Annotated in this window: 101 protein-coding genes, 1 tRNA gene and 1 pseudogene (2 of these 103 cut by a window edge); 26 read left to right on the forward strand and 77 right to left on the reverse strand. The window is 57.8% G+C overall.

All coding sequences use genetic code 11. From position 1 onward, the window contains the following. From GSUB_RS17845 to GSUB_RS17850, 3 genes are all read right to left on the reverse strand, one after another. On the reverse strand, nt 1–126 hold the 5' portion of the coding sequence (locus tag GSUB_RS17845) for a Druantia anti-phage system protein DruA (RefSeq protein WP_052464442.1). Its footprint begins 876 nt before the window's first position; only the first 126 of its 1,002 coding nucleotides appear in the window; the start codon lies at nt 124–126; its stop codon lies beyond the left edge, outside the window. A 210-nt stretch (nt 127–336) separates the two neighbouring features. Next, nucleotides 337–1,017, reverse strand: a complete 681-nt coding sequence (locus GSUB_RS03115; RefSeq protein WP_040199265.1) for an ISAs1 family transposase — start codon at nt 1,015–1,017, stop codon at nt 337–339. Between the two features lie 41 nt (nt 1,018–1,058). Continuing rightward, complete coding sequence (locus GSUB_RS17850; protein ID WP_052464442.1) at nt 1,059–2,060, reverse strand: Druantia anti-phage system protein DruA; 1,002 nt, start codon at nt 2,058–2,060, stop codon at nt 1,059–1,061. 194 nt (nt 2,061–2,254) lie between these two features. Between GSUB_RS17850 and GSUB_RS03125 the strand changes: the two genes are divergently transcribed. Then, the gene (locus GSUB_RS03125; protein ID WP_144401930.1) at nt 2,255–2,446 is read left to right on the forward strand and encodes a hypothetical protein; all 192 of its coding nucleotides are present in this window, start codon (nt 2,255–2,257) and stop codon (nt 2,444–2,446) included. 70 nt (nt 2,447–2,516) lie between these two features. On the opposite strand, the gene GSUB_RS03130 is transcribed toward GSUB_RS03125, so the two are convergent. From GSUB_RS03130 to GSUB_RS03170, 9 genes are read right to left on the reverse strand one after another with little or no spacing between them, the layout of a single operon-like run. Beyond that, nucleotides 2,517–3,767, reverse strand: a complete 1,251-nt coding sequence (locus GSUB_RS03130) for a competence/damage-inducible protein A (RefSeq protein WP_052464444.1) — start codon at nt 3,765–3,767, stop codon at nt 2,517–2,519. A gap of 50 nt (nt 3,768–3,817) precedes the next feature. Next, on the reverse strand, nt 3,818–4,276 hold the full coding sequence (locus tag GSUB_RS03135) for a phosphatidylglycerophosphatase A family protein (RefSeq protein ID WP_040199151.1): 459 nt from the start codon (nt 4,274–4,276) through the stop codon (nt 3,818–3,820). Next, nucleotides 4,273–5,481: a nickel pincer cofactor biosynthesis protein LarC gene (gene larC, locus GSUB_RS03140; protein ID WP_040199152.1), complete on the reverse strand. Its 1,209-nt coding sequence runs from the start codon at nt 5,479–5,481 to the stop codon at nt 4,273–4,275. The genes GSUB_RS03135 and larC overlap by 4 nt, the downstream gene beginning before the upstream one ends. After that, nucleotides 5,478–6,236 (reverse strand): nickel pincer cofactor biosynthesis protein LarB, encoded by a 759-nt coding sequence (gene larB, locus GSUB_RS03145; RefSeq protein ID WP_040199153.1) that lies wholly within the window; start codon nt 6,234–6,236, stop codon nt 5,478–5,480. Before larB ends, larC begins: the two co-directional genes overlap by 4 nt. After that, nucleotides 6,223–7,311 carry a type IV toxin-antitoxin system AbiEi family antitoxin gene (locus GSUB_RS03150; protein WP_040199154.1) on the reverse strand — a complete coding sequence of 363 codons (1,089 nt, stop codon included), beginning with the start codon at nt 7,309–7,311 and terminating at the stop codon, nt 6,223–6,225. The genes larB and GSUB_RS03150 overlap by 14 nt, the downstream gene beginning before the upstream one ends. Before the next feature lie 54 nt (nt 7,312–7,365). Beyond that, nucleotides 7,366–9,657 carry a DNA translocase FtsK gene (locus GSUB_RS03155; protein WP_040199155.1) on the reverse strand — a complete coding sequence of 764 codons (2,292 nt, stop codon included), beginning with the start codon at nt 9,655–9,657 and terminating at the stop codon, nt 7,366–7,368. A gap of 15 nt (nt 9,658–9,672) precedes the next feature. Further along, nucleotides 9,673–10,464, reverse strand: coding sequence for an undecaprenyl-diphosphate phosphatase (locus GSUB_RS03160; RefSeq protein ID WP_040199156.1), 792 nt, complete (start codon nt 10,462–10,464; stop codon nt 9,673–9,675). A 55-nt stretch (nt 10,465–10,519) separates the two neighbouring features. Further along, nucleotides 10,520–12,199, reverse strand: coding sequence for a ribonuclease J (locus GSUB_RS03165; protein WP_040199157.1), 1,680 nt, complete (start codon nt 12,197–12,199; stop codon nt 10,520–10,522). Continuing rightward, a complete protein-coding gene (locus GSUB_RS03170) occupies nt 12,199–12,909 on the reverse strand; it encodes a lysophospholipid acyltransferase family protein (RefSeq protein WP_040199158.1) in 711 nt (236 codons plus the stop codon). The genes GSUB_RS03165 and GSUB_RS03170 overlap by 1 nt, the downstream gene beginning before the upstream one ends. 558 nt (nt 12,910–13,467) lie before the next feature. Between GSUB_RS03170 and GSUB_RS03180 the strand changes: the two genes are divergently transcribed. Continuing rightward, nucleotides 13,468–13,956: a single-stranded DNA-binding protein gene (locus tag GSUB_RS03180; protein WP_040199160.1), complete on the forward strand. Its 489-nt coding sequence runs from the start codon at nt 13,468–13,470 to the stop codon at nt 13,954–13,956. Between the two features lie 20 nt (nt 13,957–13,976). Further along, nucleotides 13,977–14,564, forward strand: a complete 588-nt coding sequence (locus GSUB_RS03185; RefSeq protein WP_040199161.1) for a HEAT repeat domain-containing protein — start codon at nt 13,977–13,979, stop codon at nt 14,562–14,564. A 24-nt stretch (nt 14,565–14,588) separates the two neighbouring features. Here GSUB_RS03185 and GSUB_RS03190 read toward each other — a convergent pair whose 3' ends face one another. Further along, a complete protein-coding gene (locus tag GSUB_RS03190; protein ID WP_040199163.1) occupies nt 14,589–15,908 on the reverse strand; it encodes an HD-GYP domain-containing protein in 1,320 nt (439 codons plus the stop codon). After that, the gene (locus GSUB_RS03195; protein WP_040199164.1) at nt 15,905–17,536 is read right to left on the reverse strand and encodes a HEAT repeat domain-containing protein; all 1,632 of its coding nucleotides are present in this window, start codon (nt 17,534–17,536) and stop codon (nt 15,905–15,907) included. Before GSUB_RS03195 ends, GSUB_RS03190 begins: the two co-directional genes overlap by 4 nt. A gap of 244 nt (nt 17,537–17,780) precedes the next feature. Here GSUB_RS03195 and coaE point away from each other — a divergent pair, with 244 nt between their 5' ends. Further along, nucleotides 17,781–18,389: a dephospho-CoA kinase gene (gene coaE / locus GSUB_RS03200; RefSeq protein WP_040201991.1), complete on the forward strand. Its 609-nt coding sequence runs from the start codon at nt 17,781–17,783 to the stop codon at nt 18,387–18,389. Between the two features lie 46 nt (nt 18,390–18,435). Here the strand turns inward: coaE and GSUB_RS03205 are convergent, their stop codons facing one another. Continuing rightward, nucleotides 18,436–19,218 (reverse strand): IclR family transcriptional regulator, encoded by a 783-nt coding sequence (locus tag GSUB_RS03205; protein ID WP_040199165.1) that lies wholly within the window; start codon nt 19,216–19,218, stop codon nt 18,436–18,438. A 361-nt stretch (nt 19,219–19,579) separates the two neighbouring features. On the opposite strand from GSUB_RS03205, the gene GSUB_RS03210 reads away from it, so the two are divergent. Continuing rightward, complete coding sequence (locus GSUB_RS03210; protein WP_040199166.1) at nt 19,580–20,032, forward strand: universal stress protein; 453 nt, start codon at nt 19,580–19,582, stop codon at nt 20,030–20,032. On the opposite strand, the gene GSUB_RS03215 is transcribed toward GSUB_RS03210, so the two are convergent. From GSUB_RS03215 to GSUB_RS03255, 9 genes are all read right to left on the reverse strand, one after another. Further along, on the reverse strand, nt 19,983–20,867 hold the full coding sequence (locus tag GSUB_RS03215) for a sugar phosphate isomerase/epimerase family protein (protein WP_144401931.1): 885 nt from the start codon (nt 20,865–20,867) through the stop codon (nt 19,983–19,985). The genes GSUB_RS03210 and GSUB_RS03215 overlap by 50 nt on opposite strands. 78 nt (nt 20,868–20,945) lie before the next feature. Further along, nucleotides 20,946–22,487 (reverse strand): VC_2705 family sodium/solute symporter, encoded by a 1,542-nt coding sequence (locus GSUB_RS03220; RefSeq protein WP_052464446.1) that lies wholly within the window; start codon nt 22,485–22,487, stop codon nt 20,946–20,948. An 8-nt stretch (nt 22,488–22,495) separates the two neighbouring features. Further along, nucleotides 22,496–22,831 carry a DUF4212 domain-containing protein gene (locus GSUB_RS03225; RefSeq protein ID WP_052464448.1) on the reverse strand — a complete coding sequence of 112 codons (336 nt, stop codon included), beginning with the start codon at nt 22,829–22,831 and terminating at the stop codon, nt 22,496–22,498. Nucleotides 22,832–23,080: 249 nt separating this feature from the next. Continuing rightward, nucleotides 23,081–24,298, reverse strand: coding sequence for a tRNA pseudouridine(13) synthase TruD (gene truD, locus GSUB_RS03230; protein WP_052464450.1), 1,218 nt, complete (start codon nt 24,296–24,298; stop codon nt 23,081–23,083). Further along, nucleotides 24,295–24,993: a tRNA (guanosine(46)-N7)-methyltransferase TrmB gene (gene trmB, locus GSUB_RS03235; RefSeq protein WP_040199168.1), complete on the reverse strand. Its 699-nt coding sequence runs from the start codon at nt 24,991–24,993 to the stop codon at nt 24,295–24,297. Before trmB ends, truD begins: the two co-directional genes overlap by 4 nt. Before the next feature lie 251 nt (nt 24,994–25,244). Then, entirely contained in the window at nt 25,245–26,138 is an 894-nt protein-coding gene (locus GSUB_RS03240) for a selenium metabolism-associated LysR family transcriptional regulator (protein WP_040199169.1), read from the reverse strand. Between the two features lie 43 nt (nt 26,139–26,181). Next, nucleotides 26,182–27,243 (reverse strand): threonine aldolase family protein, encoded by a 1,062-nt coding sequence (locus tag GSUB_RS03245; protein WP_040199170.1) that lies wholly within the window; start codon nt 27,241–27,243, stop codon nt 26,182–26,184. Nucleotides 27,244–27,400: 157 nt separating this feature from the next. Continuing rightward, nucleotides 27,401–27,476 (reverse strand) — tRNA-Thr (locus tag GSUB_RS03250). An 83-nt stretch (nt 27,477–27,559) separates the two neighbouring features. Next, nucleotides 27,560–28,669, reverse strand: a complete 1,110-nt coding sequence (locus GSUB_RS03255; RefSeq protein ID WP_040199171.1) for a phosphotransacetylase family protein — start codon at nt 28,667–28,669, stop codon at nt 27,560–27,562. Nucleotides 28,670–28,807: 138 nt separating this feature from the next. On the opposite strand from GSUB_RS03255, the gene GSUB_RS03260 reads away from it, so the two are divergent. Beyond that, nucleotides 28,808–29,845, forward strand: a complete 1,038-nt coding sequence (locus GSUB_RS03260; RefSeq protein WP_040199172.1) for a GMP reductase — start codon at nt 28,808–28,810, stop codon at nt 29,843–29,845. A gap of 333 nt (nt 29,846–30,178) precedes the next feature. Here GSUB_RS03260 and GSUB_RS03265 read toward each other — a convergent pair whose 3' ends face one another. Beyond that, the gene (locus GSUB_RS03265) at nt 30,179–30,754 is read right to left on the reverse strand and encodes a hypothetical protein (RefSeq protein ID WP_040199173.1); all 576 of its coding nucleotides are present in this window, start codon (nt 30,752–30,754) and stop codon (nt 30,179–30,181) included. Between the two features lie 163 nt (nt 30,755–30,917). Beyond that, the gene (locus GSUB_RS03270) at nt 30,918–33,425 is read right to left on the reverse strand and encodes a glycogen/starch/alpha-glucan phosphorylase (protein WP_040199174.1); all 2,508 of its coding nucleotides are present in this window, start codon (nt 33,423–33,425) and stop codon (nt 30,918–30,920) included. Nucleotides 33,426–33,770: 345 nt separating this feature from the next. Between GSUB_RS03270 and GSUB_RS18945 the strand changes: the two genes are divergently transcribed. Next, nucleotides 33,771–34,055: a hypothetical protein gene (locus tag GSUB_RS18945; protein ID WP_144401932.1), complete on the forward strand. Its 285-nt coding sequence runs from the start codon at nt 33,771–33,773 to the stop codon at nt 34,053–34,055. 7 nt (nt 34,056–34,062) lie between these two features. Here GSUB_RS18945 and GSUB_RS03280 read toward each other — a convergent pair whose 3' ends face one another. Both GSUB_RS03280 and GSUB_RS03285 read right to left on the reverse strand, forming a co-directional pair. Then, nucleotides 34,063–35,121 carry an AI-2E family transporter gene (locus tag GSUB_RS03280; protein ID WP_040199176.1) on the reverse strand — a complete coding sequence of 353 codons (1,059 nt, stop codon included), beginning with the start codon at nt 35,119–35,121 and terminating at the stop codon, nt 34,063–34,065. Between the two features lie 113 nt (nt 35,122–35,234). Then, nucleotides 35,235–35,477, reverse strand: a complete 243-nt coding sequence (locus GSUB_RS03285) for a DUF4911 domain-containing protein (RefSeq protein WP_040199177.1) — start codon at nt 35,475–35,477, stop codon at nt 35,235–35,237. A gap of 79 nt (nt 35,478–35,556) precedes the next feature. Between GSUB_RS03285 and ald the strand changes: the two genes are divergently transcribed. After that, complete coding sequence (gene ald / locus GSUB_RS03290; RefSeq protein WP_040201997.1) at nt 35,557–36,663, forward strand: alanine dehydrogenase; 1,107 nt, start codon at nt 35,557–35,559, stop codon at nt 36,661–36,663. Nucleotides 36,664–36,903: 240 nt separating this feature from the next. After that, nucleotides 36,904–37,560: a four helix bundle suffix domain-containing protein gene (locus GSUB_RS03295; protein WP_084211712.1), complete on the forward strand. Its 657-nt coding sequence runs from the start codon at nt 36,904–36,906 to the stop codon at nt 37,558–37,560. A 132-nt stretch (nt 37,561–37,692) separates the two neighbouring features. Here the strand turns inward: GSUB_RS03295 and nudC are convergent, their stop codons facing one another. The 5 genes from nudC to GSUB_RS03320 form a co-directional block, all read right to left on the reverse strand. Continuing rightward, nucleotides 37,693–38,598 carry an NAD(+) diphosphatase gene (gene nudC, locus GSUB_RS03300; protein WP_052464451.1) on the reverse strand — a complete coding sequence of 302 codons (906 nt, stop codon included), beginning with the start codon at nt 38,596–38,598 and terminating at the stop codon, nt 37,693–37,695. 22 nt (nt 38,599–38,620) lie between these two features. Continuing rightward, nucleotides 38,621–39,142: an NUDIX hydrolase gene (locus GSUB_RS03305; protein ID WP_040199178.1), complete on the reverse strand. Its 522-nt coding sequence runs from the start codon at nt 39,140–39,142 to the stop codon at nt 38,621–38,623. Nucleotides 39,143–39,168: 26 nt separating this feature from the next. Beyond that, nucleotides 39,169–40,044 carry a diacylglycerol/lipid kinase family protein gene (locus GSUB_RS03310; protein ID WP_052464453.1) on the reverse strand — a complete coding sequence of 292 codons (876 nt, stop codon included), beginning with the start codon at nt 40,042–40,044 and terminating at the stop codon, nt 39,169–39,171. A gap of 26 nt (nt 40,045–40,070) precedes the next feature. Continuing rightward, nucleotides 40,071–40,862, reverse strand: a complete 792-nt coding sequence (locus GSUB_RS03315) for an alpha/beta fold hydrolase (protein ID WP_040199179.1) — start codon at nt 40,860–40,862, stop codon at nt 40,071–40,073. Between the two features lie 128 nt (nt 40,863–40,990). Beyond that, nucleotides 40,991–41,266 (reverse strand): cytochrome b5 domain-containing protein, encoded by a 276-nt coding sequence (locus GSUB_RS03320; RefSeq protein WP_052464455.1) that lies wholly within the window; start codon nt 41,264–41,266, stop codon nt 40,991–40,993. A 519-nt stretch (nt 41,267–41,785) separates the two neighbouring features. On the opposite strand from GSUB_RS03320, the gene GSUB_RS03325 reads away from it, so the two are divergent. The 4 genes from GSUB_RS03325 to GSUB_RS03340 are packed head-to-tail and all read left to right on the forward strand — an operon-like array spanning nt 41,786 to nt 46,419. Then, nucleotides 41,786–43,024, forward strand: a complete 1,239-nt coding sequence (locus tag GSUB_RS03325; RefSeq protein WP_144401933.1) for a hypothetical protein — start codon at nt 41,786–41,788, stop codon at nt 43,022–43,024. A 17-nt stretch (nt 43,025–43,041) separates the two neighbouring features. Continuing rightward, nucleotides 43,042–43,896 carry a hypothetical protein gene (locus GSUB_RS03330; RefSeq protein WP_040199182.1) on the forward strand — a complete coding sequence of 285 codons (855 nt, stop codon included), beginning with the start codon at nt 43,042–43,044 and terminating at the stop codon, nt 43,894–43,896. 50 nt (nt 43,897–43,946) lie between these two features. Continuing rightward, a complete protein-coding gene (locus GSUB_RS03335) occupies nt 43,947–45,410 on the forward strand; it encodes a multiheme c-type cytochrome (RefSeq protein WP_040199184.1) in 1,464 nt (487 codons plus the stop codon). Between the two features lie 52 nt (nt 45,411–45,462). Continuing rightward, on the forward strand, nt 45,463–46,419 hold the full coding sequence (locus GSUB_RS03340; RefSeq protein WP_040199186.1) for a transposase: 957 nt from the start codon (nt 45,463–45,465) through the stop codon (nt 46,417–46,419). 146 nt (nt 46,420–46,565) lie between these two features. On the opposite strand, the gene GSUB_RS03345 is transcribed toward GSUB_RS03340, so the two are convergent. The 6 genes and pseudogenes from GSUB_RS03345 to GSUB_RS17855 form a co-directional block, all read right to left on the reverse strand. Continuing rightward, entirely contained in the window at nt 46,566–48,599 is a 2,034-nt protein-coding gene (locus GSUB_RS03345) for an OmcA/MtrC family decaheme c-type cytochrome (RefSeq protein WP_040199187.1), read from the reverse strand. 412 nt (nt 48,600–49,011) lie between these two features. Beyond that, nucleotides 49,012–49,446 (reverse strand): hypothetical protein, encoded by a 435-nt coding sequence (locus GSUB_RS19540; protein WP_162483921.1) that lies wholly within the window; start codon nt 49,444–49,446, stop codon nt 49,012–49,014. Continuing rightward, on the reverse strand, nt 49,340–49,756 hold the full coding sequence (locus GSUB_RS20210; protein ID WP_492211716.1) for an AAA-type ATPase lid domain-containing protein: 417 nt from the start codon (nt 49,754–49,756) through the stop codon (nt 49,340–49,342). The genes GSUB_RS19540 and GSUB_RS20210 overlap by 107 nt, the downstream gene beginning before the upstream one ends. Nucleotides 49,757–49,815: 59 nt before the next feature. After that, nucleotides 49,816–50,721, reverse strand: a pseudogene (locus tag GSUB_RS03355) (sigma-54-dependent transcriptional regulator); the annotation flags it as partial. After that, nucleotides 50,718–51,134: a response regulator gene (locus GSUB_RS03360; protein ID WP_052464461.1), complete on the reverse strand. Its 417-nt coding sequence runs from the start codon at nt 51,132–51,134 to the stop codon at nt 50,718–50,720. The gene GSUB_RS03360 and the pseudogene GSUB_RS03355, both read right to left, overlap by 4 nt. Next, the gene (locus GSUB_RS17855; protein ID WP_052464463.1) at nt 51,127–53,160 is read right to left on the reverse strand and encodes an ATP-binding protein; all 2,034 of its coding nucleotides are present in this window, start codon (nt 53,158–53,160) and stop codon (nt 51,127–51,129) included. The genes GSUB_RS03360 and GSUB_RS17855 overlap by 8 nt, the downstream gene beginning before the upstream one ends. A 427-nt stretch (nt 53,161–53,587) precedes the next feature. Here GSUB_RS17855 and mntA point away from each other — a divergent pair, with 427 nt between their 5' ends. The 3 genes from mntA (at nt 53,588) to GSUB_RS03380 (ending at nt 55,413) form a co-directional block, all read left to right on the forward strand. Then, nucleotides 53,588–53,920, forward strand: a complete 333-nt coding sequence (mntA, locus tag GSUB_RS03370; RefSeq protein WP_084212184.1) for a type VII toxin-antitoxin system MntA family adenylyltransferase antitoxin — start codon at nt 53,588–53,590, stop codon at nt 53,918–53,920. Next, nucleotides 53,880–54,275, forward strand: a complete 396-nt coding sequence (locus GSUB_RS03375; protein WP_040199188.1) for an HI0074 family nucleotidyltransferase substrate-binding subunit — start codon at nt 53,880–53,882, stop codon at nt 54,273–54,275. The genes mntA and GSUB_RS03375 overlap by 41 nt, the downstream gene beginning before the upstream one ends. A 181-nt stretch (nt 54,276–54,456) precedes the next feature. After that, a complete protein-coding gene (locus tag GSUB_RS03380) occupies nt 54,457–55,413 on the forward strand; it encodes a transposase (RefSeq protein ID WP_040199189.1) in 957 nt (318 codons plus the stop codon). 187 nt (nt 55,414–55,600) lie between these two features. Here GSUB_RS03380 and GSUB_RS19345 read toward each other — a convergent pair whose 3' ends face one another. Further along, nucleotides 55,601–55,852, reverse strand: coding sequence for an AbrB/MazE/SpoVT family DNA-binding domain-containing protein (locus GSUB_RS19345; protein ID WP_052464465.1), 252 nt, complete (start codon nt 55,850–55,852; stop codon nt 55,601–55,603). A 258-nt stretch (nt 55,853–56,110) separates the two neighbouring features. On the opposite strand from GSUB_RS19345, the gene GSUB_RS03390 reads away from it, so the two are divergent. Next, entirely contained in the window at nt 56,111–56,923 is an 813-nt protein-coding gene (locus tag GSUB_RS03390) for a hypothetical protein (protein ID WP_158414035.1), read from the forward strand. An 11-nt stretch (nt 56,924–56,934) separates the two neighbouring features. Here GSUB_RS03390 and speA read toward each other — a convergent pair whose 3' ends face one another. Further along, on the reverse strand, nt 56,935–58,860 hold the full coding sequence (gene speA, locus GSUB_RS03395) for a biosynthetic arginine decarboxylase (RefSeq protein ID WP_040199191.1): 1,926 nt from the start codon (nt 58,858–58,860) through the stop codon (nt 56,935–56,937). A gap of 204 nt (nt 58,861–59,064) precedes the next feature. Then, nucleotides 59,065–59,910: a polyamine aminopropyltransferase gene (gene speE / locus GSUB_RS03400; RefSeq protein ID WP_040199192.1), complete on the reverse strand. Its 846-nt coding sequence runs from the start codon at nt 59,908–59,910 to the stop codon at nt 59,065–59,067. 612 nt (nt 59,911–60,522) lie between these two features. Here speE and proC point away from each other — a divergent pair. Then, a complete protein-coding gene (gene proC, locus GSUB_RS03405) occupies nt 60,523–61,332 on the forward strand; it encodes a pyrroline-5-carboxylate reductase (RefSeq protein WP_040199193.1) in 810 nt (269 codons plus the stop codon). Nucleotides 61,333–61,375: 43 nt separating this feature from the next. On the opposite strand, the gene GSUB_RS03410 is transcribed toward proC, so the two are convergent. The 15 genes from GSUB_RS03410 to ybgF all read right to left on the reverse strand — a co-directional run bounded on the left by GSUB_RS03410 (nt 61,376) and on the right by ybgF (nt 79,392). Beyond that, entirely contained in the window at nt 61,376–63,634 is a 2,259-nt protein-coding gene (locus tag GSUB_RS03410; protein WP_235269902.1) for a GspE/PulE family protein, read from the reverse strand. Between the two features lie 207 nt (nt 63,635–63,841). After that, nucleotides 63,842–64,447, reverse strand: coding sequence for a trimeric intracellular cation channel family protein (locus GSUB_RS03415; protein WP_040199194.1), 606 nt, complete (start codon nt 64,445–64,447; stop codon nt 63,842–63,844). After that, nucleotides 64,444–64,620 (reverse strand): hypothetical protein, encoded by a 177-nt coding sequence (locus GSUB_RS19590; protein ID WP_200890165.1) that lies wholly within the window; start codon nt 64,618–64,620, stop codon nt 64,444–64,446. Before GSUB_RS19590 ends, GSUB_RS03415 begins: the two co-directional genes overlap by 4 nt. A 75-nt stretch (nt 64,621–64,695) precedes the next feature. Further along, nucleotides 64,696–65,961 carry a hypothetical protein gene (locus GSUB_RS03420; RefSeq protein ID WP_040199195.1) on the reverse strand — a complete coding sequence of 422 codons (1,266 nt, stop codon included), beginning with the start codon at nt 65,959–65,961 and terminating at the stop codon, nt 64,696–64,698. Next, the gene (locus tag GSUB_RS03425; RefSeq protein WP_144401936.1) at nt 65,958–66,596 is read right to left on the reverse strand and encodes an HAD family hydrolase; all 639 of its coding nucleotides are present in this window, start codon (nt 66,594–66,596) and stop codon (nt 65,958–65,960) included. The genes GSUB_RS03420 and GSUB_RS03425 overlap by 4 nt, the downstream gene beginning before the upstream one ends. Before the next feature lie 8 nt (nt 66,597–66,604). After that, complete coding sequence (locus GSUB_RS03430; protein ID WP_040199196.1) at nt 66,605–67,987, reverse strand: sodium-dependent transporter; 1,383 nt, start codon at nt 67,985–67,987, stop codon at nt 66,605–66,607. A 14-nt stretch (nt 67,988–68,001) separates the two neighbouring features. Next, on the reverse strand, nt 68,002–68,703 hold the full coding sequence (locus GSUB_RS03435) for a YggS family pyridoxal phosphate-dependent enzyme (RefSeq protein WP_040199197.1): 702 nt from the start codon (nt 68,701–68,703) through the stop codon (nt 68,002–68,004). Then, nucleotides 68,700–69,344, reverse strand: a complete 645-nt coding sequence (locus GSUB_RS03440) for a Maf family protein (RefSeq protein WP_052465048.1) — start codon at nt 69,342–69,344, stop codon at nt 68,700–68,702. The genes GSUB_RS03435 and GSUB_RS03440 overlap by 4 nt, the downstream gene beginning before the upstream one ends. A 118-nt stretch (nt 69,345–69,462) precedes the next feature. Then, nucleotides 69,463–71,523: a diguanylate cyclase gene (locus GSUB_RS03445; RefSeq protein WP_052464471.1), complete on the reverse strand. Its 2,061-nt coding sequence runs from the start codon at nt 71,521–71,523 to the stop codon at nt 69,463–69,465. 511 nt (nt 71,524–72,034) lie between these two features. Then, nucleotides 72,035–73,393: a methylenetetrahydrofolate--tRNA-(uracil(54)-C(5))-methyltransferase (FADH(2)-oxidizing) TrmFO gene (trmFO, locus tag GSUB_RS03450; protein ID WP_052464473.1), complete on the reverse strand. Its 1,359-nt coding sequence runs from the start codon at nt 73,391–73,393 to the stop codon at nt 72,035–72,037. A 3-nt stretch (nt 73,394–73,396) separates the two neighbouring features. After that, entirely contained in the window at nt 73,397–75,820 is a 2,424-nt protein-coding gene (topA, locus tag GSUB_RS03455) for a type I DNA topoisomerase (RefSeq protein WP_040199198.1), read from the reverse strand. Between the two features lie 86 nt (nt 75,821–75,906). After that, nucleotides 75,907–76,377 carry a Smg family protein gene (locus tag GSUB_RS03460; RefSeq protein WP_040199199.1) on the reverse strand — a complete coding sequence of 157 codons (471 nt, stop codon included), beginning with the start codon at nt 76,375–76,377 and terminating at the stop codon, nt 75,907–75,909. Between the two features lie 44 nt (nt 76,378–76,421). Then, nucleotides 76,422–77,522: a DNA-processing protein DprA gene (dprA, locus tag GSUB_RS03465; RefSeq protein ID WP_052464474.1), complete on the reverse strand. Its 1,101-nt coding sequence runs from the start codon at nt 77,520–77,522 to the stop codon at nt 76,422–76,424. A gap of 111 nt (nt 77,523–77,633) precedes the next feature. Beyond that, complete coding sequence (locus GSUB_RS03470) at nt 77,634–78,668, reverse strand: LysM peptidoglycan-binding domain-containing protein (protein WP_052464476.1); 1,035 nt, start codon at nt 78,666–78,668, stop codon at nt 77,634–77,636. 28 nt (nt 78,669–78,696) lie between these two features. After that, complete coding sequence (gene ybgF / locus GSUB_RS17860; protein ID WP_052464478.1) at nt 78,697–79,392, reverse strand: tol-pal system protein YbgF; 696 nt, start codon at nt 79,390–79,392, stop codon at nt 78,697–78,699. Between the two features lie 167 nt (nt 79,393–79,559). Between ybgF and GSUB_RS03480 the strand changes: the two genes are divergently transcribed. Further along, complete coding sequence (locus tag GSUB_RS03480) at nt 79,560–80,783, forward strand: peptidase U32 family protein (RefSeq protein WP_040199200.1); 1,224 nt, start codon at nt 79,560–79,562, stop codon at nt 80,781–80,783. On the opposite strand, the gene GSUB_RS03485 is transcribed toward GSUB_RS03480, so the two are convergent. Then, on the reverse strand, nt 80,780–81,463 hold the full coding sequence (locus GSUB_RS03485) for a metallophosphoesterase family protein (RefSeq protein WP_052464480.1): 684 nt from the start codon (nt 81,461–81,463) through the stop codon (nt 80,780–80,782). The two genes, GSUB_RS03480 and GSUB_RS03485, sit on opposite strands and share 4 nt — an antisense overlap. Before the next feature lie 40 nt (nt 81,464–81,503). Then, nucleotides 81,504–82,097 carry a hypothetical protein gene (locus tag GSUB_RS03490; protein ID WP_040199201.1) on the reverse strand — a complete coding sequence of 198 codons (594 nt, stop codon included), beginning with the start codon at nt 82,095–82,097 and terminating at the stop codon, nt 81,504–81,506. 117 nt (nt 82,098–82,214) lie between these two features. Here GSUB_RS03490 and GSUB_RS03495 point away from each other — a divergent pair, with 117 nt between their 5' ends. Continuing rightward, on the forward strand, nt 82,215–83,570 hold the full coding sequence (locus GSUB_RS03495) for an FAD-dependent oxidoreductase (RefSeq protein ID WP_040199202.1): 1,356 nt from the start codon (nt 82,215–82,217) through the stop codon (nt 83,568–83,570). A gap of 96 nt (nt 83,571–83,666) precedes the next feature. Here the strand turns inward: GSUB_RS03495 and rbr are convergent, their stop codons facing one another. From rbr to corA, 5 genes are all read right to left on the reverse strand, one after another. After that, a complete protein-coding gene (gene rbr, locus GSUB_RS03500; protein WP_040199203.1) occupies nt 83,667–84,242 on the reverse strand; it encodes a rubrerythrin in 576 nt (191 codons plus the stop codon). Nucleotides 84,243–84,297: 55 nt separating this feature from the next. Next, nucleotides 84,298–84,744: a Fur family transcriptional regulator gene (locus GSUB_RS03505; protein WP_040199204.1), complete on the reverse strand. Its 447-nt coding sequence runs from the start codon at nt 84,742–84,744 to the stop codon at nt 84,298–84,300. Nucleotides 84,745–84,905: 161 nt separating this feature from the next. Continuing rightward, nucleotides 84,906–85,424 (reverse strand): type 1 glutamine amidotransferase domain-containing protein, encoded by a 519-nt coding sequence (locus GSUB_RS03510; protein WP_040199205.1) that lies wholly within the window; start codon nt 85,422–85,424, stop codon nt 84,906–84,908. A 61-nt stretch (nt 85,425–85,485) separates the two neighbouring features. Then, a complete protein-coding gene (locus tag GSUB_RS03515; protein WP_040199206.1) occupies nt 85,486–86,976 on the reverse strand; it encodes a cryptochrome/DNA photolyase family protein in 1,491 nt (496 codons plus the stop codon). 17 nt (nt 86,977–86,993) lie between these two features. Continuing rightward, complete coding sequence (corA, locus tag GSUB_RS03520) at nt 86,994–88,058, reverse strand: magnesium/cobalt transporter CorA (protein ID WP_040199207.1); 1,065 nt, start codon at nt 88,056–88,058, stop codon at nt 86,994–86,996. 78 nt (nt 88,059–88,136) lie between these two features. On the opposite strand from corA, the gene GSUB_RS03525 reads away from it, so the two are divergent. Continuing rightward, a complete protein-coding gene (locus GSUB_RS03525; protein WP_040199208.1) occupies nt 88,137–89,087 on the forward strand; it encodes a YbgA family protein in 951 nt (316 codons plus the stop codon). Between the two features lie 81 nt (nt 89,088–89,168). On the opposite strand, the gene treY is transcribed toward GSUB_RS03525, so the two are convergent. The 5 genes from treY to GSUB_RS03550 all read right to left on the reverse strand — a co-directional run bounded on the left by treY (nt 89,169) and on the right by GSUB_RS03550 (nt 101,835). Continuing rightward, a complete protein-coding gene (gene treY, locus GSUB_RS03530) occupies nt 89,169–91,964 on the reverse strand; it encodes a malto-oligosyltrehalose synthase (RefSeq protein WP_040199209.1) in 2,796 nt (931 codons plus the stop codon). Beyond that, complete coding sequence (locus tag GSUB_RS03535) at nt 91,964–94,387, reverse strand: DUF3536 domain-containing protein (RefSeq protein ID WP_040199212.1); 2,424 nt, start codon at nt 94,385–94,387, stop codon at nt 91,964–91,966. The genes treY and GSUB_RS03535 overlap by 1 nt, the downstream gene beginning before the upstream one ends. A 121-nt stretch (nt 94,388–94,508) precedes the next feature. After that, nucleotides 94,509–96,335 (reverse strand): malto-oligosyltrehalose trehalohydrolase, encoded by a 1,827-nt coding sequence (treZ, locus tag GSUB_RS03540; RefSeq protein WP_040199213.1) that lies wholly within the window; start codon nt 96,333–96,335, stop codon nt 94,509–94,511. Between the two features lie 43 nt (nt 96,336–96,378). Next, on the reverse strand, nt 96,379–99,723 hold the full coding sequence (treS, locus tag GSUB_RS03545) for a maltose alpha-D-glucosyltransferase (RefSeq protein WP_040199214.1): 3,345 nt from the start codon (nt 99,721–99,723) through the stop codon (nt 96,379–96,381). Nucleotides 99,724–99,816: 93 nt separating this feature from the next. After that, nucleotides 99,817–101,835, reverse strand: a complete 2,019-nt coding sequence (locus GSUB_RS03550; RefSeq protein ID WP_052464481.1) for an alpha-1,4-glucan--maltose-1-phosphate maltosyltransferase — start codon at nt 101,833–101,835, stop codon at nt 99,817–99,819. A gap of 230 nt (nt 101,836–102,065) precedes the next feature. Between GSUB_RS03550 and GSUB_RS03555 the strand changes: the two genes are divergently transcribed. The 4 genes from GSUB_RS03555 (at nt 102,066) to GSUB_RS03570 (ending at nt 106,370) form a co-directional block, all read left to right on the forward strand. Then, the gene (locus tag GSUB_RS03555) at nt 102,066–102,419 is read left to right on the forward strand and encodes a TraR/DksA family transcriptional regulator (RefSeq protein WP_040199215.1); all 354 of its coding nucleotides are present in this window, start codon (nt 102,066–102,068) and stop codon (nt 102,417–102,419) included. A 108-nt stretch (nt 102,420–102,527) separates the two neighbouring features. Further along, entirely contained in the window at nt 102,528–103,844 is a 1,317-nt protein-coding gene (locus tag GSUB_RS03560; protein WP_084211723.1) for a peptidoglycan DD-metalloendopeptidase family protein, read from the forward strand. A gap of 93 nt (nt 103,845–103,937) precedes the next feature. Beyond that, nucleotides 103,938–105,176, forward strand: coding sequence for a M48 family metallopeptidase (locus GSUB_RS03565; protein WP_040199216.1), 1,239 nt, complete (start codon nt 103,938–103,940; stop codon nt 105,174–105,176). A 15-nt stretch (nt 105,177–105,191) separates the two neighbouring features. Then, a complete protein-coding gene (locus GSUB_RS03570; protein WP_052464483.1) occupies nt 105,192–106,370 on the forward strand; it encodes an MFS transporter in 1,179 nt (392 codons plus the stop codon). Here GSUB_RS03570 and GSUB_RS03575 read toward each other — a convergent pair. The 7 genes from GSUB_RS03575 to GSUB_RS03605 all read right to left on the reverse strand — a co-directional run bounded on the left by GSUB_RS03575 (nt 106,341) and on the right by GSUB_RS03605 (nt 110,887). Continuing rightward, a complete protein-coding gene (locus GSUB_RS03575) occupies nt 106,341–106,919 on the reverse strand; it encodes a putative metalloprotease CJM1_0395 family protein (protein WP_052464485.1) in 579 nt (192 codons plus the stop codon). The two genes, GSUB_RS03570 and GSUB_RS03575, sit on opposite strands and share 30 nt — an antisense overlap. A 150-nt stretch (nt 106,920–107,069) precedes the next feature. Beyond that, nucleotides 107,070–107,747: a 4Fe-4S binding protein gene (locus GSUB_RS03580; protein WP_040199218.1), complete on the reverse strand. Its 678-nt coding sequence runs from the start codon at nt 107,745–107,747 to the stop codon at nt 107,070–107,072. 241 nt (nt 107,748–107,988) lie between these two features. Beyond that, on the reverse strand, nt 107,989–108,261 hold the full coding sequence (locus GSUB_RS03585) for a cytochrome c3 family protein (RefSeq protein WP_040199220.1): 273 nt from the start codon (nt 108,259–108,261) through the stop codon (nt 107,989–107,991). A gap of 136 nt (nt 108,262–108,397) precedes the next feature. Further along, nucleotides 108,398–108,925, reverse strand: coding sequence for a hypothetical protein (locus GSUB_RS03590; protein ID WP_052464487.1), 528 nt, complete (start codon nt 108,923–108,925; stop codon nt 108,398–108,400). A gap of 47 nt (nt 108,926–108,972) precedes the next feature. After that, nucleotides 108,973–109,860, reverse strand: coding sequence for a HAMP domain-containing protein (locus tag GSUB_RS03595; RefSeq protein WP_158414036.1), 888 nt, complete (start codon nt 109,858–109,860; stop codon nt 108,973–108,975). 97 nt (nt 109,861–109,957) lie between these two features. Beyond that, complete coding sequence (locus GSUB_RS03600; RefSeq protein WP_235269903.1) at nt 109,958–110,617, reverse strand: cytochrome b/b6 domain-containing protein; 660 nt, start codon at nt 110,615–110,617, stop codon at nt 109,958–109,960. Nucleotides 110,618–110,650: 33 nt separating this feature from the next. Beyond that, nucleotides 110,651–110,887 (reverse strand): hypothetical protein, encoded by a 237-nt coding sequence (locus GSUB_RS03605; RefSeq protein WP_040199221.1) that lies wholly within the window; start codon nt 110,885–110,887, stop codon nt 110,651–110,653. 525 nt (nt 110,888–111,412) lie between these two features. On the opposite strand from GSUB_RS03605, the gene GSUB_RS03610 reads away from it, so the two are divergent. Next, the gene (locus GSUB_RS03610; protein WP_040199222.1) at nt 111,413–112,831 is read left to right on the forward strand and encodes a sigma-54-dependent transcriptional regulator; all 1,419 of its coding nucleotides are present in this window, start codon (nt 111,413–111,415) and stop codon (nt 112,829–112,831) included. A gap of 91 nt (nt 112,832–112,922) precedes the next feature. Here the strand turns inward: GSUB_RS03610 and GSUB_RS03615 are convergent, their stop codons facing one another. Beyond that, nucleotides 112,923–114,396, reverse strand: the 3' portion of a protein-coding gene (locus GSUB_RS03615; protein ID WP_040199223.1) for a sensor histidine kinase. Its footprint extends 104 nt past the window's final position; only the last 1,474 of its 1,578 coding nucleotides appear in the window; its start codon lies beyond the right edge, outside the window; the stop codon is at nt 112,923–112,925.

Below are 114,396 nucleotides of genomic sequence, written 5' to 3' on the forward strand. Positions count from 1 at the left end.
AACGGCGCACTTCAAGGCCGCAGCGGAAAAGCTCAGCAAAGCGACCCACTGCTGGCGCAATATGGCAACGTACCAGAGGGTTTCGCCGATCTTGGGCAGATCTCCCAGATAATGATGCGCTTGCATTGTCTCCCGATATCGGTCCTCCTCGAGGGCTGAAACGGGTCGTACATGGATTTCTTTCAGATTCACGACAGGGTCTCCAAGGGCAAAGGACGAACCCTTTATACCCCATCGGAGAACAAATGACCAGAACTTTATGCTGGGGCAAGGCTTAGAGCGTGTTCCCGGGAGGGAACAAATTCGCCCTGGCCCTGATTGCAAGGCAAATTTGTTCTAATTGCATCCAGCAGCCGAGCGCCTGCTCCTTGTATTATCGGTCATTCGCAGGTAGTCGAAGACGGCGCGGGGGTTCATGGCGAGCATCCTCATTTTCTGCGCAACGCTGCCGACGCTTTTTGATTTAATCAGACCGACCGCGAAGCGTCGGAGCCGGGTGATGTTTTCCGGCCCATGGCCGGTGCGTATCCGGCTTCGGTCTTCGTCGTAATTCCAGTCAATGATGTAGTGGCAGCTGTTTTCTATGCACCAGTGGTTGCGATTAGTCTTGAGGATGCGCTGGGCGTCGGCCTGCTGCGGTGTGTGGCTGGTGATTCCGTAAACGGTTTCGGTTGAGACTTTCCCGCTCTTTTTGTTGACCCTTTCGCGTTCGACCATGAAAGCCTGACCGACGTGAGGAAAGTCGAGATAGTCGTTGAGCTCGGCGGTGACCCAGATCCTCCGCGTCTCGATCCGGCCATGGTCGGAGTCGACGGTGACAGCGTGAGGTTCTTGGCGGCCATGAAAATACAGGGTGAGGTCTTCGAGAAGCCGGGGCTGATTGCCTTTGACGGTGAAATGGTAATGGGCCTGCCTGTCTTCGACCAGGTAGCGGGCCAATCGGCGTTGCGTCAATAGGGCGTCGGCGCTGATGGTCTTGCCTTCGATGCTGATCGCCTCGAGCAAGGGGATGGCCATTTTGATTTCGTTCGTTTGCTTGACCTCGTCGCTGCCATCGTCTATCGGCAGGAGGCCGACTTTTTTTGGGTGTGGCAGGTTTTGGTCTCGTGGCCGATCGCGCTCATGATATGCGTCTTGCGGCCTTGCTCGTCGGTGGCGTTGCACATGGTCTTGCCGTCGATGGCGAGGCTTTCATCCGCGCCTGCGTAAGCCTCGTTCCAACGTTGAAAGCTGCGGTCGAGATGATCCGGATCGACCCTGATGAGGATATCGCGGATGATGTATTCGCTCGGGACAAGGTACTGCCCTTGTTTTTTACGGCATCCGAAGCGCTCGCGCGCCTTGGGGCCAAGACTTTTGGCCCAATCGGAAATCGCCTTGTACCCGCGCATCCCGCAAAGCGTCGCCCCGGCGGCAATGGCCAAAACGGTGGACAGCCGGTGGCGTTTCCCTGCGGCGCGGCGCGGGTCGGGGATGTCGGTGAAAAACTCTGGCAAGGATCGCATTTGATTGGCTGTCAACAACATTTTCACGTCTCCTGGACAATAGGGCGCCCCAAGCAGGGGGCGGGACAAGAGCGATTGGGCATTGGACTGCAGCGCACGAACAAACACCATCTTCGGGGACTGTGCGAGGTTGCTATAACCTTGACGGGTTCGGCGAAATCCCTTGGTCTGACCCAGGCATAGCCAATTGGCCGCCTTGTAAACCGTGCCTTGATAGCGCTGCGGATCGACAAAGGTCTCCATCAGCACAAGCGGATGGCCAAAGCGCTCCAGCCAGTCGCGCTGGATTCTTTGTTCGCACAGCGCCAAGACGCGCGAGCCCAGATTGGGCAAATGCCACTGCGGCAGGATCAAAAAACGGCTATTGTTGGCAACCAGCTTCAAGCGGTCATATTGGCGCCGATGATCCCAGCCAATCCACTGGTCGCGAACGGCGCACTTCAAGGCCGCAGCGGAAAAGCTCAGCAAAGCGACCCACTGCTGGCGCAATATGGCAACGTACCAGAGGGTTTCGCCGATCTTGGGCAGATCTCCCAGATAATGATGCGCTTGCATTGTCTCCCGATATCGGTCCTCCTCGAGGGCTGAAACGGGTCGTACATGGATTTCTTTCAGATTCACGACAGGGTCTCCAAGGGCAAAGGACGAACCCTTTATACCCCATCGGAGAACAAATGACCAGAACTTTATGCTGGGGCAAGGCTTAGAGCGTGTTCCCGGGAGGGAACAAATTCGCCCTGGTGTTTTTTATGTCTGATATTGATCAGCAGGAGGCCGCCAAGAGCCGCACTCAGCAGAAACCCTCGGTCATGGGTGACGTCATAAAAGGCGCACAACAGCAGAATGAGGGCTACCGCGGCGGCAGCACCCATGCGGCTGACGTTTTTTCTGTTGAACAAGCCGGCCATGGGTCTGATCTCCATGGAATGGATGAAGACTGATCTGCGAGAACCGCTTCCGCCAAGTCTTCAGGGAGGACAGCGGTTTTAGGTTAAAATGAGAGAGCCATATTCATCGTCTCTGATGTTCGATCAGGTAGCGGCGCAGCCACTCCAGCGCCATGCAGGCGCTGGCACGCCGGACCTGGTCCCGGGTTCCGCCGAAGGTGTAGCGTTTGGCCTGTTCCGCGTCGCCTGCCGACAGGGCAATGAAGACCGTTCCGACGGGCTTGTCCTCGGTGCCGCCGTCAGGGCCGGCGATGCCGGTGATGGCCAGGGTAATGTCCGTGCGGGTGGCCTGCCGCAGACCGGTCGCCATGGCGCGGGCGCAGAATTCGCTGACTGCGCCATGTTCATGCAGAATTCGCTTTGAAACTCCCAGCCAGTCGTTCTTGGCCTGGTTGGAGTAGGTCACCGCGGCGCGGTCGAGGTAGGTCGAGGCGCCCGGAATGGCCGTGAGCCACTCGGCCACCATTCCGCCGGTACAGGATTCGGCCAGCGCCAGGGTAAGGCCGCTCTGTTTCATCATGGCGGCGACATTCTGTGCCAGCGTTTCCCGCTCTCGGGCCACAATGAAGTCGCCCAGCTTTTTGCGCATTGAAACTTCCGTCTGATCGAGGCGCTCTTCCCAGTCATCCCCTGCCGCGCGCAGCTTGAGGTGAACAAAGGGATGGTCGACGCCGAAGGCAATCGTAACCCCTTCGGGCAAGGGCTGGGATTCGATCATGCTTTCGGTTTTCGGTTCCGAGAGGCCGAAGATCTTGAGCACCCTTTCCCCCATAGGGGGGCGGTCGCCGAACCATTCGTCGAGCAGGGGCGGAAGATGGCATTCAAGCATCGCTTCCAGCTCGGCGGGCACGCCGGGAAAGAAAAGAAGGCGGCAGCTGTTCTGTGTCAAGACAAAACCGGGGGCGGTGCCGGCGGGATTGGCCAGGGGGATAGCTTTCTGGGGCAGCAGGGCCTGCTTTTCATTGCGCGGGTCCATCTCCAGGCGCTGCTCCTGGAAAAATGTGCGGATCGATTCGAGGGCCTCATCATTGAGGACCAACCGCTGCTCGAAAGCGCGGCCCGCGGCGCGTGCGGTCAGGTCGTCGCGGGTGGGGCCAAGCCCGCCGGCAACCAGGACGACCTGGTAGCGGGAGGCCAGCTCCTGCAGTGTGGCGCTGATGCTCTCCTCGCTGTCTGCAATGGTGCGCCCTTCAAGAGCCCGGCAGCCGAGTTTCCCCAGCGCCCTCCCCATGGCGGCCGTATTGGTATCGGAGATCTCGCCGTTGAGAAGCTCGTCTCCCACGACAAGTGTCGCGATCCGGATCTGTTCTTCCATGTTGCCTCCGTCGAGCGAATCCCCTCCTGCCCGACACCTGGTTGATGGCGTCAGGACAGGTTCCGGAAATAGAGAAGAAGATGTAGGACAAATGCGGCATAAATCCCCGCCGCCACGTCATCGAGCACCACTCCGACTCCGTTTTTCATGCGGCGATCGAACCAGGACGCCGGCCAAATCTTTGCAATATCGAAAAAACGGAACAGAAAAAAACCGGCAATTGCCGCAGTCCAGGAAAAGGGTACAAAGACTACTGCCACAAGATAACCGACAAGTTCATCGATGACAATGCGGCGATCGTCGATGACGCCGAAAATACGCCCTGCATGGGTTGCCGTCCAGCAGGCCAGCGCCAGCAGCGCCAGCCAGGTCAGCAGGTAAAGGGGCGTGGACAGGCGCGAGAGCAGGGCATAAACGGGAATCCCGGCCAGGGTGCCGATGGTGCCCGGCGCGCGGGGAAAATAACCGAGGCCGCCATTGGTTGCCAGCAGCAGAATGAAACGTTTCATTGAACCTCTCCTGAAGTGGCCCCTTGGTCCCTTTCAGCTGAAAAAAGGCCGTCCGCGGCACGCTCCACCAGCCGATAGATTTCGGGCAGCGGGCGACCGGTGGATTGCGACAGCGTCCGACAGCTTTCAAACTCTGGAGTGATGCGCAGCAGTTTCCTGCCGTCTCGTAGCAGCTTGACCTGCGCCGGACCCAGCTCGGTGTCGATCGTGCGGGACTCGCGCGCCAGGGTGAAGCGGTCCCAGAACTGCCGGCGAACCCCCGCGGCGCTGCTTTCATGCAGCAATCGGCGGGCGCACTCTGCGCCCTGTCCCAGCGGGGCCAGGACGGTGACCCTGATGCCGGGGCGGTTTTTTTTCATCTGCAACGGGGAATAGGCGACATCGAGGGCGCCCTGGTGCAGAAGATCTTCCATCAGTGCGCCGAGCCATTCGGGGTTGACGTCATCAAGGTGCGTTTCCAGAACCTCAACGCGCTGTGCAGTCCTTTCACTGTTGAGTTCTCCGAGGAAACCGCGCAGCAGGTTGGGGCGATCGGGGAGGTCGCGGCCGCCGACGCCATACCCGGTGCGCGACAGGGTCATACCCGGCAGCGGGGAAAAGGTGGCCATTTCCACGGCAATCGCGGCTCCGGTCGGCGTTACCAGTTCCTGTCCGGCGTCATCGTAGGTGACCGGGCTTCCGGCCAGAATCTCGGCGGTCGCCGGTGCCGGCAGGGGCAGGTTGCCGTGAGCGCACCTGATGAAACCGCGGGTCAGGGGCAGGGGGGCGCACAGCACTTCCGGCTCCCCCAGCAGGTGCCAGCCCAGTGCGGCGCCGACCACATCGAGGATGGAATCCACCGCGCCCACTTCATGAAAGTGAACTTTGTCGAGTGTTGTATCGTGGATATGGGCCTCGGCGTGCCCGATGCGCAGGAAAATGCGCCGTGCCAGCTCTTTTGCTGCGTGGGGCAGGTCGGCCGCGGCCAGCATGGCGTCGATGTCGTGCCAGCTGCGGTGGGGCTGGGCGGCCGTAGTACGGATCAGGCAGCGGCTGCCGGCGATCCCTGAACGGCTCTCCTTTGTCCACTCGATTTCGTAGTCTGCTAGCGACAGTTTTTTCAGGAGGCTTTTGAGTTCCTGTTCATCGACGCCGAGATCGACCATGAGGCCCAGCGTCATGTCACCGGAGATGCCGCTGAAGGTGTCGAGAAACAGCGTCTTCATGAATTCTCCTGCAGGTTGATGCGATGGGCGGCGAATGCGGCGCCGAAGCCGTTGTCGATATTGACCACCGTCAGGCCGGATGCGCAGGAATTGAGCATGCCGAGCAGAGCGGCGATGCCGTTGAAGGCGGCGCCGTAGCCGATGGAGGTGGGTACGGCGATGACCGGTGCTGACACCAGCCCCCCGACCACGGAAGGGAGCGCGCCCTCCATCCCCGCCACCACGATCACCACCGCGGCGCGTTGCAGGCTTTCGGTGCGGGCCAGCAGGCGGTGCAGTCCGGCGACGCCCACGTCGACGATTTCTTCAACCTGGTGCCCCAGCATTCGCGCGGTAACGGTGGCTTCGCGCGCGACCGGCAGGTCGGAGGTGCCGGCAGCGACAATGGCGATGCTGCCGCGCCCGCGGGGGACGATGGGGGACTGCAGCAGGGTAAAAGTGCGTCCGTCGGTATCGTATTCGCCCGCCGGGAACAGGGCCAGAAGGTCTTCCGCTTTTTCGCTGTTCAGGCGGGTCACCAGGATGTTGCTGTCGCGCTGCTGCATGCGGGTGACGATATTGATCAGCTGGGAAACGGATTTCCCTTCGCCGAAGATGACTTCAGCGGCACCCTGGCGCAGGCTGCGGTGATGATCGATCATGGCGATGCCGATATCCTCGAAGGGAAGGTGTTTCAGGCGCTCGATGCTTTGCTCGACGCTGAGGCGGCCGTCACGCAGATCGGTGAGCATTTCTTTGAGTTTATCTGGATTCATGGGTGGCGTCCTGAGATCGATGTGTTGAGCGTGGTGACAAGTGGCGCGCCAGGTAGCGCTGATAAATCTGCTGCGCCAACTCGTCGGCGTGGTTGCCGCCGCCGGTGGTTTCGGCGTGGAGCAGAAGCGGATCGGCCAGCGTCAGGCGCGCATTTTTTGGATCTTTGCCCAGTCGCGGATCAAGGGCCCGCAGCAGGGAAATGTTGCCGTCGGCATCCGGCACCAGGCGCAGGCGCAGCATCAGGGCGAGCGGATCGTCCTGAATGTGCAAGGTCGCCCGCTGAGGACGTGTGCCCTGCAGCACCAGCGCCGCTCCAAGTTCACCGCCGACCTGCAGTTGCCCCTGCAGTCCCTGTTTGACGATCAGGTCGGGCAGCGCGGTGAGCGCCAGGTCTGCGGCGGGGCGGCAGATGTCAAGCAGCAGTTTGGGGCGCAGCCGCTCGAGATAGCCGATCTCCCAGCGGTGGAAAAGCTCGGTGCGGTTGCACAGGTGCAGCCGTCCGTTGTCGTCGGGCTGGGCGAAGCCGCGCTGCTGAAGCTCTTTCAGTACCGGCCCAACGGCGCCGAGGGCGAGACCGGCCTCGTTGCTCAGGCGCCGGTAGGTCCAGTTAAGGGCCTCGGGCTTTCGCAGCAGCAGGTGGATCAGGCGCAGTCCGGTCGGCTGAAAGCCGCGCCCTGCCTTGGGGGTGCGGGAGGCTTTTTTGCGACCGCTGATTTCAACCAGCAGGCCGGGCTGGCGCAAAAAAGCGTTGCCGGCGGTGTCGATGTATTCGATCCCTTCCTGACGCAGGGTCTCGCCACAGCCGGCAGAGACGTAGTCCGTCATGACCATCTGAGGAATCGACGGCGGATCAAGCCGGTGACGATGAACGATCAGTTCGGCTGTCTGTGGCGTCATGCGGGTCACCGCAACGACCCGGTAGCGGCAGCAGCCCCAGGGGCCGTGCATCTCGAGCGTGCCGCCGGCTTCAGGTTCCGGCGCGGGAATGAACTCCGGCCGGCAGTCCGGCAGGGCATGCAGGGAGGCCAGGCACAGGTCGAGAACCTGTCGTTCACGTGCTGTCGATTGAGCCATGGCTGTGAATTGACCTCCTTCTGATGCAGGCCGCGCAGCAGCAAAGACTTTTTCTTACTGCGGTTCGATGCGGTTGATGAAGACTTCGCGCGGCTTGCTGGTGCCGTCCGACGGCCCGACGATCCCTTCCTGCTCCATCTTTTCGATCATGCGTGCGGCGCGGTTGTAGCCGACCCGCAGGCGGCGCTGCAGCATGGAGATAGAGGCCTGCCGGGTGTCGGCCACCAGCGCGAGGGCTTCGTCCCACTTTTCGTCCTCTTCCTCGTCGTCGCTGCCGCCGCTCCCTTCACCGCCGGCGGGTGTTTCCAGAATCGATTTGTCGTATTCAGGCTCGCCCTGTTTCTTGAGAAATTCGACGACGCGCTGCACTTCCATCTCGCTGACAAAGGCGCCATGCACCCTCTGCAGGGCGCCGGTGCCGGGCGGAAGAAAGAGCATATCGCCCATGCCCAGCAGGGTTTCAGCCCCCATGGAGTCGAGGATGGTGCGCGAGTCGGTGCGCGAGAAGACCTTGAACGAGATCCGGGTCGGGAAGTTGGCCTTGATCAGGCCGGTGATGACGTCGACGGACGGCCGCTGGGTGGCCAGAATCAGGTGGATGCCGGCGGCGCGGGCCATCTGTGCCAGGCGCGCGATGGCTTCTTCGATCTCGCGCCCCGCCACCATCATCAGGTCGGCCAGCTCGTCGACGATAACCACGATGTAGGGCAGGTGACCGTGTTCGAGTTCTTCGCCCTCGACCGGTTCGACCTCCGGCAGATCATCCTCCATCATATCGACGGCTTCGTCCTCGCCGTTGGCCTGGTTTTTCCGCTCGGCGAGTTCCTTCTCCTCGCGGGCCAGCTTCTTGTTGTAGCCGTCGATATTGCGCACCCCTTTGTCGGCCATCAGCCGATAGCGCCGTTCCATCTCGCGGACCGCCCAGTTGAGGGCGAGGGCGGCCTTCTTGGGATTGGTCACCACCGGCAGCAGCAGATGGGGGATCCCCTCGTAGATGGAGAGTTCGAGCATTTTGGGGTCGACCATGATGATGCGCACGTCTTCCGGGGTGGCGCGGTAGAGCAGGGAGAGCACCATGGTGTTGATGGAGACCGACTTGCCGCTGCCGGTGGAGCCGGCCACCAGCAAGTGGGGCATTTTCGCCAGATCGGAGACCACCGTGCCGCCGAAAATGTCCTTGCCCAAGGCCATGGGCAGACGCCCGCCCGCTTTCTGGAAGACGTCCGACTCGAAAATGTCCTTGAGCCATACTGTTTCACGCTCGCGGTTGGGGATCTCGATTCCCACTACGCCGCGGCCGGGAATAGGGGCGACGATGCGGATCGACATGGCACGCAGCGCCATGGAGAGATCGTCGGAGAGCCCTGCGATCTTGTTGACCTTGACGCCTGGGGCCGGCGCGAACTCGTACATGGTGACCACCGGTCCAGGCTTGACTTCCGCAACTTCCCCCTCGACGCCGAAATCTTTGAGCTTGTTCTCCAGCAGGCGGGCGTTGGCCATCAGCGATTCGCGATCAACCTCGGGAGGAGGGCCGCCGTCGTGATCGAGCAACGACAGGGATGGGCGATGATAGGTCCCGGAAGGTTCCAGAAATTCAAAATGTTCCTGCAGGTCGGGATCGTCTTTTTTCTTCTTTTTTTTCTTTTTCGAAGAATAGTTCGCCGATGACTGCGGGTGCGGTACGGGCTGGGCGATGACAGGACCCTTCTCGAGTCGCTCCCCCTTCTCTTTGGCTTTCTGCTGCCTGCGCACAGCGCGTCGATCGCGGCGCTGTTCGATTCCACGCCCGAGCCGGTCAAGACGGTCGGAGAGAAAAAGGACCAGGGAAAAACGCGTGGAAAGCATCAGGGAGACGAGGAAGAAAACGCCCAGCACAATAGCGGTGCCGGTGATGTTGAGCAGGCTTGACAGGGAGTAGACCAGTATCCGGCCCGCGGCCCCGCCCGCCTCATCGAGGGTCGACCCGAACAGGGGGATCTCCTTGAAGCGCAGCGCCAGCAGCCCGGCCAGCGACAGCAGTAGGGCGAAAAAGGCCAGGGTGCGCTGCAGGCGAAACCGCACCTCGCGCATGCGCAGCAGACGCCAGGCCACCAGGAAGCAGGCGAGGGGCAGCAGCAGGGCGGGCAGCCCCAAGGTCTGGAACAGGATATCTGCAAGGTAGGCGCCGACCACCCCGCCGAGATTGCTGATCTCATCGGGCCTGATGCTGGTGTTCCAGGAAGGGTCGCCCTGATTAAAAGACACCAGGCAGAGCAGCAGAAAAAGACCGAGAGCCAGCCAGATCAGGCCCGCTATCTCTTTGCGCAGGGTCACGCGGCGGGTTTTCGAAGTTTCGTCACTCATCCCTTATCCATCAATTCAGAGTGAATAGTTGAGGAAAAAAGCGCCTGCGAGCCAACAGTAAATAGCAAAAGTATACAATCGGCGGCGGCGGATGATCGCCAGAAGAAAGCGAATTGAAAAATAACCCGCAACAAATGCAGCGGCAGTGCCTGCAAGGTACAGGGGCATCTGGTCAGTGGCCACATGGCGGATATCTCCCAGCGACAGGATGGCGGCACCGAATACAGCCGGCAGCGCCAGCAGAAACGAAAAGCGCGCTGCAGTCTCTCCGTCCACCCCCTTGATCAACAGGCTGGCGATGGTGGAGCCGGAGCGGGAGATGCCGGGGATGATCGCCATGGCCTGCGCGGTGCCGGCCACCAGGGCATCAGCAATCGTCAACTGGCTCTCCTTGCGGGTGCCGCGACGAAACCGTTCGGAGATGAACAAAAGAGTGCCGGTCACCAGCAGCATGGAGGAAACCACGGTCAGGTTATCAAACAGATCTTGAAAGAAATCCTTGAACGTGAGGCCGATGATGGCCGTTGGGATCGAACCGACCACCAGCAGGAGCAGGATTTTGCGATGCACGCCTGAATCTCCGCTGCGCCGGAATGGGGATTGAGCCAACATCCTGATGTCAGTCCAGAAGTAGAGAATGACCGCGATCATGGTGCCGACATGCAGCATGATGTCGAACAAGACGCCGGGCTGCTCAAAACCGGGCAGGAAATGCTGGGCGATGGCCAGGTGTCCTGATGATGAAACAGGCAGAAATTCGGTGAGCCCCTGCAGGGTTCCAAGGAAAAGGGCTTGAAGCAGTGTCATGTGGTTTGTCCCTGAAATGAGTCATTTAAAGGTGAATAGGTTGTGAACAGGATCGTCAAAGCTCCATGATGATCGGCACGATCAGCGGCCGTCGCTGGATGGTACGGTTAAAGAAGCGTCGCAGGGCCTTGCGCACTTCAACCCGCAGCTCTTCCCAGTCAGAGATGGCTTCCAGGCTGTGTTCCGTCAAGACCTCGCGCACGGCGGCGGCCGCCTGTTCAAGATAGTCGCGGCTGTCCTCCTCGGGAACGAATCCGCGTGTCAGCAGTTCGGGGCCGTAGACGATTTCTCCGCTCCTGCTGTTGACACCGAGCACTGCCGTGACCATGCCGTGATTGGCGAGATGACGTCGGTCGCGCAATTCAAGCGCTCCGACGTCGCCGATACCTTTGCCGTCCACCAGCACGCGCCCCGTTTCAACCTCATCGTCAAGGCGGACCCCCTCCCGGCTCAGAACAAGCGGCATGCCGTTGCCCATCACGAAGGCTTCGTTGACGCCCAGCCCCATCGTGCGAGCCAACTGGGCGTGCTTGACCAGGTGGCGGTACTCTCCATGGATCGGCACAAAGTGCCGTGGGCGGGTCAGCGCCAGCATGGTTTTGAGTTCATCCTGGGCGGCGTGTCCGGAGACGTGGATTTCGCTGGTCGTTTCATAGACCACCTCCGCGCCCCGACGGTAAAGGTTGTTGATCAGATTGGCAATGGCCTTTTCGTTGCCGGGGATAAACTTGGAGGACAGAATGACCGTGTCGCCATGTTCGAGCACGATCTGCTTGTGGTCGTTGTGCGAGATGCGCACCAGGGCGGACAGCGGTTCCCCCTGACTGCCGGTGGTGATGATGGCCACCTTTTCGCGATCGAGGTTTCGCAGATCCCGCAGCTCGCACAGGGCATCGTCGGGAACCTGAAGATAGCCGAGTTGCCGGGCCACTGCGCAGTTCTGCTCCATGCTGCGGCCATGCAGGATGATGGAGCGGCCGCAGGCTCGCGCGGAGTCCATGGCCTGCTGGATGCGGTGAATGTTGCTGCTGAAGGTTGAAACGAGAACCAGCCCTTTGCAGCGCGGCATGATTTCGTTGAACGCTTCTCCGACAACCTGCTCAGAAAGGGTGGTGCCGGCACGCTCCACATTGGTGGAGTCGGACAGCAGCAGGTCGACTCCCTCGTCCCCCAGGGCCGCCAGGCGGGAGAGGTCGGTGCGTTCGCCGTCGACCGGAGTGTTGTCGATTTTGAAATCGCCGGTATGCACGATGAGTCCCGCCGGTGAACGGATCGCCAGTCCGGCGCCGTCGACGATGGAATGGGCGGCGCGGAAGAATTCGACCTCGAAGGTGCCCAGGCGCACTGTTTCGCGCATTCTGACCGGGTGCAGATGGGCGCTGTCGATCAGATCATGCTCGCGCAGCTTGTTGCGAACCAGCCCGAGTGTCAGACCGCTGCCGTAAATGGGGGGAAATCCCAGTGCGGGCAGCAGATAGGGGATGGCGCCGATATGATCCTCGTGGCCATGGGTCAGCACCAGTGCGCGGATGCGGTCGACCTTGTCCGCAATGGCGCTGATATCGGGAAGCACCAGGTCGATGCCCAGCATGTAGCTCTCAGGGAACATGAGCCCGCAGTCGACCAGCAGCAGGTCTTCACCGCATTCAAGCACCATCATGTTCATGCCGATTTCGCCCAGGCCTCCCAGGGCGAACCAGCGCACCTCATCTGTTGGCAAATGTTTGTTTTCCATCATAGTGCACCTTTCTTGGAGGCCAGAGCGCCGACGAGATTAAGGCGCACCTTTTCCATGAGGTGTCCCCTGTCCTTGTCCGTCAATCCACGGGTGGACAGAGCTGGGAGAAACTGCACCTCGATCACCCCTGGATGGATGCGCATCCGGTGTTTGGACAATACGGCCGCGCTGCCGCGGATGGCGACCGGTATGATTGGAACCTGGGCGTGAACTGCGGTCATGAATCCCCCCTTTTTGAACGGCAGCAGCCGGCCGTCCGGCGAACGGGTCCCTTCAGGAAAAATCGTGAAGGATTCGCCGTCGCGCAATCGTTCTGCCGCCTGATTGAGGCTGGCGACGGCCTTTTCCCGGTGGCGGCGGTCAATGCAAACGGTTCCCGCCGCCCGCAGGGCCGTTGCAAAAAAAGGAATGCGAAACAGCTCCTTTTTGGCGACCCAGCGAAAGGGGTGGTCGATGCAGGTCATCAAAGCGGGGATATCGAAAAGACCGGTATGGTTGGGCATGTAAATCACAGCGCCCTCAGGGGAGGCTTCCGGGCATGTCCGGCAGATGACCTTGACTCCGGCCAGACGCAGGCAGCCCCGCGAATAGATCTGTCCGCACCGAAAGATGGCATCCGGCCCCCGAAACGAAAAAATAAAAGACGCTGCCAACATCAGCAGGGTCCACCACGGAAATATCAAAAAGAAAAAAAGTGTGCGCACCATGCCAGGATATTCCGGGAGTTTTGATGATACGTAAATCATCGACACCTTGGTGCCTCTGGTCAAAAGATCAGTTTAGAAGAGTTGCCGCAGGCAGTCAAACCATTTTCAGATTGAGGATTTAGCCTATCTTGTCGGTGTTTTTTAAAAGCATCTGAGTGGTCGGCAAGGCAATCGCTTTGCGTAAAGGGGGCGGCTGTTGCTGTATCTGCGGTTGGTTAAGTGCTGAATTGTTTTTTCAGCAGCGCGTTGCCGGCCTGGAAGTGTCATGGTCGATGAGTGGTTTAATAAATGTTCTGTCGGGATTATGTGCTGGAAAACGAGAGGCAAATCATTTATCATCAAAAACTGTTGAACCCGGTCGGGTTGCGTCGCGTGCGGCACTGCCTCAGCGACCGGCGGGAAAGGGAAGATGGGATGACCTCCTGCTTCCCTTTTGCCGTCTTTGAACCGACGATGACCCGACCCGGTCGGTTTTTTGTTTCCTCCGCGCTCGAACTGCCCGCCCCGACCGCGGAGGACCGATGATGCGCGGCGGTCATTGTTGACGCAGGAGGCGTTATGTCGATCAATAAAGTGATACTGGTGGGAAATCTCGGCAAGGATCCCGAGTTGCGTTATACTCCGTCCGGTGTTCCCGTGGCGACTTTTCCCATCGCCACCAGCGAACGCTTCAAGGACCGCAACGGCCAGCAGCAGGAACGCACCGAGTGGCACAACATCGTGGCCTGGCGGCAGCTGGCCGAGATCTGCGGCAAATACCTGCATAAAGGCAAGCAGGTTTATCTGGAAGGCAAGATTCAGACCCGCAAATACCAGGATCGCGACGGAAACGATCGCTACATCACCGAGATCGTGGCGGATCAGATGCAGATGCTCGGCTCCCGCGGAGATGAAGGCGGATTTTCCCCGCAGCGCGGCGGCGGAGATTATGGCAGCGGCCGTACAGGTGAATCCCGCGATACGTCAGGCGGCGAGAGCAAGAAAGACGCCGGATACGGCGATAGGGAAGAGCCGCCCTTCAATCCTGATGACGACATTCCGTTCTGATTGCCTGTCGGGGATCGATTATGCTTGAACAGCGCAGAAAAGCCTTGAGTGAAGCCCTCTCGGATCCCGAAGAGGGTGTGCGCAAGGCTGCCGCCGAAGCCCTTGCAGCCCTGGAGCCGACTTTGCATCTCAGTATGCTGGTGCAGGGGCTGCAGTCGCCGAAACGTGCCGAGCGTATCCGCTGCCTGTATGCGCTTGAATCTGTGCGTTCTCCCCGCGTGTTGCCATCAATGCTGAACTGCCTGACCGATACGGACGCCGATGTGCGGGCCACCGCCGTTCAGGTGATCGGCACCCGGGGCGAGCCGCGCGCCCTGCCCGAACTGGCAAAGCGGTTGCGCGACGAGGTCGCGGCGGTGCGCATGTACGCGGCCGAAGCGCTCGGGGGGTTCCGGGACGCCCGTCTGGTGCCCCACCTGGCTTCCGTTCTGCGCGATGAGGACAGCGGGGTGGTGACTGCTGCGGTTGGTTCCCTTGGAAAGATCGGGAGTGCTGCGGCGGAGAAATATCTTCTGGCCATGCTGCGCGACAGGCGCCCGGCGGTGCGGGCCGAAGCGGCCAGAGCCCTGGCGTTGCTTGAATGGGGGGACGCGTCGGATACACTCTGATGCTCGCGGCGAAGCATCCTCCTGCTACAAAAGACTGCCGAGATCGATGCCTGCCAGAAAGGGATCGACTTCCCCGACGATCCGCTCCGATTCACCCGCCGACAATTCCACGAAGCGCTCCTTTTCCGGCTGCGTTCCTTCCTTGTTGAACAGTATCTTCAGGCGCAACTCACAACGACCTTCCGTGTCCGCTTTGGTGACGAGGGCGGTTTCTCCCTGGCTAAGGCGCACGACCGTGCCGACCGGATAGGCGCCGAGGTATGTGAGAAAGTGCGCCAGGTATTCAGGGTGCAGCAGGATGCCGGAGGTTGTGTTCATTTCACGCATGGCCTGGCGGGGGCTGACCGGCCGGCGATAGGAGCGCATGGTGGTCATGGCGTCGTAGCTGTCGGCGATGGCGACCATATCGGTCAGCGGTGACAAAGGGCGGCCGGCGAGATCATCAGGGTAGCCCTGTCGGTTGTAATGCAGATGGTGGCCGATCACGATATCGATCACCTCCCGTGACACCCCCTCCATCTGTTCGACGATCCCCGCACCGTGAACCGGGTGCTTTTTAATTTTTTCGAACTCTTCGAGGGTCAGTCGCCCCGGTTTGTTGATGATCCCCACATCGATTTTGAGTTTGCCGAGATCGTGCAGCAGCCCGCCCAGACCCAATGTGCGCATCTGCGCTTCGTTCAGACCGCAGGCGCGTCCCACCGCAATCGCGATCACCGCCACGTTGACCGAATGGTGAAATGTGTAGTTGTCGTAATCCTTGATCAGGGACAGGGCTGTCAGCGCGTGGGGGTTTTCCAGGGTGCTTGCGACCATCTCTGCCACCGTTTCACGGGCCTGCCGGCTTGAAGGTACTCTGCCGAGTCGCACGTCGTCGAAAACGTTTCTCACTACATTTAGAGCCCGTTGGTAGATTTCGTGCGGGTCTTTTTCTCCGGCGTTTTTTTCCAGCGGCAGAATGTGATAGATTTCGCGCCTGACCAGCGCGGCTTCCAGTCCTGTTGCCTGCCAACCGCCTTCATGGGCAAGGAAAATGAATTCTTCAAGTTCCGTCGTGTTGATGCCGGCCTGGAACTCGATCCCCTCAACGTGCAGATTTTCAAGAAGCTGGATGAGTTCCTGCAATGCAGGATTTGGGGTGGTGAACAGGTACTCGTCACAGAAAAGAGTGCTGTCGGTCACTCCCAGGCGCAGGCTTTTCTGCCGGGCGAGAATATCGCTCAGGCAACTGCTGCAGGCTTTGACCTGGCGGCCGATCAGCGGGTGGGTGCGAGGGTAGAGGCGCAGGCTCTGCATGGCGCCTGCCAGCAATTGAACAAAATTTTTCAGTGGTTCAACCGTCATGACTTCTCCGCGCGGGCAATTTCCCGCAGTGCACGGGATGCACTGCGGGAAACCGGACCATGCCCGCGTTGTGTGGTGATCTCAAGTATCCGACGGCATTCGTCGGTGCCGATCCGCGCCAGTGCCAGGCAACAGGCTATCTGAATCTCCTGAAAACGCCGGGGAAAGAAAAACTTGCGCTGCTGGAGCAGCGCCCTCAACGCGGGAACGGCTTCAGCCGCCCCCATGTCACCCAATGCGCGAACTGCGCCGCGCTTAAGTTCAAGGGCGCGCACAAAAGGGTCGCTGCGTTCAAGGAAGCGCAGCAGGTAAGGGATTGCTTTTGTCTGCTTCATGGCGCCGAGAAACAACAAGGCCTGGCGTTGCAGATCGGGGTCTCCTTCTTCGACTGCAACCAGCAGTACGTCCATGGCTTCGGTGGTGCCAAGGCGGGTCAGGGCGCGAATGGCTTCGCGGCGCACCCGCTCGTCCTCGTGCCCCAGAAGAGCCGCCAGGTGCCCGGCGGTTTCGGGGTCGCGAATCTCTCCCAGGATAGTGGCAGCGTTACGCACCACATACCAGCGACTGTCGCCCAGCAGGCGATCGAGCGTGGCAAGGGCGCTGCGCCCGAACGCGGTCAGCGCTTGGGCTAGAATTTTACGCCTTTTGGCCTCTTTTTCCTCGGCCAGCCGCTCTCCTAGCCGCATGGCGCCCTGTTCTCCCGATTTTCTAAGCAAAAAATGGGCCTTTTCACGACTGCTTTCGTTCAGGCCCGGCTCGCAAAGAGAGTCGATGATCTGCTCGGTTCGCTCGGAAGTCATCAGGGTTTCAAAACCTTTGCGGCACAGGGTGCGTTCGCTCTCCTCGTAAGCTTTCTCTTCGGTGCAACGCGCCAGAAAAAGCATGGCATTCAGGAGACCGGTCGACAGGGAGGAGGGCTCTTCTGCGTGGATCGCTTCGGTCAATTCATTGACCAGGCGGCGGAAGCGAGCCTCGGAACCCTTTTCGGCTAGATCGGCCAGTATCTCTTCCAGTGTGCGCCGCTGATCTGCAAAAGACGAATTCTCGCTGGGTGGCGGCTGCCGTTGATCCTTCTCCTGTATTGCCCCGTCATCGTTCTGCTCTTTGTCCGTGAAAGTTTCATTCTGGTCGGCCTGGGAACGGGTGTCGCTTTTCCTCTCTTGCAGCATTTCGCGCCGGGAGAGGATTTTAGTTAAATCGGTTTCGTTGACCCAGAGAGTTTGGATGCCGGCCGAACTGAAAATTTTAGCGATGCCTCCGCGGTGGATGATCTCTTCGGGTTCTAAAGCCAGCGCACAGGCCGCGCTTTCCAGATCCTCGGTAGAAATATCGGCAAGAATCATCAACTGGAATATGCGGCGGGCGAACAGGTGGTGCGCAAGAGCCTTGATAGCGGGATTTGAGTCGCGCAATCTGCTGCCGTTTTCGATCGAAAGATGGTCCCGGCGAACCGTGAGCGCCACATGATCAAGGTCGCCCAGGGCGAGACGCAAGGCGGAGACTCCTCGCTCGATCGCATCAATCCGTGCGGGATGGTTTTCGGGATAAAACCTGACGGCTTTTATGGCAAGGCCGAGTCCGCGCAGGGCGTTTTCCATGTGTAGATGCTGCGGACTCTGTTTTTTCACGGCAAGAGTGACTCCTTGAAAAGTGGGCGAACTCAGCTAAAAGATAGCGGCTGGAGTATTTTTTGTAAAGGCGTGTCGACTCGAGTTTGAAAGCAAACCCGGCTTTCCTGCAACATTGGATTCGATGGTGTTGCTGAGGGTGCTCCCCTGTGTTAAATCGGTACAGTTGTGTTTTTGCCTATCGGGGAGTGAATGGATGGGAGAAATTAATAGGGTGGATTGTCAGACCGGAGAGGAAAAAAAAATGGTTCTTGGAATTACGGGTGGAATTGCTTCGGGGAAAAGCTTTGTTGCAGATCTCTTCCGCCGCCTCGGTGCCGCCGTAATCAGCGCAGATGATCTGGCGCGCGATGTTGTACGTCCCGGCGGAAAAGTATTGGAGGGCCTCGTTGAGCATTTCGGCCGTTCAATTCTGGCTGATGACGGCACTCTCGACCGCAATGCGTTGGGGAGGAGAATTTTTGCCGATGAAAAACAGCGCCAGGCTCTCAACTCTCTGATTCACCCGGCGATAGCATCGTTGGCGGAGCAGCGTCTGGCCGAGGCGCGCAGGGCTGACCATCCCCTGGTCGTCTATGAAGCGCCGCTGCTGTTTGAAGCCGGTGCCCAGAACCGGGTCGACGCTGTCCTGGTTGTCAAGGTGGACCCGCAGACCCAGTTGAAACGCCTGATGGAACGCGACGGTATTGATGAAAAGAGTGCCCGCCGTAAAATCGCCGCACAGATGCCGCAGGCCGAAAAGCTTGCCCGCGCCGATTTCGTCATTGACAATTCCTACGATCGGGATCAAACCCGTCTGCAGGCCGAGCAGCTGTTTGAACGCCTGGCCGGCCGCAATAAAAACGCCCCCTGAAAATCAGGGGGCGTCGGGAAAAATCCGGTCGGGCTGCCTTGCAATCCTATTTGTGAAAGCCGAGTCGGGTAGAGAGTTCTTCGGCCGATTCCAGAACCAGCGGCACGATTTCTTTTTCGATGCGTTCGTCGTTGATTCTCATGGAGGGACCGGAAACGCTGATCGCTCCTACGATGCGCCGTGTGTAATCACGGATGGGCGCGGCGACGCAACGCACGCCAAGGTCGAGTTCTTCGTCGTCGATGGCATATCCCCTTTCCTCGACGGTCCGAAGTTCTTTGCGCAACGCCTCACGGTCGGTGATGGTGTTGTCCGTGAATTTTTTGAATTCGCGGTTCGGCAGGATGGAGTCGATTTCCTCGTCCGACATGAACGCCAGATGCACCTTGCCGGCGGCGGTGCAGTAGGCGGGCATCCGGGAACCGACGCGCGACACGACCCGCACTGTCAGGTTGGTCTCGACGACGTCCAGGTAGACGATGAAGCCTTCTTTGAAGATGGCGACGTAGGCCGTTTCGTTGCACTGCTCGACAATTTTTTCCAGGATCGGCTTGGCCTGGCGCAGCAGCCCCATCTGTTTGATGAAGGTCTGTCCCAGTTCCAGGGCTTTGAGGCCCAGCCGGTAGTTTTCGGTCGCCTTGTTCTGCTCGATGTAGCCGCGCGACTCGAGGGTCGCGAGCAGCCGAAAGACGTTGTTCTTGTGAAGCTTCAGGCGTTTGCTGAGTTCAGTAACGCCGAGTTCGTCGACATCGTCGTGAAATTGCTCGAGCAGGTCGAGGGCATGTGAAACCGCCTGAATGATATATTCGGATTTTTCTTTTCTGGCCATGAGAGGATCTGTTCCTTTTCCGAATTCACGCAAGATTAAATATATTAAATGTCTCTATAATAGCCTACCATCTTAGATAAATAGGACCATATGTCAAGCAGGAAAGGCACCCACCGTTGATTGATTTTTTCGCCGCGTTGGCTGTCGCCAGTTATTGATGCGCCGTCTGGCAATTTAAAACAGTCAAGAGAAATATAGAATGATGTTTTACTAAAGTCAACATGAACCGGCACAAAGAGGTAAGAATGGGCCGGAGAGTGTGGTTTTGAGCCTGTTTTAAAGTGGTCGTGCATTGACTTTAAAGCGCCCCATCCGGCATGATGAAAAAATACTCTGAATTCGTGCGTGAAGGAGAAAGCAGATGCTGAATCTGAGCAAGAAGATCCTGGTGGCCATCGACGGTTCCCCCCAGTCCGACAAGGCCGCGGAAGAGGCGGTGCGGTTGGCGACCGCATCGGGCAAGCGCTTTAAAAGCCGGGTTTTCGCCATCCTGGTTCTGCCCGGCAATCGCGCGCCCTCCTTCACCGATTTCATGCCTTCGCCGCCGCCGACGGAACGCCCCGACTGGGAGGAGAAGCGAAAGCGCATTTTTTATGTGGTGGAAAAATCCGCGGCGGAAGCCGATGTGCCGCTTGAGAATGTGGTGGTCTATGGCGACCCTGCAGAGGAGATCATGGCTTTTGCCGAGCAGGAAGAGATCTCCGTGATTGTCATCGGCTCCTCCGGTGCGGGACGCGTACGCCGCACTCTGCTCGGCAGCGTCTCTACCAAGGTTGCCCTGCACGCCAAATGTTCAGTCTATGTCGTGCGTTGAGTGTTTCAGTCCCTGTCACTCTCTCCCGATACCTGCCTCCGCCCAGGAAAGCTGTGTCGTGTTTCCTGGCATAAATATTCAAAATCTCCGCCAGACTTTCCCTGATCAACTCTTCTTCTTCCGGAAACTCATGGGGCGATAGCTCCAGCACCAGGCTCTCGTTGTATCCCGTTTCACGCAGATGGTTCAGAAAGCGGGTCAGAGGCAGCACGCCATGCCCGGGGAGCAAATGTTCTTTTCCGTAGCCGTAGTCGGAAAAATGAATATTGCGCATGGTGCCGGAATCGTAGAACAGGTGAAAGTCAACGAGAAAGTTGGCTTTTGACGTTCCCATGTGGGCGGTATCGAAGGTCAGGAAAAGATTGTGCTGATGGAGAAAATCGATCATCTTATGGGTTTGCCCCAGGTAGTAGGGATTGGTCTTGAATGCGCCGGTGCAGGGCATGTTCTCCATGGTGATAATCACCTGGTTTTTGCCGATCTCCTCCTGAAAATCCCTGACACGCTTAAGCCAGCGCCAGAATTTGAATTCAAAAGCCATCCAGGCCGGCGGATGAAAGTTGATCAGGGGAATGTCGCACTCCATGGCGAGATTGGCCGTGCGCCTGAGCTGATCTGTTTTGTTGCCCCACCCGTCGAGCTGGAAAAAAGGTGCATGGAGTGATGCTACGGGTAATATCTGCCCGAGATCAGTCAATAAGGCGACATTGTCCTGATACTGGAAGTCGTAATTGATGATGACTTCCATCGCGTCGAACCCCGTATCCCTGGCCAACTCGAAAATCTTTTCCAGTTCAAGGGTATAGAGGCTGCCTGCCGACAGGACAAGCTTCATTGCAGAACCCCAGGATAAAATAAAGCAATCAAAGTCATCTCCCGCACCCAGGCAGGGTTTGTCCGTAAACGGCCATTTTTAGGGCGTGTGAACTTCCCGTGCGAGGAAGCGGCGGATTTTCTCGGGCGGTGGAGGCGTCAGCAAAGACACGCCGATCATCATCAACATCACCAGGGGTACACCGATCAGAGCGCTGGAGGTCGGATGAATAATCCCATCCAAGGCCGGGAAAAGCTCCGGCAGGAAGAAGGCTGAAAAGGTCACGGCCAGACCGGTGAGCATGCCCGCAATGGCACCGTATTTGTTGGTGCGGTCCCACCAGATGCCGAGCACGAACACAGGAAACAGGGTGTTGCCCGCCAGGGCAAAGGCTACGGCGGTGATTTCGGCAATCAAGCCCGGCGGATTGACCGCCAGCAGCACAACGATGATGGCCAGCACCAGGGTGGTGCCTTTGGCAACGCGGACACATTGGCTCTGGCTGGCGGTGGGGTTGAGCAGGCGGAAATAGATGTCATAGCTGAAGGCGCTCGCGCCGGTCATAAGCAGGCCGGTGACCGTGGAAAAAGCCGCGACGATAGCCGCCGTTGCAAGGATTCCGGACAGCCAGGGAGAAAGATTGGCCCATTCCACCGCGCGCAGGATGATGATGTCGGCATTCTGAATGGCGGCATCGGGATCAAGAACAACTTTTCCTCGTGATTCTAGCAGCTTGGCAAAAATGGCGTAGGCCGGCGCGCTCCAATAGAGAAGGCCGATGAAAAAGATGCCCCACAACACACTCCAGCGCGCGTCGCGCAGATTGGGGGCGGTGTAGAAGCGCGACAGAACATGGGGCAGGCCGGCAGTGCCGACCATCAGGGTAAAACACAGGGCGCTCCATTGCCAGGGGCTTGCGTTGCTCCAGGGCAGGGTGAACTGTCCCTGCGTATTCTGAGAGAGTTCCTGCAGAGCCGGACCGTAGCCGAACTGGGGGACCACCCAGGAAAACCCGAGCTGCTTTGCCAGGGCCATGAGCGGAACGATGAAAAAGATGATCAGCACCGTGTAGTGCAGCTGCTGGTTGCGGGTCGCGCCGAGGGCGCCGGAAATCACCATGTAGGCGATCACAACGGCGGTCCCCAGCATGACCGAACGGGTGTAGTCGTAGCCGAAAACCCAGGAAAAAATCAGCCCGATCCCTTTGTATTGGGCCAGGCAGTAGATCAGGGAGATGATGATGGCGATCGCCGCCGACAACAACCGGGCCGCGGGAGAATCGTAGCGCGCATCGACAAACTCGGGAGCGGTGAACTTGCCGAAGCGTCTTATCTGGCCTGCCAGCAGGATCAGCAGCAGTACATAGCCGCCTGTCCAGCCGATGACAAAAGCCAGGGCGAAATAACCGCTGAGGTAAAAGACGCCGGCGATCCCCAGCAGCGAGGCGGCGCTCATCCAGTTCGAAGCAATCGCGGCGCCGGCGCCGATGCGGCCAATGGGGCGAATGGAGGTCGGATAATATTCGGTGCTGGAACGCACGCGGCTGAACAGCCCCACGATGAGAAAAAAAGCCAGCGTGGCGAAGATGATCAGGGCGGGGCCCCACTTGATCCCCTGTTCGAATATCTCCGGTTCAGGCATGGCGGCTCCTATTTGCGCCTGCGATGAGTCTGGGTCAGGCGGTCAACAAAGGTGTTGAAGAGAAAACAGAGAAAGATAAACCAGACGATCAGAAAATGCCCTGAAAACCAGAAGTGAAACGGGAAACCGAATACGGTCATATCGGTCAGGAAGCTGGCGCCGTTGGGATGGCGCTCAACCAGGTAGAGAAGCCACTGGAAGCCAAAGGTGAAAAAGGCCCAGCTGGTCAGCATAACCCAGATGTAAACAACTTTCTGCCGCATGTAGCCGGGGCGCGGCCGAAAGAAGTTCACACGGTAATCATCATTCAGCGGTTCGGATGCTGGGGGGCGGCGGGTGTTCATAAACTCCTCCGAAGCGCGGTTGGCATTTCCTCTGGTATCTGGAAACGCCATCAACTCATGATGCACTCGCAACAATTGAGAGGATGGCTAAGCAAAAATTTCGTCCTACAAGGGCTGGCGGTTTTTCAGGGGCGAAGGCATACATCAGGTATGTCGAGGTCCTGAAAAAGAGCTGTAACGCCGTAGGGCGGACTTTTTGCGCCGCCATCAATCTTAACAGAAAAAAACAGGTTGAGAGAAGGGGTTTAATCAAACCCCGTTTTGCGGATCCGCTTCAACTGGTTTCATGATCTCCCGCAGAACGCTGGTGGCATAGCTGCCGCGGGGCAGAGCAAAGGATACGATCAGATCCTCTCCCTCGGCATTGACCTCTGTTTCTGTCAGCGGCACCCGCAGTGGGCGACGTTCGCCTTCCATCGACAGTCCTTTTGACAGGCGAAACGATTCCAGGGAGATCCCCTCGTGATCCAGCAGCGCCTGCTCGATCACGCCGGCCTGCCCCTGCGCCAGGGTGCTTTTGTAGCCGAACAGCGGGCCGGATGGGCTGATCTCAAAACGGTCGGCGCGCGGCTGTTCCGTGGTCGCATCCTCTACGAGGAAGCAGGCCCCTTTGCCGTGAATGTAGGCCAGGTCGCCCGGCCACAAGGTTTCGAGGCTCTCCATGCGCATGGCGACAATGCGGTCGAACAGCCAGGATTGGCAGGCCGACAGAAACAGCCGCAGCTTGCGGCGCGGAAAGGCAAGAACGGCGGCGCGTTCGTCGTGCCCCTGCAGCAGCATGTCGAGCAGGCGGCGCTCATCGCGCATGGCGGGCGGCAACGCAGTTCGTGCCTCGGCCAAATTGCCGGCGCGATAGGCTTCAGCTGCCTGTCGCCAGCGTGGATCCCGGATCAGGGTGGGGTCACCTATGATCTGGGAAAGGGCTTCGCTGAAATTGCCTTCCAGGATCGCGCGGCCGATAAGGTGGGAATTGTTGAGCAGTCCGTAGCGTTGACTGCCAAACAGGTTGGGGACGCCGACCTGCTCGAGGATATCAACGATGTCCCGGGCGCGGTCCAGGGCCTGTTCTTCCACCTGGCGGATTCGGATGCGAAAACGGTTGCCGGTCAGGTGCCCGGGGCGCAGCTTGTTGCGATGGTACTGGGCACTGATAATGCGGGTGCCGGGCAGCTCCAGACCTTCAAGCTGTTCCGGGCGCACCCCGGGAAGGCTCAGGGTCTGGCGGGTCAGGGCGCGGGCGTCCTTGAGCCCGGCATAGCCCATGTCGCGCTCCTTGAGGTTGAGTGCGCGAGCCAGTCGCCGCATGAGGTCGAGGGTGGTCATCCCCCGTTTTTCAACTTCGATATAGAGGTGCTCGCCGCTGCCGCAGGGCAGGTAAAGGGGGATTTCCTCGACCTGGAAATCCTCCGGTACCTCCTTGATGTGGCCGCCGATGCCGTCAAAATGTGCGCTCAGGTAAGGGATCATAAATCGCTCGCTACCGCCCACAGCAGCCGGAAGCCGGGTTCCATCGGAGGCGGAGGCAGAACCGCTCCTTCAGGCTTGTCGCAGTGAAAGTGCACGAAGTAAATTGGTTCGTTGCGATCGAGGAAGCGCCTCATGTATTTGGAGCGCGGATATTCTTCGATGTCGAGAGTGACCGGGGCCGGGCGGGCCTGGCAGAAATGAGGGTGTTCCGTGGCCCGCATGGCCACTTCTACGGCATAATCCTCGAAATCGGAGGTGAAGTAAAGGTCGCCCTCGCGTTTCAGAACGTAGCGCGCCAGGTCGAGAAAAGTCTCGTTGACCAGGCGCCGCCGCCGGTGGCGTTTTTTGGGCCAGGGATCGGGGCAGTTGATGAAGATCTGCGACAGGGAGTCCGGCGGCAGAAAGTGAGCCATCAGAAAGCGCGCTTCCGCTCGGGCCACCCGCACATTGGTCAATCCGGCCTGTTCGACACGGTTGCAGGTCTTGAAGCAGCCGCGATTGAAGATGTCGATCGCCAGGTAGTTGCGCTCCGGATTGCGCCTGGCGCATTCCACCACGAAATGGCCGGTGCCGCAGCCGATCTCCAGCGACAGGGGGCGGTCGTTGCCGAACACTGAAGACCAGTCGTCGACTTTGTGCAGATTTTCTTCGGAGATGAAGTAGGGCGAATTGATCAGAATCATCCGCTGGGTCATGGTCCATCCTTGATGGCGTCGCAAAAAAGTCCGTCCTACGGCGTTACGGCGTTTTTTCAGAACCTCGACATACCTGATGTATGCCTTCGCCCCTGAAAACCACCAGGCCTTGTAGGACGAAATTTTTGCTTAGCCCTCCGCTGAGTGTTTGCGATGACGGCAATTTTTACGACAAAAAAGGTCGAAACAGCAGGGCGTTATTAACACAATGGGATCACTTTTGCAATCGGGTCTCGCTGCGGCAGGGAGGGTCAGGCGACCTGGGCGCGCAACTGCTCGATGAAAAGTTCCGCTACCGGGGACAGGCGCCGTCCGCGCCGGGTCAGCAGGTGAAAGCGCCGCCGCAGATCGACTCCTTCGACCCGCAGCGTTTTAAGCGTTCCCCGTTCCGCATCCTCCGCCACGGCCAGTGCCGACATGAACCCACAGCCGATGCCGGCCTTGATGCTTTCGCGCACCGCTTCGCAGCTGCCGAATTCGGCGACGATCCGGGCCTGTTCCAGGTCGAATCCCCGGGTGCGCAATCCCTCCATCGTCACGGTGCGTGTACCGGAGTCGGGCTCCCGCAGGATGAAATCCTCATTCGCCAGCTCCTCCGGGGTGACGCGGGTTCGTTGGGCAAAAGGATGGTCAGGAGGAACCACCAGCAGGATTTCATCGGTAAACAGGGGCTCGTCGGTCAACCTGCCGTCGCGCTGCTCGGAACCGACGATGCCGATTTCGAGGTCACCGGCGATAACATCCTGTGCAATGCGGTTCGTGCCGCTGATGCGCAGGTTGAAATGGATGCCGGGATGCTCTTTCTTGAGCGCCGCAATCTGGCGCGGCAGCAGGTAAGCGCCAGGAATGGAACTGGCCCCCAGCGCGAGCGTTCCGCTCAGTCGTCCGCCAAAGGCTTCGATCTCGGCCAGCGCCTCGGATTTCAGGCGCAGCATCTTCAGCGCGTGATCGTAGAGAATCCGCCCCGCGGGAGTCGCAACCACCTCGCGGCCGAAACGGTCCAGCAGCTTTTCCCCTACAACCTGTTCGAGGTGCCGGATATGCTCGCTGACCGTCGGCTGGGACAGGTGGAGATGCTTCGCCGCTTTGGTAAAGCTTTTCAATTCGACGGTCCGGCAGAATACTTCAAGCCGTTTAAGATCCATTTGCGAATCCCTTGATTGATAAGAACAGGTGACACCGGCGGTGTCAGGCTTCGGTACTCAGGGAGCGGATTTCCGCCGCCAGTGCGTCAATATCCGCTTCACAGGTCTGCCAGGAGCACATGAAACGGGCTTGCCCCAGGCCGATGAAGGTGTAAAAGCGCCATCCCCGTCGTTCCAGCTCCTGGCTGACGCGGGGCGGCAGGGAGACGAACACGGCGTTGGCCTGGCGGGGATAGCAGATATCAATGCCGGGGATCTGCCGCAACCGCTCTTCCAGCAGGGCGGCGCAGCGGTTGGCGTGCGCGGCGTTGCGCAGGTAGGCGCCGCTTTCCAGCATGCCGATCCACGGCGCGGCAAGAAAGCGCATTTTGGAGGCCAGCTGCCCCGCCTGCTTGCAGCGGTAATCGAATTCTTCAGCCAGTGCCGGGTCGAAGAACACCACCGCCTCGCCCACGGCCATGCCGTTTTTGGTGCCGCCCAGGGTCAGGACGTCCACCCCGGCGCGCCAGGTCAGGTCGGCGGGAGTTCGATCGAGGTGAGCCAGCGCGTTGCCAAGGCGGGCGCCGTCCATGTGCAGGCGCATGCCGAACTCGTGGGCGCAGGCGCCGATGGCCTGCAGTTCCGAGGGGCTGTAGACCGTTCCCAACTCCGTCGCCTGGGTGATGGAGAGCACCTTGGGCTTGGGATAATGGATGTCGGCGCGGCGGGTGACGGTGTGCGCGACGGCATCCAGGTCGATTTTGCCGTTTTCCCCCGGGACCAGCAGGATCTTGGTGCCGTTGCTGAAAAACTCCGCCGCGCCGCACTCGTCCGTTTCCACGTGCGCAATCTCATGGCAGATGACGCTGTGGTAGGAGTTGCACAGCGAGGCCAGCGCCAGCGAGTTGCCGGCGGTGCCGTTGAACACGAAATAGACCTGGCAGTCCGTTTCAAAAAAGTCCCGCAGCAGATCGCAGGCCCGCGCCGTCCACCGGTCCTCGCCGTAGGCGTTGGCGAATCCCTGGTTGGCTTCGGCCATGGCCTGCCAGGCTTCAGGGCAGATCCCGGCGTAGTTGTCGCTGGCAAACTGATTTTTGAGATGGGCGGCACCGTGCGATGATCTCATGGGAGTGCATCTCCGGGGTATTATTTGAAATCAGGCCCTGTTTTCTTTAAGAGAGGGAAAGTGTAGCGCTGTTTTTTGCGCAGGGCAAACGTTTGCAGAGACGGTGCAAAAAGAAAACGGGGATCCGGCCTTCAGCCTGAACCCCCGTTATCCAATCTGGAGCCACCCATCGGATTTGAACCGACGACCTACTGATTACGAATCAGTTGCTCTACCAGCTGAGCTAGGGTGGCGCGCAATATTTGCCTGCGAGACCTCGTCTTTTACCGTAAATTCGTTTTCGAGTCAACGGCTTTGCGCGCCTCGCCGCTTTGGATCATTTTGACGAGCGGCTGAACAGCTCGGTGATCTTTTCGAAATCGAGGCGGTTTTCGGCCATCTGGCGGATCAAGTCGATTTTTTCCGTGTCCTCGGCGGTGGTTTTTGAGACGTCATCGAGCAGCGCCTGGTAGATGTCGGTGGTATGGAACCCCGTTGTACGGATATACGGGATGTTGCTGGTGTCGAGAATCTGCTGGGTGACCTTGGTGATCGGGGCGACGCCGGGTATGACGAGGGCGACGATTTTTTCTCGGTATTCGGGGATCTGGTATAGATTGGCCATGGTGACGAGCAGCTCGTCGCGGCTGCTGGTCACCACCAGCAGGGTGGAATCCTGCAGCGCTTCCACCACGCGCTGGGTGGAGGCCGCCCCGATGTGAATATGGTGTACAATGCGTGAAGCCGCGGCCTGGTTGCCGTGCAGAGGGAAGTCGAGCAGCTTGGCAACCCGTCGCAGCGTGGGGTTGGCCAGTACGGGCTGGTAATTGAAGCCGCCGATGATCTCGAACGGCTGTCCGGTAAAAGCCTTCTGCAGGTAGCTCAGGGTCGCCTCGCGTTTTTCCGGCAAGATCTTGTTGACGAGGATCGCGCGCACATCGGCCTGCTCTTTTTCAAACAGGGCCAGGTTGAGATGTACCGAGTCCACCACGTTGCCGATGCCGCCGCCGGTCACCATCAGGACGGGCGCGTTGAGCAGGCTGGCGATGCGGGCATTGGAAAGCCCGAATACCGAACCGACGCCGGGGTGGCCGGAGCCTTCCACGATGATGAAATCACACTCCTTCTCCAGCGCAGCGCAGGACTCGAGGACCTTTTTGCTCAGCTGCTCGACAGGAAGCTCGCCGTTAAGCGCGCGACGGGTGTCGCCGGGCTTGACCACCACCGGGCACATCAGCGGCAGATGCTTTTCCAGCCCGAAAAGTTCCGCCATCAGTGCAGGATCCTTGTCGATATCGATTCCGCGAAATACAATGGGTTTGGGACCCAGCGGTTTGATAAAGCCGATGCGTTCGAATTTTTTGGATGCCAGGTGCATCAGCGACAGGCTGGTGGTGGTTTTACCGCTGTGCTGACCGGTGGCGGCGATGAATATTTTGAGTGCCATGGCATTGCTCCCGCGGGAAATCGTGGCAAGGTGGATGCTGAATATCTCAAAGACTAACAGGAATATAGAGGGCTTGCCACCAGTATACGCATGTGAAGGGTATACGGGAGATGACGTACCTATAAAGGAGAACGGACGATGAGACTGGAAAACGATGTCAAGCTGGGATTCAAGGATGTGCTGATCCGCCCCAAGCGCAGTACTCTCAGAAGCCGCGCCCAGGTGGCGCTGGAACGTACCTACCGGTTTATGCACAGCGGGCGCGAATGGAGCGGTGTCCCGGTCATTGCCGCCAACATGGATACGGTCGGCACATTTGAAGTCGCCCGCGTGTTGGCGCGGCATGGTATGCTGACCGCGGTGCACAAGCATTATTCGCCGAAGGAGTGGTCGGATTTTCTGCAGGGGCAGGATAGGGATACCTATCAGCGCATCATGGTCAGCACAGGAACCGCGGAGCAGGACTTTGCCTGCATGGAGCAGATTCTGGAGGAGAATCCTGAACTTTGCTTTATCTGTATTGATGTCGCCAACGGTTATGCCGAATCCTTCGTGGAGTTCGTCGTGCGGGTGCGGCGCGCCTATCCCGACAAGACCATTATCGCCGGCAACGTAGTGACCGGCGAGATGGTGGAGGAGCTGCTGCTCAGCGGTGCCGACGTGGTCAAGGTGGGGATCGGTCCGGGGTCTGTGTGCACTACCCGTGTCAAGACCGGGGTCGGCTATCCGCAGCTTTCGGCGGTGATCGAATGTGCCGACGCCGCCCATGGCCTGGGCGGCCGCATCATCTCCGACGGTGGTTGCGCCTGTGCCGGCGATGTCGCCAAGGCGTTCGGCGCGGGGGCGGATTTCGTCATGCTCGGCGGCATGCTGGCCGGTCACGATGAGAGCGGTGGCGAAATCGTGCATCGCGACGGGCAGATGTACAAGCTGTTTTACGGCATGAGTTCGGCCACCGCCATGGAAATTCACGCCGGCGGGGTGGCCGAGTACCGCTCATCGGAAGGCAAGACGGTGGAGGTCCCCTACCGTGGCCCTATCGAAGGCACGGTCAAGGATGTGCTGGGTGGTCTGCGTTCGGCCTGTACCTATGTGGGCGCGGGTGCCCTCAAGGAGTTGACCAAACGGACCACGTTCATCAGGGTTCTGGAGCAGGAGAGCCAGGTTTTCTCCTGACAGACTGCAGAGTGCTTGTTTTCCTTTTCTACCGGAAATTGCGCATGTTCGACTGGAATGCCTGTGTCGCGGATTCGAACAGGGCGGCGGCCTGGTCGGCGGGCAGAGATTAAATCGCGAAACCACCTTGAAAATGTCCGTGAGGTGTGAGGTGTGAGGTGTGAAGTGTGAGGTGTGAGGTGTGAGGTGTGAGGTGTGAGGTGTGAGGTGTGAGGTGTGAGGTGTGAGGTGTGAGGTGTGAGGTGTGAGGTGTGAGGTGTGAGGTGGCGGGCCCCGCCATGTCGGGGGGGCATGGGCAAGGGGCCGCCGTTTGGTGAGGGATGCACTTCTCTCTCAATGTTTGGAAAGGAGGCGGATGCGTCTTATCTTGCGGGAATGCTCTTCGTACTCGTGGCGCAGCAACTCTCGGCACAGAAGGTTGAGACGCAGGTGTTCCAGCAGCAGCAGCAAAACACTGATGGCGGTCAGGTGGGGAAAGTTCAGAGTGAGAATGTCGGCATACCAGTAGAAAAAATAGAAGGGGAGCATGAAGCCGATCTGGCTCCATCCCGCATATCTTTCAGTTTTCCGGGTATGGCGCGAGCCCGTCAGAACCAGCGCTGAAATGACGTAGACCAGCAGGGCCGCGTGAATCATCTCCGCTGTCGGCGAAGCGCCGAGCAGTGCGCGCGAATGCGGGGGGCATGTCGGCCATATGACGGTCGCCTGCCAGAGGGCAATGGCCGACGCCGTGAAAATAAGCACCCCCCACAGGCCCAGCCGGGACAACGCATGCAGCTTGCGGCTGCGCTGGAGGGTGATCAGCTCGAGGCCGGCAATGACCTGGTCCGTAGAATCACAAACCCGGGTTGTGCTGTTGTCGGCTTCGTGATGACGGGGGCTGGGGTAATAGTCGTGATCGTTTTGCATGACGCCTCCCTTCGTGCAAGCGGTCCTCCCTTGAATGGGAAAAACCGCTGTTGTCACGAAGATTGGCGTGCACTAACAGTGCCAGGAATGAAAATCCCTTTAATTTCGAGGTCTTTTCGGCCAGGAGCCTCTTTCGGGCCGGCTGTATTACAAAAGCATCCGGTTATTTCGCGGACAAAGATGGTGTCGGGCGTAGTTTCCAGATCTCGTCGTTGTATTCGGAGATGGTGCGGTCGGTGGAAAAGCGTCCGCTGCATGCCGTATTGAGGATACTCATCTTCGCCCATTTCTCCTGATCGCGATAAGCCTGCGAAACCGCACGCTGAGCCTTGAGGTAGTCAGCGAAGTCGGCCACCGTCAGCCAGGGATCGTTGCGACTGGTCAGTGCCCGCAGAATGGGGTCGAAGATGCCGGGTTCAAACTGGTTGAAATGTCCGCTTTCAAGCAGCTGCAGCACCCGCGCAAGGTTTTCGTCGGCTGCGATGATGGCGGCCGGGTCGTAGTTTTCGCGCATGCCGGCGACCTCTTCGGCATTCAAGCCGAACAGGAAAAAATTCTCCTCGCCCACTTCTTCGCGGATTTCAATGTTGGCGCCATCAAGTGTGCCGATCGTAAGAGCGCCGTTCATCATGAATTTCATGTTGCCGGTGCCCGAGGCTTCCTTGCCGGCGGTAGATATCTGTTCCGACAGATCCGTGCCGGGGCAGATCACCTCCATGGCGCTGACGCCGTAGTTAGGGAAAAATGCCACCTTGAGCAGGTCGCCCACCGCAGGGTCGTTGTTCACTACATGGGCGACATTGTTGACCAGTTTTACAATCCGCTTGGCCATAGCGTAACCGGGTGCGGCCTTGCCGCCGATCAATACGCATCGCGGAGTCCAGTTTTGGATATCCCCGCGTTTGATGCGATCGTAGAGATGAATCACGTGTAAGACATTGAGAAGCTGACGCTTGTATTCATGGATGCGCTTGACCTGCACGTCAAAAAGGGCATCGGGGTCGAAGTGCACTTCGCAGCGCTGCCGGACCAGGTCGGCAAGGCGCACTTTGTTGTCGCGTTTGACAGTCAGCCAGCGCTGCTGAAAATCCTTGTCTCCGGCCAGGGGAATCAACTTGCGCAGCTGTGAGAGATCGTCAATCCATCCGTCTCCGATCTGCTCGCTGATCAGTTCGGTCAACATCGGGTTGGCGGCCGCCACCCAACGGCGCGGTGTCACACCATTGGTTTTATTGTTGAATTTTTGCGGCCACATTTCGAAGAAATCTTTGAACATCCCCCGCTGCAGCAACCTGGAGTGCAGCGCCGCCACGCCGTTGACGGAAAAACTGCCGACAATGGCCAGAAATGCCATGCGCACCATGGGTTCCGGACCCTCTTCGATGATCGACATACGGCGAATGCGGTCCCTGTCGCCCGGCCACCGGCTGCTGACTTCGGCGAGAAAACGGGCGTTGATTTCATAGATGATGTCGAGCAGTCGCGGCAGCAGCCGCTGGAACATGCGCACCGGCCACTTTTCAAGAGCTTCCGGGAGCAGGGTGTGGTTGGTGTAGGCCATGGTGTTTGAGGTGATCTCCCAGGCCTCGTCCCAGCTCAGGCAATGTTCGTCGAGCAGCAGACGCATCAGTTCGGGAACGCAGATCGCGGGGTGGGTGTCGTTGAGCTGAAAGACGTTCTTTTCGGCAAAACGATCCATGTCGATCCCTTCAATGCCGACCCATTGCTGCAACACGTCCTGCAGGCTGGCGGAGGCCAGGAAATACTGCTGGCGCAAACGCAGCTCCTTGCCGTTCTCCGAGGCATCATTGGGGTAGAGCACCATGGTGATTTTTTCGGCATCGTTTTTGGCGGAGACCGATTCGGGATAGGCGCCCGAGTTGAATTCGCCCAGATCGAACTCATCCGTGGCGGCGGCGCTCCACAGCCGCAGGGTGTTGACCGTGCCGTTGCGGAAGCCGGGGATCGGCACGTCGTAGGGGATCGCCAGGACATCGTGTGTTTCAACCCAGCGTCCGCTCAATCTGCCGTCTGCCTCGCGTTTGACTTCGCTGCGTCCGCCGAAGCGAATCCGCTGGGCGTACTCGGGGCGCTCGATCTCCCACGGGTATCCGTCGCGAAGCCAGTGGTCGGGTTCTTCCACCTGTTCTCCATTGCGGATGTGCTGGCGGAACATGCCGTAGCGGTAGCGGATGCCGTACCCGCACACCGGCAGCTGCAGGGTTGCACAGCTGTCGAGAAAGCAGGCGGCCAGTCGCCCCAGGCCCCCGTTGCCGAGTCCGGCATCGGATTCACAGGCTTCAAGTTCCTCCATGTCGAGGCTGAACATGGACAGCGCCTGGTCGATCTCCTCTTCCAGCCCGAGGTTGAGCAGGGCGTTGCCGAGCGCGCGTCCCATCAGGTACTCCAGGGACATGTAGTAGGCACGCCGGCCGTTATTGTCCTGGTAGGCATATCGTGTGTTCTTCCAGCGTTCCATCAGCCGGTCACGCAGGGTCAGCACCAGCGCTTTGTAGATGTAGTGAGTGGTGCGGCAGTTGCGGTCGCGCCCGAGGTGGTGGGTGTAGTAGCCCTGGAGATCCTGTGCCAGGGTCTGCGGATCGTTGGACAGCGGCGGGACTTCAGTCAGGGAAGCGTGGGGCAGACTGCGATCGTGGGTGCGGTGGTGCATAATGTAAACCTCCTGCCGATACCTGGCAAAGATGCGTTAAGTTCAAAACAGAGGATAATAAATTATCTGATTCAATCGCCGGGTCAAGGAAGAATTTCGCACCTGCGTCGATGATTTTTGCGGGTGCATCATCATTATGTGTAAAAAAAACCGACAGAATCCGACGAGAGATGGAAAAAAATGATGAAATATGCCTCCACTGGCTTCGTGGAGAAGCGGATTTTCCCGTATCCAGGTATGAAAATAACTAAAATTGGGGTTAAAAGTCTTCTGGCCTGTTTTTTGCTGAATTATCTTTCATTGAGGAGGGGTGTTTGGCGATGGATTTATCTGGGGAGGCCTCCGATGAATATGTCCAGCGATAAAAAAGTGGGGACAGGCCGTCCAATGAGATTGCCGCGTATGGTTCGGTTGTCTTTGATCGCTCTGCTGGTCGCCGTACCTGGTGCCGCTCTGTTGATCTGGGGAGCTGAGGTCGGTTTAGTGGTGCTCGCAGTCTTCCTGATGGGCTGCCTCGGGCCTTTGTTGGTGATGGCGGGCCTGACGCGGGATCAGGGTGCGCTCTACTGCCGTTGGCCGAAGCGTGACGAGAGAGCGCGCCCGGAGACGGACGTCTCTTCGGATATCTGAAATCAAGTTATTCTTTCTGGGGAGCTTCCATTTTTGGCTGCTCTCCCAGCAGGATGGCGATCCAATGGGTGTCGGGGCTGCTTTCAAGGGCAATTTTGACCGTCATGGTCAGCGGCACCGAAAGCAGCATTCCGACCGGCCCCAGTACCCACCCCCAGAACACCAATGAAACAAACACCACCAATGTTGAGATTCCCAACCCCCGCCCCATGACCCGCGGCTCGATCATGTTGCCGAACAGAACATTGACCACGACATAGCCCGCCGCGACGACCAGTGCCCGCAGGCCACCAAATTGAATGAACGCCATCATCACGGCCGGCAGCGCGGCGATGATGGAGCCGATGTTGGGAACGTAATTGAGCAGAAAGGCCAGCAGCCCCCACAGGATGGGGAAATCCACCCCGAGCGCCCAGACCCATGTGGCAACCACTGCGCCGGTGCCGAGGCTGACCAGGGTTTTCATCGCCAGGTAGTGCTTGACGCCATCGGCCACGCGGGCCAGGTAACCGTAGGATTTTTCGGCGTCTTCTTCCTTGAGCGCAACGCGCAGTTTGGCCGGGAAACTGGCCGCCTCCAGCAGCATGAAAATGACCGTAATCAGGATCAGGAACATATTGGTCAACATACCGCCGAAGCCGGTCAGCATGTTGGCCGCCAGGCGCATGATCGCGCCCGGGTCGACGAATTCCATGAAACGCTGGCGGGGAATTTCGATGCCGTAATTGTTTAAAAGGGTCAGCAGCAAAGATGTTTCGTCCTTGAGGCGCTGCTGGTAAACGGGGACATTGTTGATAAAAGTGTCGATGGAGGTTCCCACAAAGGCCGCCAGCAGTAACTCCACGCCCAGTATGCCCAGTATGACAACCCCGATCGCCGCCACCGGCGGCAGTCCGCGGCGTTTCAGCCAGAAAAAAATGGGTCCGCAGACGATGGCCAGGAAAAGCGCCAGCAGAAAAGGGACGATAATCTGAGAGGCCTGGCGCATTCCGGCGATGACGATAATGGTCGAGGCCAGGGTCAGCATCAAGCGGGCGCTTGGCCCGCCCGTCTTCAAATCGGACATGGTGAGGGCTTCCGTGAGCAGGGTTGAAAGTCGGTGGATCCACTCGTTGCATTGGACCTCAAAAAAGAGGCAACGTCAATGTGGACCGATAAATGCCTTTGCCTTGTCGCTTTTTAAAGCGGAGGAATTATCTCCGGCGGTGGGATCTGGTGCAGGGCGACTTCTTCTTGCAGAGCCGCGAGCAACTGCTGGGCGTCGGCGCGCTGTGAGGCGGGCCAGGCCACTTCGAGCACCCCGGAGCGGTTGTCGAGAGTGCGCATGAAGCACAGCCCGTCATAGCTCTCCAGGATAAAGCGCAGATAGGCAATGTCCTGTGGCGGCAATGAGAAATATCGGTATTCAAAAGTTTTTTTCATCGGGGGTCGGCTCCGAAAAGCTCTTGACGGCAACGGTCAGGAGCGTTATTTTTGCTGAAAAATTTTATCGAGATTGAAAATGATTATAGGTGTACCGACTGAAATCAAAACCCGTGAATATCGCGTCGCGCTGACGCCGGTCGGTGCCCGTGCCCTGGTGGAAGACGGTCACGAGGTCCGGGTGCAGAGCGGCGCCGGCCTTGGCAGCGGCATCGACGATCAGGCCTACCGTGAGGTTGGTGCAGAAATCGTGGATGAGGCTGCCGATATCTTCGCCGCATCTGAGCTTCTGGTCAAGGTAAAGGAGCCATTGGAGAAAGAGTGTGCGCGTCTGCGCCGCGGGCAGATCCTGATGACCTTTCTGCATCTGGCCCCCGCGCCTGAATTGACCCGAGCCCTTCTGGATGCCGGTGTCACGGCAGTGGCCTACGAGACCATTGAGCCGGCAGACGGCTCTTTGCCGCTGCTGCGCCCCATGAGCGAGGTGGCCGGTCGCATGGCGGTGCAGGTGGGGGCGCATTATCTGCAAAAGGAAAACGGCGGACGCGGCGTTCTGCTCTCTGGCGCGCCCGGTGTGCCGCCGGGACGGGTTCTGATTCTCGGGGCTGGAGTCGTGGGCAGCAATGCGGTGCGTATTGCCGTCGGCATGGGAGCCGATGTCACGGTGATGGATATCGACCCGGCGCGCATGGCGCGGCTCGACGATCATTACGGTAACCGGGTGCGTACCCTGATGTCGAGTACCCACGCACTTGAGGAAGAGGTGCCGCATTGTGACCTGTTGATCGGCGCCGTTCTCGTGCCCGGCGCCCGAGCGCCACGTCTGGTGGGACGCGATCTGGTCAGGCGCATGATCCCCGGCAGCGTGGTGGTCGATGTGGCGGTGGATCAGGGGGGATGCGTAGAGACCACTCACCCAACGACCCATGACCAGCCCGTATACCGGGTCGGCGACGTGTTGCATTACGGCGTGGCCAACATGCCCGGCGCGGTAAGCCGCACCAGCACCTATGCCCTGACCAACAGCACCCTGCCTTACGTGCGCGCCATCGCCTCTCAGGGGCTCGCCGCTGCCTGCCAAAAGGACGAAGCGCTGCGGCGTGGAGTCAATATTCACGACGGTCAGCTGTGCAACCGCCCAGTGGCCGAAGCCCTGAACCTCGAATATAAAGAGTACCGCCCGTAACCCGCGGCTTCCCCCCTCTCCCAGCGGGAGAGGGCCGGGGTGAGGGAGAAAAACAGCATATCTCTTATATTTGCCAACGACCCTCCTTCAAACGGCAATTCCCCAAGCAGAGGTATCATTTTTGCGACCCCCGGGCTCCCCACCCGGGGTTTTTTTGGCTGGAAATAACAAGGTATTTATCCTATTGTTTCAAGTCGACTTCTGTTTGTAGTTTCTGGCCGGGATCCAGGAGATAATGTGATGAAGAAAGACAATGGGAATTATGAGAAAGATGTGAGCCCTGGGAGCGCCAGACAGGAGCCTTTTCATGATTCCCATAATTCTCAGAACTCCCAGCCTTCGATTCTAACCCCAAGAGGCGATTATCGGACCCTGCTTTCCTATCAGAAGTCTGAAGTGGTCTATCAGATAACCTACCGTTTTTGCCGACGCTTTTTGCACCGGGGCGACCGCACCATTGATCAGATGGTGCAGGCGGCCCGTTCGGGCAAGCAGAATATCATCGAAGGGAGCAAAGCCGCGCCCACCTCCAAAGAGATGGAGATTAAACTGACCAACGTAGCTCGTGCCAGCCTCGAAGAACTGCTCGAAGACTACCGCGACTTTCTCAAAGTGCGTGACCTGATCATCTGGGACAAAAACTCAAGGCAGGCCCGCTACGTCCGCAGAATTGGGCAGAATCCCGAAATCTCCTATGAAACCTACCGCGAATTCGTCGACACCCGCTCTGCCGAAGTGGTGGCGAACATCGCCATCTGCCTGATACATCAAGCCAATTACCTTCTCGACCAACAGTTGAAACGCCTGGAAAAAGATTTTCTGCAGGACGGCGGTCTGCGCGAGCGCATGACGCGGTTGCGCTTGCAGGAACGGGATCGGCAGCGCCTGAAGCGATGAAAAAACGGAACCCATGAGAAGAGCAGCAAATTATGCAAGTGATGGGAGCTATGAGAAATATGGGAGTTATGATTCTCATGCTTCCCATGGCTCCCATAAAATAAAGATCGAAAACCGCGAATAGCCTTGCTTTTAAGGTTTCCGCGACCCGCGTCCCGCGTCTCGCGTCCCTGCTTCTGCCCCTGCCCCATCAATCAAATAACGCGCAATGCTGCGTTTCGGCGGCAGGTCGGGGAGGGCGTTGATGGGAAACCAGCGTGCGTCCTCCAGTTCTTTCTCTTCAACAACCACTTCTCCACCGGCATAATCCGCGGTGAATCCGGTCATGACCTGGCTGGGGAAGGGCCAGCACTGGCTGCCGACGTAGCGGATGTTTTTCACCCGAAGGCCGGTTTCCTCCTGCACCTCGCGGGCTACGGCCTCCTCCAGGCATTCGCCGGGGTCAAGAAACCCCGCCACCAGGCTGTAGCGGTTCGGCGCCCATTCCCGCTTGCGGGTCAGGAGAATTTCACCGGGTCGCCGCACTGCGACGATCACGCAGGGATGTATATGCGGAAAGTGCAGATAATGACACCCTTCGCACTTTTTCCCCCATTCTCCCGGCAGTCGCTGCAGCGCCGCGCCGCAGCGCGAGCAGAAGCAACTGTTGGCTTCCCAATGAAGAAGCTGGCTTGCAAGCCCGCCCAGTGACAGATGCGCGGGCTGCATACGGGGGTTAGCGCTCAGCAGGCTTTCGAGGACAAAGCCGCTTGGAACATCCTCTTCCTGGTTCATCGCCATAACCCGAACGGGTCTGCCCTGCCAGGTCCCGATAAAAATCGATTTACTGTCTGAAGTATCCGCTGGGCAGGGGCCATAAGGCAGGTCGATGATGGAACCCTTCTCGGACAGCAGTAGCGCATTGCTGCGGAGGGCCAGCCACCAACCGTCGGTCCCGGGCGGCTCAAGGTCCGGCGGAAGCAGAGTGAATCCGTCCATGCTTGTCGAGTTGAACGGCAGATGCAGCGGGGATTCGAAAAAGTCGGGAAGGGGTGTCATAGAAGGCTTTTCTCCATGTCGGTCAGATGTGCCCCAGGCGTTTTGCCATCAACAGTGCCAGTTGGGTTTTGCCGTCGCTGATTTCGCCACGGTCAACCATCTTAAGTGCTTCTTCAGCAGGTATTGGGACGATCTCGATATATTCATCCGGCTCAAGAGCCTGTTCCGTCTCGTTTAAATCCTTGGCCAGAAAGAGGTGAAGAATTTCGTCGCAGAAACCCACCGCGGTCAGCATTTCGCCGATCTTTTCCCATTTTCCCGCCTGATAACCGATCTCCTCCTGGATCTCCCGCTCGATACACTGCTCAGGGCTTTCTCCGGGGTCGAGCTTGCCGGCGGGGATTTCCCACACCATGCCGCCGCCGGCCGGCCGGAATTGACGGATCAGGATGACGCGGCCGTCATCGAGAAGGGGGAGCACCGCTGCCCCGCCCGGATGGCGCACCATCTCGTAGACGGCCCGGCGACCGTCGGGAAGTTCAAACTCCTCCCGTCGCACGGAAATGATGCGGCCGTGAAAGATGTCTTCAACAATTCGAGTCATGATGCGTTATCGATCCTTTTAAATAGTTATTGAGATGGAAAGACCAGCGTGATTTCACCGAAGCTCGTGGTGAAATGCAGGGGGAGGAACCCGAAAAAGTCACCATCGAGCTGAACGGAGACAGAGTCGCCGGAAAGGGTCACCTCGCGTGTCCGGATAATTTCGCCGAGAGCGGGGCTCACCGGGCGGCGCAGCAGCATGCGCAGGCTGAGTTTTAAAAGAGCCGACAGCCCCGCATTTCGCAGGATGAAAACTTCGAGGCTCTCCTCGGTCAGGCACGCCTTGGGAGTGATCTGGAATGTCCCTCCATAGCAGCGGGCGTTGCTGATGATTGCGCCATAGCCGGTCAAAATTTGACCCTTCGGCATGCGGGCCTGGACCGCTTGCGAGCGGTGCCTGAGCGCTTGGGCCAAAGCCCCCACCACGTAAGCCCCTTTCCCCAACAGCTTTTTCAGGCGAGCGTTCACGCCGGCCACAACCTGTGCATCAAAGCCGACGCCTGCCATCAGTAGAAAGCGGGTTTCACCGGCCAGGCCAAGGCTTATAGGGCGAGGATTTCCTTCCAGCGCGACCTGGCAGGCCTGCTCCACAGTTCTCGGCAGACCGATCTCCAGCGAAAGCACATTAGTGGTGCCCAGCGGCACGAATGCCAGGGGCGTTGTGCAGGGTGCCAGTCCATTGACCACTTCATTCAGGGTGCCGTCGCCGCCTGCGACGATGATACGATGGTAGCTCTTCCCGCGTGCCTGCGCGGCGAAGCGTTGCGCGTCGCCGCGCGCCTGGGTCAGGGCGGTCTCCACCTGATAGCCGCGGTCGCGCAGATATTTTTCGGCCCGTTGGATTGCGGGGCGCGCATTGCCGCCGGCGATGGGGTTGCAGATGAGCAGGATGGGGGAGGGCATGGCTTATATTTTTGGCCGAATGTGGGTCAGAACAACTTTAAAAAATCAAGCAGGCATTGATTGAAGGCCTCGGGCTGTTCAAGGTTCGCCATGTGCCCGGCGCCATCGATCATACAGGAACGTCCGGCCGGCAGACCTTTTGTGAAGGCCGGAATGGTCTCCGGCGGCACGGCGCGATCTTCCGTCGCACCGACAACCAGTGCCGGCACAGGAAAGTCACCCAGGCGGCTGCTGTAGTCGGGACGGTCGCGCATGGCGTGCAGGGCACCGATGAGCCCTTCATCAGAGGATTGCTCCATAATTCCTCTGACCTGATCCACCAGGGTTGGATTCTGCTCCAGGGTGCTCGGTGCGAAAACCAGTTGGATAAATGCGTCGATCACATCATGACGACGCCCCTGGCGCACGGCTTGCGCCATGCTGTTGCGCTTCTCCCGCCCCGCATCGTCGTCGGCGGTGCAGCGGGTCACCAGGAAGGCGGCGCCGGCGATCCTTTTCGGATGCCGCTCCAGCAGGTTCAGCAGAACATAGCCGCCCATCGACATGCCGCCCACCACCGCACGCCCGATGCCGAGATGCAGCATCAGTTGAGCGACATCGTCCGCCAATCGATCCATCGAATAAGGTTCATCGCCGCATTCACTTTCGCCGAAACCAGCCAGGTCCGGGGCAACCACCCGGTAGCCTGCGGAAGCCAACGCCTCGATCTGCGGTGTCCACATGGCGCGACTCAGAGGAAAGCCATGGATCAGCACAATCGCCGGTCCCTGCCCCTCGTCGCTGTAAGCAATCTGGCGCCCATTGATACAAGCCTTCATCGATATATTCTCTCCTGTATGTTTGGCTTAAGGGGGGCGGCTTAAGGCTTTAGGCGTGAGGCTGAAGGCGCCCAAAGCCCAAAGCCCAAAGCCCAAAGCATTTCGCGTCCCTCGTCCCGCGTCCCTCTCTACCCCTTCCCGAACAGTCCGAACAACCCCTTCTTCTTTTTCTCCGGTTCCGGCTCCTCAACATGATCCACAACCGGGAAGCGTTCCACCACCGCGCGCACATGGGGGGCGCTGCCGAGTTCTTCAGTCAGGTCGGCTCCCGCCTGATGTTGACCTTGGTGGTCACCATTCTGCCACAATTCGCTTTCACTCACGTCATAAACTTTGCCGCTCACGGCGACATAGGCGTTGTTGCCGCCGCGTCCATCAAAGTTGCTCAGTTCCGATAATTTCATCCGGTAAACCTCCCATCATGAAAACGTCTTTCATTTTGTTGCAAGTTCATTGCTGCTTGGTACGCTCGTGAAAATTGGAAGGACTGTGTAGTTACACAGTCCAAATTCTCCGGGATCCCTTTTGCCTCACAGCATAGGAGATCATAGCATTAAAAGGCCGTTTTTACTATTGTCTCTGGCTATTTCCGAAATGAAAACCTGAAATATTGCCTCTTGGTAGCTCTTTAAATATAGGGAAAAGTCAATAAATAGAAATAGAAATTACTGAATTAATGTTTAGTTGGGGGGGCAAGATTTGCTTTGACAATTAAGGTGTGTTGTGTTTAATTGTTGCCAATTCATTCTGTCGGTTTCATTCGATCGTTTGCATTGTTTTAGGTGAAACCCTGATGGCAAGTTAATGTTTTTATTCGTTTTAAGCGGTTTTGTTGAGTTTGTACAGGCGTTTCGCATTTCAGTGTGTTGATTGAATTAATGCTGATTTCGGAGCAGATTGAAGTGTTTTGGTCGGGAGGTTTCATGGGGGTTAAGAAGGGGCTTCTTTTCGGCTTGGTTTCAGCCGTTTTGGTTCTTGGCCCTTTTTTTGACGCCTCGGGCGCCAGGATTTCCGGTCGCACCAGTACGGTGGTTGAGTGGTTTGATGACGCCAACGGAAAAACCATTGTTCCGGCATATCAGTATGTTCAGTTCAACGCCTATGACCTCGCCGATAAAGGATATGATTTCCGCATATACGGACGAATCGGAGATGATCTTGCTGGCGAGCGCAGTTCTTCCGCGAAGAGTCGGTTGTATTATGCCTATATCGATAAGCAGGACTTTGGGGTTGATTCCCTTGACCTGAGATTGGGGCGTCAGTTCGTCACATCCGCTGCCGGTGCCTCGGTCATGGACGGTTTGCGGCTCGATTATGATTTCCTGGACAATTACAGCCTGACCATTTTTGGTGGCGGCGATGTGGCTTACTACGAAGGTTACAATGCCAAGGATGCCGTTGCCGGAGCCGAGATCACAGGAACTTTTTTCAAGACGCTCAATCTGGGATTGTCATATCTCGCCCGGTTTGACGGCGGGTTGCTGGCCCAGGAGTTATACGGACTCGATGTCGAATATGATATCAACGACCTGCTCTATTTCTACAGCGAGACCCAGTATGACTATCTTTCCGATCGTGTCAGCTACTTTCTGGCTGGGATCAGGTATTATCAGTTCTCCCAGTGGAAAGCGCGCCTTGAGTATCTTTACTCCTTGCCGGTGTTTTCATCTACGTCCATCTATTCTGTCTTCGCTGTTGATGAATACGAAGAAATCCTGGCTGAACTCACTTACGACATTGCACCGGGCTGGCGTGTTTTTGGTCGTTACACGCGTGAAATATATCCTGAATTTTCCGACGCTAATGTATTCGAGGCCGGCCTTGAAAAGCTGCGCACCGACCGTTGGGGCGGTTATCTCTCGGGGGTGTACCGCGACGATGAGGATGGACAGGATCTGAAAGGGTTCAAGTTTCGCTGTTCGTATCTGTTCAACAAGCACGTACTTGCCGGTGCCGGAGTGGAAGTCGATGTCTTTGACAGGCAGATCGATTATTTCGACATCGATTCATCCAGTGATGAGACCACCAGTAAGCGCTACTGGGTAGATGCAACCTTATTCGTAACCAAGGCGATCAATCTGCAGGCGAAGGTCGAACGTATCGAAAGTGATCTGTGGGATTATTACAATCGCGGACGGGTACGTCTGAACTTCATTTTCTGACGGCAGGGAGTTTCCTTATGATGCGCAAAGTTTTATTAACTCTTGCCCTGGTGGCGCTTTCAGCGTCGGTGGGATGGAGTGTGGACTTTGATCATCGCGATCATCTCGAAGAATATTTTCCGGGGCTCTCCTGCCATGTCTGCCATGTGCCTGATGCGAAGAGCATCGTGCCGGACAAGGAGGTCTGCCTTTTCTGCCATGACAAACCCCTGGTCGATGCAAGCCGGCTTGGTACCACCAAAACCCACGGAGTGACATGGGCGCTCAACCATCGCACGCAGGCGAAAAGTGACGATATGGAATGCACCGCCTGCCATCGCCAGAGTGATTGCTTTGACTGCCACGCAGCCGGTTTTGCCGACGAGCAGGGCGATTTCGGCAATGCCATGATCAATGTGCATAAAAGCGATTTCCATGTGACGCACCCGGTTGCAGCGCGAACCGATCAACAGCTCTGCGCCAGCTGCCATGAATCGCGGTTTTGCAGTGACTGCCACGACAGCTTCCGCGGGCGTACCGGGCGTGCAGGAGGCCCGTCTCATGCCCGCTTTTTCGGGATTGACGGTATCGGAGATATTGAAACGGTTCATGCCGGCATGACTCCTGAGACCAACTGCGATGACTGCCACCTACAGGGTTCCGTTGCACCAGGTTTTCACGACTGGTCAACAGGCCATGCCCGGGATGCGCGGCGCAATTTGACGACCTGCCAGGCTTGTCATCCTGGCGGCGACGTCTGTATGAACTGCCATAGCGCAAAAGGCGGCGTGGTGGGCTTCAGCCCGCATGGAAAAAACTGGGGCGACCGCGCCGGTCGTCTCAAGGACGCAAGCAACGGCAAAACCTGCAGGCGCTGTCATGACCAATATTGAAGCCCTCGCGACCTGTGACTCTGCATCGTAATAAGGTGATGATCGTTCGTATGGCCCAATTGAGATCGTTCCTGAAATTTATGCCCTTTGCCGCCGCACTTCTCGGCTTTATGTTGCTGGGAGGATGTGGAAGCAATAGCGGCAGTGGCGATGCCCCGCAGGCGGAGGCGCCAGTGGGCAGCTACGGGGTGGATGAGAACGGTATCCGTTATACGGGGAGCAGCGGTTGCGTGGCCTGTCATCAGCTGTTGACTTTCGGTGAACTCGATCCCGAGGCCAGTGCGGAGATCGTTGCAGACTACCTGCGCGGCCGCCACGCCCAGGGCAGCCTTGATGCAGCGGCGCCCCAGGCGTGTCTTGATTGCCATGATCCGATTGGCGACGGATCGACAATTGAGTCCTTTCTGCCTGCCGGCGCCTCAATCCCTGAAGCGGGGCTGGCGGCCGTTGGTTGTGAAAACTGCCACGGCGCCGGAGGCGACCATTTTGGCGACGGGCCGCTCCCCCGCAGTGTGCCTGGTTTTGAAACCTGTGGGAACTGTCATGACCTTCTGGCTCCGGCCAGCCCCCATGTCGGGGCAGAAGACAGCCTCCTTGCAAACTATCAGGACAGTCGCCACGCAACCTCGGTGCGGGCCCCGGGCAACGCCCTTTGCGGTCGGTGTCACAGCGATGAACTATTCCGCAATTATCATGAAAAGACGGTTGATCTTGAAGCGGCTCAATGGGAAACTTTTTTCTCCGGAGTGACTCCTCCCTCCGATCCGAGCCCGGTGCAATGCCGTACCTGTCACAACCCCCACAGTGGCGCACTGAGAACTTCGTCGATTGTCGACAATGATCGAGAGGTTTTCTCCGGAGAATTCAACCTTTGCACTGCTTGCCATCAGGTTAATCTCGAGTATGATTTCGATAGTGAAAGCGGTACCTACAGCTTTCAGCTCGATGAGAGCCGGGACACCTATCTGGCGACGGGCCACCCCGCGACCGATGCCCTCATCGAGGATAGCCACTTTAAATCGGGGGCGGATATTTTCGGTTACAACATCAACGCTTCTGCCCGCAACGCCTGCACCCAGTGTCACAGCCCGCATGCGGCTTCTCGGTTTGTTGCCGAGGATTCCATGGCTATTGCCGAGGCGTGGGCCCGTTCCGGACATGCAGATTATCAGGGGGGCGCGTTTACTCACCAATTCGATCCCGATAGCGACGGCGCCTGCCTCAAATGTCATAACGGGGTGGAATTCGTTCGCTATGTGAACGGGGTGCCCCCCGTCGACCTGGATGCTGCCAGGCAGGGCGGCGTTGTCGCCTGCGTCGCCTGCCATGATCTTGATGATTCCAATAACGCCGATGGCGCACTGAGGCAGATTGATGAAGTTGCATTCCCCTCCGGCGCGATTGTCAGTCTGAACCAGGCCAATAATCTCTGCCTCGAGTGTCACCAGGGGCGGTCGTCGACACGCCAGGTTGATGAACGCATCGCCGACAAGGGGAGTAGGGGACGGGAGTAGGGGACGTTGTTTACCTGTTGCCTAAGTTTCACTTTCATGCTACTTAAAGCTTATGCCACGAACAGCACGCCTCGACATCCCAGGTCTTACTTATCACGTCATCGCTCGCGGGGTGAATCGCTGCGACCTGTTTCTTGATGACAACGACCGGCGCAAATTTCTCAGCCGTTTCTCCGATCTTCTCACGGAAACTCAGACTCAGTGTTTTGCCTGGACGCTGATGTCCAACCATTTTCACCTGCTGCTGCGCCCTCAGCAAACAGGGCTTGCCCACCTGATGCGCCGGCTTCTCACCGCTTATGCCATCTACTTCAATCGTCGTTATGACCGTAGCGGACATCTTTTCCAGAACCGGTATCGATCCATCGTGTGTGATGAAGATACCTATCTGCATGAACTTGTTCGCTATATCCATCTCAACCCTCTGCGGGCCGGGGCGGTGAAAGAGTTGAACGAGTTGGATGAATATCCCTGGTGCGGACATGCGGTCGTCATGGGGAAGAAAGCCTTGCCTGGGCAAGCAGTCAATGAGGTTCTGGAGTTGTTTGCGAACAATGGGGCGCAGGGACGAATCAGGTATCGCTCATTTATTGCTGATGGTCTTGATTTGGATGCGCAGGAGAAAATCACCAGGAGGGGGGCTGCTCGTGAAGGAGAACCGTTTCCCGATCCCCATATCTTTGGCGACGAAGGATTTGCCGAAAGGCTTCAGGCCCTGCAACAGCGCGAGCGGAGATCCAAAAAGGGGATGCCGGTCGATGAAATTGTCAAGCGTGTCTGTGGTGAGTATAAAATTGAAGCCGGAGAACTGGTTCGCAATACGCGAACTGCGAAAATTGCAGAGGTGCGGGCCGTTATCTGCTACCTTGCTGTTCGTATCGTTGGTTACAGTGGTGTTGTGGTCGGAAGGTACGTCAATCTCGAACGAGCGGGTGTAAGTCGCGCGGCTGCGCGAGGCGAGCTGGTTGTCAAAAATTGTCCGCAATTGTTGAAGTTGGTTGACGAGTAAACAACGTCCGTCCCCGGGTTGACGGGTTGATGATAGCTGGCATTGGTTGACGAAATTGAGATGGAGATAATCTGCCAGAGTTTACAGGGTCGACAAAAAAAAGGAGGCAGCACAAAGCTGCCTCCCTTTCGCCTTTTAGAGACTTGCTACTCGTGGCAAACGGTGCAGGATTCTACAGGGAATCCGTCGAAATAATCAATATGATCATATCCGCCGAACATGTCACCCCCTTCAGCCGTCATGTGTCCACGCAGGACGCGGTCTGCCAATTCATCATCGGTGATTTCGTGGCAGGAGTAGCACACGGAGGCTGTGGGGCCATTGACCCCCGATCCGTTCGCATATAGGTTCTTCATCTCGTTGCCGATTACGCCGAGGCGCATTTTGGGGTCAACAGGAAATTTATGGCTGTCGTTTATGTGACAGGCGTTACAGTCCACCACGGTGTTGGGATAGGTGACATGGGTATATCCGCCGTCATAAACACCATCGACGATGTGGTCGCGCCGGCGATCGAACTTGCCGCGTTTCTCACCCACGCCATGGATTGCGTGCATGATGTACATGAAATCGACGGTGCCTTGCACTGTACTGCCATCGCGACTCAGAGAGCCGGCGTTGTGGCAGGTGACACAGGCCATGATGTCGTTGTCGGCCGTAGTGCCGTGTCGGCCGATCGTATTATGACAGCTCAGACAATTTTCGGTGCTGACGATCTGGCGACGCTCTCCAAATTCTTCAACCAGGCCGGAGCCGAGAGTGAACGTTCTGACGACGCTGCTGGCATTGATGCCAGCAGGGCCGCGTTCAATTACTACGAATCCGTTGCGGCCTTCCATGGCACCGTCAGGAAGGACCGCGAAGGTTGTGACCGCTGTTGTGTTGTCACCATCGACAGGGGCTGTGTTTCCGCTATCAGCCTCGACCTGGAAGGGGCGGCCGGCGTCACCGTTGCTTGAAACGCCGGAACCATCGTTCGTCCAGTCATCGCCATACCCCCAGCCGATCCCGAGACGCACGGATTTTTCGAGATAGATGTCCTCGCCTTCGAAGATGTCCTGATATACTCCATCCTTCAGTACACGCCAGGTGACTTTTGCTTCTGAGCCGGTAACGGCACCTTCAATGCTCAGGATTTCCATCTGATAGCTTCTTGCAGCAGCCAATTGATCAAGCGTGGCGCCTACCTGGTGAAACTCCTCTGCGCTGGGAATATCACCCTCTGAATGGCAGGAAGTGCAATCACTATCCTGGTAATGAAATGCATTTGTCCCGCTTTCCCTGTCCGTGTGGCAGGAGGTGCAAGCGCTGAGCTTAACTTTGTTCCATAATTGATTGGCAGTGGGAATCCTTCCTTTGTGGCAGGAAACACAATTCGCGACCCCAGGGTTGCCGGGGTAGGGGGTCTCGTCACTGGGATGAGGAGTCCTGCCGAAAGTCCAATCGGGATAGCGCACCTGCTGGAAGGGTTTGCCGTCAAGTTGGAAGTCTTCGATGCCGGCATGAATTCCATGGATCATGTTGGTCATGCTCAGGGTAAACCAGCCATCGACTTCCGCAACGGATTCATTGCGATCAAAGGTAAAGTCGTTATGGCAGTTTGCGCAGACATTGGGATCATGGCGCTGTGAACCATGTGCGTTGAAAGCTGTTGCAGCGGTGCCATGGCAGGAAGCGCAGGATGCTATATCCATAATCTTATGGGGATTGCCGACGAGGGTCACATTGCCGTCGTCGTCAAACTGGAAATGGGCCAGTGCATTGAAGCGGTAGTCCCCGTTGCGGCTGTCGCCGGTGCGACTGGTCACGGCGACGCGATATGTTGCCCCCGCCTCCCAGGTGCTGAAGGTGTTGATGTCTGCTAGAATGCCCGCAACGAAGTTGCAGTAGTCAGGGCTGATGTCACTGCATCCGAACGCTTCTGCATCTGGAGCCGAACCGTCGGATGTGGGGCTGGTCCAGTAGGCGCCGTTGCTGAAGTCGATGACCGTATCACCATCGGTGTATGTGTACTGGAACGTTTTTTCTTCAATGGGTGAAAGTGCGCTGTCATTTTCCTTGCGCAGGTTCCCGGCGCGAATAACCCTGGGATTGTCACCCGTTTGGCGATCTCTTTGAAGCATGCTTACCCATGTGCCCGCTTCGGGAACCCATTTGGCAATGGTGAATTCGGCATGCATCCGATCTCCCTCAAACCCGGGAGTTTTAAAAGTCAGTGAAACCTGCCCATTGTTGAGAGAAACCTCCTTAATTTCTGCATTTTGGTCAAAAGGTTTGACTGGAAGAGCGTGCGCGTCTTCAAATGATAATGTGAGACCTTCTCCGGGTGTGCCGGGTGGCCCGGGAGGGCCCTGTTCGCCTGGTGCGCCATCTTCACCTGGTGCCCCCGGTGCGCCATCTTTTCCATCGTCGCCGGAACAGCCGGCTAGAATCAGGCTGAGCGCGAAAAAGGGGATCAGGAGATAACGATTAAACATGCAAAACCGCTTCATGCAATAAGCCTCCGTTCATTGTTTGTTGAATTTTCGCAGTTGTTCTGTAAAACAAATTTTCCTTCTCTGGTCGTTTGATGACACCTCCTTTAGTTGGCTTTTAAAAATATTTTCCTGAAAAGGCCAAGGCTTGGCATCTGGATTTAGGCTTAACTAATCTGAAGTTAGCAAACGCAGTGCCAACAGAGAAATGTAATAAAAACGACATATTGGGCTTGGCGTCCTGAAGGGTGAAGATTAAAATGTTCAAGATCCGGCGGCGCTGGGGGGAGGCGAAGATCAAAACTCGCGGAAGGCCGTGTGCTTCAGTGGGAATTGTGAATAGCTTTATTTGTTCAAAAACCGGCGGACACGGGCGAGGTGTAAGGGCGATCGAGGTTTGTTGATGGGCGAGTGTGTCCAAAATCGGGCGGTGGTTGTGGTTTTTTTCAGGCGGGTTTGCGAATCCCGAGCTTTTCCATCTTGCTATAAAGCGTACCACGCGCGATACCCAAGGCCTCGGCTGCGTGGGAGAGATGCCAGCCTTTTTGTTCAAGTACCTCTCGGATGAGGGCTGCTTCTGCTGCAGCAAGAGAACTGTTCTTCAGCGTCAGGTTGAAGTTTTGGTCCGCAGCGTTGCCAACCGACTCGGGAAGGTGCCCAGGAAGGATTTTTGACCCTTGGCAGAAAACGACGGCATGCTCAATGGTGTTGGCCAGCTCACGGACATTTCCCGGCCAGTCGTGCTCACAAAGTAAAGCCATGGCTGATTTGGCGATACCGTCAATATTCTTCCCTGTTTGACGCCGGTACTTCTTGAGAAAAAAATTTGCCAGCAGGGGGATGTCGGATTTACGCGATCGCAAGGGGGGGCAGTCAGAGAAACCACATTGATGCGGTAGTACAGGTCTTCACGAAAGGTCTTTTCCTTGATGGCGGCCGTCAGGTCGCGGTTGGTGGCGCAGATGATGCGGGTGTCGACCTGAATGGTTTCGGTGCCTCCCACCCGCTGAAAATTGCCGAGTTCCAGAACCCGCAGCAGGGTGACCTGGGTCTGGATCGGGATGTCGCCAATCTCGTCGAGAAAGATCGTTCCTCCGGAGGCCGCTTCAAAGAGACCGCATTTGCGCGACGTGGCGCCAGTGAAGGCTCCTTTTTCATGCCCGAAAAGGGCGCTGCTGATCAGGGCTTCGTTGAGTGCAGCGCAGTTCACAGGGATAAAAGGCTGCTCTCGGCGCGTGCTGCGAGCATGGATGGCTTCAGCGATCAATTCCTTGCCGGCGCCACTTTCTCCATGGATCAGGACAGTTGTATCCGTTTGGGCTACTTGGCGGATTTTCTCGTAAATTTCGAACATGGTGGCATCTTTGCCTACCAGGTTTTCGAAGCGAAAACCTGTTCCGGGAGTGGGCGCGGAATCTTGCAGCAATTCCTTATGCTGGATAATCTTGTCCAGCTGCCGGCGGATCATGTCCATGTCGAGGGGTTTGAGAATGTAGTCATAAGCCCCGGCTTTGATCGCCTTGACTGCCTCTGCCGTCGAATCGACACCTGTGAGCATCAGCACGAATGTGTCGGGGAAATTTTTTCGGACCTGTCGAAGTAGTTCCATCCCATCCATGCGCGGCATGAGCAGGTCGGTAAAGACGATATCTACGGTGGTTTCGTTCATCAGGCGCAGCGCCTCTTCGCCGCTTTGCGCGGTGGTTATGACGAAGCGTTCCTCGTCGACCATTGCCCGTTGGAAGAGTCGGCAGTATGCGGCTTCATCATCGACGTAAAGGATATGAATTTTAATCGGTGCCGAGGAGTTATGATCGAATGAAGTCATGATTCGCCTGTTGTCGGGGATTCCGTAAGGTCGGTTTTTGGAAGGGACATGGCCTGGGCTATCGCCTTCTGCAGATCTTTTGCACTCCAGGGTTTGCGCAGGAATGCGTGTATTTTTCTATCCTCCAGGGATTGTTTTGCCGTGTTGATGTCGGCATACCCGGAAAGGATAATACAGAAAGCAGAAGGGTTGATCTCGGCGGCTTCTTCTAAAAAATCAATACCGTTCATCCCTGGCATGCGGTAATCCGACAGGATGATTTGCACGGGCCGCAGGGAAGGTAACAGGGCCAGTCCTTCTTTGGCCGACAGTGCGGTATAAATTTCAATATCGATGTCGAAAAGTTGCCTTCTGATGACATTGAGAATGTGAACTTCGTCATCTACGCACAGCATACTCAGGGGCTCAGGCATGAGATGCCTCCAGCCTGTTTTGAAAGGGGAGGCGAATGGTAAAAACGGTGCCGCTTCCGGGTACGCTCTCGGCTGAAATCTTGCCCCCGTGTTTTTGGACGATGTCGTAGACGATGCTCAGGCCCAGGCCTGTTCCAACGCCAACTTCTTTAGTGGTGAAAAACGGTTCGAAAATTTTCGAGAGGTTTTCTTCGGGAATCCCTTTGCCTGTGTCTTTAATGGCAATATAGAGGTCGGTGTCGTCCGCCCAGGTTTTGATCCCGATTTCCCCCCATTGGTCAATGGCATGCGAGGCGTTGATCAGAAGATTCATGAACACCTGGTTGAGTTGCTGAGGAAAGCAGAAAATTTTTGGGGTTTGTCCGTAATCTCTTGTTATTGTGGCCTTATAGCGGAGCTCATTCCAGATAATGCTGATTGTACTTTCCAGGCATTCGTGGATATCGGTTAATTGGGCTTCAGGTTCATCGAAACGAGAAAAACCCTTGAGGTTGAGGACGATTTTGTTGACTCGGTCTGTTCCCTCGAGACATTCCTCCAGCACTGCCGGGAGTTCCTCAAGGATATAATCAATTTGAAGAGTGCGACGGCTGCTGCCGGTTTTCTCATACGCTTCTGCCGGTCCTGATTTTTTTAACGCCTGATCTTGAATCGCGATAAATTGGGAAATTTTTTCCCAGAAACCGCCCAGAACCTCGATGTTTCCCTTCACAAAGCCGATGGGGTTGTTGATGTCGTGGGCGATGCCTGCCGCAAGCTGGCCGATGCAAGCCATTTTGTCCTGCTGCAGGATAGTCGCCTGCTGCTCCTGAAGGTTCTTGTATGCTTCTTCGAGCGCTGTGCGCCCTGCTTCGATTTCTCTATTTTTAGCGCGCAGCTCACTGGTTCTTTCGTAAACACGCTGTTCAAGGTTTTCATTCAGGCGGGTCAATTCCTTTTCGGCGTGGCGGCGCTCAGCGATCTCGATTTCCAGCTTCTGGTTGGTATGAGCCTGTTTGTCGAGTTCTCTGTGAAGGCGGCGGCGGTTTTCAGCCAGGCGTCGGTCGACGTGCCCGAGAACCCGGTAGGAAAAAGCAAAAAGCCCAGAGCTCAAAAGCAGGCTGAAAAGAATGACCTGTGCGATAAAGACTCGGAAAGAGGCCATTTCCTGGGTAATGTCATTGAGGATAATGAAGTCGCCGACGGTGCGCCCAGCGGCATCTCTGAGCGGAAATGCACGGCCACGATAGGAGCGGCCCTCCGTATGAAGGACTGCCCCATGCTCATGGTAAATGACCTCCCCGGATAACAGTTCTGCCGCGACCTCAGGTGGCACGGAAACCGTTTGATCGATCAGGACCATTCCCGGCAGCAGGTCCCAGTCGGCCTGGCGACCAAGCAGGGCCATCCCCTCCTCCCAGGACTGGCGATTCAGAAACTGTTTGTCGAGTGCGAGGATAAAATCAATGTCGGTAATGCTCTTGATCTCATGAAGTATGTGGTCGACCTCCTGGCCGAGCTCGATATACCCGGCCAATTTCCCCTCAACATGCCAGGGGTAGACGAGTCGGAGAGTGAATGTCCCGTTTGCTCCCAGTTCCAATCCTGCAGCCGGTTTTGCCTGTGTTATGGCGCGTCGCATTGTGACGCGCTGGGGCGTGTCGGCAGTGTTTTCCGGATGGTAGACTCGCAGGAAGTGGTGGCCATTGACATCATGAAAATAAAAATGAGTGATCTGCTGCTGGTGATAGAGGCGATCGAGCAGAGCCGAGCCGTGTTCCAGTAGAAGTTGGCGATCTTCGGCAATCATGGCATTCTGAAAGCGTTTTTGCTCGGCAATGAATTGAACCACTGAAAGCATGGATTTTTCACGGCTGGCCACTAGACCGTCGAAAAGGTTCTGCACTCGCTCATAACGATGACTTAAATCATCGGCAGAATCCTGCATGCGGATACGGTAGCTTGCATAGAGAAAAGAGCTGATGAGAACGAGGAAGGTGAGCGTGAGTGGAACCAGAACCTGCCTTCTTATATTTTTCTCGTGCATGAGTTAAAGCCTGTGTACAGGGCGTGGGGATGTTGGAATAATAACCAAATTTAGGTTACTTAAAAGAGCTTTGTCAAGGAAGCTTCTCGGGGACGTAGAAGGGTCCCGGGTTTGCGTGCCGCCCTCGGTGGCATCAAAACTGCCGCAAAAAATCCGCAACCGTTTGCACAATGACACCCTGGGTCTTTTCGGGTTTGTTCATGTGCGCCCCGAAATGCCTGGTGTCGCCGGTGAGGAAGTGAGTTGCCCGGTTGGCGGTTGCCTATCAAAAAACAGGGCAATCGCATAGAAAAAGATGGATGAGATTGTCAAGCGTGTCTTTGGTGAGTATAAACTTAAAGGGAGTGGTTGGAGCGCAAAAAAAACAATCGTCGCTTATGCAACTGATGGAGTTGGTTGACGAGTAAACAACGTCCCCGGGTTGAAGATGGAAAATTTCTCGTTTATCCCTGCAAGGCTGAATTCGTTGATCTGCCGTTTGGCGGAGTTGCCCTATGTGGATAAAATCATTCTGTTCGGATCGCGGGCGCGTGGGGATGCACAGCCGCGATCCGACATCGATCTGGCTGTTTTCGCGCCGGGGGCGACCTCGCAGCAATGGGTGCAGCTTGTTGATCTGGTGCAGGAGGCGCCGACGTTGCTCGCGATTGATCTGATCTGGTATGAAGAGGCTGGTGAAGAGTTGAAAACGAAAATCCGGCAGGAAGGGAAAGTTCTTTATGATCGATCAGAAAGCGGCGCAGAGTCTCGAAAATCTTGAGCGTGCCTTGAAACGGCTGGAGGAGGCCCTTCGGGAGCCGGAAAGCAACTCCCTGGTGATTGACGGCACCATCCAGCGGTTTGAATTCGTCATTGAGCTGTATTGGAAGACATTCAAGCGATTGCTGGCGATCGAAGGCCTTGAGGCAAACACGCCGCGCGAAGCGTTGCAGAAAGCTTATGCCGCTCACTGGATCGATGACGAAGCCGGCTGGCTGCAGATGCTGCGCGATCGCAACGAAACCTCCCATATCTACGATGAAGCGGCCGCCCGGCGCATTTATGCGCATATTCAGCAGAATTTTCCTGTGCTTAAAAAAACTTTCCTGTTTTTGAAGAAACGTTTTATCAACTGAGATAACTTCTTACTCACCCGATGTGGCAATAATGGGGACGTTGTTTACCTGTTGCTTAACTATATTTTTCATGCTACATACGTTGCATGCCACGAACAGCACGACTCGATATTCCTGGTGGCAATAATGGGGACGTTGTTTACCTGTTGCTTAACTATATTTTTCATGCTACATACGTTGCATGCCACGAACAGCACGACTCGATATTCCTGGACTTACCTATCACGTCATCGCTCGCGGGGTGAATCGCTGCGACCTGTTTCTTGATGACAACGACCGGCGCAAATTTCTCAGGCGGTTCTCCGATCTTCTCACGGAAACTCAGACTCAGTGCTTTGCCTGGACGTTGATGTCCAACCACTTTCACCTTCTACTGCGCCCCGGGCAATCCGGTCTTGCCCACCTGATGCGCCGGCTTCTCACCGCTTATGCCATCTACTTCAATCGTCGCTATGACCGTAGCGGACATCTTTTCCAGAACCGGTATCGATCCATCGTGTGTGATGAAGATACCTATCTGCATGAACTTGTTCGCTATATCCATCTCAACCCTCTGCGTGCCGGGGTGGTGAAAGAATTGAACGAGTTGGATGAATATCCCTGGTGCGGACATGCGGTCGTCATGGGGAAGAAAGCCTTGCCTGGGCAAGCAGTCAATGAGGTTCTGGAGTTGTTTGCGAACAATGGGGCGCAGGGACGAATCAGGTATCGCTCATTTATTGCTGATGGTCTTGATTTGGATGCGCAGGAGAAAATCACCAGGAGGGGGGCTGCTCGTGAAGGAGAACCGTTTCCCGATCCCCATATCTTTGGCGACGAAGGATTTGCCGAAAGGCTTCAGACCCTGCAACAGCGCGAGCGGAGATCCAAAAAGGGGGTGCCGGTCGATGAAATTGTCAAGCGTGTCTGTGGTGAGTATAAAATTGAAGCCGGAGAACTGGTTCGCAATACGCGAACTGCGAAAATTGCAGAGGTGCGGGCCGTTATCTGCTACCTTGCTGTTCGTATCGTTGGTTACAGTGGTGTTGTGGTCGGAAGGTACGTCAATCTCGAACGAGCGGGTGTAAGTCGCGCGGCTGCGCGAGGCGAGCTGGTTGTCAAAAATTGTCCGCAATTGTTGAAGTTGGTTGACGAGTAAACAACGTCCCCCGATCGGCCCGTCCCCCGATCGGCCCGCTCGGTGTTGCGCCGAGCCTCTTCAACGGCTAGGCGGCAGGTGAGCGTGCGCCAGTGCCCGTCGGTAGATAGCTTGATAATCAGTGCTGATTTGCCGGAGGGGTTGTGCGCGGCGGTAAACAGGATGTTGGCGTCGAGGAATAATCGCATCATTGCCTGCGCTTGAGCTTTTTCAGTATGGCTTCTTTCTCAGCGACAAGAAGCTGGTCATCCTTTTCCCACTGCGCGATATCCTGATCTGAATACATCTCGATTTCAAGCACTGCCGCGGGCCTTAAAACCACCTCTCCGTTCCGGTCCTCCGCGATAAGGACTCCGCCAGGCTGTATCCCCAGTTTTTTTCGCATTTCCGCAGGCAGGGTGATTTGCCCACGACTTGAAACGATAATGTTTTCCCGCATGGTTTGTTCCTCCGTATGTATGAATTTCAGTATTGCAGCATTTCGGCTGCCTGTCAAAAAAACAGGGCAATCGTATAGAAAAAGATGGATTCCGGTGGATGAGATTGTCAAGTGTGTCGTTGGTGAGTATAAACTTGATGGAAGTGGGAGAATCCGTAAAATAGCAATTGTCGCTTTATGCAACTGATGGAGTTGGTTGACGAGTAAACAACGTCCCCGGGTTGACTGGGTTGAACTCGATGAAGATTGGAGCCTGATGTGAGATTGAAATGGATTCTTGCGCTTATGCTGTTGTTTGTCGCCGGATGCAGTGGCTTGCATACCGGCGCTTCACCTGATTTCGACTGGTCGCGCGTCGAGAAGATTTCGGTGCAGGGGCCGTGGGAAAAATACCAGGAATTGCAGACGCCGACGCTGCAGGAAGTTGCGGCGATGGGATACGAGGTTGTGTCTTCATCTGCACCGGAGGCGGATGCCCGCCTGGAGCTGGAGGTCGTGGAGGCGCTCGACATCAACGAGGTGGGCGCGGTCTTCTCCCGTCCTAAAAGTCTGCATGTGCGTATTTACGATGCAGACAGTGGTACCCCGGTCGCGCTGGCGGATTATCACCTGTCATCCACACAAAGTGCTGTGGACGGGGTGCATGAGCTGTTTGCAGGGGTGAGAAGAGAGCGGGGCAGTTCGAAGGGGGATCATAAATCGACTGCTGCAGCCCCGGAAAAAATTCCGTCGGCGAGCGATCCCCCCGCCCAGGCCGAAATTCCGGAAAAGAGCTCAGTGCCGGAATCCACGCCGTCGGAGGAGCAGTCGTCACAGTCAATGTCTGGAAACGTCAAGCCGGACGAAAAGCAGATGCCGCAGGCCGCGCAGGAAGCGCCGCGAGAGACGGCAACGGAAACGGTCAAGGAAGCGCCCCCGCCGGCGTCACAGAAACAGGAAGCTGAAACTTCTGAATGGGACCCGGCCGAAGCGAAAAAGCGCTCCCCCTGGGTTCCGCGCCTAGAAAGCTGGGGATTTGAAGACTGGGGCAAGCCCCGCGAGGGCGATGGGCTGGAAGAGATGATGAAGTAGAGTCTGGCCAATCAGCTTTCGTAATAGCTGTAGCCGCGCAATCCTGCTGCGAAGCAGTCGACGATCTCGCGTCGTTCGGCGACGGTGATGGTGCCGCGGCGCACGGCCTGTTCCGCCGTATCCCGGAAGCGCTCCAGCAGATCCTTGGGGTTGTACTGCACGTATCTGAGGATATCGGCGATGCTGTCGCCTTCGGTTTCGCGGGTGATATCGAAGCTGCCGTCGGCGTTGATCCGCACGCTGGCGACATCGGTGTCGCCGAACAGGTTGTGCAGGTCGCCCAGGGTTTCCTGATAGGCTCCGACCAGAAAGACGCCGACGAAATAGTCTTCCTTTTCGGGGTCGATGGGGTGCAGGGGCAGGGTTTTGCAGGTGCCGTGGGCGTCGATGAAGCTGTCGATGCGGCCGTCGCTGTCGCAGGTGATGTCGGCGATAATGGCGTCGCGGCTCGGTTTTTCATCGAGGCGGTGAATGGGCATGACCGGGAAGACCTGGTCGATGGCCCAGTGGTCGGGCAGGGATTGAAACACGCTGAGATTGCCGTAATAGATGTCGGCCAACTGCTCGCGCAGATCGCGTAGCTCGGGGGGCGTTTCATCGCCCAGGTTGTCGAGCAGGTCGGCGATGCGGCGGAAAATCTGAAGCACCAGATTCTCTGCCAGAGCCCGTGAGCGCAGGCTGATGCGGCCGCGCTTGAACAGTTCGCGCAGCTCGTCGCGATAGAATACGGTGTTGTTGTAGCACTGCTGAACGCGATCGGCTTTGAGCTGCTGCAGGGTCTCGAAAAGGTTGCGGATCAGCGGCTCTTCTTCGGAAAGTTCGTCCGCCGCGGGCAGAGGGGTCGGCTCGAACCGGGTCACATCAAAGATATTGAACAGCAGCAGAGAATAGTAGGCCACCGTCGGGCGTCCCGATTCGGTGACGATGGTCGGATGGGCGATGCCATGAGGCTCGAGTGTCTCCATGATGACTTCAACGATGTCGGCACAGTACTCGGCGACGGTGTAGTTCATGGACTGGGTATGGTTGGAGCGTGACCCGAGATAGTCGACCGCCAGCCCGCCGCCGAAATCGAGAAAACCCATGGCGGCGCCTTCGCGCACCAGGTTGACGTAGAAGTGGCAGGCCTCCATGACGGCGGAACGGATATCGCGGATGTTGGGGATCTGCGAGCCGAGGTGGCAGTGCAGCAGCTGCAGGCAGTCAAGCATGTCGTGCGCCTTGAGGGCATCGACAATATCGATCATCTGATGGGTGGAGAGACCGAAGATGCTGCGATCTCCGCTGGTTTTGTTCCAGTGTCCGCCGACGGTGGTGGCCAGCTTGGCGCGCATGCCGATTATCGGGCGCACCCCCAGTTCACGGCTGCGCTCCAGAATGATGGGCAGCTCGGTGGGCGTCTCGATGACGAACACGCAGCGATAGCCGAGTTTGCGCGCCCGCAGGCCCAGGTCGATGAACTCGCGGTCCTTGTAGCCGTTGCAGATGATCAGGCCGTCATGGGCCGGCAGGTTCGATAATGCCACCACCAGTTCAGCCTTGCTGCCCGCCTCAAGACCATGCCCATAGCGTTCACCGAAACGGGCGATCTCTTCAATGACCTGGCGCTGCTGGTTGACCTTGATGGGAAAAACCCCCTGGTAACGCCCCTGGTAGCCGCGCTGCGCGATGGCGGCGCGAAAAGTTTCGTTGAGGCGCACCAACTGGGCATCGAGTAGGTTCTCGATGCGCAGCAGCATCGGCATGCGCAGCCCGCGCTGGCGGATTCCGGCGACCACATCCATCAGCGAAATCTGCTGCCGCTCCGAGTCGAATTCCACCCCGACCGTCACCTCACCTTTGTCGCTGACATCGAAATACCCCGCACCCCAGTCACGCACGCGATAAAGACGTGCGGAATCTTCGGTGGTCCAGTGTTGTTGGGGGGGGGATGTCATGGTGACCGTCTCCTTTGAAGGCAAAGCATCGAAAAAAAACAAAAACCCTGAACCACAGAGATCACAGAGGAAAGGCACTTTTTTTACAAAGTCGCTAATCCCTGCTGCACAAAACCACAAGAATTTTTTGTGATTTGTCTTTTGAACTTTCTCTGTGTTCTCAGTGTTCTCGAGTGAGCGAAGTGAACGGGTGGTTCAATGTTCTCACCCTTCAATATTCTCCCGCGCAAACGTCGGCAGCATAAACGCCCCAAGGTGCAGGTCTTCATTGTAGTACCGGGTGTGGAAATCACGCCCCCTGGCCCGCTCGCGGTCGAAATCCCTGACCGGGTGGTATTTCTTGCTGGCGAAGGCGAAACTCCATAACCCGCTGGGATACGTGGGGATAAACGCCTGGTACATCTCGACAATGGGAAAAACCGAACGCAGGTTGCCATACATGTTTTTCTGGATTTCGGCGTGATAGAAGGGTGATTCGCTCTGCGCCACCATGATGCCGTCGTCCTTGAGGGCGGCGAACACCGTGCGGTAGAAATCTTCCTCGAACAGCCCTTCGGCCGGGCCGATGGGGTCGGTGGAATCGACCAGGATGATGTCGAACTCGCCCTGGTGTGCCTTGATGTAGGCGATGCCGTCATCGACGTGAAGCTTGACGCGGGGGTTGCTGCCGTCGATTTCGCATGACATGGACGGCAACAGCTCAATGGACTTGTCGATGACCAGCCCGTCGATTTCGCACAAAACCGCCAACTCGACATTTTTGTGCTTCATGATTTCGCGGATGGTGCCGCCATCGCCGCCGCCGATCACCAGTACCTTCTTCGGGTCGGGATGCGTGAACAGGGCCGGGTGGGTGATCATATCGTGATAAACGAACTCGTCGCGCTCGGTGACCATCACCAGGCCGTCGAGCAGCATCATGCGACCATATTCGAGGGTCTCCAGGATGTCGAGCTGCTGAAAATCGCTCTTGCCGGAAAAAAGGGTGCGGCTCACCTTCATGGTGATGCCGACGTTTTCACTGTGTTTTTCGGTGTACCACATATCCATGTTCGAATCCTTGCCTAAGCTGGTTTTATTTATCCTGGATTCGTGAGGTCGCCAGGGGCTGCCGATTCGAAGCGGCATCACAGGTTCCGCCGGGTGAAGAGTGAGGGGTGAGGAGTAAGCGTAAAATAATAAACAAAATCAGGTTTTATGCTTTTTCTCTTCACTCTTTACGCCTCACACCTCACGGATTCAGATTTATATTTGTCCGCCAACTTTATCAAGGCGGTAAAGTGTTTGCAATCTCACAGCCGGGTTGGCAGTCGCGCGCAGCCTGAATGCCGGGGGGAACCCGAATTTAATACGCCGCTGACGGGCGGCTGTCAACCTGAATCGGAACATAAACCGCCTCCTTTGCGCGCTGGTTGTGAACGTGCCGCTTGACTTGCTCTCTCGCCTCAGTTTCAATGCAGTTGAGGCTTGAGGCTTGAGGCTTGAGGCTTGAGGCTTGAGGCTTGAGGCTTGAGGCTTGAGACTTGAGGCTTGAGACTTGAGGCTTGAGACTTGAGACTTGAGACTTGAGACTTGAGGCTTGAGGCTTGAGGCTTGAGGCTTTTTTGAAATTGTAAATCGGGAATCACGAACACATATATAGAGATGAAAGGAATAAGGACCATGCGCGAGCGGAAGATCGGTTTTATCGGTGGTGGAAATATGGCGGAGGCTTTGATCCGGGGGATGTTGGCGGCTTCTTTTTCCGCTGAGCGGATCTGGGTGGCGGAGCCCCGCGCCGAACGCCGCGAGTGGCTCGAAGAGCATTACGGATTTGCAGCCAGGGCTGACAACGGTGAAGTCGCCAAGGCATGTGATGTTCTGATCCTCTCCATCAAGCCGCAGATGATCAACAGTGTCATGCCTGAGATCGCGGAATATTTTAGCGATAAAAAACTGCTGATTTCCATCCTGGCCGGCGTCTCCACCCAGGCTCTGGAATCGTTTCTGCCTGGAGCCCCGCGCGTGGTGCGGGTCATGCCCAATACCCCGGCCCTGGTGGGCGAGGGCGCTGCCGGCCTGTGCGGCGGCCGGCATGCGCGCGAAGGCGATCTGACGGCGGCGCAGCAGTTGCTGGAGAGCGTAGGTGTGGCGCGGGTCGTTACGGAAAAAGAGATGGATGCCGTGACGGGCCTCTCCGGTTCGGGCCCTGCCTACGTCTACACCCTGATTGAAGCGTTGGCCGACGGTGCGGTGCGCCAGGGGCTTGGGCGGGACGATGCCCTGGCGTTGGCCTCTCAGACCGTGCTGGGCGCAGCCCGTATGGTGCTGGAGACAGGTGAGCATCCGGCTGTTCTGCGCGACCGCGTGTGCAGTCCCGGCGGCACGACGATCGCCGGAGTGGCGGCCCTGGAGGAAGGAAATTTCCGCGCAACCCTGATGGAGGCGGTTAACCGGGCGACGCAGCGGTCACGGGAACTTGGCAACAGCTGACGAGGGACAGCGGGCGGCGGGCAATAGTTTCTTTATCCGCCGCCTAAATGCACACCCGCAGCACCTGCTGCAGATCGGTGTGCCCGGCGAACACCTTCTGGATTCCATCCATCTTCAGGGTGGTCATCCCTTCTTCGATGGCGAGATTTCTCAGGTCCTGGGCCATCATTCCCTTCTTGATACCGGTCTTGAGCGGTTCGGAACCTGTCAGTAGTTCGTGGATGGCGATGCGGCCGCGGTAGCCGGTATTGTTACATGTTCGACATCCGACTGGCTTCATTAATTTCAGACCGTCCTCATAAACAGGCAATCCGTGTTTTTCGTACCATTTCTCGCCATAGGCATGAACCAGTTCATCATACTCTTGACGGCTGGGTTGATAGGGTGCACGACACTGTTCGCACAGGCGGCGGGCAAGGCGTTGCGCGAGAATGCCCAGCATGGCGTCGGCGAAGTTGAAGGCGTCCATCCCCATCTCGATCAGCCGTACCACGGTTTCCGGGGCGCTGTTGGTGTGCAGGGTGCTGAACACCAGGTGGCCGGTCAGTGACGCTTCAATGGCGGTTTTGGCGGTTTCGGCATCGCGCATCTCGCCGATCATGATCACATCGGGGTCGGCGCGTAGAAAGGAGCGCAATGCTTCTTTAAAGCCGAAACCGATTTTGGAATGGACCTGTACCTGGCGCAGGCCGGGTTGGGTGATCTCCACAGGGTCTTCTGCCGTCCAGATCTTGCGGTCGGGTTTGTTGATATGTCCCAGAGCTGAATGCAGGGTGGTCGTCTTGCCCGAGCCGGTTGGACCGACGCACAGGATGATGCCGTAGGGCTTGGCCAGAATTTCTTCGAACCCCTGGCGGTTTTTGTCACTGAATCCCATCTGGAGCAACGGCAGGGGCTTGGATGCCGCGAGGATGCGCAGAACCGCGTCCTCGTTTCCCCCCACGGTCGGCGTGATTTCGACACGGAATTCGACTTTTTTCCCTTCGTAGCGCAGCAGGATCTTCCCGCTCTGCGGCCGGCGGTGTTCGGCAATGTCCAGTCGCGCCATAATTTTGACTCGCGAGATGATGGCGTGCTTGTACGCTGGGGAAACTTTGTGCACCACCTGGCAGACACCGTCGATGCGGTAGCGCACGCTCAGGGGAAGTTTGCCCAGTCCCGGTTCGAAATGAATGTCCGACACCTCTTTTTTGTAGGCATCGATGAGGATCTTGTTGACCAGGCTGATAATCTGCGAGTCGCTTTCGGAAAACTGGGAGTCATCAGCCTCTTCATCCTCTATGATGGCGCTGTCGGACAGCTCACCGATCAGCTCGCGCACCTGGCTGTCGGTTCTGACATAGTGATTTTCAATCGCCTCGAGAATCTGGTCGCTGCGTGACACCACCAGTTCGATCTGATAGTTCGTGCTGAAGCGCAGGTTTTCGCTGATGGTTGGGTCGGTGGGCTGCGATGTCGCCACCACCAGTGTGCGTCCATGGATCTCAACCGGCACTACCTGCATGCGCGTTGCCACTTCGCGCGGCAGGGCCGCCAGCGCATCCTGGGAGGGCTCAGTCTCTTCCAGGTTGACCAGTCGCAGCCCGAATTTGGTCGCCAGCGCAGAAAGAAGCTGATCTTCGGTGATCAATCCCATCTCGATGAGCAGCGTGCCGATCTTTTTCTTCTTGCCCTTTTCCTGGGTTTTCAGGGCATGTTCCACCTGTTCACGTGTGACCAGCCCGGCGGCAACCAGAATATCGCCCACACGCACATTTTTGGGGATCTTGCCCTGGCTGTGGGCGCGGGTGATTTCCTGGTCGATTTGCTGGTGATCGAGCTGATTTTCTTCTGCCAGGATGTCTCCGACACGGCGTTTGCGCAGCTTTTTCTGCTCAGCCAGGGCCCGCTCCATGTCGGGTGGCCTGACTGCGCCGGAGTCCTCAAGAATCCGTCCCAGCGGTTTTTCTCCCCGGCTTTTTTTGATGCCGTGGAATGTGAAAAAGATGCTCTTGTAGGGGCTTTCGACACTGGCAGGCAGGCCGTAAAAACCCAGGGGGTATTTGGACCGGCCCATGATCTGCACATGAAACTTTTCGCCGCTGATCAGCTCGATCTCTTCCCAGCGGCTGTCGCCATCGACGCCGGCGGGTGATTTGCCGTGAAACTTGATGCAGCTCAGGTCATAGAGCGGATACGCCATGCGCAGATCCTGCGCTTCAAGAATGACCTCGATTTCATTCTCACGGGGCTGAAAGGGGCGGGCCAGCCTGGCCTCGGTTTCGCCGCCATCCATGAAAGTCAGAATAAGAGTTTGTTCCAAGGGGTCACCTCGTGCCGGGACTTTGACAGAAATGGCGAAAACATGACTATCAGTTCTGTTTTACGGGGAAAGTAAATTGCTATCAGGGATTTTGCAAGAGATGAACCAATTTGAGGCCCAAAGCCCAAAGCCCAAAGCCCAAAGCCCAAAGCCCAAAGCCCAAAGCCCAAAGCCCAAAGCCATCTATAATGAATCCACGGACTCAGGTTATTGTCCGGCGCGGGGAAGTGACCAGTTGAAGTGAATGGCGGCCAGGCGGATCGCAATGACTGTGAGGGCTGCTGCGAGGGCCGCCACGGGACTCGGCGTATTGAGGTGGTGCAGTGCGGTCAGCAGGGCGGCTCCGGCGATGCAGGCGGATGCGTAGACTTCTTTGCGCAGAATCAGGGGAACCTGGTTGGAGAGGACATCGCGCAGCACGCCGCCGGCGGTGGCTGTCATAACGCCCATCATGATCGCGCCGACAAAGCCGATCTGAAAATCAAGAGCCTTGCCGGTGCCGATCACGACAAAGGTGCCCAACCCCACCGCATCGAAATAAAGCAGGGGGTGGTTGAGAAAATCCAGGCGTCGGTGAAAAAAGAAGATCAGCAGAGAGACAACAAGGGACAGGTAGAGGTAGGTTTCGTCCTGCAGGCTGAACGGCGGCAGATCCCCCAGCAGAATGTCGCGCAGGGTGCCGCCTCCGGTTGCGGTGACCAGCCCCAGTACGAGCACGCCGAGCAGATCCATGTCGCGGCGGATGCCGGCCCATGCACCGGAGGCCGCAAAGGCGGCGGTACCGATCAGGTCGAGGAGATAAAGCAGCGTCACGGTTTGCTATCCTCCGGGTTTTTCTGGTGGTTAAGCTTCTCGAAAAGGGCGATCTGCTCGGCCATGGACAGTTTTTTACGACATTTTTTCTCCGGGCGCAGGCACAGACGGCATCTGTCGTCCGAGCACCACTGGCACATTCTGCAATCCGGACAGGGATGCTTTTTATCCATGGTTTTCCTCTCCCTCACCCCTCAGGATGTTCAAGCATCTTATCGTTGGAAAGACGGAACGGCAATGGATTTGCGTCAGGCCGCCAACCGCCGCCGCATGTAGACAAGTTCAAGCAATTCGGCGGATACGATCAGAAAGACGGCAACGGCCACGCCGGGAACGGGCGAGGCGGTTATCGGCACGATAGCCCAGCAGATCAGCATGTAAATGACCTTGTAGACCATGACGCGGCCGATGGTGCCGGTTTGATGCCTTTCGGTGAAAATGCCGCGCAACAGGTTGGCCCCGCCGTGCATGACCGGAAACAGAGCGCAGAACGCCAGGGGCAGAGCGATATAGTGGCGCATTGTTTCGTCCAGACCCATCAGCGTGCCGAGGATGAAAGCGTTGAGCGGATAGGCCGTCAGCAGAATAAGTGCCGCCAGGGTCCCGGAAACGCGGCGGTGAAAAGTCACCAGCACAGGGTAGTCTTCCGGCTGGCGAACCAGGGTCTGATAGGACTGCATCAGGTTGCGCAACGGGCCGGCCAGCAGAAAAAGAAAACCGCGGATGATGCCGAATGCCGCAAGGGCCAGTTCACCATCCGGAAGGCGGCTGATGATGGCGTTGATCTGAAGCGGCACCATGTGCTGCATGCTCGAAGAGAAGGCCAGCGGCAGGGCGAAGCGGAAAATCTCTCCCACGCTGTGTTCTTCTTCATCGTGGTGACGCACCCGGTACCGCAGGGCAAACCAGCCGACAAAAAGGGTTTCCACCAGGATGCAGCCAAGCAGGGCCGCTGCCGCCAGCCTTGCGCCGGACAGCCAACCCGAAAGCAACGCCAGCAACGCCAGCAGGATGCCGATGCGCACCGCGGTGGCGATGGAGACCGGGGCAGTGCGGCGCGCCTGCATAACCATCCCCTGCAGCATTCCCCGTGCACCGGTAAGAAAAGGCAGCGGGACCAGGATGCCGAGTACGGCTTTTGCCTCGGTGGCAATCTGCGGGCCGACACCGAGAACCTGGGTCAGGACCAGATCCCCCAGCGGCGACCAGGCCAGCAGGCCGAGAAACAGGGCGACATACACGGCGATCGTCAGGACAAAGAGCGCAGTGCCAATGAGTGAGCGGCGACCGCGCACCATGGCAATGGTGATCGCCTGGTTCTGGTAGGAGGGTGCGGCGACAAACATGTGCAGCACCATGGCCACTGAAAAGGCCGCCAGTGTGATCACCGGGTCGGGCTGGCGCGCCAGGGCCGCGTTGATAAACGAATGCGATACGCTCATGAACTGAACGTTGAGCATGAGCGGGAAGAAGAACAGGGAGATGGCTTTTAAAGTCAGGGGCGGATTGCTCACGATGCGACCCCGGAGAAGATGCGGGCGAGGTCGGTCGGTGAATAAGCACGGAAAGTGCTCGGGACCCCGCCGTCATTGCCCATCCCCCAGGTGCAGAAGCAGGTGGCGAGGCCTGCAGCCTGCCCGGCGTGCAGATCCGTATGATGATCGCCGATCATCACGGCCCGTCGTGGAGAGGCATTCAGTTGGCGCAATGCGGTTTGAACCGGTAGGGGATCCGGTTTTTTGGTCCGGCAGCTGTCCCCTCCGATAATGGCGCCGAAATATGAAGTGAGATTCAGACCGTTGAGCAGGTCCATGGTCAGCAGATAGGGTTTGTTGGTGACGACCGCCATGCGGGCCGGCTCGCGTGAATCAAGGAAGTCCGGAATGCCGGGATAGGGCCGTGTCTGATCCAGCAGGTGGGCGCGATAGAGAATAAGGAAGCGCTCCAGGTGCGCATCCCGGTACAGGTCTGCGGGCAAAGCGCGTCGAACCAGCATGCGGGCACCGTCACCGACGTATCCGCGAACCCTTTCCTGCGCGATCGGCTCCAGGCTCAATTCAGCCCGCAGCAGATTGATGGCGGTCGCAAGGTCGGCAACCGAGTCGACCAAGGTGCCGTCCAGATCGAAAAGAAAAGTATCGAGAGACATGGGATTGGTCAAAAAAGGTTGGTCAGCCAGGCAAACAGACCTGTTTCTCTGATCTTGAAGAACAACACGATAGCCACCGCGACGGGGGAGACGTAGCGGATCAGAAAATGCCATAACGGGTAGACCCAGCCTGCGCCACCGGCGATCAACTCCTGCTTCTCCTCGGTACCGCTCCAGAACCATCCTACGTAAATGGCTGTCAGCAAACCGCTGATGGGCAACAGGTAGTTGGATGTCAGCAGGTCGGCGGAATCAAAGAAGGTCAGATCACCGATGAGCGTCCACTCGGACAGGGAATTGAAGGAGAGGGCGGTGGGCAGGCCGACCACAAAGGCCAATCCTGCCAGGAATGTGGTGGCGCGCTTGCGCCCCCATCCCCGTTCATCAATCAGGTAGGAGACCTGCGCCTCCAGCAGAGAAATGGCGCTGGTCAGAGCGGCAAACGCCAGAAGCAGAAAAAACAGGATGGCCAGAAACGCACCGCCGGTAATTTGGGAAAAGACGACGGGGATGGTTTTGAAAATAAGCCCGGGTCCGGCCGCCGGCTCCATGCCGACGGAGAAAACGATGGGGAAGATGGCCAACCCCGCCATCAGCGCAATCACGGTGTCAAGGAGGACGATGCGCAGGCTTGATCCGAGCAGGTCTTCGTTGCGGTTGAGGTAAGAACCGTAGGTGATCATGGCCGCCATGCCCAGCGAGAGGGTGAAAAAAGCATGACCCATCGCTTCAAGCACCGCACCGGGGGTGAGTTTGTGAAAATCGGGGCGGAACATGAAGTTGATCCCTTCCCATGCCCCATTGCTCAGCATGCCGTTGACGAACAGCAGCGCAAGCAGCGCCAGCAGAACAGGCATCAGGATCTTGGCCCAGCGCTCGATCCCCCGCTGCACACCGCCGATGACGATCCCCAGGCAGAGGGTAATGAAGAGCAGGTGCCACAGAATCTGGCGGGGGCCGTCGGCAATCAGCCCGTCGAACATCCCTTCGATCTGCGCGGCGGGCAGACCGCTGAAACTGCTGGTCAGGGCGCGATAGACATAATCAAGGGTCCAGCCCGCGACCACCGAATAATAGGAAAGGATGATGAATGCCGCCGTGATGCTGGTCCATCCGGCGACCACCCAGAACGAGCGGCGATGCTCCAGGGCGATGAAAGCACCTACCGCGTCGCGGCGCGTGTGACGGCCGATCATGAACTCGGCCATCATGATCGGCAGGCCGACCAGTGCGATGCACACGAGGTAAACCAGCACGAACGCGCCGCCGCCGTTTTCACCGGCGATGTAAGGAAATTTCCAGATATTGCCCAAGCCCACCGCGCTGCCCGCCGCGGCCAGGATAAAGCCGAGGCGGCTGGCCCAGAGGGCGCGGCCCGTGGAATTGTTCATAGGTCAAATCCCGTTCAGGGTGTTTCGCGGGCGCCGAAGATGGCGGTTCCGACCCGCACCAGGGTCGCGCCTTCCGCAATGGCGGCAGGGAAATCATGGCTCATGCCCATGGATAATTCATCCATGCCGACCCCGGGAAGATCGAGCCCCGCGATCTCTTCGGAGAGTTCTCGCAATTGGCGGAAATAGGGGCGGACGGCCTGGGGATCTTCGAAAAAAGGAGGCAGGGTCATCAGTCCCCTTACGCGCAGGTGCGGCAATTCGGACAGCTTGCGGACCAGTGCCGGAGCTTCCTGGGGGGCAACCCCCGATTTGCTTTGTTCTCCGGCCAGGTTGACCTGAACCAGAACCTCGAGGCGCTCATCGATGCGCTCCCATTGACGATTGATCTCCCGTGCCAGCGAGAGACGGTCGACGCTGTGGATCATGCGGACGCGGCCGCGCAGATATTTGGCCTTGTTGCTCTGCAGGTGCCCGATGAAATGCCACTCGACGGGGGCTTCGACCTGCTCGGCTTTGTCCGTGAATTCCTGGACGTAGCTTTCGCCGAACAGCTTCTGTCCCGCGGCAAAGGCCGCCAGAACGTCCGCGGCCGGCTTGGTTTTCGAGACGGCCACCAGGCGCACGCCATGCGGGTCTCGACCACAGTCATGACAGGCCTGGTCGATGCGCTCCCTGATCATGCGCAGATTTTCCTGAATATCCTGAATGCTCATGGCGACAAATCCGATACCTGGTTTTCTCGGGCGGAGTGCTGCGGCGGCAGGGTGATGGCGCCGAGGTTCAGAAGAACATCGACGACCTCGGCCAGGGGAAGGCCGACCACATTGGTGTAGCTGCCCGAAATATCGCTGACCATATAGGAGGCCAGCCCTTGAATGGCGTAGGCTCCCGCTTTGTCGAGGGGTTCACCGCTGGCAATGTACCCCGCGATCTCCGCGCCTGTCAACTGCCGCAAACGCACCTGCGTGCAGACCGAACCGGTGGTGCTTTGATCCTTTTTCCGGTCGTGGATTGCATAGCCGGAATAAACCTGATGCTCGCGTCCCGAGAGCATTCTGAGCATCTCGCCTGCCTGACGGGTATCGCAGGGTTTGCCGAGCAGATGACCGTCCTGCACGACGATGGTGTCGCTGCCGAGAAACCAGCGTCCTTTGACGTCGGCGCGGTTTGCGACCTCCTGCGCCTTTTCGCGGCTGAGACGCATGACATGCTCGGCCGGTTCTTCATCCTCAAGCGGACCCTCATCCACGCAACTGGGGATGATCTGCAATTGAATTCCGAGGCTTTCCAGCAGTTCACGGCGGCGGGGAGACGCCGATGCCAGCACAAGTCCCTCCTCGGAGGTGTAAAACATCGGGGAAGATACGGATTTCATAATCGCTGAAAAACCTTCGGTTGTGAGGTGGCGTTGGGCATGGCACAGGATGATAACAGAAAGTAAAAAAAAGAAAAAATGCTTCGCGACGGGATGCTCAGGCCAGGGAGATGTGGCCGTTCTTCTGGGTGGGATCGAAAAGAATGGTGCGGTTGCGTCCTTCGGATTTGGCACGATACAGGGCGATGTCGGCCGCGTTGATCAGGGATTGGGCGGTGTTGCCATCGGCGGGGTAGGACGCCACGCCGAGGCTGCAGGTCAGTCTCCCCAGGGGCAGGGATTTTTCGCGGGGGAAACTTTCTTTTTCAACGGCATGGCGGATGCGCTCCGCGACCAGGATCGCTTCTTTTTTGGAGGTGCCCGGCAGCAGGATGCAGAATTCCTCGCCGCCGTAGCGTGTCACGATGTCCATCTCACGGGCTGATTTGCGCAGGATACGGGCGGTGCGCTGCAGGGCCTTGTCACCGGCGATATGTCCGCACAGGTCGTTGTAATTCTTGAAATTGTCGAGATCGAGCAGAATCAGGGTCAGGGCCAGATCCTGGCGCAGGCAGCGGCTGATCTCTTCTTCCATGCGCTGTTCAAGGAAGCGGCGGTTGTACAGGCGGGTCAGTGGGTCGGTAATGGACAACTCCTCCAGTGCGCTGGCGCGTTCCAGGGTTTCCGTGCGTTCGATCAGGGTCGAAAAATGAGGAGAAAAAGTGGTCAGCAGGCGCAGGTCCTGTTCATCGAAGGTCGCCTGATCGCGCTTGTCGGAGAGGTTGAGAACCGCAATGACTTCGCCCTTGGCCATCAAGGGAACGCTGATGAAGGATTTGGTCTTGAATCTCGGCCGGTTGGCGGTGCGGACTCGCTCGTCTTTCTCGATATCGTTGACCAGCAGGGGTTTGCTGTTGGCTGCCACCCGTCCGGAAATGCCGCTGCCCACACGGACCCGCATCCCGCGGGCCAGTTCAGGGTTCATGCCGAGGCTGGCCTCGATTCGCAGAACAGTCTCATCGTCGTCCAGCACCATGAGCGAGCCCTTGGAGGCATGCAGCAGATCCGACGACATTTCGAGAATCCGTTGGAACAAAGCTTCCCGGCTGTCGAGAAGTGACAGGTTGCTGATCATCTCGATGATGCGTTCCGAGGTGTCGTTCTTCAGGTTGAATTCCTGTTCCCGGGTGAGAGTATGCAGTCGCGCCGCCATGCGCCCGGCCAGCAGTTCGAGCAGCAGCTTTTCACGTGGATGAAGATCCGTGTTGAACAGCACGAGGGTGCCGTAGGAGGTCCCTTCCGATTTCAGCGGCAGGCACAGGGCCTGGTCGCAGGTCACCTCGGGAAGAGTTTGGAGGACCTCTTCCTCCTCCAGGGTGAAGGGGTGGCTTTCTTTCGTTTGTGCGAAAACAGACGCCTGTTCCTCGTTAAGCTGAACCGGTTGGGTGAGCCAGGAGCCGAGCCCATGCAGTACGGCGGACTGGCTCGGATCTTTTCCGTGGAGGATAACGGCGGTCTGGGCCAGGTCGAAGAGAATCATCAGGGTTTCCCCAACCAGGTTGAGAACCTGCTCAATCGAGCTTGCACGGTCAAGTTCGGAGGACACGCCGATTATGGAACCGAGACGCATCATGGTCTTTTCGAAAGCGACCGCGTAGAGATTTTCGTTGTGAAGGTCGGGAATGATTTCAGAGGTCTTGCGGGCCACCTCTTCCAGTTGCTCTTCGGTGCAGGTCGGCAGCTTTTCCAGTTCTTCGAGCAGGCTGATGCCGCTGCGGTGGCTTTTACGTGCGATTTCTTCGACCGTTTCGAGGTCGATTTCTTCAGTGCGGACCCCGCCGCCCATCAGACAGCAGTGTGCCGTCTGGGGGATTTTGAACGGAACAAAGAAATTGAGAAGTCCGGTTCTGCACCGAAAAACAACCGGTTTGTTGGTGCTGATCGCCTGGTGCAGGGCCTTTTCGTGGTCGGATCGGCAGCTCGGGTCGCACAGCCCCCCTTTCTCGGGAGGACAGCACAGGGATGTCAACTGGCCGTGCCCTGTGCCGACGACTCCCTGGTTTTCGCAGAACAGGGCGAGAGAATAGGGGGCCAGCAGCGGAGACGACCGCAGGGAATCGAGAATATCCCCGGCGTTCAGCGTTGTCAGGTTTTTGAAACGATCACTGCTGCCGCTCATCAATCCACCCAGTTCAAACGTTCCTTGACGGAAACTCTTCAAGCAAAGCCAAGCAAAAGGCGAGCCGAATTTTGGTTGGTGCGGGAAATGTACGCATCGGGCGCCGCTAGACGACCTTTGGAAAATGCCGGGAAATAACTGTCAGGATGAGTCTGCCCGATCAATATGCGCCAGTTGCCTTAAAGATGATCGCCAGTAAATGAAAAGAAAAGTCCATAAGAAGTATCATTCATATCATTGGAAAAAATGTATAACAACATAAAATTGCTTGTTTATAAAGCCTTTATTAGGGTTTGTGCCAAAATCGCGCACTGCAACAGTTGGGACGGCTGAATTGTTCAGCGGGGAAAACAATGTAATCAGAGATGGGGTCGGGAAAGTTCATTAATCTTGCCCGTAATTTATCCGTTAAATTTTAGAGATGTCCGCAGGAATTCCCTGTCGGGGTTGGTGCATATGGCGCAATAGGCAGACGAAGGCGGCGTTTTGCCGGAGGAGGGTAGGCTAAGCGTCAGAATTCAGTCGCAATATTCAGGCGCTGCCGCCAGGAGTCGAGGTCATCAAGCGCGCGCTGTGCCAGGGCCAGGCGTCTTTCGCTGCGCTTGCGCGGACGCGGTTTCATGGAAGGGAAGAGTCCGTAGTTGACGTTCATGGGTTGAAACCCCTCGGGGTCGGACTCGTGCAGGTGTGCCAGCAACGCACCGAGGGCCGTGGTGGGCGGAGGAAGAAGCGGTTCGGTTTCTGCGATTCGCGCGGCGGCGAAGAGTCCGGCAAGAAAGCCGCAGGCGGCCGATTCCACATAGCCTTCGACGCCGGTGATCTGGCCGGCCAGAAAAAGGCGCGGATGCCCTTTAACCTGCAGGGTGCGCTCAAGGCAGCGCGGCGCGTTGACGAAGGTGTTGCGGTGCATGGAGCCCAAGCGGGCGAAACGTGCCTGTTCCAGACCGGGAATGGTACGGAAGATGCGTTTCTGCTCGGGATGTTTGAGTTTGGTCTGGAAGCCGACCATGTTGTACAGGGAGGCGTGGCGGTTGTCCTGGCGCAGCTGCAGGACGGCAAAAGGCTCCCTGCCGGTGCGCGGATCCGGCAGCCCGACCGGCTTCATCGGGCCGAAAGCCAGCGTCATCTCGCCGCGCTCGGCCATTTCTTCGATGGGCATGCAGCCTTCGAAGTGACGCAGCTGTTCGAATGCGCGCGGCTGTACTTTTTCGGCGGCAAGCAGGTCGCGGATGAACTGCAGGTACTGCTCGCGGTTCATGGGGCAGTTGATGTAATCGTCGCCCCCCTTGCCGTAGCGCGAGGCGCGCCACGCCTTGGAGAAATCGATGGAGTCGGCTTCGATGATCGGCGCGATGGCATCATAGAAATAGAGATGTTCATCGCCGGTGAGGCGGCGGATTTCTTCCGAGATTTCGGCGGAAGCCAACGGGCCGGCAGCGATAATCACCCAACCTTCTTCGGGGATGCGGTCGACCTTTTCGCGTACCAGCTCGATCGCCGGGTGACTGCTGATCTTGTCGGTCAGATATTGGGCAAAGGCATCCCGATCAACAGCCAGGGCGCCGCCGGCCGGGACGGCGGCGGTGTCGGCCGCGGCCATGAACAGACTTTTGCAGGCGCGCAACTCCTCCTTGAGAAGACCGACGGCGTTGGTCAATGCCGCTCCGCGCAGGGAGTTGGAGCACACCAGTTCCCCCAGCAAGGGGCTGTGGTGGGCGGGGGAGAACTGCTGCGGCTTCATTTCGTACAGGCGAACCGCGTGGCCGGATTGAGCCAGCTGCCAGGCGGCTTCACAGCCGGCGAGGCCGGCGCCGATAATGGTCACAAGCGGACGTTGTGCAACCTCTACGGTGGAGCGACTGGTTTCCATCGACTATTTCTTCGGCTGCTTGGATGCCGTACTTTTACGGGCTGTTGTGCTCTTCTTGGCGCCCGCAGCCGTTTTCGACTTTGCCGCGGTCTTTGATTGGACCGCGGTTTTCGATGGGCCGGCCGTTTTCGATTTAGCCGCAGGCTTGGGCTCCGGCGGTGTGATGACTTTTTTCCAGTCGCAACTCTCCTGAGGGCATTTGTGGACGGTGCCCTCGCGCTTGGTGGTCTTCTCGACGGTGACGGGAAAGCCACATTTGGGGCAGGGCTGCTTCAGGGGCTGGTCCCACAGGGCGTATTTGCATTTGGGGTAGCGGTTGCAGGAGTAGAAAATTTTGCCGTAGCGGCTTTTTTTCTCCATCAGCTCCCCTTCGCCGCATTCGGGGCAGGTAATGCCGAGTGCCTTCGGTTTGACAAGGGGCTGGATGTTCTTGCAGTCGGGGTAGGCCGAGCAGGCGAGGAATTTGCCGTAGCGCCCGTCCTTGATCAGCATGGGCGCACCGCACTTGTCGCACTTTTCCTCCGACATCACCGGCTCTTCTTTCTCCTCGCCGGAAAGAGGCTCGGTGTAGCGGCATTCGGGGAAGCCGGAGCAGGCCAGGAATTTGCCGGCGCGGCCCAATTTAACCACCAGCGGCTTGCCGCATTCGGGACAGCTGCGATCGGTTTTCTCGGTGGTAACGTCCGCCTTTGAAACCTCTTTTTCCTTGGCCTTGAGCTGCTCGATGAAGGGCTCCCAGAATTCGCGGATGGCCGGACGCCATTTCTGCTCACCGCGCGAGATGGCGTCAAGTTCTTCCTCCAGCTGGGCGGTAAAGTCGTAATCGACATACCGGGTGAAATGGCGGGTCAGCAGATCGTTGACCACCATTCCCACATCCTCCGGGTAGAAGGTGCGTTTTTCCAGGCGCGCGTACTTGCGCGCGACCAGTGTATTCATGATCCCTGCGTAGGTGGAGGGGCGGCCGATGCCGTACTCTTCCAGTGTCTTGACCAGGCTCGCCTCGGTATAGCGGGGCGGCGGCTGGGTGAAATGCTGCTCCGGCAGCAGTTCTCTGCGATCGAGCTTGTCTCCTTCGGTCAGCGCGGGCAGCGTTCCCTGTGCTTCCTCCTCGGCCTCGTCGGTGCCTTCAATATAGACCTTCATGAAGCCGGGGAAGCGAATCACCTGCCCTGATGCCCGGAACATGAAGCGTTCACCGGCGTTGATATCGACGGTGGTGGCGTCCAGAATCGCCGCGGCCATCTGCGAAGCGATGGTGCGCATCCAGATCAGGCGGTAGAGACGGTATTGGTCGGAGGACAGGAACGGCTTGACCTTCTCCGGCGTATTGGAGAGGTCGGTCGGGCGGATCGCCTCATGGGCTTCCTGGGCATTTTTGGCCTTGTTGCGGAACGCCCGCGGCTTATCCAGCGCGTATTCCTTCCCATATTGCCCGGTGATGACTTCGCGCGCCTGGTTGGTGGCTTCCTGCGACAGGGCCACCGAGTCTGTTCTCATGTAGGTAATCAGACCGACCGCCCCGGAGCCGATATCCACCCCCTCATAGAGTTTCTGGGCGTTGCTCATGGTCTTGCGGGCCGAGTAGCCGAGCTTGCGGCTTGCCTCCTGCTGCAGGGTGCTGGTGGTGAAAGGCGGGGCAGGATTGCGTTTTTTCTCGCTCTGAGTCACCTTGCCCACTTCGAAGGCACATTCGGCGATCTGTTTTTCAAGATCGGCGGCCTGCTGCTGCGAAGTGATGGCGAACTTGTCGAGCCGCTTGCCGTCGAGGGCGTGCAGACGGGCTTTGAACGAGAGTGATTTGTCTGCTGTTTTCAGTTGAGCCAGCAGGGCGTCGATCGTCCAGTATTCACGGGATTCGAAGGCATTGATCTCCTTCTCCCGCTCACAGATCAGCCGCAGTGCGACGGACTGCACCCGCCCGGCTGAGAGCCCATAGCGTATTTTTTTCCACAGGAAAGGGCTCAGGTTGAAGCCGACCAGGTAGTCGAGCACGGCACGGGCCTGCTGCGCGTCCACCAACTCGCCGGCAACCTTGCGCGGCGATTCAAGGGCCTTTTTGACCGCGTCGCGGGTAATCTCATGGAACACCACACGTTTGACTCTGGGGTGATCCGCATTCTCGTCAATGCCCAGGGCGTTGAGCAGATGCCAGGCGATGGCTTCCCCCTCACGGTCGGGGTCAGTGGCGAGAATCAGTTCGTCACACTTTTCGACTTCTTTTTTCAGCGCCTGGATGTGTTTGCGGCTCTCGGGCAGAACCTGGTACTGCGGTTCGAAGTCATGCTCGACATCGACCATTCCCTGCTTGCTCGGCAAAGCGCGCACGTGACCGTAGGAGGCGAGCACCTTGTACCCGGGCCCCAGAAATTTTTCGATGGTTTTCGATTTGGCGGGAGATTCGACAATAACCAGATGTTGTGCCATGGGAACCTCGCTGCCTCCGGAACCGTTTCAAGTATGCGGGGCAGAAATGAAAAAGGCCGCGGATTTCCCCGCGGCCCGCTGCGATGTCAGTGAAAAAGAGCCGACCAGTCGTCGTCGAGAATGCAGTCGACCTCTTTGCGCCATTGGTGCTGGGCGCGCGAAAAAAGAGATAGAACGGCAAGTTGCTTGATGTCCTGCAGTCCCATCGGTTCGTTGGCGGAATCTACCGCGCGTTCGATAATCTCTTCCTGAGTGTCCTGGTCCAATATGCCGAGAGAGCGCAGTTTGATCAGAAAACCCCGGGCCTCGCGGGTCAGAGCGAGATTTTCCTGTGCGGTGAAGATGCGCTGTGCCGGGATATCGAGCCGGTCTGAAAGAGCATGCTCTTCGTGGAGTGTCTGAGTTTCCATCCAGGTGAAGGCGGCATCGATCTCATCCGCTTCAAAGCCGAATTCGAGCAGTTCCTGGACCATTTCCTGCTCGTTGGCGACCAGCCCCTGGTCTTCCAGAATATACTGGGTGATGAGATTGACGATGGCTAAAACCCTGTCTCTCAAAAGACCTCCTTCGGATGAGGCGTTGTTGAACGCCTGCCTGGGGTTCAGGCTCTCTGGTACCGCATGCCCGGAAGCTGAACAACGCTTCCCTGGAGTTCCAAGTGCAGTAAAATAGCCGAAACCTCCATGGGAGTCAACCCACTTTTACGCACGATTTCATCGATATGGAGGGGGCTTGAGCCCAGTTGCCGGGCGACTTTCCGGTCTGTCTCCGAAAGGTTCTCATCAACATCCGGGAGCGGTTCGGGCGACGGGGGACGGTAGTTTTTCCGCCACAGCAGCTCAATGATGTCGCGCGCCTCGGTTACCAGGTGTGCCCCCTCCTTGAGCAGCGCATTGGTGCCGGCGCAGGTGGGGCGCTGTACCGGTCCGGGCAGGGCAAAGACTTCACGTCCCTGTTCCAGGGCGAAATCCGCCGTGATCAGCGAGCCGCTGCGCACTGCGGCCTCCGCCACGAGCACTCCGCGCGACAGTCCACTGACGATGCGGTTGCGGCTTGGGAAGTTTCCTGCCTTCGGCGGCATCCCCGGCGGCTGTTCGCTGATGAGCGTGCCTTCTGCGGCGATCTTTTGAAACAGGCGTGAATTTTCCTGGGGATAGATACGGTCGATGCCGCAGCCGAGAACTGCTGCTGTCCATCCCTCGGCATCCAGGGCGCCAAGATGGGCCGCGGTGTCGATTCCCCGTGCCAGTCCCGAAACGATCGGAATGTCGCACGCCGCCAGCTCGCGACAGATGTCCCTGACGAGCCGCATGTTGTCGGGGGAGGCACGCCGGGATCCGACGACCGCGAGTCCTTCGGGCAGTGGGAAGCGTCCGCGCACATAGAGTAGCACGGGGGGATCGTGAATGGCATCGAGAAGATCCGGGTAATTGTCGTTTCCGCGGCAGACCAGTTGCACCCCCTCGGCGGCCAGCTCCCCCGCGGTGCGCAGCAGCTGCGAGCAGTCAGCAGGCGGGATGGCGAGGGCGATATTTTTGGGAAGGCGTGCACGTCGGTAGAGGGTGACGGGGTCGGCGGCGAGGATTTCATCGACCGAGCCAAAGGCCTGGTACAGATTGGACAGGCGGCGCTGGCCGAGCCCCGGCGTCAGGTGTAGACGCAGCCAGTTGAATTGTTGCGGTGGAAGTTCATGACATTGCATGGCGCAAACAATAAAAAAAGGGCGGACTGTTGTCCACCCTTTTTTAATGAGCTGTTGAGTTTATGGGAGTGATTCTGTGCCCCTGCCGAGCTGCTGGTTGAACGCGACCCGTTACAGGGCGTCCGTGTGCACCCGGTCTCCGGCATAGATGGCTTCGACGCTTTTGAGGATCAGGATGGACGCGGTGTGGGGCTGGGTTTCAATAACCACCGCTGTTCCAAGAGCCGTTTCGGGAAGCTGCAGGGACCGGTCACTGTGGTCGTACATCTTCCTTGCTGTTTCGGAGATTTCGCGTGGCCGGGAGATCATCAGCAGGTTGCCCGGCAAAAGGCCTTCTTCTGAACCTATGTCGATATAGGCCACCATCTGTTGTCCCATGGCGATGTTTTCAAGGCGGTTGCCGATGATCTGCCCTGTCAACTGCCGATCGGTCTGCTGCAGAACGATTTCCGTCTCAAGGGGCTTAAGCGGCTTGATCAGGTCGCCGCGGTGGATTTCGCGATCCGCTTCGGTGATAACGGCCGAGGCGACATCCTTATGCAGGCGGCTGATCTGAAGGCTGCCTTTCTCCTGCACGAAATAGCCGAGGGATTCGCCGGTGTCCGGATGAAAGACCTCCTCCCCCAAGGAAAAGATCGTGAAGAGATCTCCAGGAGAGACCCTTCCGGCGTCGGTCAGGTCGATAAAGACCTGCTCCCCTTCAGCCATCATGATGCGGTTGTCGGTGGTATCCACCAGGGTGCCGACGGAGCCGACCGCGGATTTGTCGATGAAGCCGGGATAACCGCCGATGGATTTGATCGTGATTTGCTCGCTGGGCTCACCGGCACTGACGGTTTCGGCGGGCGCGGCCTGCTCCAGGATGTTCTCCAGTTCATCCTCGTCCCGCACGATTTCAATGCGGTCGGGGAAGATGCGCAGTCTCTGTCCCGGGTAGATGAAGTGCGGGTTGCGGATGTCCGGGTTGTTGGCCCAGAGGCTGGGCCAGTAGTGGGGGTCCTTGATGAAACGATCGGAGATCCCCCACAGCGTGTCGCCCTTTTTGATGGTGTAGATTCTGGATGGCTCGGCGGCACCGACCGCCCAGGACATCAGGAGGACAAGAGCCCAGGCGGAAGCGCAAACGGCGGTTTTTTTGAAGAACATGGCAGGTCCTCGAAATTCGTAAGGGAGTCTAGAACTCCAGTTGCGTTTTGGCAGCAGCACTGTCGGGATACTGCTCGCGCAAAAAATCGACGATTTCACGCGCCTGGTCGGTATGCCCCAGCTCATGGTAGGCCTGTGCCGCCTTCAGCAGAGCATTCGGTGCACGTGCGGATTGCGGATAATTCTGGGCCAGGCCGACAAATCGTGTCGCGGCTTCGGTGAATTTCTGTTGGGAGTAATAGCATTCTCCGATCCAAAATTCAGCGTTGGCCGCATATTCGTTGTCCGGATAGTATTCGAGAAAGTTCTCAAACCCCGCAATCGCCTTGTCGTAGCGGCCTGAGGTGTAATCGGAGAAGGCGCGCAGGTAAATCTCTGTTGCGGATGAAGGTGCCCGCCCCGCGGATGCCGTGCGCTCCAACGGGTCGATTCGGGGTGTTTTGTCGGTGATTTGGCCAGACGAAGTGCCCATTTGCGTTTGGCCCGTCAGCTGTCTTTGCTCAACCGCCTCCAGGCGGGCATCGTACCCTTGCAGCTGTTGATCCAGATCCTCCACCGTATTCTGCAGCGAGATCAGTTCGTCGGTGATTGCGGTGTATTGCCGCTTGAGACGGGAGAGGTCGGTCTGCAGGTCGGACTGGGACGAGTGGGAAGGGGGCAGCGCGCAGCCGCCGGCCATCAGGACAAAAGCAGAAAAAAGCACAAAGGCTGCGATTCGAATCAAGACGGTCTCCGTCGGAAAAGTGATGCGATGAAGGAATTTTAAACTGGGGATTTTTCTAAAAAGTAGAGGGTTTTACCCCGCTTGTCAAGGCGGCATTGATGAGCTCTCGTCCGGCGGGCAACGATCTGTTATGATGCGTCAAAATACGCGGAGAGGAAAATTTTGCAATGAAACAAGTGGAACTCCTGGCTCCAGCCGGTGATCTTCATAAAATGGAAACCGCTTTGCGATACGGCGCCGATGCGGTCTATCTCGGCAGCCCGCGCTTTGGCCTGAGAGCGCCGGCGGGCTCTTTTGATCTCCAGGCGCTGCGACGGGCCGTGGACTTGTGCCATTCACTCGGCAGGCGGCTTTACCTGACGCTCAATGCCTATCTGCGGCCGGAGGAGTTTCCCGAGCTGGAATCTTTGCTCGAAGAGCTGCGTCCCCTGGACATTGACGCCTACATCGTCTCCGATCCAGGAGTTGTCGCCACGGTGAAAAGGATTGATCCTGGTCGGGAACTGCATCTTTCCACCCAGGCCAATACCACCAACGCCGCGGCGGCCCAGTTGTGGGGTTCCCTTGGCGTTTCGCGGGTGAATCTTGCCCGGGAACTGACCCTGGAGCGCATTGCCGCCGTCCGGCAGGGCACATCTGTTGAGCTGGAGGTGTTTGTCCATGGCGCCATGTGTGTCGCCTATTCTGGCCGCTGCCTGCTGTCGGCCGTGTTGACCGGGCGCGAAGCCAACCGCGGTGAGTGCGCCCACCCCTGCCGCTGGGGGTATGCGCTGGTGGAAAAGACGCGGCCGGGGGAATACATGCCGGTGGAGGAGCATCAGGACGGGACCTTTCTCTTCAACAGTCGCGACCTGTGCTTGCTCGACCACCTGCCCCAGCTGATCGGCGCCGGGGTGGACAGTCTCAAGATCGAGGGGCGCATGAAGAGTCTTTACTATGTGGCGGCCGTCACCCGCGTTTATCGCGCCGCCCTGGATCGATTTTATGCCGATCCGCACAACTACGTCGTCGATTCCCTCTGGCGCGAAGAGCTGGACAAGGTCAGTCATCGCCCCTACGGCACAGGCTTTCTGCTGGGGGAGGATTCACCCCAGGTGCATACGACCGATTCCGCTTATGTGCGTAGCTGTGATTTTGTCGGTCTTGTGCACCGGCAGGAAGGCGAACTGATTGTAGAAGGGCGCAATCGCTTCTTTCCCGGCGAGAATCTGGAGCTGATCGGCCCCGGTATGCGGACCAAGCCTTTTAAGGCCGGCCGCATTGAAACGTTGGACGGCGAGGGGGTGCCCGCCGGTCAGCCCAATATGCGGATGCGCATCGAATTGCCGGAAGGGGCGCAGGAGGGCGACATTCTGCGGCGACCCATGCTGAACAGTTCGTTGCAGGTTTAGAAGAAAAAGAACAGTTTCTTTTTAGGTTCCCGTGCCGGCACCGACCAGCAATGTCCGCTGCGGACTTCACAGCAGGTTAGCGCGCGGCCGTAAACCGCCCCTGTATCCAGCCCCAGCCGCCCCGGTTTTTTCAACGGCCCTTTTGATTGCGGCGTGTGGCCGAAGACCACGGTCTTGCCCCAGTCGTAATCATTGTCCAGGAAATCCTCCCGTATCCACAGAAGATCCTCTTCGCTCTGCTGTGAAAGGGGCCGTTCCGGCCGCAGACCGGCATGGACGAAGATGAATTCCGGCGTCTCATAATAGAGTCGCAGGTTCTCAAAAAAATTCAGGTGGTCTCCAGGAAGACTGTCGCCCGGGTGCAGGGCGTAGCTCTCCAGCGTTGAGCGCCCACCGTTGGTCAGAAAGGCCAGATGGTCGCGTCCGGAGATGAAATCGAGCAGCATGGCCTCATGGTTGCCCTTGAGGAAGACCGTGTGCGGAAAACGTTTGGCAAAGTCGAGCAGATAATCCACAACTGCGCAGGAGTCGGGTCCGCGGTCGATATAATCGCCGAGGAAAACGACCTGATCGTCACTTTGCGGTGCAACCCGCTTCATCAGGGTGCGAAGCTGATCCAGGCAGCCGTGTATGTCTCCCACCGCCAGCAGGCGGCCGGTGCTGTTGTCGTGTGTCGTCATGCGTCGAGTATTTTCCCGTTGATGCAGAAGGTTTTTCGGTTCAGGTCGGACGCCCCTCACGGACCTTGGTCGGGACTACCCGTGCGCAGGCCTGCGGCCCCGCCAGTTCGCGATAGACACGAAGCAGGAAGCGTACCGTCACTACCTTGTGGATCGCCGCCTGAGTCAGGCGGTAGATTTGGCGGCGGAAAAAGGAGGGCTGGGCGCTGCCCAGCAGCAGGGGGCAGAATTCAGACAGCTGCAGCTCGATCCGCACCCCTTCAGGCAACTCTTCCGTAATGAATTGCAGTCGGCCGCGATGGCACATGTCGCGCTGAACCAGAAAACCACCGCAGATTTCCATCGTGCAGGTGCGCCGTGAATCCTGATGCTGTTCGACGGGGGCGTTGAACTCGAGCAGATTCCAGGGCGTGCCCGCCAGACGAAAGCGAACACCCTCAGAATCGCAACCCGGACGCACCAGCCCGAAAGTAAAGCGGCGCAGGTGCTCCAGGTAGCGGTCGAACAGGAAACGGGGAGTGACCCCGTCGGTCAGATGGCGGGGAAGTTCCAGCCATTGCACCGAGAAAACGGAGGAATCGTCCAGCAGAACCTGCTGGCAGGCGATTTCGCCGGGCTCGGAGTTTGCGTCCATACGCTGACATTCTCCAAAAAAATGGTAGATTTGCAGTGATCGTTGAAGTTTAACACAGAGAGAGCCCGACAGTCGATTCTGTCGGTTCAGTGCCTTTAAAGGGAAAGGGGTGTTTTTATGGGGAAAGAGAGATTGGTCGTTATCGGCGGCGATGCCGCCGGCATGAGTGCCGCAAGCAAGGTGCGCCGCGAAGACCCGGAAAGGCAGATCATTGTATTCGAACGGGGGCCGCATACTTCCTATTCGGCCTGCGGCCTGCCCTATTATATCGCCGGCATGATCAAGGATTCTGATGACCTTGTCGCGCGCACTCCTGAAAAATTCAAGGAGAAGTACAACATCGACGCACGGGTGGGGCACGAAGTGCTGCACATCGATCCGGATGCCGGCAAGGTGCGGGTGGTGGAGCGCGAAAGCGGACGTGAGTTTGACGAGGGATATGATCAGTTGCTGATCGCAACAGGCGGGGTTCCGATCTGCCCGGATCTACCAGGCTCCGGGGCGCAGGCGATCTTCGGGCTGTCGACCCTGCAGAGCGGCATCCGGGTGCGGCAGTTTGTGGATCAGGTATCTCCCCGCCGGGCAGTGGTCGTCGGCGGCGGCTACATCGGCCTCGAGATGGCTGAAGCGCTGGTGCGGCGCGGTCTGGAGGTCAGTTTGGTTGAAAGGGCCGAACAGGTCATGGCCACTCTGGACCCTGACATGGGCTCCCTGGTTTCAGATGCGCTGCGCGAAGTGGGAGTGACGCTTTACCTGGAAGAGTCCCTGACCGGCTTTGAGGTTGCAGATGGGCGTGTCAAGGCGGTCGTGACCGATAAGCGCACCTTGCCTGCCGATATGGTGATCCTCGGCATGGGCGTGCAGCCCAACAGCACCCTGGCCGAAAATGCCGGGCTGAAGTTGGGGGAGAAAAAGGCGATCCAGGTTGATTCGCGCATGCGGACCTCGAAAGCGGGCATCTGGGCGGCCGGGGACTGTGTCGAGAGCTATCACCTCCTTATGCAGCGCCCCGTTCATATTGCGCTGGGCACCGTTGCCAACAAACAGGGCACCGTGGCGGGCATCAACCTCGCAGGCGGCGACGCGACCTTCCCTGGTGTGATCGGCACTGCGGTGAGTAAAATCTGTAAATATGAAGTTGCGCGCACCGGATTGCGTGAGGCGGATTTAAAAGTGATGAATATGCCCTACGTCGAGGCTGTGATCAAAAGCCGCACTCGCGCCGGGTATTATCCCGGTGCAGGTCGGATCACTGTCAAGCTGATGGCGCACAAGGAAGACGGCCGCCTGCTGGGTGGGCAGATTGTAGGGCTGGAAGGGGCTGCCAAGCGCATCGATGTGCTGGCCACAGCTATTACGGCCGGGCTGACCGCGCAGCATCTGGTGGATCTCGATCTGTCCTATGCTCCGCCTTTTTCGCCGGTTTGGGATCCGGTGCAGACCGCGGCGCGACAGATTCTCAACAAGCTGTAAAAGAAACGGGGCGCCTGATCGGGCGCCCCGTTTCTTCTCATACGCAATTCCCCGGTTCCACTGAAAGCAGGACCGGGGATGTCAAGTTCGGTTGACTCAGTAGTTTTCCCCCAGAAGTTCGAAATGCGCCTGGGGATGGGCGCAGGCTGGGCAGGTGCCGGGTGCTTCGGTACCTTCATGCAGGTAGCCGCAGTTGCGGCAGCGCCAGACCACCGTTTCGCCGCGTTTGAAGACCTGGCCGTTTTCAATGTTGCGCATCAGGTCGAGATAGCGTTTTTCATGCTGTTTCTCAGCCACGGCAATCGCTTCGAAAATATCGGCAATGTCGTTGAAACCCTCTTCCCGCGCAACCTTGGCGAAAGAGGGGTACATGTCGGTATGCTCGTAATTTTCACCGGCGGCGGCTTCCTTGAGGTTTTCCACCGTGGTGCCGATAACGCCGGCGGGGAAGGCTCCTTCGATCATGACCTCACCACCCTCGAGCATCTTGAACAGGCGCTTGGCGTGCTCTTTCTCCTGGTCGGCAGTCTCTTCAAAAATAGAGGAGATTTGCATATACCCTTCCTTCTTGGCCTGGGCGGCGAAATAGGTATAGCGGTTGCGGGCCTGGCTTTCGCCGGCGAAAGCGGTCAGGATGTTCTTCTCGGTCTTGGTTCCTTTCAGTCGTGCCACGTTGTTTCCTCCTTTGTGTTGAATAATGCGGGGCGTGGCCCCAGGTTTCTTTGGTTCAGTTTTGCTCCGCCTCGCAGCATTGCGGGCAGGTGCCGAAAAAGTCGATCTGGTGCGTTTCAACCTGAAAACCGGTTTTCTCAATGACTTCCCGAACCAGATCGGTCGTCGGGAGACCCTCAAAGTCGATAATTTTTTTGCACCGGGTGCAGATCACGTGGGGATGGGGGTAGGGCTTGTTGCCGTCGTAGCGACTGCGACCGTCGAGAACTCCCACCTCCAGCGCTTCTCCAAGGCTTTTCAGCAGGTTTGCGGTTTTGTAAATGGTGGCGCGGCTGACCATGGGAAAGTCGCGGCGCACCTGTTCGTAAATCTGGTCCACCGTGGGGTGCTCCTTGCTTTCCACCAGAATCCGCAGCACCGCGAGCCGCTGAGGGGTAAGGCGGAAGTCGCGCTCCCGCAGGCGGTGCAGAATCTGTTCAAGGCGCGGGTTGCTGTGAGTCATCGTGGCCCCGGAATGCTTATTTTGCGGAAAACAGTTATCAGTGGATAATATCTCTTATTTGTAGCGCGCATTTTTTCTTTGTCAAGGCGGGAGCATAAAAAATAGGACCGGACCGATTGGTCAAACAATCGGCCCGGTCAACACATGCAGAAAGCGAAACTTTATTCAGTGAGAGCAGCGATAATTTCCCGGCAGAAGGCCGGCAGGTCTGTTGGCGTGCGCGAAGTGATGATGTTTTCGTCGCGGACGACTTCGCGGTCGAGATATTCGCCCCCTGCGTTGATCAGGTCGTCACGGATGGCAAAAAAACAGGTGAATTTCCGGTCGCGAATTGCATCGGCGGAAGCCAGCATCCAACCGCCGTGGCAGATGGCAGCGAGAATTTTTCCCTGCTGGTTGGCCTGACGCACCAGTTGAACCATCGGTTGGGAGCGCCGCATGTGGTCGGGCGCATAGCCTCCGGGAATGATCACCGCATCGTATTCGGAAATTTTGGTATTGTCCGCCGCCTTGTCGGCCTTGACCGGATAGCCGTGCTTGGATTCATAGGTTTCAGCCTTGGGGCCGACAATTCTGACCTTGGCGCCGGCCTCCTTGAAGCGCAGCAGCGGATACCACAATTCAAGGTCCTCGTAGAGATTTTCGGCGAGGATCGCAATCTTTTTGCCTTTAAGCTGCATTGTGCAACCTCCATCGGGGAAAGAGATTCAGGATTCAACAGTGAGAAAGTGTAACATATTTCTATTTTTTTGCACCCCGGTTTGCGAAACGGCTCAGAAATTTCTCGACGGACACCTTGCGCGCCGTGTTGTCTGAACTCATGGAGCGCACCCGGCCATAGATGGGCCGTTGGGGCCAGGGGCGGTCAAAGCGGCCGAGACACCAGAATATGCCGCTGAGGCTGTTAGGGTTGCGGCCGTCGAGGGCGTAGCGGTCGTTGAGCTCCAGCATGATGGAGAGAGCCTGCCGCGGCCCCGCACTCCATTCCAGGATCTTTTTCCCCCACAGCATGCGCAGATAGTTGTGAATGATGCCTTCACGTACCAGCTGCCGCTGGGCGGCGTTCCACAACGGGTCATGGGTTCTGGCCTGCTCGAAGTCCTCCAGGGGGTAGAGCCAGGGGCGGGGATCCTGCTCGTGGCTCTCGAGCGTCTGCCGCACCCAGTCCGGCAGGGATTCATAGCGGGCGGCATCCTCGCGCAGAAAAGCGAACGCATAGCCCAGTTCCCGCCAGGTCACCAGCTGGTCGAGGAACGCTTCCGCTGCCGGCGACAGGCCCCACCACCCTTCGCGGCGACCGCGGATCTCAGGGCTCAGTCGGTCTGGTGACCACTGCTGTGCTTCGCTCAGGCGGAAAAAAATCTCGTGACTGGAAATATGGCCGAAATGCAGATATGGGCTCAGTCCGCTGGTCACGTCAAGATCGGGGTGGTTGCGATATTGCGCGTACATCTCCAGCCGGTGATCGAGAAAGCGTGTCAGCCGCAGGCGTGCAGAAGTGGTGCCGCCGGTGCAGGGAGCAGGGGGAATGCTGTGGTCGATCGGCAGTGAGGACAGAGCGGAATCGCTACGATCGCCGATCAGGTCGAAGGAGGGGGGAAACTCTTCTGATAAGTCGCGGAACAGCCGGTCCGGCAACATCGGCAGTGCCGCATCTTTAAGCGGATCGGGATGGGGCGGGCTCACCAGGTGAACGGGGAGGTGCTTCTGCAGAAAACGCCGGAAAGCGTAGGCGCTCGGATAGGCTTGCGGGATCGCATTGAGCGGCATGAGACCGTTGCTGTCCACCGCGATGGTTGAAACACGGGGTTGAATATTCAGGGCCTGTTCGCCCGGCGCATAATAGTTGGGAAAATCGTCCGAAACGATGACGCAGGCTTTTTGCGCGAGGCGGCCCAGCAGCTTTGCGGCCTGTCCCTTCTGTCGTTCCACGTAGGGATAGTAGCGGGCGCCGCGGTTTTTCAGCCGGCGCGCATTATCGGCCATGCCGTCAAGCGTGAAACGGTGAAGGCGGTTGCTTGAAAAAGGCATGCTGCACGACAATAGTTCCACGACCAGCAGCGGCTTGTTGAGATCCTGCGCCAGGTAAACCGCCTGCTGAAGAGCGAAATTCCAACCGGTGCGGCGGAAGGCACTCATGATGTAGAGGATGAAATCTGCGCTTTCCGCCGGGGGCAGATCGCACAGCTCGCGGCAGCGGATTGCAGGTGCGGGCAGGGTGGAAGCGGCCATGATCGAAGTCTCCCCGTTTAAAGCCAGTTCTTCTTTTTGAAGAAAAAGACCAGCCCGATGCCAAGGCCGATCATGATGCCCCAGACCGCAGGATAGGCCCATTTCCAGGCAAGCTCGGGCATGTACTCGAAGTTCATGCCGTACACCCCGGCGATAAAGGTCAGTGGGATAAAGATGGTGGCGATCAGGGTCAGCACCTTCATAATTTCATTCATGCGGTTGCTGACATTGGACATGTACAGATCGAGCATGCCGCCGAGCAGATCACGAAAGGTCTCTACCGTATCGATTACCTGGATACAGTGATCGTAAACGTCGCGCAGGAAAACCGCCGTTTCACGACTGACCATTGGCGTTTCCTCGCGACCCAGTTCGCTGATCAGCTCCCGCAGGGGCCACACCGATTTACGCAGCAGGATCATTTCGCGGCGCAGGCGGTGGATCTGATTGAGGGATTCCGGAGACGGGTCGTCAAGCAGTTCATCTTCGAGCTGTTCGATCTCGTCGCCGATCTTTTCCAGGATGAAGAAGTGGCTGTCGACTATGGCATCGATCAAGGCATAGGTCAGGTAGTCGGGGCCCAGGAAGCGTATGCGGCGTCCGCTGCGCAGACGCTCGCGCACACCGTCAAAAACATCGCCGTGGCATTCCTGAAAGGAAATGACGAAGTTGTTCCCCAGCACAAAGCTGACCTGCTCGGTGCGCACCCCTTCATGTTCGGTATCGTAGATGAGCATCTTGACGACAATGAAGATGTAATCGTCGTAGATTTCGACCTTGGGGCGCTGGTCGGTGTTGAGAATGTCTTCCAGCACCAGGGGGTGCAGGCCGAAGCCCTGGCCGAGGGTTTCAATCACCTTGACCTGGTGCAGCCCCTCGACATTGATCCAGGAGATAGTGTCTGTATCGCGCAAAGCAAGGCAGGATGCGGCGTCTGGGTACTCACGCTGGTCGAGGTGCTCCTGGTCATAGTCAAAAACATGGATGCGCGGCGCGGCTTCGCTTTTTTCCCCCACGTGGATCAGGGTGCCGGGAGCGGCGCCGATTTTCTTGCCGCGTTTCTTGAGCAGTTTTCGTGTCATGCATTCTCCTGCTTTTTTGCTAGAATGACGTGAGTCACAACTTTGCCTTGCCTCTGATCAGAAAGGCCATAAATTTATATGACGGACAAAATCCGCATCGGTATCAGCAGTTGCCTGCTGGGGCACAACGTGCGTTTTGACGGCGGGCACAAGCTCGATCGATTGATACGTGACGTGCTCGGCGCTTACCTCGACTTCGTGTCGGTCTGCCCGGAGGTGGAAGTCGGCCTGCCGACCCCGCGCGAAACTCTGCGCCTGGTGGGCGAGCCTGATCGGCCGCGGCTGGTGTTCGGCAAAAGCGGAGAAGATATCACTGAACGCATGCAGGACTGGGCGCACCGCCGATGCGATGAGCTGGAGAAGGAGAATCTGTGCGGGTTCATTTTCAAGAGCAAGTCTCCTTCCAGCGGTATGGAGCGCGTCAAGCTCTACGATAAAAACGGCGTGCCGTCCAAACAGGGCGTGGGCGTCTTTGCCCGTGTCTTCATGGAGCGCTTCCCGCTGATCCCGGTGGAGGAGGATGGACGCCTGCATGACGACAAGCTGCGGGAGAATTTCATCGAAAGCCTCTTTACCGTCAAACGCTGGCGTGATCTGGTCGAACGGGGGATGAGCGCCGGCGACCTGGTCGATTTTCATTCACGCCACAAGCTGCTGCTGCTCGCTCACAGCCCGCAGATCTACCGGGAGATGGGCAAGCTGGTAGCGGAAACCGGCAGGCAGGAGATGCAGACCCTGCAGAAAGAGTACGTCGAACTGCTCATGAAAGCGCTGCGCATGAAGGCCACCGTGAGCAAGCATATCAACGTCCTCGAGCATCTGCTCGGCTACTTCAAGCGCGAACTCTCCGCCGACGAGAAGCAGGAAATGCTGGAATCCTTTGCCAGCTACCGCGCCGGGCATGTACCGCTGATCGTACCGATCACCCTGATCAATCACTATGTGCGCAAGTACGACCAGCCGTACCTGAAGACCCAGTATTACCTCAATCCCCATCCGCTGGAGCTGCAGCTGCGTAATCACGTTTAAATCAAAATCGGATCGCATTTGTGGTAGGGGCGCAGCATGCTGCGCCCCTGCGTCAGCCCCAACGTCAGGATGTGTCGGCGGTTAATCTTTTGCCGGCGATCTGGACAGCAGCGCCAGCGGCAGGTCCTGCAACAGGGTACCGACGCCGAGATGGCCCCCGGCCTCGATCGATCGCCCCGACAGGAGGTCATGCCAGCTGCCCTGCATCTCTCCCGGCAGCACAATGCGAGTGTCGCCCCAAATCGCTTCCCCTAAGGGCCAGGTTCCTTCATCGACCAGGCCGGTCATCAGTCGCGGCACAACAGCCACCACCGCATTTGATTCCAGGCATCGGGCATAGGCCAGCAGGTGGCCGGCATATTTCCCTTCGACCTCCAGCGGCAGATAGTCGCCGTCGCTGAACAGATCGGCCTGCTGCTCCCGTGCCTGCAGGCAGCGCCAGGTCAGGTACAGCTTGATGCGCCCGCTCTGCCAGTCGTCTCGCAATTCGGCAAGCAGTCCGGTCAGGTTTTTTTTCGCCGACTTGCGCAATTCCGAGAGGGTTTTGTGGCGTGCCGGGTAGTCGACGGGCCGCCGGTTGTCCGGGTCGACCAGGCTCAGATCCCAGAGTTCACATCCCTGGTAGAAATCGGGAACACCGGGAGAGCTCGCCTTGAGCAGCAGCTGGGAGAGCCCGTTGAGCATGCCGAAGAAGGCGATCTTTTCCTGAAAGGGTGCGAAGTCCTCGATAAAGGAATGCTGCTCCTGAAACAAGGCGTCGATGAACTCTAGATAGGCATCTTCGTATGCGCTGTCCGGCTTAAGCCATCCGGTGTGCACTTTGGCCTCGCGTACCGCCTTGATGGCGTAGTCGCGGATGCGCTGCGGATAGTCTTCCATCTCTTGAGGGTGCAGAGGCCAGGAACCGAGCAGAGTCTGATAAAGAAAGTACTCGTCGTTTTTGTCGGGCACCATGCGGCGCCGCACCCGTTTTTTGAGTGGCGCGTTGAGACGGTACCAACTGCGCAGGTGACGCTCCCACTCCTGTGGCAGTTCGGACAACACTGCGATGCGCACCCGCGTGTCTTCGCCGCGTTTAGTGTCGTGGGTGGCAGTGGCGTTCATGGTGTGCGGCCACAGACGGGCGCGCTTTTGGTTGAGGGCGTGAAAATCGTCCGGTTTGACACCGAAATGCTCCGGCGAACCCCCCACCTCGTTGAGGCAGATGAGCCGATTGTAGACATACAGCAGGGTGTCCTCGATCCCCTTGGCCATGAGCGGCCCGGTGAACTGCTGGAAGCGCATGACGAAATGACGCCAGGCCTGGCGTTCTTCTTCCGACAGGTCGCGATTGATCTCCAGGGGCAGGATGCGGGCGAGAAATTCAAGTTCATTGGCCATGCCGGGGTTGTTGCGCTGAGCCTTGCGCAGTGCTTTGCGCAGATGAGTGCGCCCTTCATCGGCCTGTCGCCGCGGGGTGAGGTAGGTGCGATAGACAGGCATCTCCACCATCACCTCGATCAGTGCCTGGTGCAGGGCGTGTCGGGTCAGGTCGCTGCCGTAACGGTAGCGCGAAGCAAAATTTTTCAGCAGCAGGGTCAGATTGTCGATATCCCCCAGCATGTGCCGCTGGATGATCAGCCTTTTCTTCTCGACAGCCAGATCTTCGCAGCGTCCGCCGGGATTGGCGAAGCGGTGATAGATGGTGTTGAAGCGACGCTCCTGCGAGGCGTCGCACAGCACGCCGAGGGCGCGGTTGAGAAAGTCGTAGCCGCTGGTGCCCTGAGTTTTCCAAGTGCGGGGCAGGTTCTCGCGTTCTTCGAGAATTTTTTCCACCACCACGTAGGCTTCCGGTGCGGCAACGGCGAGGCGCTCCAGGTATTGCAGCGGATCATAGAGCCCGTCGATGTGGTCGATGCGCAGTCCGCTGAAATGCCCCTGGCGCACCAGCTTGAGCACCAGGCCGTGGCAGTGCTCGAAAACATCCTTCTCTTCGATGCGCAGCGAGATCAGGTCGTTGATGCTGAAAAAACGCCGGTAGTTGAGTTCCTCCGAAGCGACTTTCCAGTAGGAGAGACGGAAATACTGCTGTCCCAGCAGCGCATCGAGACGTGAGAAGGATTCGGGCTGATCCGGTGTGCCGTTGAACTGGTCGATGCTCTGGTCGATCTGGGTGCGAACCTGTTCATTTCGCTCGTAAAGCCCCCACAGAGTCTGCTTGATGAAGCGGATCTGATCGTAGCGGTCGCGGCTCGGGCCGTCGGCCAGGGTTTTAAGCAGGTACAAAACCCCCATGTACTGGATATGATCGGGATGATCGGTGCCGAGGCTGCGCCGCAGCGGAGCATGGGTTTGAGTCAGGATTTCGAGATAGCTGTCGATGCGTAGGGGATAGCGCTGATCGAAATAGCTGGCGAAAAAGCCTTCTTCGTCGTAACCCAGCCGGATTTCCCCCCGTTCCAGAGCCTCTCCGTAGAAGCTGCCGAGAAAAGGCGCCAACACACGACCGTGAAGACTCTCCAGGGGATGCTCCCAGTTTATGTCGAAGGTGCGGAAGTAGCGCGAATGAGAGCCGTTCTCCAGCACGTCCACCAGCATGGGGTTCTGCGCATCGAAAGCCATATGGTTGGGCACGATATCCTGCAGCCAGCCCATCCCCTGCCTGCGCACCTCTTCCGCCAGCAGGGTGAAGTCGCCACTGCCGCCGAGCTCCGGATTAAGGGCGTTCATGTCGGTGACGTCATAACCGTGGTCACTGCCGCTGCGCGCGCGGAAGATGGGGGAGGCATAGAGGGTGTCGATCCCCAGTTCCCGCAGGTAGCCAAGGGTTTCGCGGGCATGATTGAAGGTAACTCCCGGCGTAAACTGCATGCGGTAGGTCGCGGTCGGTATGCGCATCAGATCATCCCCACGTTGAGAGAATGTCCCAGCTGCTGGAACTGTTCAAACCACTCGGAAGACGTCGTGTTGCCCCGGTCGTAGGCGTTGCGCAGAGTCGGGCACAGCTGACGGCAGATGGCGTAGTAGGTGTTCTGTGCCTGCCACAGGTCGATGCTGATCGGCAGTTGCTGCAGCAACTCGATGGTTTCATTGATGGTGATGAGAAAGGCGAGATTGGCAGGAGCTTTGGCCAGCTTGCTCATTTGCCGAGCGATTTTTTCTCCAGCCGCAAGCCCCAGGGTGGGGTCGTCGAGCTTGAGAGAAAGCCGTTCCACCTCGTTGATCAGTCCCCGCAGGGTGAGAAGATCCTGTCCGCCGGCGGTCAGCAGCTTTTTCAGGCGGTCGGTCACCACCATCTCTACCGGGGCAGTGAGCGCGCGTGGTGCCGGTACGCCGATGTCGTTGAGAAAGCGCAGCAGGGCAAACTGGTTGTCATAGATCTGCTGATAGGTGCGGTTGAGATCTTCAAGCGGTTTCTGCATGATCTGATTGAGCACCTTGCGCTGCTCGTCTTTGAACAAGTGCCACAGGGTGTAGTTGTGTTGCTCGAAATGGCGATCGATCAAACGGATGACTTCCGGAAGGTCGCTGCGTTCGAAGGCGTCGCGCAGTTCTTTCTGCATTACGGTAAACGATTTTTCGTCCGGATAGGCGCGCACCCCCGCCGAGAGGTTGTGGTCGCCGAAGTGCAGAACTGCGAAGGCGAAATCCCCTTGGTTCAGAGTGATGCGGGAGCGCACCCGCGTACGACCGATCCCCAGTCGCACCCGTCCGGCGTGATAATCGGCGTAGTTCAGGTTGACCGCTTCGTAGCTGTAGACCTGCTGGGGGTTGTGGTTTTCTTCAAATTCGCAGGAGATGGCGTGGTGGGCGGCTACCCGCTCGAGGTCGAGGCGGGTCGTCGACACATGGCGTCGATAGATGTTGGCTGCATGCCGGTACTGCTTGAAGTTGCTGGGAACGCGGGCCAGCTTTTCGAGAAAAGCCGCCTCCAGGTTGGCGCCGCCAGCTTCTTCCGCCAGCTGGATGGCGCGCCCGGCATAGGCCATGATCTGAACCGTTTCGATCCCTGAAACCTCATCGAAGAACCAGCCGCAGCTGGTGAACATGAGCAGGGCGTGCCGCTGCATCTCCAACAGCCGCAGCAGGGTGACTTTTTCCTCCTCGATGGGGTCGCGCTCGCAAAGCTCCGCCAGGAAGCGGTTCACATGATGTTCGGAGCGATCGAGAATAACGTCGATGTAGGCGTCGCGCGCCTCCCAGGGCGTCGCCGTCCAGTGCTTCATCTGCCGTTCGAACTGCGCTGCAAGCTGGTCCCGCAACCAGTTCAGGGCCTCCCGCAGTGGAGCTCGCCATTTCTGGTGGGCGCCGGGGCGTCCGCTGTTGCAGCCGCAATCGGCACGCCAGCGCTCGATGCCATGGGCGCAGCTCCAGGAGGAGTTTTCGTGAATGCGCACCTCCCATTGGGGCGGGTGTTTTTCGAGATATTCGCCGTAGATGGTGAGTTTGACGTTCGGCTCCTTTTCCAGGTTTTTCAGGCAGTAGGCCAGTGCCATATCGCCGTAGCGGTGGTGATGGCCGTAGCTTTCTCCATCGGTGGCGATGTGGGAGAGTGCGGCATCCGGTCCGCCGGCCAGGCCGTCAAGAAGCCTGCGGGAAAAGTTTTCGCCGTCGTTGAGCAGGCCGCCGAAGGCCACGTCCTGTGAGGCGGCGCCGTCATAGAAGAAAATCGTGATACTGCGCCCCGAGGGCAGTCGGCATAGATAGGCCCTGCGTGGGTCGATCCCCCCTTCGCTGAGGGGCTGCCAGCTCTTCTCGCCCAGCGGGCGTACAGCTCTTGCCTGCCGGGGTGCCAGCAGGGTGAAGCTGATGTCATGCTCCGCCAGCACTTCGAGGGTGGCCAGGTCAACGGCGGTTTCGGGGAGCCACATTCCTTCGGGCTTGCGGCCGAAGCGCGACTCGAAGTCCTGGATTCCCCAGCGCACCTGGGTACGCTTGTCGCGTGCGTTGGCCAGCGGCATGATCATGTGATTGTAGGCCTGTGCCAATGCGGCCCCGTGACCGGAGAAATGTTCGCGGCTCTTGTGGTCCGCCGCGATAATCGCCTGATAGGTCTCTGGGCGATGGGCTTCGAGCCAGGACAGCAGGGTGGGGCCGAAATTGAAACTGATTTTTTCGTAATTGTCGGAGATGTCGACAATGAGGTTTTCGTGGTTGAGGATCCGCGAGGCGGCATTGGCCTGGTAGCACTCGGTGGTGATGCGCTCGTTCCAGTCGTGAAACGGATAGGCCGAATCCTGCAGCTCGACATCCTCGAGCCAGGGGTTTTCGCGGGGCGGTTGATAAAAATGTCCGTGAATACAGACGTAACGATCACTCATCAAACAGCTTCTCTCTTTAATTCAACGGCCTGCCCGCATGCTTCGGCCGACAGGACTTTAAAAGTAAGGGAGCTTCAGTCGCAACTGGTTAGCCTGGGGTCGCAGCTCCCTTGCGGGGTCTTCAGCTTTCTTTCGTAAAAAGGGCCAGGCTGTGAGGCGGTAGTTCCACCTGCTGTCCACCCTCGATTCTTGCGGGCAGACGGGCGCCGGGGCCCCGCCACTGACGGTCGGCGGAATCGATGAGTTTGCGCCAGCTGCCGGTCCGTGCCGGGAAGGGACACTGCGCTACGGCACGGTTGAAATTCATCAGCATCCATACTTCATCTTTCTCATGGTGGCGGCGCAGCCACAGCACCCGCTGACCCTCCATTCCCCAGCCTTCGAGTTGCCGGTTGTCGCAGCGGTTCAGGACGGGATGATCGCGGCGCAGCCGCAGAAGTTCGCGGTAAAAGGCGTTCATTGCGCCCTTGTCCCCCTTCCGGCGCGAAGCCCAGTCGATCCGCGCCGAGTCAAATGTGGCCGGATCCTGCGGATCGGGTGGTTCGCCCTCCTGATGAAAGTCCTTGAATTCACGCTTGCGTCCGGCCCGTACGCCCTCGATGAGTTCGTCGTCATCAAAGCTGACGAAATAGGGAAACGGGCGATCCTCGCCATATTCTTCTCCCATGAAAAGCAGGGGGATGTATGGGGAAAGGATGACGGCGCCGGCCGCCAGCTTTGCGGCCTCGAAACCCGCCAGGCTGATGAGCCGCTCGCCGCGCATGCGGTTGCCGACCTGATCGTGATTCTGGGAGCAGACCACGAACTGTTCCGCGGGGCGGTCGGCGCTGGAGTTGCCGTGATGGCGCTTGCGAAACTCGGAATAGCGCCAGGAGAGGATGAAACCCTCGCGCAGCGCCTTGACCAGATCGCCAATATGACCGAAATCAGCGTAATAGCCAAGACTTTCCTCCGTCAGGAGCACATGCAGGGCGTGATGAAAATCATCGCTCCACTGTGCGTGCATCCCAATCCCGCCCAGCTTTTCGGGCCGGATCAGGCGTGCGTCGTTGAGATCGCTTTCGGCAATCAGCAGGCACTCCCGCCGGTTGCCGGCGGAGAATTCCTCCGTTTGCTCTACCAGCTCCTGCAGAAAGGGCTTGGCGGAAAAATCGTTAATGGCGTGCACCGCATCGAGCCGCAGGGCATCGATATGAAAATGTCTGAACCAGTACAGGGCGTTCTGCAGGAAGTAGCGCCGCACCTCGTCGCTGTGGGGGCCGTCGAAGTTGATCGCCTCGCCCCACGCGGTGCGATAGTGGTCGGTGAAGTAAGGGCCGAAATCGCGCAGGTAATTTCCTTCCGGCCCCAGGTGGTTGTAGACTACGTCGAGAATGACCGCGAGGTCGGCCTGGTGGGCGGCGTCGACCAGCTTCTTCAACCCTTCAGGACCGCCGTAGCTGTTCTGCACCGCAAAGGGGAAGACCCCGTCGTAACCCCAGTTGCGGGTGCCGGGGAACTGGGCGACCGGCATCAACTCGATGGCGGTAATCCCCATGTCGCGCAATTCCTCCAGGCGCGGAATAATTGCCTCGAAGGTGCCTTCCTGCGTGAAAGTGCCCACATGCAGTTCGTAGATGACCATTTCGGACAGGGGGCGCCCCTTCCAGTCGCGGTCGCTCCAGGCGAAAGCCTCGTGATCGATGACCTGGGAGGGGCCGTGTACACTGTCGGGCTGGTAGCCTGAAGCCGGATCAGGGCGGTCTTTTTCGTCATCGAGCCTGAACTGATAGCAGGCGCCCGGCAGAACGTCATCGACGACGATCCGCCAGTACCCGCGCTCCTGCCGAGTCATGGGCAGGATGCGCTCATGGGGTGAATCAAGCTTCAGCTCCACCTGCCGGGCACGGGGCGCCCACACAGAAAATTCACAACGTCCGGCATCGAGATAATGCGCACCCAGTTGCATAAAAATCACATCCTCTCTTAATCTTCACCTCACGCCTCACGCCTCACGCCTTTTCCAACGGCTCTTCCAGAATCATCTCAATGCCACGCATCGGCAGGGAAATCCAGTCCGGGCGGTTGTTGAGCTCATAGCCCAGTTCGTAAACCGCTTTCTCCATTAGGAAGCAGTGCAGCAGCGTTTTGAGATGGGCGCGATTGTCGGGCACCAGTCGCGAATCGCCGAGGGTGCGCAGATAGCCCTGCAGGAAGATGGCCCCGGCATGGGTGCTCCAGGCCTCCAACCAGGGGTGCAGGAATTCGGCATCGGTCGGATGATCATCGGTGTGGCGCCGCAGGGCGCTCATGGCGGCATAGTGAAAGGAGCGGATCATGCCGGCCACATCCCGCAGGGGGGAGCGCTTCAGGCGTCGTTCACTCAGGGAGCGTGCCGGCTCTCCTTCGAAATCGATGATGACGAAATCCTTGCCGGTGTAGAGCACCTGCCCAAGGTGGTAGTCGCCATGAATACGGATTTTCATGGAGGTGATCTTCGGTCCCATGATGCGTGACAGGCGGATGAGGACATCACGTTCCTGCTCGATCAGGTGTTCGACCTGATCACGTTCTGCCTCCGGCACCCGCGCCATGTTCTGGCGCAGCAGCATGAAGGTGCGCCGCGTCAGGGAGCGCATGGATTGATAGACTGAGCGCTGATAGAGGGTGGAGAATTCCTCCGGCCGCCAGGTGGCGTCCTGCACGTTGGAGGCAAGCGCCAGGTGAAGTTGCGCGGTACGCTGCCCGAGTCGGTCCACCATGTCGAGGTAGAAGGTGCCGAACACTTCCGAGAGCCCCGTGGGTATGTTTTCCCAGGTAATGTCAAGCAGATGCGCCGCCCGGTCGGGCAGCGGCGGCAATTCGCTGCGATGACTGAACAGCCGGTCGATATAATTGGCCAGGACATTGAGAGAGAAGCTCCAGGCGTCCCCCTGGTTGGAAACCAGTCCCATCAGGAGGCCTACCGCCATCGGCTCGCCCCTTTCGCCATGATACTCGAGGGCTCCGCCAAAAGAGGGCGTGTGTTCGAATTTGGCTTTTTCAGTCAGGAGCCTGGTGATCTCCTGGTCGGGGTTGATGCCGTTTTCCAGCATTCGATAGAGCTTGAGAAACAGCCGGTCATCGTAAATCATGGCGCTGTTGCTCTGTTCGGTCTTCATGACCTGCGAGCTGGTGGGATCGAACCCCTTTCCGAGCAAGGTCCGCAAACGGCTGCCCGGAATCCCGGCCAGTTCTCCCCGCTGCCCCTTGAGCCGTCTCCGCGACCGGATCATGTTGAATAGAGCCTGTCGAAAAGCGGCGTCGTAGATGGCATCGTAAAGGAAAAAGTTCTCCTCTCCGATCTGAAGGTCTGCAATCAGGGACTGGGGGTACTGCTGGCGCAGGTTGTCGGCTTCCTTCTCATTCACCGCATGGACCGGCAGCATGTAGGTCTCGGAGGCGCCTTCGCTGTAGGCCACATCGAACAGCAGGATGCGCACATCCTCCCGGTTGATACTCATGGCAATGGAATCGCGGATAGAGACGCCGCGCACCGTGCGCGCCTTGGAGCGGAACCAGCGGGCCCGGTCGAGATATGCAGGCAGAATGTTTTCCGCGAATCGATTGCCGCTGCGTCCCTCGAGAATACGGTGCCAGGCTTGTCCGGCGCTGAGCTTCAGGCGGATTGACTGCTCTTCCGGCGTGCGGCCGTGACGCTCCGGCTGCAACCGGAACCAGTAGTAGTCGTGAATGCCCAGTGTCAGAAAATAGGGGGTCTCGCGGATGATGGGGAAATTGTTGTGGCTGAACACCTCTTCCGGAATCATGCCGGAAAATTCCGACAGGTCAAGCTCCACCGCCTGGCAATAGCGCGACAGGTTGACCACCACCAGGATGATTTCATCTTCGTAGCGGCGGATAAAAGCCAGTACTTTGGGGTTGTCGGGCAGCAGCATCTCCAGGCTGCCCCGGCCGAAGGCTTTGAAATGCTTGCGCATGGCGATCACGCGCCGCATCCACCACAGCAGCGAAGTGGGGTTGCGCTCCTGGTTTTCCACATTGAGCGCCTCGTAGTGGTACTCGGGATCGCTGATGACCGGCAGGTAGAGTTTCTGCGGATTGGCGTTGGAGAAGCCGGCGTTGCGGTCGGGGCTCCATTGCATCGGGGTGCGTACCCCGTCGCGGTCGCCCAGGTAGTAGTTGTCCCCCATGCCGATTTCGTCGCCGTAATAGACGATGGGTGTTCCCGGCAGGGAGAACAGCAGGAAGTTCATCACCTCGATCTTGCGTCGGTTGTTGCGCAGCAGCGGTGCCAGCCGGCGACGGATGCCGAGATTGATGCGGGCGCGCGGGTCGGTGGCGTAGGTGCGGTACATGTAGTCGCGCTCTTCGTCGGTAACCATCTCCAGGGTTAACTCATCGTGGTTGCGCAGAAAGATCGCCCACTGGCAGCTCTCGGGAATACTGGGTGTCTGATCGAGAATGTCGAGCAGCGGGAAGCGGTCCTCCATCTGTAGCGCCATGTACATACGCGGCATGATGGGGAAATGAAACGCCATATGGCATTCGTTGCCCTCGCCGAAATAGGCGACGGCATCCTCCGGCCACTGGTTGGCTTCGGCCAGCAGCATGCGGTTATCAAATTTCTCATCGATATGAGCGCGCAGCTCCTTCAGATAGTCGTGTGTTTCGGGAAGGTTCTCACAGTTGGTGCCGTCGCGTTCATAGAGATAGGGCACGGCGTCAAGGCGCAGCCCGTCGACTCCCATGCCGAACCAGAAGTCGAGCACCTTGAACATCTCCTTGCGGACCTGCGGGTTTTCAAAATTGAGGTCGGGCTGGTGAGAATAGAAGCGATGCCAGTAGTAGGCCTTGGCGACCGGGTCCCAGCTCCAGTTCGAGCTTTCGAAATCCTGAAAGATGATGCGGGCATCGAGATACTTGTCCGGCGCGTCGCTCCAGACGTACCAGTCGCGATAGCGCGAACCGGGCTTGGCGCGCCGTGCTCGCTGGAACCAGGGGTGCTGGTCCGAGGTGTGATTAAGCACCAGCTCGGTGATGACACGCAGCCCCCGGGCGTGCGCCTGCTTGAGAAACTCCTTGAAATCCTTCAGGGTGTTGTAGTCGGGATTAACGCTCTTGTAATCGGCGATGTCATAGCCGTCATCGCGCAGCGGCGAAGGGTAGAATGGCAGCACCCAGATGGCGGTGACGCCGAGGCTCTGCAGGTAGTCGAGTTTGCCGATCAGGCCGCGAAAATCCCCGATGCCGTTGCCGTCCGAGTCGGCAAAGGCCTTGATATGCACCTGGTAGATGACGGCGTCCTGATACCAGAGGGGATTGTCATCAATCTGCGATTCTTTTTTACGCGCCATGGTTATATCCTTAAGTGTTTCCGGTGTAGGGGCGACCCGTTGGGTCGCCCTGGGCGAGGCAGCGCCTCGCCCCTTGTATGCCCGGCGGTATCCTCACATAAAATAATCAAAATCCTGCTCGCGCCGCAGGCGCGGGTAGAGGCGGAATACGGCAGCCGGCAGCTGGTGAGGGTCGAGTTCGATCGGGTTCCACTCGCTGTGCCAGATGTTGCGCCCGTCGCCCAGCAGGTCATGGGCCAGAAACGGATGGCCAGGGGAGAGGCCGAGGCTTTCCATCGGCAGCCGGATATGGCCGGCCTGCTTGTGGAAGGGATCGAGGTTGACCGCGACCAGCAGGATATTATCGTGCTCTTCAGTGGTTTTGACGTAGCAGATCAGGTTGTCGTTGTCCGTTTTACAGAAATGGACGTTCCAGGTGGTCTGCAGCGCTGGGTTGTCACGCCGGATGCGGTTGACGCGGGCGATCAGCTCCCGCATGTGATCGGCGTTCTCCCAGTCCCAGTTCTTGATTTCATATTTCTCCGAATCGAGGTATTCCTCGCTTCCCGGCAGGGCGGTGTTGACGAACAGCTCGAACGGCGGGCCGTAGATGCCGTAGCTGGCTGAGAGGGTCGCTGCCAGGATAAAACGGATCATGAACGCCGGACGGCCGCCGTACTGCAGGATTTCCGGCAGAATGTCGGGGGTATTGGGCCAGAAGTTGGGGCGGAAGAAGTCGCGCACCGGCGGCGTGCTCAGCTCTTGCATGTATTGCTCCAGTTCCCACTTGGTGTTGCGCCAGGTGAAGTAGGTGTAGGACTGGGTGAAGCCAACCTTGGCCAACCGGTACATCACCTTGGGGCGGGTGAAGGCTTCAGAGAGGAAGATCGTTTCCGGATGCTCTTTCTTGATCTCCCCGATGACGTACTGCCAGAAACCGAAAGCCTTGGTGTGAGGGTTGTCGACACGGAAGATGGTTACACCCTGCTCGATCCAGTACTCAAAAATACTTCTGAGTTCTTCCCAGAGGTTTCGCCAGTCGTCGCATTCAAAGTCGAAGGGGATGATGTCCTGGTACTTTTTGGGCGGATTTTCCGCATACTGCACCGTGCCGTCGGGGCGCTGTCGGAACCACTGCTTGCGCCGATGGACATAGGGGTGGTCCGGGGAACACTGAAAGGCGATATCCAGGGCGACTTCGAGACCATGTTCCGCCGCTTTGGCAATAAAGCCGCGAAAATCCTCCAATGTGCCAAGATCCGGATGAACCGCCTTGTGTCCGCCCTTAGCCCCGCCAATGGCCCATGGAGAACCGGGATCATCGCCTTCGGCCACCACCTGGTTGTTGCGCCCTTTGCGGTTGGTGAGGCCAATGGGGTGGATCGGCGGGAAATAGAGGACGTCGAAGCCCATGCGGGCGATTTCCGGCAGCAGTTTTTCGCAATCGCGGAAAGTGCCGTGCTGTGACGGATCGCCGGAGGTCGAGCGGGGGAAGAGTTCATACCAGCTTGAGAAAAGGGCTCGTTGGCGTTCGGCGAGCACTTGGAAAGTGCGATCGGCCAGCGTTGCCAGATGAGGGTCGTAGTGACGCTCCATCAGGGCCGTAAGCTCGGGGTCTTGCGCCAGACGCAGGGCGGAAGCGTCATCCGGCGCCTGGCGCAGGCGCGAAGCCCACTGTCTGAGCCTCTGGGCATCGCTGCTTCCGGCGCGCAGAGCAAATGATTCGACCAGGCGCGCGCCGATCTCCCGGTCGACGGCCAGATCCTGTCCGGCTGAAAAGCGTTTGGCCAGATCTTTCTGCCAGGTGACGAAATGATCGACCCGCGCTTCGACGGTGTAGTAATAGACGCCGAGTTCGCTGATTTGGAAGGCGGCTTCCCAGGCATCGTTGACGAGAAAGCGCATGGGAACCTTGTGCCATTGCTCCTCCGATTCGTGACGATAAAGAAGCAGCGCCGCCGGTTCGTCGTGCCCGTCGCAGAAGACATCGGCGCGCACGACGACTTTCTCGCCGATCACGCGTTTAATGGCAAAGCGCCCGTCATCGACCTGTGGAGTGATATTCTCGATCACCGCCCGGCGGCGTCCATCTTCGGGGAATTCGTTGGAAGTCTGCGGCCTGTGCTGCGACATGTTTCCTCCTTGCCGTTATCCAATGGCCATTCCCCGCATTTTAAACCTGCGGGGAGCCGGGGAATCAACTCTTGATCAGCTAAGACTTTAACAAGAATTGAGTTTTGAGCAAGTGGACGGAGCTTTTGCGCCGGACGAATTTTATGGTTTTCAGTGCGGAAAAATTTTACTTTTGTGTAAAAATTTTTTATTGTGAAAGGCTGATTTGAACTTTTGCGAGAGAAGATTTCGTGCGCAACGACCTTGATCTGGAATATTTCAAAGGAAAACTTGAGAAGAGACTGGATGTCCTGCAGTCAGGGCGCCAGGGGCAGCAGCGAGACGGGGCGCCGGTGGAGCTCGACCAGACGCGGGTCGGCCGCCTGTCGCGCATGGATGCCATGCAGCAGCAGGCCATGGCACAGGCCACCGCGCGTCGTGCGGAAGCGGAACTGCAGCGCATTCATGTCGCCCTGGGACGTTTGCGTACCGGAGATTACGGGTACTGCATCAAGTGCGAGGAGGAGATCGCCGAAGGACGTCTGCAGGTTGATCCCTCAACCCTGATCTGTATCGACTGTGCCCGTGCGGCTGAAAATGGTTAGACCTGCTGAATGCGCCGGACTTCCCTTTCAATAGACCCGGAGTAAACTTACTCTGGCGAACCGGGAATTTATCCTCCTCGGACTCGCCGATCTGGATGGGTGCTTTTTATGAGTGAAATCATCATTTCGCCGCGCAGGTCGCGCCAGCGCAAGCCGAAGCGTGCCCGTCGATTTGTGCTTGTTGTTTTGCTGCTGCTGCTGGTCGCAGGCTGGTTTATCTGGCCGGAGAATTCTTCGGAGAGCCTGGTTCGAGACGAATTAGCGGAAATCGAACGGGACGCCGAGAACTTCTACCCGGATGTGCCGCCTGAACCTCCCGTGGTTCAAGAGACACTGCCTCCCTCCACAATTGTCCATGATATTGAGCCGGGCGACAGTCTGATCGGGATCTTTACCCGTTTCGACCTCGACTGCGGGGCACTGAATCTCATTCTGGAAGCGGACGAACCGCTGTTGGCCCTCGATATCCTGCGCCCGGGGAACACTCTGACGTTTCATCTTGATGAAGAGAGCCGCTGCCTGGAAGAAATGGAGTTGTTCATCCATCCGGGCAATCGGGTTGTTTATCGTCGCGCGGATGACGGCTCCTTCACCTACGAAGAGATCATCCTGCCGGGCGACTGGCAGATTGACCTTGTCGAAGGCGAGATCAACGGCAGTTTCTACCTTTCTGCAATCAATGCCGGCCTGTCGCAAAAAGAGGCCGCCCAGATAACCCGGTTGTTCAAGGAGCAGATTACCTTCTCCCGCGACATCAGGGCCGGGGATCGTTTTCAGGTGGTGCGCACTCTGCAGTTCGTCGATGAAACCTTCACCGGGCAATCACGCATCGAAGGGGTGCGCATTCTGCGGCGCAATCGCGTCCACAGCGCCTTTCTTTGTGAAGACGGCAATTATTACGACCAGAACGGCGAAAGCCTCATGCGCGCTTTTCTGCGCTACCCCACCGCCCAGCGCTACCGCATCAGTTCTTCCTTCAACCCCGCCCGGCGGCACCCGGTCACCGGGCGCGTCGCCCCGCACAACGGGACTGATTTCGCCATGCCGACCGGCACACCGGTCCTGTCCACCGGCGACGGGGTGGTGACGCGGGTCAGCAATCATCCCTATGCCGGTAAATATATCGAAATCCGCCACGGCGGTGATTATGTCACCCGCTACCTGCACCTGCACCGAATCCTGGTCAATAAAGGGCAGAGCGTCAAGCGGGGCGAGCGCATTGCCCTGTCCGGCAATACGGGGCGCTCCACCGGGCCCCATCTGCACTTTGAACTGCATGTGCGCGGCCGCCCGGTCAACCCCATGAAGGCCGACATCCCCATGACGGCATCAGTGCCCCGGGAAAGGCGCGCCCAGTTCGATCAGCGGGTCACGGAACTGCTGAGTCTGATGGACGGAACACGCGAGCAGATTGCGCTGCGTTGACCACCTGCCCGGTCTTTTCCTCGCAAAGAAGTGAACTGTTCAGGATGAGAGTGACGACCCCGCGAGGTGAATAGATACAGAAAGATTTGATTTATGCCGTGGATCCTGTTGAGTGCCTATCTTGTCGTCGTCTGCATCGAGTTTGTCCTGGACGGACTCAATATGCGGCATCTGCGGCGTTACGGACATGAGGTCCCGGTCGGTTTCGAAGGTGAGATTGACGGGGAGCGGCTGGCGCGCATATCCGACTACACCCTGTGCCGCAACCGGGTCGGGCGCATCGAGTCCCTGTTGAGCCACCTGCTGCTGATCGTCTTTCTTTTTGGCGGTCTGCTCGGGCTCTATGATCGCTGGATCGCAGGCATGCAGCTGCCCTTTATCCTCTCCGGGCTACTGTTCTTCGCCTGTCTGTCGGTTGCTAAATACCTCATCGATCTGCCTTTCAACCTCTATCACCAGTTTGTCATCGAAGAACGCTTCGGCTTCAACACCATGACCTGGCGCCTGTGGTTGTCCGATCAGATCAAGGGGCTGCTCGTGTCCGCGGTGCTGTTCGGCCTGCTGTTGAGCGGCGCTCTGTGGCTGGTGCAGGCCGCGCCGCACAGCTGGTGGTTATGGGTGTGGGGCTTTTTCGCCCTGTTCAGCCTCTTTCTGATGTACGTCTCGCCTTATGTGATCGAGCCTCTGTTTTTCAAATTTGAGCCCCTTGGACAGCCTGAGCTGGAAGAGCGCATCACCAGGGTCATGGAGAAGGCGGGGCTGAAGATCAGCCGCGTCTTTCAGGTGGATGCGTCCCGTCGCAGCCGCCATTCCAACGCCTATTTTACCGGCATCGGCCGGGTCAAACGCATCGTGCTGTTCGATACACTGCTCGAGCAGTTGACTGCCGATGAGATCGTTGCCGTTCTGGCTCATGAAGTCGGGCACTGGAAGAAGCGTCACGTTTTCAAGAGGTTGGTGACGGTGCAGCTGCTCTCTCTCGCCTTTCTGGCCGCTTCGTGGTGGCTGGTCAATGCCGGGGTGCTCCCCGGGCTGATCGGGCTGGAGGACGGTTCGTTTTTTGCCCAGGTCATGATTCTGTCTCTGCTGGCTTCCCTGGCGGGGTTTGTTGTCTCTCCCCTCTGGAGTGCCTTGTCGCGGCGGGATGAATACCAGGCTGATCATTTTGCCTGCCATCTGACGGGGGATGCGGATGCACTCGCCTCGGCGCTGGTCAAGCTGTCGCGGGACAACCTTGCCAACCTGCGCCCCCACCCGGTGTATGCCGCGTTTCACTATTCTCACCCTCCTGTTGTTGAGCGGGTGCGCCGTTTGCGCGACCGTTCATCCTGAACAGAGAGCCGACTCATGCCCATCATTTTTTTTACCACCGTCCTGACGCTGTCGGCCCTCTATGCTCCGCAGCCGCTGCTCCCCGTAATCATGCAGGAGTTCGGCGTGTCACGTTCCGCGGCGGCGTTTCTGACCACGGTTTCCTTTCTCCCCTTAAGCATTGCGCCATTGTTTTACGGTTATGTTCTCGAGTCGGTCAGCCCGCGCCGCATGCTGCGCTGGACGGTCCTGCTGCTCGCTGTCTCGGAGGTGTTTTTCTTCCTCGCGCCCAATTTCGCCAGCCTGGTGGTGGTACGCCTGTTTCAGGGGCTGCTTGTGCCAGCCATCCTGACGGCGCTGATGACCTACGTGTCCCTGGCCAGTGCCAAAATGCACGTGCAGCGGGCCATGGCAACTTATATTGCGGCAACGATTCTGGGTGGATTTCTGGGGCGGGCTTTTTCCGGCTGGGTGGCGGGTGTCTTCGGATGGCGCTACAGCTTCCTGGTGCTTGCCGCAAGCCTGCTGCTGGCTTATTTTCTATTGTCCCGGCTGAAGGGGGAGACGCGTCTCAATCTGACCCGCCCCCATCCGCGTATGATTTTGAGTGTCCTGCGTCAGCGTGGATTTCTGCCTCTCTATCTGGCGGTGTTCGGATTTTTCCTGGTTTTCGCCGCGATCATGAATTTTATCCCCTTCCGCCTGACTGAAATCAGTGAGCAGGCGACGGAGTTCCGTATCGGCATGATGTATAGCGGATACCTCATGGGGATCGTCGCATCCCTTGGGGCGGCCTGGGTTGCACGCAAGGTGGGGAGTGAGATGCGGGCGTTGCGCCTCGGGATGGCCGTCTTCACCGGGGCACTGGCGATGATGCTGATCCCTTCGGTGTCGGTGCTGTTTGTGGTGATGTTCGTGTTCTGCGGCGGGATGTTCCTGGTGCATTCGACGGCGTCCGGCCTGTTCAATCGCTGTGCGCGCGAAGGGCAGGGGCTGGTCAACGGGCTTTATGTTTCCTTTTATTATGCGGGGGGAGCCATCGGCTCTTACGGTCCGGGGCCGATTTATCGTGATTGGGGGTGGAACGGGGTGATTTTTGCGTTGGTTGCAGTTTCACTGATGGTGCTGGTTGCCCTGATGGGGCGCGGCCCTCTGGCGGCAGCTATGGATTCGGGGGAACCCAGATCAGGCCATGACGCTCAGGCGCGTTCCTGAGACGGGTGTGTCTGTTACCTGTTCAACGCTTCCCTCTGAGAGTTCACGACGGGCCTTGGTCGCCATTTTGCCGGCTTTGGCGGCGATGGCGCGATCAGCGGAAGACGGCTCCGTAGGTGCCATGGCGGCACGGTAGATGGTTTCGGCTTTCTGCAGTGTCGCTTCCGGGTCGTTGGCGACGGGAGTGGTGTCGATGGAGACCTCGCCGGAAACGGCGTAGGAACGGCCATCCGGCCCGCGCTCCAGGGTGAATGTGGGCTGGTCGGAATAAGCACCGCCGACGGCGGCATGAGCCTGTTCGTGAACTCGCACCTCGCGGTCGCGCTGCTGCAGTTCGCGGATTCTTTCCGCTTCCGGGCTGAAACTGACCCGGTCTTCTTTTGTGTTGCCTGCACTACCGCTCTGCGGTGCTTTACGCTCCCGGGAAGACGAATCCCTCTCGGGTCCCAATGGCTGGACCCCGACGGTTTTGTCGGTGCTTTTGAGCGAGTGGACGGCCATGCCGGCATAGCGCGCGACAAGAGCCGCCGGTGCGGCAGCGATTGCCATATACCTTCCCTCCATCCAGGGAAAGTCCTGCAGGGCGGCGAGTGCTCACCCTGGAAGATCCCGATGGTTTCTTTTTATTCTTAAAAATATATAACGACTTGTGTTTGATCGCAAGAAAAAAGCCCCGTGAAGCCGGGGCTTGTGTCACCGTCAAGATGTCTTTTCGCTCCAGTGAAGGGCGTTTGATGGGCAACTTGCAATGCATTCAGGGCATTTCAGGCAGTCGCGATCGGTCAGTGCGCCGGTTTCTTTATGCTCGGCGATGGACAGGCTCATCGGACAGGCAGCCTCGCAGCGACCACATTCGCGGCAGTTGTGACTCACTTGCAGCCTGTCTTTGTGGCCGCCGATCAGGTTCTGCATGGTGCCCATCGGGCAGATGGCACACCATGCGCGCGGATGCAGGGTGAACGCCAGGCCGACGCCAACTGCAGTCGTTACGGCACACATGGTCCAGAACACCAGCCCCCAGTGTTGAGGATCGCTGGGGTTGAGGGCGATACGCCATCCCATAAAGCCCATCATGGCACTCAGAACCCCCAACCGAAAAGGCATGCCGCGCATAAAATCGGGGATAACGCCGCGCCGGGTCAGCGGTGCGATCAGTCGATCGAAGAACGCGCCGCGCGGGCAGAGGTTGCCGCACACATAGCGTCCCTTGTAAAAAGCTCCCACTATCCCGGTCAGCATGGCTCCGGCTACGGTAAACCCGAGCAGCGGATACTTCCAACCCAGCGCCAGAGTCACGAGCATAATGGGCATCAACGCCCACTGCAGTTTGCGGCGGTTGGATACCGCCTGATATTTTTCCTGAGCAACAGCTTGCATAAGTAAACAACTCCCGGGTATTATTTAGATATATATTCGGATAATCATATATTTGGTAAAAAAAGTCAACCGCTTTTAAACTCAAGCGGCGCAGTTGGCCTGTTCAATTGCCTGCACGGCCGATGTGTGCGGCTCGCGCTTTACCGCAGAGCAATTCCAGCATGCTGAACAATGACTTTCTGGAAAATCAAAAGGCCTCCCGTAGAGGAGGCCTTTTGTCGAACGTGTATCCAGATATTGCTTACTTGATGTGGCAGTCGCCGCACTTGGTGGGGCCGCCCTGAGCTTTGTGGCAGTTCTTGCAGGCGTCGCCATGAGCGGAGTCTTTGTCGATTTCGATTTTAGCAGGGGTGCCTTCGCCGTGGCATTCCTCGCATGAGACTTCTTCGCTGTGCATTTTGTGATCGAAGGGAACTGCGCCGTTTTTGGCTTCATAGCTGTACATGTCTTGGGCAGCGAAACCGACTCCGACGGCAAACAGAACAACCATGGCAGCTACAACAAACTTCTTCATGCTCTTTCCTCCTGAAAATAAAAATGGTTGGAAAAATTTTCCGCTCCTATTAAAGATCCAAGGAGACTATTTGTCAAGATGAACCCGCATGAAAAAGAGAAATTCAAATATGCGGAAAGGTGGGTGAATAGGGTGGTTATTCCTGGGAAAAGAAAGCCTCTTTGCGCTCAAGCTGTTTCATGTGTTCTTTCTCTTTGCGGATATTTTCACGGCAGAATGCCCATATATGGTAGTGCTCAAGGGACAGAATAGTGAAACCGGCGGCAAAAATCGCCCAGAAATTGCTGTCGAGGGCTTCAGCGTAATAATAAAACGCATAAAAGGCCGTGAGATAACCCAGGTGCGACCAGCCCCGATAGCTGCCGTTGCCGCTGCCGATCCGAGAGAGAATCAGGACCAGGGCGCTGAAGCTGTAGACAACGAGGGCAATGCTGATCAGGTTGGTGGGAGGCGCGGCGCCAAGCATCTCGCGCACATTGCGCGGGATGGTCGGCAGCGCTCCGGCCTGGGGGAGAGCAACCATGCTGATGCCGAGAAAGATCGCCAGCCCCCACAGCCCGCGCTGAGACAGGGACTGGAGCTTGCGGATGCGCTCCAGCCCCTGTTCACGCGTTTTTGAGGGGGCGATATCTGAATTTTCGGCGCTCTTTCTATGCCGGTGCATGCTCTCTGGATGACTCCCAGTGTGGTGTAAAGGGCTGCGTCTGAAGCTTATGCCTTGTCGCCCTGCTGATTATCCTCCCGTTCGCGGATCTCTGCGCTCAGTGCTTCAAGCTGCTTCTGCAGGCGGTCCAGGTCCTGATGGTTCTTGTGGCGTTCACGGGCCATGTGCCGGAAGGTCTTGGCAAGGTTTTCAAGCTCCTCGGTGCCTTCGGGAACACTGATGTCAAACTTTCCTTTACTCAGTTGCTCGGCAAAGACCACCAGTTGCTTGACCGGCATCAGGACATTGCGGCGCAGCAGCGCGCTGACTCCACCGACAGTCAGTACCATAACCATCAGGCAGAAGACAATAAGACGATTGCGCAGGGTGTTGAGAGATGCGTTGAGCGGTTCCCGCGACAGGCCGATGTCAAGGGTGCCGAGGATTTTGTCTTCCGGAGTGTGCACATGGCAGCTTCCCGTGAAGCAGCTCGGCTCATTGTAGATCGGTGCGGTGATGGCAAGAACTTCTTTGCCCTGACTATTCTCGAAGTGGCGGGCCTTGTCCATCTCCCCCAGGTGGGTGGCGGGTTCAGAGCCTTCGTGGCATTCGATGCACCCGGCCGTCTCCTTGTCGACGATCTGGTTGACCTCATCAGGGTGGGCGGAGAACATAATGAGGCCCTTTTTGTTGAAAATGCGCACATGTTCAACACCTTCCTGCTCGCCGATATTCTGAATGGTATGGCGCAGCGATTCGCGGTCGTCTTTCAGCATGGTATAGCGCGTAGATTTAACGATAATATCCGCCAGTTGAATCTCGCGCCGGATGGTATCGTTTTCCATATCCTGTCTGACGAAGGAATACAGCAGAATACTGCAGACAATGACAAAGCCGGTGACCGTCAACCCGACGGGGACCAGTGCTTTGGCCGCGATGTTTTTCAGGATGCTCACGACTCCTCCCGCTCTCTCTCGGCGTTTTTGAATTCTTAGATAAATATAACCGTAAAAAATTCAGGTTTCTACTGAATATTTTGTGGTGCAGGTTTTTTCACTCGGAATGTTTTTCCCCGTGTTCATGCTCCTCAATTTCCTCCCATCCGGTCCACATCGGTTTGAAATGAGCAAATGGGGTATGGCCAAGGGTTGCAAGGTAGACATGTGTGAACAGAAAAGCGATCAGACAGCACGCCAGCAGGAAATGGGCGCCGACAACCATCTTTATCCCCCCGAGCAGCATGACGACGGGGCGTAGCAGCTCCAGGTTCAGCAGAAGCAGCCCCGTCACAATGACCAGCGGCACGAGAACCATCATGATGACCACGTAGGCGGATTTCTGCAGCGGGTTGAATTTGTTCTCCGGCGACATGACGTGTGGATTGGGTTTGCCCCTGAAATAGTTGAAAAAATAGAACAGGGCCTGTTTGAAAAGCCCGTGTTTGAGATCGTCGCGATTGGGAAAGTAGAGGGGCAGCAGCGAACGGGCGATAATCAGGTAGTATCCCAGCCAGAGGCAGAAGGAGATGGACACCACGATCCCCGCTGTGTTGTGCAGTTCGATGGCGGCACGATAGCTGCCGAAAATATTCAGATACTCAGGAAAGCGAATCTGGGCGCCGCTCAAAATCAGTGCGACGAATCCGAATGCGTTGAGCCAGTGCCAGATGCGTACCGGTGTCGGCGTCAGGTAAATCCTCTGTCCTGTCTTCACAATTTTCCTCCTCGTAATGGCTGCCGTCATTCACTACGCAGGATCTGGTCCCAGGCAACGAATTGCAGCCGCGACAAAAAACGCCAGCAGAACAAGTGGCGGAATCAACTGCATAATCGACAGCGTTAACACAAAGCTATAACATATTTTACCGAGCATATCGCTGCTGTCCGATAAAATACCGATAGCGCCCTGTGCTGTCGGGGGTGCCGAAAAGAGCACAAAAACCGCCACCACCACCGCCAGCGTGGTCGACCTGTGAATGTGCATGACGATCCGTCTCCTGTAGAGGTGAAATTCGCACCAACTTTGCAGGGACCTAACAAGAGCATCTGCTATGCCAAACCTCGGCGCAGCAGCTCGATAATTGTTAAGTTGTTGAATAGTAAAAGAAAAAAGTTGAATTTGGAGATTGGAGGCTGTGGTGTGGACCTGCTTGGTGTATAATAAAAATGTGCACCTGTTTTGTCGCACACACTGGGTGCCATCGAACGCAAACGCCCTGAAAGCGGCAGAAGCCTTTTCTCCCGCTGCTGTGTGACGGGATGTATTAAAAAAATATACAGTTTTGAATAAATATTTATTTTGTGCGGGAGAGGATAAATCCCGTTGGGCGAAAGGGAAGTTTCTGTTATTATTTGTCCTATGTAGTATGTGGTTTAAACGGTTTCAGCCCCGTTTTCTTTGATGTTTTGTGCCGCCTCTCTATATGACGCGGCTCGCCGTTTTGAAGACCTTTGTCCGGGGGAGCCGGCGCCGCACCTGAAAAGGCAGGGCGCCGAAGGAGTGATCTGCATGAACGAACAAGCACGCATTCTGGTCGTGGATGACGAAGGGGTGATACGCGAAGGTATCCGCCGCATCCTCGAAAATAGTGGTTATGAAGTCGATGTAACCTCCAGCGGGAATCTGGCCATCGAAAAACTTCAGGAAGAAGATTTCGATGTCGTCATCACCGACCTTAAAATGCCCGGCATGAGCGGTATGGAAGTGCTCAAGGCCATCCGCATACTCCAACCGGATGTGCCGGTGATCATCATTACCGGATATTCCACGGTCGATACGGCGGTGGAGGCCATGAAAAACGGCGCCTTTGACTACCAGTCAAAACCCTTTACCCCCGATCAGATCGTCGGCAAGGTAGAAAAGGCCCTGGAGCAGCGCGCTGTCCTGCTGGAAAATTTCTACCTGAAGAAAGAACTGCGCGACCGACATGGTTTTGACGATTTTGTCGGTGACAGCAAGGCGATGCAGAAAGTCTACCGGCGCATCATTCAGGTGGCGCCGACCGACAGCACGGTTCTGATTACCGGCGAAAGCGGCACCGGCAAGGAGCTGGTTGCCCGGGCTGTTCATCGGAACAGCCCCCGCAAGGATCAGCCTTTTGTGGCTGTCGACTGCACCTCTCTGGCTGAAAGCCTTCTGGAAAGTGAGCTGTTCGGTCACGTCAAGGGTTCTTTTACCGGTGCGATGCAGACCAAAACCGGCCTTTTCAAGGTCGCTGACGGGGGAACCCTGTTTCTGGACGAAGTCAGCAATATCAGCCTGACCACCCAGGCCAAACTGCTGCGCGTTCTGCAGGAACGTGAGGTCGTGCCCATCGGCGGTACCAAGCCCGAACCCATTGATATCCGGCTCATCGCCGCAACCAACCGCGGGCTCAAGGAGCTGGTCGCCGAAGGTAAGTTCCGTGAAGACCTCTTCTTCCGCCTCAATATCATTCCGATTGACATGCCCCCGCTGCGCGATCGCCAGGGCGATCTGCCGACCCTGGTCGGTTATTTTCTGCAGAAGTTCGCCAGCGAGATGGGCAAGGAGATCCGCGGGCTGAGTCCGGGGGCGATGGCTTTGCTGGAACGCTACTCCTTCCCGGGCAATGTGCGTGAACTCGAAAACATCATCGAGCGCGCTGTCGTGCTGGCGGCCGGGGATCTGATTGAAGACGATGATCTTGAACTGCAGCTCTCTGCCGCCGAGGAACAGGAAATGGGGGAAGGGTATGTGCCTCTGACCGCAGATGAGCTGAAGGAAGCCAAGCGTCACCTGCGTGAACAGGCCGTCGCTCCCGTGGAACGTGCATTTGTGCTCAACGCGCTGAAGCGTAATGAGTGGAATGTGACCAAGGCCGCAGAAGAAGTGGGAATGCTGCGCCCCAACTTTCAGGCGATGCTCAAGAAACAGGGGATTTCAGTGCGTGAGCATATGACGAACTGATGTTTGTTTAGGGGATTGGTTGTTTAAAAAGCCGCTGCCGGTTGCGAACCGGGCAGCGGCTTTTTTTTTGCAGGCATGCGTGAAACGGGGTCTATTCTTCCCCCTCTCCCGACGGTTCCTGGGAGGACAGGGGAAGGGTGATGGTAAACGTGGTCCCTTCGCCAGGGGTGCTTTGGACTTCGATATCGCCGCCATGATTTTCAATGATACCGTAGGAAACCGACAAGCCGAGCCCTGTCCCCTTATGCCCCTTGGTCGTAAAGAAGGGGTCGAAGATTTTGTCAAGGTTTTCCGGCGGAATGCCGCTGCCTGTATCGCTGATTCGAACGACAATCTTGTTGGATCGGGCATCTATCCCTGTTTCAATGGAGAGTTTCCCGTCGTTTCCCATGGCCTGGCTGGCATTGATCAGCAGGTTCATGAAAACCTGCTCGATCTGATTGGGGTCCGCCTCGATCTGCGGGATTTCACCATAGGTCTTTTCAATGCCGATGTCGTGGAAAGAGCTGTGGTGTTCCACCAGCGAGAGGGTCTGTTCCATGATGTCGTTGATGGAGGTAGGCACTTTTTTCGGCACACTTTCGCGTGCGAAGTCGAGCAGCCCTTTAACGATTTCAGCGCAGCGCTGCGTCTCGCGGATAATGGTGTCGAAATCGGGTTTCAGGGCCGGGTCGAGCCTCGGGTCGCTGCTGATCATCGAGGAAAACATCAGCACGCCGGTCAGGGGGTTGTTGAGTTCGTGGGCGATGCCGGCCACCAGTTCTCCCAGGGAGGCGACTTTCTCCGACCGGATGAGGCGCGACTGCATCTCCTTGATTTCATGGGTGCGCTCCTCCACTTTCACCTCAAGTTGATTGCCCCATTGGGCCAATTCCTCCTGGGCCTGCCGCAGGCTGCGCGTCATTTCGTTGAAGGAGCGGGCCAGTTCACCGAATTCGTCCTTGCTCTCCACCTGGACTTCCCCCCATTCCCCACGGGCGATGCGATGGGTCTGCTCCAGCATCTGGTTAAGCGGCTGGCTGATGAATCTCTGGGTGAGCAGCGACATGCAGGTTCCCAGAATCAGCAGCAGAATCAGGCTCAATGCGATGATGTTGTTGCGGTAAGTAGCAGTTTGCAGGCGCATCCCCTCAAGGGAGACGATCACGTCGAGTACGCCCAGCAGTTTGGCGTCGGGGGGGTGGAAGTGGCATTCTGCGGTGGAGCAGCTTTCCTGGTTGTAGATCGCCTTGGCCATCCCCAGCACTTCATGGCCGTGCTTGTCGTCGAACAGGCGACTGCGATTCATTGATGATGCGTGGGTCAGGGGCGTATCTTTGGTGTGGCAGACGTTGCACCCTTCTGTAGCTTTATCCAGAAACTGCCCGATCTCGGCGCGTTCGGTCGAAAAGATGATCTCCCCATCCTTGTTGATCAGGCGGATGTGTTCGATGCCCCGCTGCGTGCCGACCTCCTGAATCATCTGATAAACCCGCTTGCGGTCATCTTCAAGCATTTGGTAGTGGGTCGAGCGAATCAGGGTTTCGCTCAGATTGTCGACGTCGTTGATGGCCTCTTCCAGAAAG

It is taken from the genome of Geoalkalibacter subterraneus, from assembly GCF_000827125.1.
Lineage (GTDB): Bacteria > Desulfobacterota > Desulfuromonadia > Desulfuromonadales > Geoalkalibacteraceae > Geoalkalibacter_A > Geoalkalibacter_A subterraneus.

What these genes read in the sequence shown, in the direction of transcription:
- GSUB_RS03115 (WP_040199265.1), bottom strand. Translation starts at nt 1,017, where the DNA reads ATGGCCATCCCCTTGCTCGAGGCGATCAGCATCGAAGGCAAGACCATC.
- GSUB_RS17850 (WP_052464442.1), bottom strand. Translation starts at nt 2,060, where the DNA reads ATGCAAGCGCATCATTATCTGGGAGATCTGCCCAAGATCGGCGAAACC.
- GSUB_RS03125 (WP_144401930.1), top strand. Translation starts at nt 2,255, where the DNA reads ATGTCTGATATTGATCAGCAGGAGGCCGCCAAGAGCCGCACTCAGCAG.
- GSUB_RS03130 (WP_052464444.1), bottom strand. Translation starts at nt 3,767, where the DNA reads ATGGAAGAACAGATCCGGATCGCGACACTTGTCGTGGGAGACGAGCTT.
- GSUB_RS03135 (WP_040199151.1), bottom strand. Translation starts at nt 4,276, where the DNA reads ATGAAACGTTTCATTCTGCTGCTGGCAACCAATGGCGGCCTCGGTTAT.
- larC (WP_040199152.1), bottom strand. Translation starts at nt 5,481, where the DNA reads ATGAAGACGCTGTTTCTCGACACCTTCAGCGGCATCTCCGGTGACATG.
- larB (WP_040199153.1), bottom strand. Translation starts at nt 6,236, where the DNA reads ATGAATCCAGATAAACTCAAAGAAATGCTCACCGATCTGCGTGACGGC.
- GSUB_RS03150 (WP_040199154.1), bottom strand. Translation starts at nt 7,311, where the DNA reads ATGGCTCAATCGACAGCACGTGAACGACAGGTTCTCGACCTGTGCCTG.
- GSUB_RS03155 (WP_040199155.1), bottom strand. Translation starts at nt 9,657, where the DNA reads ATGAGTGACGAAACTTCGAAAACCCGCCGCGTGACCCTGCGCAAAGAG.
- GSUB_RS03160 (WP_040199156.1), bottom strand. Translation starts at nt 10,464, where the DNA reads ATGACACTGCTTCAAGCCCTTTTCCTTGGAACCCTGCAGGGGCTCACC.
- GSUB_RS03165 (WP_040199157.1), bottom strand. Translation starts at nt 12,199, where the DNA reads ATGGAAAACAAACATTTGCCAACAGATGAGGTGCGCTGGTTCGCCCTG.
- GSUB_RS03170 (WP_040199158.1), bottom strand. Translation starts at nt 12,909, where the DNA reads ATGGTGCGCACACTTTTTTTCTTTTTGATATTTCCGTGGTGGACCCTG.
- GSUB_RS03180 (WP_040199160.1), top strand. Translation starts at nt 13,468, where the DNA reads ATGTCGATCAATAAAGTGATACTGGTGGGAAATCTCGGCAAGGATCCC.
- GSUB_RS03185 (WP_040199161.1), top strand. Translation starts at nt 13,977, where the DNA reads ATGCTTGAACAGCGCAGAAAAGCCTTGAGTGAAGCCCTCTCGGATCCC.
- GSUB_RS03190 (WP_040199163.1), bottom strand. Translation starts at nt 15,908, where the DNA reads ATGACGGTTGAACCACTGAAAAATTTTGTTCAATTGCTGGCAGGCGCC.
- coaE (WP_040201991.1), top strand. Translation starts at nt 17,781, where the DNA reads ATGGTTCTTGGAATTACGGGTGGAATTGCTTCGGGGAAAAGCTTTGTT.
- GSUB_RS03205 (WP_040199165.1), bottom strand. Translation starts at nt 19,218, where the DNA reads ATGGCCAGAAAAGAAAAATCCGAATATATCATTCAGGCGGTTTCACAT.
- GSUB_RS03210 (WP_040199166.1), top strand. Translation starts at nt 19,580, where the DNA reads ATGCTGAATCTGAGCAAGAAGATCCTGGTGGCCATCGACGGTTCCCCC.
- GSUB_RS03215 (WP_144401931.1), bottom strand. Translation starts at nt 20,867, where the DNA reads ATGAAGCTTGTCCTGTCGGCAGGCAGCCTCTATACCCTTGAACTGGAA.
- GSUB_RS03220 (WP_052464446.1), bottom strand. Translation starts at nt 22,487, where the DNA reads ATGCCTGAACCGGAGATATTCGAACAGGGGATCAAGTGGGGCCCCGCC.
- GSUB_RS03225 (WP_052464448.1), bottom strand. Translation starts at nt 22,831, where the DNA reads ATGAACACCCGCCGCCCCCCAGCATCCGAACCGCTGAATGATGATTAC.
- truD (WP_052464450.1), bottom strand. Translation starts at nt 24,298, where the DNA reads ATGATCCCTTACCTGAGCGCACATTTTGACGGCATCGGCGGCCACATC.
- trmB (WP_040199168.1), bottom strand. Translation starts at nt 24,993, where the DNA reads ATGACCCAGCGGATGATTCTGATCAATTCGCCCTACTTCATCTCCGAA.
- GSUB_RS03240 (WP_040199169.1), bottom strand. Translation starts at nt 26,138, where the DNA reads ATGGATCTTAAACGGCTTGAAGTATTCTGCCGGACCGTCGAATTGAAA.
- GSUB_RS03245 (WP_040199170.1), bottom strand. Translation starts at nt 27,243, where the DNA reads ATGAGATCATCGCACGGTGCCGCCCATCTCAAAAATCAGTTTGCCAGC.
- GSUB_RS03255 (WP_040199171.1), bottom strand. Translation starts at nt 28,669, where the DNA reads ATGGCACTCAAAATATTCATCGCCGCCACCGGTCAGCACAGCGGTAAA.
- GSUB_RS03260 (WP_040199172.1), top strand. Translation starts at nt 28,808, where the DNA reads ATGAGACTGGAAAACGATGTCAAGCTGGGATTCAAGGATGTGCTGATC.
- GSUB_RS03265 (WP_040199173.1), bottom strand. Translation starts at nt 30,754, where the DNA reads ATGCAAAACGATCACGACTATTACCCCAGCCCCCGTCATCACGAAGCC.
- GSUB_RS03270 (WP_040199174.1), bottom strand. Translation starts at nt 33,425, where the DNA reads ATGCACCACCGCACCCACGATCGCAGTCTGCCCCACGCTTCCCTGACT.
- GSUB_RS18945 (WP_144401932.1), top strand. Translation starts at nt 33,771, where the DNA reads ATGAATATGTCCAGCGATAAAAAAGTGGGGACAGGCCGTCCAATGAGA.
- GSUB_RS03280 (WP_040199176.1), bottom strand. Translation starts at nt 35,121, where the DNA reads ATGTCCGATTTGAAGACGGGCGGGCCAAGCGCCCGCTTGATGCTGACC.
- GSUB_RS03285 (WP_040199177.1), bottom strand. Translation starts at nt 35,477, where the DNA reads ATGAAAAAAACTTTTGAATACCGATATTTCTCATTGCCGCCACAGGAC.
- ald (WP_040201997.1), top strand. Translation starts at nt 35,557, where the DNA reads ATGATTATAGGTGTACCGACTGAAATCAAAACCCGTGAATATCGCGTC.
- GSUB_RS03295 (WP_084211712.1), top strand. Translation starts at nt 36,904, where the DNA reads ATGAAGAAAGACAATGGGAATTATGAGAAAGATGTGAGCCCTGGGAGC.
- nudC (WP_052464451.1), bottom strand. Translation starts at nt 38,598, where the DNA reads ATGACACCCCTTCCCGACTTTTTCGAATCCCCGCTGCATCTGCCGTTC.
- GSUB_RS03305 (WP_040199178.1), bottom strand. Translation starts at nt 39,142, where the DNA reads ATGACTCGAATTGTTGAAGACATCTTTCACGGCCGCATCATTTCCGTG.
- GSUB_RS03310 (WP_052464453.1), bottom strand. Translation starts at nt 40,044, where the DNA reads ATGCCCTCCCCCATCCTGCTCATCTGCAACCCCATCGCCGGCGGCAAT.
- GSUB_RS03315 (WP_040199179.1), bottom strand. Translation starts at nt 40,862, where the DNA reads ATGAAGGCTTGTATCAATGGGCGCCAGATTGCTTACAGCGACGAGGGG.
- GSUB_RS03320 (WP_052464455.1), bottom strand. Translation starts at nt 41,266, where the DNA reads ATGAAATTATCGGAACTGAGCAACTTTGATGGACGCGGCGGCAACAAC.
- GSUB_RS03325 (WP_144401933.1), top strand. Translation starts at nt 41,786, where the DNA reads ATGGGGGTTAAGAAGGGGCTTCTTTTCGGCTTGGTTTCAGCCGTTTTG.
- GSUB_RS03330 (WP_040199182.1), top strand. Translation starts at nt 43,042, where the DNA reads ATGATGCGCAAAGTTTTATTAACTCTTGCCCTGGTGGCGCTTTCAGCG.
- GSUB_RS03335 (WP_040199184.1), top strand. Translation starts at nt 43,947, where the DNA reads ATGGCCCAATTGAGATCGTTCCTGAAATTTATGCCCTTTGCCGCCGCA.
- GSUB_RS03340 (WP_040199186.1), top strand. Translation starts at nt 45,463, where the DNA reads ATGCCACGAACAGCACGCCTCGACATCCCAGGTCTTACTTATCACGTC.
- GSUB_RS03345 (WP_040199187.1), bottom strand. Translation starts at nt 48,599, where the DNA reads ATGCATGCCGAATTCACCATTGCCAAATGGGTTCCCGAAGCGGGCACA.
- GSUB_RS03360 (WP_052464461.1), bottom strand. Translation starts at nt 51,134, where the DNA reads ATGCCTGAGCCCCTGAGTATGCTGTGCGTAGATGACGAAGTTCACATT.
- GSUB_RS17855 (WP_052464463.1), bottom strand. Translation starts at nt 53,160, where the DNA reads ATGCACGAGAAAAATATAAGAAGGCAGGTTCTGGTTCCACTCACGCTC.
- mntA (WP_084212184.1), top strand. Translation starts at nt 53,588, where the DNA reads ATGGAAAATTTCTCGTTTATCCCTGCAAGGCTGAATTCGTTGATCTGC.
- GSUB_RS03375 (WP_040199188.1), top strand. Translation starts at nt 53,880, where the DNA reads ATGATCGATCAGAAAGCGGCGCAGAGTCTCGAAAATCTTGAGCGTGCC.
- GSUB_RS03380 (WP_040199189.1), top strand. Translation starts at nt 54,457, where the DNA reads ATGCCACGAACAGCACGACTCGATATTCCTGGACTTACCTATCACGTC.
- GSUB_RS19345 (WP_052464465.1), bottom strand. Translation starts at nt 55,852, where the DNA reads ATGCGGGAAAACATTATCGTTTCAAGTCGTGGGCAAATCACCCTGCCT.
- speA (WP_040199191.1), bottom strand. Translation starts at nt 58,860, where the DNA reads ATGACATCCCCCCCCCAACAACACTGGACCACCGAAGATTCCGCACGT.
- speE (WP_040199192.1), bottom strand. Translation starts at nt 59,910, where the DNA reads ATGGATATGTGGTACACCGAAAAACACAGTGAAAACGTCGGCATCACC.
- proC (WP_040199193.1), top strand. Translation starts at nt 60,523, where the DNA reads ATGCGCGAGCGGAAGATCGGTTTTATCGGTGGTGGAAATATGGCGGAG.
- GSUB_RS19590 (WP_200890165.1), bottom strand. Translation starts at nt 64,620, where the DNA reads ATGGATAAAAAGCATCCCTGTCCGGATTGCAGAATGTGCCAGTGGTGC.
- GSUB_RS03425 (WP_144401936.1), bottom strand. Translation starts at nt 66,596, where the DNA reads ATGTCTCTCGATACTTTTCTTTTCGATCTGGACGGCACCTTGGTCGAC.
- GSUB_RS03430 (WP_040199196.1), bottom strand. Translation starts at nt 67,987, where the DNA reads ATGAACAATTCCACGGGCCGCGCCCTCTGGGCCAGCCGCCTCGGCTTT.
- GSUB_RS03435 (WP_040199197.1), bottom strand. Translation starts at nt 68,703, where the DNA reads ATGAGCATTCAGGATATTCAGGAAAATCTGCGCATGATCAGGGAGCGC.
- GSUB_RS03440 (WP_052465048.1), bottom strand. Translation starts at nt 69,344, where the DNA reads ATGTTTTACACCTCCGAGGAGGGACTTGTGCTGGCATCGGCGTCTCCC.
- GSUB_RS03445 (WP_052464471.1), bottom strand. Translation starts at nt 71,523, where the DNA reads ATGAGCGGCAGCAGTGATCGTTTCAAAAACCTGACAACGCTGAACGCC.
- trmFO (WP_052464473.1), bottom strand. Translation starts at nt 73,393, where the DNA reads ATGGAAACCAGTCGCTCCACCGTAGAGGTTGCACAACGTCCGCTTGTG.
- topA (WP_040199198.1), bottom strand. Translation starts at nt 75,820, where the DNA reads ATGGCACAACATCTGGTTATTGTCGAATCTCCCGCCAAATCGAAAACC.
- dprA (WP_052464474.1), bottom strand. Translation starts at nt 77,522, where the DNA reads ATGCAATGTCATGAACTTCCACCGCAACAATTCAACTGGCTGCGTCTA.
- GSUB_RS03470 (WP_052464476.1), bottom strand. Translation starts at nt 78,668, where the DNA reads ATGTTCTTCAAAAAAACCGCCGTTTGCGCTTCCGCCTGGGCTCTTGTC.
- GSUB_RS03480 (WP_040199200.1), top strand. Translation starts at nt 79,560, where the DNA reads ATGAAACAAGTGGAACTCCTGGCTCCAGCCGGTGATCTTCATAAAATG.
- GSUB_RS03485 (WP_052464480.1), bottom strand. Translation starts at nt 81,463, where the DNA reads ATGACGACACACGACAACAGCACCGGCCGCCTGCTGGCGGTGGGAGAC.
- GSUB_RS03490 (WP_040199201.1), bottom strand. Translation starts at nt 82,097, where the DNA reads ATGGACGCAAACTCCGAGCCCGGCGAAATCGCCTGCCAGCAGGTTCTG.
- GSUB_RS03495 (WP_040199202.1), top strand. Translation starts at nt 82,215, where the DNA reads ATGGGGAAAGAGAGATTGGTCGTTATCGGCGGCGATGCCGCCGGCATG.
- GSUB_RS03505 (WP_040199204.1), bottom strand. Translation starts at nt 84,744, where the DNA reads ATGACTCACAGCAACCCGCGCCTTGAACAGATTCTGCACCGCCTGCGG.
- GSUB_RS03510 (WP_040199205.1), bottom strand. Translation starts at nt 85,424, where the DNA reads ATGCAGCTTAAAGGCAAAAAGATTGCGATCCTCGCCGAAAATCTCTAC.
- GSUB_RS03515 (WP_040199206.1), bottom strand. Translation starts at nt 86,976, where the DNA reads ATGGCCGCTTCCACCCTGCCCGCACCTGCAATCCGCTGCCGCGAGCTG.
- corA (WP_040199207.1), bottom strand. Translation starts at nt 88,058, where the DNA reads ATGACACGAAAACTGCTCAAGAAACGCGGCAAGAAAATCGGCGCCGCT.
- GSUB_RS03525 (WP_040199208.1), top strand. Translation starts at nt 88,137, where the DNA reads ATGACGGACAAAATCCGCATCGGTATCAGCAGTTGCCTGCTGGGGCAC.
- treY (WP_040199209.1), bottom strand. Translation starts at nt 91,964, where the DNA reads ATGCGCATACCGACCGCGACCTACCGCATGCAGTTTACGCCGGGAGTT.
- GSUB_RS03535 (WP_040199212.1), bottom strand. Translation starts at nt 94,387, where the DNA reads ATGAGTGATCGTTACGTCTGTATTCACGGACATTTTTATCAACCGCCC.
- treZ (WP_040199213.1), bottom strand. Translation starts at nt 96,335, where the DNA reads ATGCAACTGGGTGCGCATTATCTCGATGCCGGACGTTGTGAATTTTCT.
- treS (WP_040199214.1), bottom strand. Translation starts at nt 99,723, where the DNA reads ATGGCGCGTAAAAAAGAATCGCAGATTGATGACAATCCCCTCTGGTAT.
- GSUB_RS03550 (WP_052464481.1), bottom strand. Translation starts at nt 101,835, where the DNA reads ATGTCGCAGCACAGGCCGCAGACTTCCAACGAATTCCCCGAAGATGGA.
- GSUB_RS03560 (WP_084211723.1), top strand. Translation starts at nt 102,528, where the DNA reads ATGAGTGAAATCATCATTTCGCCGCGCAGGTCGCGCCAGCGCAAGCCG.
- GSUB_RS03565 (WP_040199216.1), top strand. Translation starts at nt 103,938, where the DNA reads ATGCCGTGGATCCTGTTGAGTGCCTATCTTGTCGTCGTCTGCATCGAG.
- GSUB_RS03570 (WP_052464483.1), top strand. Translation starts at nt 105,192, where the DNA reads ATGCCCATCATTTTTTTTACCACCGTCCTGACGCTGTCGGCCCTCTAT.
- GSUB_RS03575 (WP_052464485.1), bottom strand. Translation starts at nt 106,919, where the DNA reads ATGGCAATCGCTGCCGCACCGGCGGCTCTTGTCGCGCGCTATGCCGGC.
- GSUB_RS03580 (WP_040199218.1), bottom strand. Translation starts at nt 107,747, where the DNA reads ATGCAAGCTGTTGCTCAGGAAAAATATCAGGCGGTATCCAACCGCCGC.
- GSUB_RS03585 (WP_040199220.1), bottom strand. Translation starts at nt 108,261, where the DNA reads ATGAAGAAGTTTGTTGTAGCTGCCATGGTTGTTCTGTTTGCCGTCGGA.
- GSUB_RS03590 (WP_052464487.1), bottom strand. Translation starts at nt 108,925, where the DNA reads ATGCACCGGCATAGAAAGAGCGCCGAAAATTCAGATATCGCCCCCTCA.
- GSUB_RS03605 (WP_040199221.1), bottom strand. Translation starts at nt 110,887, where the DNA reads ATGCACATTCACAGGTCGACCACGCTGGCGGTGGTGGTGGCGGTTTTT.
- GSUB_RS03610 (WP_040199222.1), top strand. Translation starts at nt 111,413, where the DNA reads ATGAACGAACAAGCACGCATTCTGGTCGTGGATGACGAAGGGGTGATA.